The sequence below is a fragment of the Streptomyces sp. SA15 genome (assembly GCF_002291145.1).
Lineage (GTDB): Bacteria > Actinomycetota > Actinomycetes > Streptomycetales > Streptomycetaceae > Streptomyces.
Genome location: NZ_NTGE01000114.1, coordinates 1 through 87,518, shown reverse-complemented (window position 1 = coordinate 87,518; position 87,518 = coordinate 1). Strand labels below are relative to the sequence as shown.

Here is an 87,518-nt window from a genome sequence, read left to right as displayed (position 1 = left end):
CCGGCGTCGGCGAGCGCCGCCGCGACCGTGCCGCAGGCGCACGGGCCGACCGTGGCGGTGCGCACCCGCTGGCGGGCGTAGCGGAAGCCGCGTTCGAAGCGGATGTAGCGGCCGAGTACCGATACTTCGAGCAGGACGGCCGTCCGGTGCTCGGCCGTGCACAGCAGTGCCTCGGCCGTCGTACGGTCGTGCACGCAGTGGAATCCGCAGTCGCAGCGGCGGTGCGGTGCCCGGTGCCGCAGGCCGTAGACGCAAGCCGCGTCGGCCAGGACTCCGTACGGCAGCGCGCCGCCCAGCGACACACCGGTGAACCCGGCCCGGGTGCCGTCGTGGGACAGCACCGGGTGGGCGATCTTGTATCCGGTCGGCGGCTCCGTCGGGCGTTCCTCGGGGAGCCGCAGCCTCATCGGGCGGCCGGGGCCTCTTCGGGCACGGACTCTTCGACGTCCCGGATTTCCGCGGGGAGTTCGAATTCGGGTTCTTCCACGGTGGCCTGCGGCCGCTCTTCCGCGACTCCGGTGGCGAGTGCCTTGCCGAGCTTCATGACGCCTCCCATGACCAGGGGTCGATGACCGTCCTGGCCATGGTGACCCATGAAGGGCCGACTTGGACATAGGGCCATCGCGCTTCGGGCGACGCTGCCACGGACGGCGACCTCGCAGCAATCCTTACCGATACCTCGTAGAAAAATTAAGTGGAGCTTCACTATCGCTCTGCCGAGACTACTCGCATGACGACAGCCCGACCCTCCGCCGCTCCCTCCGCCGCCCCCTTCGGCCGCGCGCTCTGTGCCATGATCACGCCCTTCGGCGACGCGGGCGCGCTCGACCTCGACGGCGCGCAGCGGCTCGCCGAACGGCTGGTGACGGACGGCTGCGACGGTCTCGTGCTGTCCGGTACGACGGGCGAGTCGCCGACCACCACGGACGCGGAGAAGGCCGCGCTGATCACCGCGGTCCGGGAGGCGGTGGGCGACCGGGCGTCGATCGTCGCGGGCGTGGGCACCTTCGACACCCGGCACACCGTCGAACTGGCCCTGGCGGCCGAAAAGGCGGGCGCGGACGGCCTGTTGGTGGTCAGCCCGTACTACAGCAAGCCCCCGCAGGACGCCCTGGAGGAACATTTCCGCCAGGTCGCGGACGCGTCCGGGCTGCCGGTGGCGCTGTACGACATCCCGGGCCGCACCGGCACCCGCATCGAGCCCGACACGATGATCCGGCTCGCCGAACATCCCCGGATCGTGGCGGTCAAGGACTGCTCGTACGACTTCCTCGGCGCCCAGAAGGTGCTCTCACGCACGAAGTTGGCGTACTACGCGGGCTGCGACGAGCACAACCTCGCCCTGTACGCGGTGGGCGGCGCGGGATACATCAGCACGGTCGCGAACGCCACCCCGACCCAACTCCGCGCCGTCCTGGCCGCGTTCGACGCGGGAGACACGGCGGAGGCGGCCCGGCTGCAGCAACGTGCCATCCCGCTCATCGAGTTGATGATGTCGGCGGGCCTGCCCGGCACGGTCACCGCCAAGGCCCTCCTCAAAGAACTGGGCCTGCCCGCGGGCCCGGTCCGCGCACCGCTGCGGCCCGCCGACCGTAGGGCGGTCGACGGGCTGCTGGCGGCGTACGAACGGCTGGTGGCCGCCTGAGGGAAACCCCCGGCCAGCGGCGGGCGAAGACCGGCTCCCACTCCGCCCGGTCCAGCGAACGGACAAACGGGCCGGGGTCCCGTACCGCGCGTGTGCGGTGCGGGACCCCGGCCCGTCGAGGCAGCAGGTCAGCCCCAGCGGTAGCCGTCGCCGAACAGCAAGGTGTGCTCCAGCACATCCTCCATCGGGTCGTCGACCTGGCCCACGTTGACCAGCCCGATCCGGGGGCCGTTGTGCGAGGCCGTGTTGGTCTCGTCGGCGTGCGCGACACCGGCCGCCGGCCAGCACGCCACGGCCGCCGTGACCGCCCCGGTCAGGCAGCGCGCCACGATCCTCGCCCGCTCGTTCCTCATACCCAGGTCCCTCGTTTCGTCGGTTCGGCCTCTGATCGGACTGGAGCGTCCACCCGTTCATCTGACTGAACCGCTGCGAGGTCACGCCGGGTAACTCGTTCGTGGCGCTGTGCGTACGTCAGTTGTGGCTGTGCAGGATCTCGTTCAGGCCACCCCAGACCGCGTTGTTCGGCCGGGCCTCGACCGTGCCGGTGACCGAGTTGCGGCGGAAGAGGATGTTGGAGGCGCCGGACAGCTCGCGGGCCTTGACGATCTGGCCGTCGGGCATGGTGACGCGGGTGCCGGCGGTGACGTACAGACCGGCCTCGACCACGCACTCGTCGCCGAGGGCGATGCCGACGCCTGCCTCGGCGCCGATCAGGCAGCGCTCACCGATGGAGATGATCATGTTGCCGCCGCCGGAGAGTGTGCCCATGGTCGAGGCACCGCCGCCGATGTCGGAGCCGTCGCCGATCACGACGCCCGCGGAGATACGGCCCTCGACCATCGACGTGCCGAGCGTGCCCGCGTTGAAGTTGACGAAGCCCTCGTGCATGACGGTGGTGCCCGCGGCGAGGTGCGCGCCGAGACGGACTCGGTCGGCGTCCGCGATGCGGACGCCCTTGGGGGCGACATAGTCCGTCATGCGCGGGAACTTGTCGATCGAGGTCACCTGGAGGTGCAGGCCCTCGGCACGGGCGTTGAGCCGCACCTTCTCGATGTCGTCGACGGCGACCGGGCCGAGCGAGGTCCAGGCGACGTTGGCGAGGAAGCCGAACATGCCGTCCAGGCTCTGGCCGTGCGGCTTGACCAGGCGGTGCGAGAGGAGGTGCAGGCGCAGGTAGACGTCGTGCGCGTCGATCGGCTTGTCGTCGAGGGAGGCGATGACCGTGCGGACCGCGACCACCTCGACGCCCCGGCGGGCGTCCGGGCCGATCGCCGCGGTCGCGCCGCCGCCGAGCAGCTCCGCGGCCTGCTCGGCGGACAGCCGCTCGGTGCCGGACGGGCCAGGGCCCTCGGCACTCGCAGCGGTGAGCTCGGGCGCGGGGAACCAGGTGTCGAGGACGGTGCCGTCGGCGGCGATCGTGGCGAGGCCGGCGGCAACGGCGCCGGTGGTGCGAGGAGCAGTCGTGTCGGTCATACGGGCAACCTAACCGGCCGGGCGGGGTGAGGGCGAACCGGTGTACACGGCGTCTCATGTGCCGGGCACACCGGCCGGGACGGGGCCGTGATCAGGGCGACCTCAGGGCTTCTGATCACGGCGGCCTCAGGGTTTCTCGCCCTTCCTGTCCACCACCGCCACCGCCAGCCGTGCCGTGCTGATCACGACGTCTCCCTTGCCCCACTCCTCGTTTCTGCCGCTCCGCTCCACCGACCGGTACCCCGCGTAGAGCCAGGTGTCCGGGTCGAGGAGCACTTCGTCGCGGGAGGTGTTCGAGACGCTCTTCAGGTACAGCGCGTAGGCGCTGCGTCCCGCGTCGTCCTGGACCTCCGCGACCTGCACGCCGGGGATCGTGGCGAGGGCCCGGTAGACCTTGGCGAGGCCGGCGGGATCGTACGCGTACGCCCGGCTGAGGACGGCCACGAGGGCCCGGTATTCGTGCTGGGTACGGGTCTCGGACGGGTCGGTGGCGTAGAAGAACGCGCGCGCCTTCGCCCGCACCTTCGCCGGGTCGTCCGGGAGGCTCTTGAGGAACGCGTACTCCTCCCTGGGCGAGTGGTCGTCGCCGGCTCGCCTGCCCTCCATCTTCGGATCGGCGTACGCCATCCAGTCCTCGCTGGTCTGCGGGTCGGGCTCGTCGTCCGTCACGTTCGTCTCGACGGACTTCACGTAGATCCACTGGCCGTCGCGCGCGGTGACCGCGGGACCGGCGGCGATGGCGTCGGCGGCGTCGTTCAGGAGGTCCTTGGCACTGCCCAGTTCGAGGTTGTAGCCGGTTCCGGCTCCCGGCTGCGCACCCTCCGGTCCGCGGTCCGCCACCTGTGTCCCGATCACGGCCACGGCGGTGATCACGGCCGCCGTTCCCGCGGCCACGAGCCGCCAGTCGCTCCGCAGCCGGCGGGTGCGGGTGCGGCCCGCCGCCTCCCGCAGCAGCAGCTCGCGCCCGGCGACGAGATCCGCGCGCTCGGCCGCCGGCGCCTCGGCCCGCAGATCGCGGACCGCCGTCATCTCGTCCATGGTCAGACCACCTCCGTGGCGTCGAGCGTGAATGCGGGATCGGCGCCCAGGGCCGAACGGACCTTGCGGCGGGCGCGGTTGAGCCGGGAGCGCACGGTGCCGACGGGGATGCCCAGCGCCTCACCGACCTCGGTGTACGTCAGGTCCGCCCAGGCCACCAGCAGCAGCACGTGCCGGTCGCCCACGGACAGCGCGGCCAGTGCCCCGGCGAGCGGGGCCTGCGCCGCCTGCGCGGTGACGCGTTCGTCGGCGCGCTCGGACCAGGTCTCGGCGACCGGGTCGTGCCCGGTACGGGCCAGCGCCCGCAGGGCCCGTACCTCGGCGCGGCGCTGCTTGCCGATGAGGTTGCCGGCGATGCCGTAGAGCCAGGGGCGGGCGCTGGGGCGGGTGGTGTCGTAGCGGGACCGGATGCGGAAGGCGACCAGGAAGGTCTCCGCGGTGATGTCGTCGGCGGCGCTCACGCCCAGCCGTCGTGCCGCGTAGCGGTGGATGTCGGGGGCGTACCGGTCGTAGAGGCGGGCGAAGAGCTCCGGTTCCTCCAGGGACTGGGCGACGACCTGGGCGTCCTCGGGCGAGGACGGGTCCGGTGGTCCGGTCACGTGGTGGCCTCCGTGGGTGTGGTCGGGGTGAGCGTGTCACCCGCTGTTCCCCGACGGCCGCGGAACGGTTCACGGACGGCCGCGGATCGGTTCACCGACGGCGGCGGAAGGGGACTCACGGGCGACGCCCGGCAGGATCACGGTGGTTCACGCCGAGGCGTCGATGACCCGCGACAACACCTCCCGCGCATACCCCTCGTCGTACGGCGCCCCCGTCAGCAGCACCTGCAGACAGATCCCGTCCAGCAGCGCGACCAGCGCCCGTGCCGTGACCGGGTCCGTGCGATGGGCGAGGCGGGCGGCGAGGTCCTCGGCCCATTCCGCGGCGACCGGGCGCAGAGCGGGGCGGCGCAGGGCGGCGAGGTAGAGCTCGTACTCCAGCTCGACACCGGTGCGTTCGCCCGCGAGCCACTCGCCCAGCAGGCCGGCGAGTTCCGCGGCCAGGTCGGTGCCCGGCTCGGACAGGCCGCCGCGAGCGGCGACCACCTTGGCGAAGCCCTCGTTCGCCTGCCGGAGCGCCGCGACCATCAGGTCGTCGAGGGTCTTGAAGTGGTACGTCGTGGAGCCGAGCGGCACATCGGCCTCGGCGGCGACGGTGCGGTGGCTCAGTCCGGCGAGGCCCTTCTCCCCCACGACCCGGATCGCCGCGTCGATGATCCGCTGCCGTCGCTCGGGGTCGTACCGTCGGGGCATCAGTGCGCACCGCCCAGGTTCAGCACCACCACGCCGACGATGATCAGCGCGATGCCGGCCGCCTTGGTCGCGGTCATGCCCTCCCCCAGGAACGCGATCCCGATGGTGGCGATGGCCGCCGTGCCGACGCCGGACCAGATCGCGTACGCGGTGCCGACCGACACGGTCTTCAGCGTCTGGGCGAGCAGCGCGAAGGAGACGACGTAGCCGAGGGCGGTGAGCAGCGAGGGCAGCAACTTGGTGAAGCCGTCGGTGTACTTCATGGCCGTCGTCGCGGCCACCTCGGCGGCTATGGCGCCGGCGAGCATCAGGTATCCCATGTGTACGAGCGTACATATCCGATGTGGAAGCCGCTCACGCAAACGGCTGCCGGGAACTCACCCGCTCCACTAGTGTTTCACCGTTCATCAACTTACCCATCACCGGCCGCAGCCGTCGCCACGGGCGCCGCTGGAGGAATCGCGCATGCCAGAAAGCAAGTCCCGGCCCCCGCAGAACCAGCCATGGGAGAGCGGCTGGACTCCGGACACCTCCCGGGTACCGGGAACGCGACGTCTGTGGCTGGCCGGCGCGCTGGCGCTGGCCACCGTCGCCGCGTGCTTGACCGCGATAGCCATGACGGACCGGCATTCTGACGGCCGGTCACCGTCGCCCCAGGACCAGGCGGCCGGCACCGACCCGACCGGCCCCGGTCTGATCTCCTTCGCCACGCCGTCCACGAGCGGCGCCACGACACCGGGCAGGAAGAGCGGTTCGCCCCCCGCCCGCACCACCAAGGCCTCCCCCAGCCCGCACGGCTCGGCCTCCGCGACCCCGCCGGCGGACCCGCCGAAGTCCCCCACCCCACGCCCCAGTTCGCCGGACGCGAAGCCACCGGCCGCCACGTGGCGCTCGGTCCGCTCGGTCAACTACCCCGACCGCTACTGGCACGTCAGCGGCGGCCTGGTGAGGCTCGACCCGGTCCGCGGCTCGGAATCCCGCGAGGACTCCACCTTCAAGCAGGTCAAGGGCCTGGCCGACGCCTCCTGTTACTCCTTCGCCACGTCCGACGGCGCATATCTGCGCCACCGCGACTTCGTCCTGCGCGCGGACCGCGACGACGGCTCGTCCCTGTTCGAGCAGGACGCCACGTTCTGCCCCCGGAGCTCGCCCTATTCGGGCGCGGTCATGCTGGAAGCGGTGAACTACCCGGGCCGCTTCCTGCGCCACAGGAACTTCACGGTCCGCCTGGAGTCGTACCAGTACAGCGGTCAGTACCAGGCGGACTCGGCGTTCCGGCTGGTGGACGGGCTGGCCTGAGTCCGGAAGACACGTGTGGCCCCCGGCGCAGAGCCGAGGGCCACACACGTACAGACGGACTCAGACGTTGAACCCGAGCGCCCGAAGCTGCTCCCGCCCATCGTCCGTGATCTTGTCGGGACCCCACGGCGGCATCCAGACCCAGTTGATGCGCAGCTCGTTGACCAGGCCGTCCGTGGCGGACTTGGCCTGGTCCTCGATGACGTCCGTCAGCGGGCAGGCCGCCGAGGTCAGGGTCATGTCGATGGTCGCGATGTTCGCGTCGTCGATGTGGATGCCATAGATCAGGCCGAGGTTGACGACGTCGATGCCCAGTTCGGGGTCGACGACGTCGTACAGGGCCTCGCGGAGTTCTTCCTCCGAGGCCGGCTTCATCTCAACGGTCTCGCTCATGCCGTCTTCCTTTCGGCGTCGGCTCCGCCCAGGGCCTGGGCCGTCGCGTCCTTCCACGCCATCCAGCTCAGGAGGGCGCACTTCACCCGCGCCGGGTACTTGGAGACACCCGCGAACGCGACCGCGTCCTCCAGGATCTCCTCCATCGCGTCATCGGGCTCGAGGCGGCCCTTGGACTGCATCAGCTCCAGGAAGGTCTCCTGGACCTTCCGCGCCTCGGCCAGCTCCTTGCCGACGAGGAGTTCGTTCAGTACGGAGGCGGAGGCCTGGCTGATCGAGCAGCCCTGGCCCTCGTACGAGACGTCGCTGATCGTCGTGCCGTCGTACTTCACGCGCAGCGTGATCTCGTCGCCGCACGTCGGGTTGACGTGGTGCACCTCGGCGTCGCCATCCCGCAGACCACGCCCGTGCGGGTTCTTGTAGTGGTCCAGGATGACTTCCTGGTACATCGAATCAAGCTTCACGACCCAGCCAGCTCCTCAGCCGAAGAAGTTCCGTACGTGCTCCAGGCCGTCGACCAGAGCGTCGATCTCGGCCGGCGTGGAGTACAGATAGAACGACGCTCGCGTGGTCGCAGGAATTCCGTACCGCAGGCAGACCGGCCGTGCGCAGTGGTGGCCGACCCGGACCGCGATGCCCTGCTCGTCGAGGACCTGGCCCACGTCGTGCGGGTGGATGTCACCCAGCGTGAAGGAGATGGCCGCTCCGCGGTCCTCGGCCGTGGTCGGGCCGATGATCCGCAGGTCGGGGACCTCCGCCAGCCGCTTCACCGCGTACTCGGTGAGCGCGTGCTCGTGGGCGAGGATCTTGTCCATGCCGATCGAGGACAGGTAGTCGATGGCCGCGCCGAGACCGACCGCCTGTGCGACCGGCGGCGTGCCCGCCTCGAACTTGTGCGGCGCCGGGGCGTACGTCGACGAGTGCATCGACACGGTCTCGATCATCTCGCCGCCGCCGAGGAACGGAGGCAGGTCCTCCAGGAGTTCCTGGCGGCCCCACAGCACGCCGATGCCCGTCGGGCCGCACATCTTGTGGCCGGTGAAGGCCACGAAGTCGGCCTGGAGGGCCTGCACGTCCAGCGGCATGTGCGGCGCGGCCTGCGAGGCGTCGATGCAGACCAGCGCGCCGACTTCCTGCGCGCGGCGGACTATCGCCTCGACCGGGTTGACCGTGCCCAGGATGTTGGACACCAGCACGAAGGAGACGATCTTCGTCTTCTCCGTGATGATCTCGTCGATGTTCGACAGGTCGAGGCGGCCGTCATCGGTCAGGCCGAACCACTTCAGCTTCGCGCCCGTGCGCTGCGCCAGCAGCTGCCACGGCACGATGTTGGAGTGGTGCTCCATCTCCGTGATGACGATCTCGGTCTCGTGGTCCACCCGGTAGGGCTCGTCGGCCCAGCCCAGCATGTTCGCCACGAGGTTGAGCGACTCGGACGCGTTCTTGGTGAAGATCACCTCGTCGCGGCTCGGCGCGTTGATGAACGCGGCGACCTTGTCGCGCGCACCCTCGTACAGCGCCGTGGCCTCCTCGGCGAGCACATGCACACCGCGATGGACGTTGGCGTTGTAGCGCTCGTAGTACTCGTTCAGGGCGTCCAGCACCTGGCGCGGCTTCTGCGAGGTCGCCGCGTTGTCCAGGTAGACCAGCTTCCGGTCGTCATGGACCAGGCGGTCCAGGATCGGGAAGTCCTTGCGGATCGCCTCGCCCAGCAGAGTGGGCTCAGTGAGGAGGCCCGGCGACTCTGTCACGCTGATACGCCACCCTTCGTGTATGCCTCGTAGCCCTCTTCCTCCAGCTTGTCGGCGAGTTCGGCGCCGCCGGACTCCACGATGCGGCCGGCCGAGAAGACGTGGACGTAGTCGGGCTTGATGTAGCGCAGGATGCGCGTGTAGTGCGTGATCAGCAGCGTGCCGACCTCGCCGGTCTCGCGGACGCGGTTGACGCCCTCGGAGACGACGCGGAGCGCGTCGACGTCCAGACCGGAGTCCGTCTCGTCGAGGATCGCGACCTTCGGCTTGAGCAGCTCCAGCTGGAGGATCTCGTGGCGCTTCTTCTCACCGCCGGAGAAGCCCTCGTTGACATTGCGCTCGGCGAAGGACGGGTCGATGTTGAGGCGCTCCATGGCCTCCTTGACCTCCTTCACCCAGGTACGCAGCTTGGGGGCCTCGCCGCGGATGGCGGTGGCGGAGGTGCGCAGGAAGTTGGAGACCGAGACGCCGGGGACCTCGACCGGGTACTGCATGGCCAGGAACAGGCCGGCACGGGCGCGCTCGTCGACGGACATCTCCAGGACGTCCTCGCCGTCGAGGGTGACGGTGCCGCCGGTGATCGTGTACTTCGGGTGACCCGCGAGCGAGTAGGCGAGGGTCGACTTGCCCGAGCCGTTGGGGCCCATGATGGCGTGCGTCTCGCCCTGCTTCACGGTGAGGTCGACGCCCTTGAGGATCTCCTTCGTGGCGTTGTCGGCCTCGACGGTGACGTGCAGGTCTCGGATTTCAAGCGTTGCCATGGGTGCCTCAGGACTCCTGGGTGAGGGAGACGAGCACGTCGTCCCCTTCGATCTTTACGGGGTATACGGGGACGGGGCGCGTCGCGGGTAGGCCGGACGGCTTGCCGGTGCGGAGGTCGAAGCTGGAGCCGTGCAGCCAGCACTCGATCTGGCAGTCCTCCACCTCGCCCTCGGAGAGCGAGACGTTCGCGTGGGAGCAGATGTCGTAGATGGCGAACACCTCCCCCTCGGTACGGACGACCGAGACCGGCGTGCCGTCGAGTTCCACCCTCTTCGGGGTGTCCTCCTCCAGCTCGCTCAGGCCGCAGGCGCGTACGAAGGTGGTGGCCATCAGACCGACGCCTCCAGCTCCTCGTCGATCTTCACGAGCAGGCGCTCTTCGATGTCGTCGACACCGATCTGCTGGACGAGTTCGGCGAAGAAGCCGCGGACCACCAGGCGACGGGCCTCGTCGGCCGGGATGCCGCGGGCCATCAGGTAGAAGAGCTGCTCGTCGTCGAAGCGGCCGGTCGCGGAGGCGTGTCCCGCCCCGACGATCTCGCCGGTCTCGATCTCGAGGTTCGGTACGGAGTCCACGCGCGCCCCGTCCGTCAGGACCAGGTTGCGGTTCATCTCGTACGTGTCCGTGCCCTCGGCCTTGGCCTCGATCAACACGTCGCCGATCCACACGGCGTGCGCGTCGTCGCCCTGCAGCGCGCCCTTGTAGGCGACGTTGGACTTGCAGTGCGGGGTGTTGTGGTCGACCAGGAGGCGGTGCTCCTGGTGCTGACCGGCGTCGGTGAAGTACAGGCCGAAGAGCTCGGCCTCGCCACCGGTGCCCGCGTACGACACGCGCGGGTGCAGTCGTACGAGGTCGCCACCGAAGGTGACCACGACCGACTTGAACGAGGCGTCCCGGCCGACGAGGGCGTTGTGCTGGGCCACGTGTACGGCCTTCTCGTCCCAGTCCTGGACGGACACGACGGTCAGCTTGGCGCCGTCGCCCAGGATGTAGTCGACGCCCGCGGCGAGCACCCCGTCACCGGTGTGGTCGATGACGACGACGGCCTCGGCGAAGGCTCCAAGATCGATGACCTGGTGAGCGTACGCAATCCCGCCCTCGCCGTGCACGGCGATCCGGATCGGCTCGGTGAGCACCGTCTCCTTGGGGACGGTGACCACGCCGGCCTTCTCGAACGCCGAGTACGCCTGGGCGGCCACGCGGTCCACCGGAATGCCCGCCTTGCCGAGCCGGGCGTCGTCACGGCCGACGGTCTCGACGGTGACACCCTCGGGGGCCTGGACGTCGACCTTCACGCCGTCGCCGGTGGCGACGGCGGTGCCGTCGTGCAGCCCGCGCAGGCGCTCCAGCGGGGTGAACCGCCACTCCTCCTCGCGGCCGTGCGGGACCGGGAAGTCCGCCACGTCGAAGGACGGGGGCGCGCTCATGCGCGTGGCGACGGTCGACTCGGCGGCCACCGCGATCTGGCCGGCGGTGGTGGATCCCACCGGAATGTTCTGAGCCTCAGCCATGGCTGTCGTTGTGCTCTCTTTCCTACGTCTAGAAATCGGGAGGCCGCTTCCGAAGGCGGGACTTAACCGACCGCGCCTTCCATCTGCAGCTCGATCAGCCGGTTGAGCTCGAGGGCGTACTCCATGGGCAGCTCCTTCGCGATGGGCTCGACGAAGCCGCGCACGATCATCGCCATCGCCTCGAACTCGCTCAGACCGCGGCTCATCAGGTAGAAGAGCTGGTCCTCGGAGACCTTGGAGACAGTGGCCTCGTGGCCCATGGAGACGTCGTCCTCCCGGACGTCCACGTACGGGTACGTGTCCGAGCGGGAGATGGTGTCGACGAGCAGCGCGTCGCACAGCACGTTCGACTTCGAGCCGTGGGCGCCCTCGCCGATCTCCACCAGACCACGGTAGGAGGTACGGCCGCCACCGCGGGCGACGGACTTCGACACGATGTTGGACGACGTGTTCGGCGCCATGTGGACCATCTTGGAGCCGGCGTCCTGGTGCTGCCCCTCGCCCGCGAAGGCGATGGACAGGGTCTCGCCCTTGGCGTGCTCGCCCATCAGGTAGACGGCCGGGTACTTCATCGTCACCTTGGAGCCGATGTTGCCGTCGATCCACTCCATGGTCGCGCCCTCGTAGGCGACGGCGCGCTTGGTGACCAGGTTGTAGACGTTGTTCGACCAGTTCTGGATGGTCGTGTAGCGGCAGCGGGCGTTCTTCTTGACGATGATCTCGACCACGGCGCTGTGCAGCGAGTCCGACTTGTAGATCGGCGCGGTGCAGCCCTCGACGTAGTGCACGTAGGCACCCTCGTCGACGATGATCAGGGTCCGCTCGAACTGGCCCATGTTCTCCGTGTTGATACGGAAGTAGGCCTGGAGCGGGATCTCCACGTGCACGCCCTTCGGCACGTAGATGAAGGAGCCGCCCGACCACACGGCGGTGTTCAGCGACGCGAACTTGTTGTCACCGACCGGGATGACGGTCCCGAAGTACTCCTTGAAGAGCTCCGGGTGCTCCTTCAGGGCCGTGTCGGTGTCGAGGAAGATGACGCCCTGCTCCTCCAGGTCCTCGCGGATCTGGTGGTAGACGACCTCGGACTCGTACTGGGCCGCGACACCGGCGACGAGGCGCTGCTTCTCCGCCTCCGGGATGCCGAGCTTGTCGTACGTGTTCTTGATGTCCTCGGGCAGGTCCTCCCAGGACTCCGCCTGCTTCTCCGTGGAACGTACGAAGTACTTGATGTTGTCGAAGTCGATACCCGACAGGTCCGAGCCCCAGTTCGGCATGGGCTTCTTGTCGAACAGGCGCAGGCCCTTGAGCCGGAGCTTGGTCATCCACTCCGGCTCGTTCTTCTTCGCGGAGATGTCGCGGACGACAGCCTCGCTCAGACCGCGCTTGGCAGAGGCACCGGCTTCGTCGGAGTCGGCCCAGCCGTATTCGTACTTGCCCAGGCCCTCGAGCTCAGGGTGGGCAGTCTCCGTGGGGAGAGTCATGCGGGGTTCCTCCCGGCCGTGCTTGCAGATGCGTGATGAGTGGTTTGGGAAATCTTTGGGATGAACGTCGTGCAGACGCCGTCGCCGTGCGCGATGGTCGCCAGTCGCTGGACGTGCGTGCCGAGCAGCTGGGAGAAGATCTCGGTCTCCGCCTCGCAGAGCTGCGGGAACTTTTCCGCGACGTGGGCCACCGGGCAGTGGTGCTGGCAGAGCTGCTCGCCGACCGGTGCGCTACGCGCCGTAGCAGCGTACCCGTCCGCGCTCAGGGCCTTGGCCAGGGCTTCGGTCCGCTGCTCGGGCGGGGCCGCCTCGATCGCCGCGCGGTACGCGGCTGCCTGCTCGGCGATCCTCGCGCGCGCGAAGGCGATCACGGCCTCGTCCCCGCCGAACCGCTCCTGGATCCAGCGCAGGGCGTCCGCGGCGAGCTGGTCGTACGACTGGTCGAAGGCGTCGCGGCCACAGTCGGTGAGTGCGAAGACCTTGGCCGGGCGGCCACGGGTCCGCGCTCCGTAGACCCGCTGTTCGCGCGCCTCTACGACATCGTCGGCGACCAGTGCGTCCAGGTGCCGCCGTACGGCCGCCTGGGTGAGCCCCAGTCGCTCGGCCAGCGCCGCGACGGTCGACGGCCCGTGGTCCAGGATGGACCGCGCGACCCGGTTGCGCGTGGAGCGCTCACCGGTCGCGAGTTCCTCCTGCGGAGACTCAGTCGAACGCACGACGTTTTTCACAACGCCATTGTTGCGTAATTCCTCAGGGGCGGGCAAGCGGCGTCCGGGCGGGTGGATGGTGCCCTGCGTCACTTAGGTTTACCTAATCTGACCTGCGAGAACGATCTCCGATCGATCAAATGGGTGGCGTCGGCGGACGGCTTCCGGGACACTCCACAACCATGCCCACACCGCCTCCCACCGGCCCTCTTGTCACCCGGGACGCCCTCACAACCGAGCTGCGCGAGCTGGGCGTCCGAGCCGGCGAGACCCTCCTCGTCCACTCCTCGCTCAGCTCGCTCGGCTGGGTCTGCGGAGGCGCCGTGGCGGTCGTGCAAGGACTGCTCGACGCGCTCGGCCGGAAGGGCACCCTGGTGGTCCCCACCCAGTCCGGCGACCTCTCGAACCCGGCCGTGTGGGGCAATCCGCCGGTGCCCGAGGAGTGGTGGGAGACGATTCGGGCCACCATGCCCGCCTACGACCCACTGGTGACGCCTTCGCGCGGGGTCGGCGTGATCCCGGAAACCGTGCGCACGTGGCCGGGCGCCCTGCGCAGCGCCCACCCGCAGACGTCCTTCGCCGCTGTCGGTCCGCGCGCGGCGGAGGTGACCGGCGGGCACGCGCCCGACTGCCGGCTGGGCGAACGCAGCCCACTGGCCCGGCTGGAGGCCCTCGGCGCCCGGGTGCTGATGCTGGGCGCGGGCTACGACGCGTGCACCAGCTTTCACCTGGCTGAATACCGCATACCCTCGCCGCTCGTGAAGGTGGGCCGGCCGGGGCCCGCGGGCTGGGACGTGGTGACCGAGGTGTCCATCTCCTCGGAGCGGTTCGACGAACTGGGCCACGACTTCGAGCGGGACCGTCCCGTCGACCGCCCTGTCGTACGGGGCAAGGTGGGCGCGGCCGACGTACGGCTGTTTCCCGTCGCGGACGCCGTGGCGTACGCGGAACGGTGGCTGGCGGTGCACCGGCCCCGTGAGGAGGAGTTCCTGCACCCGCCCGTCTGAGGCACACTCCGCGTACCTAGACTCTGGACCCATGCGAAGTGAGCCCGTGGTCCAGGTCCAGGCCCTGGTGAAGCGGTACGGCACAAAGACCGCGGTGGATGGCCTCGACCTGGTGGCCCGGGCGGGTGTGACCGCCGTACTCGGTCCCAACGGGGCGGGCAAGACGACCACGGTCGAGACCTGCGAGGGGTACCGGAAGCCGGACTCCGGCACGGTGCGCGTCCTGGGCCTCGACCCGGTGAGACAGGCCCGTGAGCTGCACCCCAGGATCGGCGTGATGCTGCAGTCCGGGGGCGTCTACTCGGGCGCGCGAGCGGACGAGATGCTGCGCCATGTCGCCAGGTTGCACGCCGATCCGCTCGACGTCGACGCGCTCATCGAGCGCCTGGGGCTGGGCAGTTGCGGCCGGACCACGTACCGGCGGCTGTCGGGCGGCCAGCAGCAGCGGCTCGCGCTGGCGATGGCCGTGGTGGGCCGCCCGGAGCTGGTGTTCCTGGACGAGCCGACCGCAGGGCTCGACCCGCAGGCCCGCCGCGCCACCTGGGACCTGGTCCGCGACCTGCGCACCGACGGCGTCTCCGTGATCCTCACGACGCACTACATGGACGAGGCCGAGCAACTCGCCGACGACGTCGCGATCATCGACGCCGGCCGGGTCATAGCCCAGGGCACCCCGGAGGAGCTGTGCCGAGGCGGCGCCGAGAACACGCTCCGCTTCAGCGGCCGCCCGGGCCTGGACGTCGGCTCCCTGCTGAAGGCGCTCCCCGCGGACTGCACGGCCGCGGAGCTGACGCCGGGCTCATACCGGGTCGTCGGCAAGGTCGACCCGCAGCTGCTCGCGACGGTCACGTCCTGGTGCGCGCAGCACGGCGTGATGCCGGAGAGGATCTCGGTCGAACGGCACACCCTCGAAGACGTGTTTCTGGAGCTCACCGGCAAGGAGCTGCGCTCGTGACCACCGTCGGCACCGGCATGTACACCCCGAAGCCGGGGGCCGCGCCCCTCCCCCGCATGATCGCGGCCCAGGCCGCCCTCGAGACGAAGATGCTGCTGCGCAACGGCGAGCAGCTGCTGTTGACGGTGGTCATCCCCACGCTGCTCCTTGTCCTCTTCAGCTCCGTAGACATCGTCGACACCGGGTCCGGCGAGGCGGTGGACTTCCTCACGCCCGGCGTCCTCGCGCTGGCCGTGATGTCGACCGCGTTCACGGGCCAGGCCATCGCGACGGGATTCGAACGCCGGTACGGCGTCCTGAAGCGCCTCGCCTCCTCCCCGCTCCCCCGCTGGGGCCTGATGACCGCGAAGACGCTGTCCGTGCTGGTCACGGAGGTCCTCCAGATCGTCCTGCTGACGGCGATCGCCTTCGCGCTGGGCTGGTCGCCGCACGGCAACCCCTTCGCCGTACTGCTCCTGCTGATCCTCGGGACGGCCGCCTTCTCGGGGCTCGGCCTGCTGATGGCGGGCACGCTGAAGGCGGAGGCCACGCTGGCCGCGGCGAACCTGGTCTTCCTGCTGCTGCTCGTCGGTGGCGGGGTGATCGTGCCGCTGGACAAGTTCCCGGCCGCTGCGCAGGACGTCCTCGGGCTGCTGCCGATCTCCGCGCTGTCGGACGGGCTGCGGGACGTGCTGCAGCACGGCGCCGGCATGCCCTGGGGTGACCTGGGGATTCTCGCCGTCTGGGCGGTCGTGGGTCTGGCGGTCGCCGGGAAGTTCTTCCGCTGGGAGTAGAAGGGGGTGGGCGCCGTGACGGACCCTCGTGAAAGCGTGCACAAGCGGCCCCCTACGATGGAACGCGTGCCAAAACTGACCCGCGCCGACGCCGTGGCTGCCCTCCGCAACCCGCTCGCCTTCATCGCCGAACGCTGGACCCCGACCCCCAGGACGGTACAGCGCGCGGCCCTCACCGCGCTCGTGATGTCGGTGGTCATCGTGGTCACCGGCGGTGCGGTGCGGCTGACCGGTTCCGGGCTCGGCTGCCCGACCTGGCCCAAGTGCACTGACGACTCGCTGACCGCCACCAGCGCGATGGGCTTCCACGGAGCCATCGAGTTCGGCAACCGCATGCTCACCTACGTGCTGTGCGCCGCGGTCGGCTGGGCGATCATCGCCGCGCGCTCCGAGAAGCCGTACCGGCGCAGCCTGACCCGGCTGGGCTGGGCGCAGTTCTGGATCGTGATGAGCAACGCGGTCCTCGGCGGCATCGTCGTGCTCGTCGGTCTCAACCCGTACACGGTCGCGGCCCACTTCGTGGCCACGTCGGCCCTGATCGCGGTCGCCGCGGTGATGTGGCAGCGCACCCGGGAGGGTGACACGGCGCCGCGCCCGCTGGTCGGCAAGGCCGTGCAGCAGCTGGTGTGGTTCCTGGTCGGGGCCTCGGTCCTGCTGATCCTGGTCGGCACGGTGGTGACCGGCGCGGGCCCGCACGCGGGCGACTCCAGCGAGGTCGAGCGGATGCCGCTCGACTGGGAGACGGTCAGCAAGGTGCACGCGGTGCTGGCCTGGATCGTGGTGTCGCTGACGTTCGCCCTGTGGTTCGTCCTGAAGGCGGTCGACGCGCCCAAGGGACCGGTGCGCCGGACGCGGGAGTTGTTCCTGATCCTGCTATGTCAGGGTTTGATCGGTTATGTCCAGTACTTTACGGACCTTCCCGAGGCGCTGGTCGGCCTGCACATGTTCGGTTCCGCCGTGATGTGGATCTGGGTGCTGCGGGTGCTGCTGTCGCTGCGTGAACGCCCCGACGCGGACCCGGAGATTCCGGCTCCCGCCCACCGCGACCGGCTGGAGCCCGCTTCGAACTGACGGGAGCGTGCCCCGCGCGAGGCGGGGCACCCGTCCGGTCCGTACGCCTCACCCCAGCCCATACACCCGCCGCGCGTTCCCCGCCGCGATCAGCCCCGCCACCCGCTGCGCGTCCGCCAGCGACCACGCCCCCTCGGTGACCCAGGTGCCCAGCACCCGCCCGAGGGCCTCGCGGAACAGGCGCGCGCCTACGACGTGCAGTTCCGGCAGGCCCTGGGCCCCGCTGGAGAAGAGGATCTTGCCGAAGGGGGCCAACTCCAGGATCTCCGCCAGTACGGTGGCCGCCCTCGCCCCCGTGCGGACCAGGGCGGCGCCGGAGTCGGCGTACACGTGCGGGAAGACTCCGGCGAGGTGAGCGGCGTGCCGGTGGTAGGGGTAGCTGTGCAGCAGGACCAGGTCGGTACCGAGGCCGGCCGTCGCCCGTACGAAATCCGTCAGCAGGACCGGGTCGGTGCGGTCGATGCGCAGGCCCGGCTCTCCGAGCCCCGCGTGCAGTTGCAGGGGCAACCCCGAGGCGACGGCGATCCACAGCAGGTGCCGTAGCAGCACCGGGTCGCTCAGCTCCCCGCCGACCCGGCGCCCCGCCAGCCAGCGGCCCACCGCGCCCCGTACCTCTCCCGGCCCCGGCGGCTCGGGCGCGAGCGCCAGTCCGTGCCGTACGCCCGCCACGGAGGTGAAGGCCACGGCGTTCGCGGCGGCGCCGTGCACCGATTCGGCGAGGTTGGCGAGGAAGGACTCGACCGTGCCGGAAGTGTCGGCGACCTGTTCGGCGAGGAGTTCCAGCCGCACGATCTCGCGGGCCTCGGCGACCGCGGCGGAGGCCATCTCGGCGGGGCCGGTCAGGTCGCCCGGCAGCCCGGTGTCCACCAGGTAGGTGGTGATGCCGCTGCCTCGCAGCAGCCTGCGGCCCGCCTCCAGAACGCCCAGTTCCCGGCGCCGGGCGAGATAGCGGGCCGGCGCGCAGTGCGGTTCCAGGCCGAGCAGCGGGGGGCACCAGCGTCGTACGGCGAACCCGGTCTGGGTGTCGAAGAGCGTCGTCCCCGGGGCGGGCGGGCCCTCGGTGCGGGCCAGCTGGGCCTCGAAGGTGCCGAGGCCCAGCTCCGTTCTCAGTACGCCGTGGCAGTACTGGTCCACGAGGGACGGCGTTTCGATCATCCGGACTCCCCGTCGCTTGGACCACGTCGTTCAACAGGTCCTAACGGGTGAACGGGGTGTCAGGTCGCGGCCCTCGCCGGGCGTTGTTCAGCCGTTGGATGGGCCGCCGATCTGGATGCCCGCCATGCGTGTCCATTCGTAGGGCCCCGTCCTCACCTTCGCCGCGAGCTCGCCGTCGAAGTCCTCGTGGACCGTGATGCCGGACTTGGCCACGGCCTTCTCGGCGAGCTCGTACGAGGGGGCCACCAGGTCACCCCAGGTGCCGTCCCCGCCGACGAGCACGATCCGGGCGCCGCGCTGCCCGAGGTACGCGATCTGGCCCTCGGCTCCACCGTGCGCCTTGGAGAAGGTGCTGATCTGCCGGGCGAGGCGGGTCGCCTTGCGCTCTGCCTTCGGGTCCACCTGCTGCGTGTCTGCCATGGTCAGGATGCTACCGACGGGTAGATCGAACCGCGACGGGCGGGGTGAGTGGCCTTGACCACGCACCCCGCCCGCGAGCGAAGAGCGACGTTGAGGAGCTAACGGAGGAACGGGTCCACCGCGACCGCCAGGAAGAGGATCGACACATAGGTGATGGACCAGTGGAACAGCCGCATCTCCTTCAGCTTGGCGCCGGTGACCTCGGCCCTCGCCCGGTTCTGCAGTCCGTGTGCCTCCCACAGCCAGAAGCCGCCGGCCAGCAGCGCCACCGCCGTGTAGAACCAGCCCGTGTAGCCGAGCGGGGTCAGCAGCAGCGAGACCGCCACCATCACCCAGCTGTAGATCACGATCTGCTTGGCGACGACCTTGTTGGAGGCGACGACCGGCAGCATCGGCACGCCCACGCGCGCGTAGTCCTCCCTCACCTTCATGGACAGCGGCCAGTAGTGCGGCGGCGTCCAGAAGAACATGACGAGGAAGAGGACGACGGGCGCCCACGACATGGAGTTCGTGACGGCGGACCAGCCGATGAGCACCGGCAGACAGCCGGCGATGCCGCCCCACACGATGTTCTGCGACGTACGGCGTTTGAGGAGCATCGTGTAGACGACGACGTAGAAGAGGAGTGCGCCGAGTGACAGCCAGGCGGAGAGCCAGTTGACGGTCAGGCCGAACAACAGGGTGGAGACGACCGCCAGGCTGATGCCGAAGACGAGGCACTCGCGCGGGCTGACCATGCCGGTCACCAGGGGACGCTGCGAGGTGCGGTCCATGAGGGCGTCGATGTCGCGGTCGATGTACATGTTCAGCGCGTTGGCGCCGCCCGCCGAGAGGTAGCCGCCGATACAGGTGAGCAGTACCAGCCTCAGGTCCGGCACGCCCTGCTCGGCGAGGAACATCACCGGCACGGTCGTGATCAGCAGCAGCTCGATGATCCGAGGCTTGGTCAGTGCCACGAACGCTTTGACACGGGCCCCGAACGGCCGGTGACTCGGGCTCTGGCTCGCACCGAGCACCCCCGCTGGACGGGATTCGACGGCCGTCACGCACACCCCTACAGAGACATCCCAGCAAGCCTCACCCGTGTGAAGTCCCGGTAAAGGCTCGCGCGTACCACGCCACTGTAGACGTTGCCCATATCCCGACATTCGCGGGGGTGGGGTCGTGTTGGGCAGCGCCTCGGAAGAGCCCGTCACCCCACTATTGAGTACTCGGACGAGCGGCTCCGTATTCAGTTGCCGAATACGATCCGGCGCAGTCCGGGAGGCGGATCCACGCAGGGCCCGGCAGTCTGGAACGACTCGAAGACGCACGTACTTGCGGGGGTAGGCTCGACCACGGCCGGGGCACTCACTGCACCGGCATTCGATATGCGTGACATGTGGAGAGGAGCCCTGACCCAGGGTGAGCACCAAGCCGACCACCACAGACCTCGAGTGGACCGAGTTGGACCAGCGGGCCGTCGACACCGCCCGCGTCCTGGCCGCCGACGCCGTACAGAAGGTCGGCAACGGCCATCCGGGTACGGCGATGAGCCTGGCACCTGCCGCCTACACCCTCTTCCAGAAGGTGATGCGGCACGACCCCGCGGACGCCGACTGGGTGGGCCGCGACCGTTTCGTGCTGTCCGCCGGACACTCTTCCCTGACGCTCTACACCCAGCTGTACCTGGCCGGCTTCGGCCTGGAGCTGGACGACCTGAAGGCGTTCCGCACCTGGGGTTCGAAGACCCCCGGCCACCCCGAGTACGGCCACACCACGGGCGTGGAGACGACGACCGGCCCGCTGGGCCAGGGTGTCGCCAACGCGGTGGGCATGGCGATGGCGGCCCGCTACGAGCGCGGCCTGTTCGACCCTCAGGCTCCTGAGGGCACCTCCCCCTTCGACCACTTCGTCTACGTCATCGCCGGTGACGGCTGTCTGCAGGAGGGCATCTCCGCGGAGGCGTCCTCGCTCGCGGGCCACCAGAAGCTGGGCAACCTGATCCTGCTGTGGGACGACAACCACATCTCGATCGAGGGCGACACGGAGACGGCCGTCTCCGAGGACACGGCTCTGCGGTACGAGGCGTACGGCTGGCACGTGCAGCGCGTCGAGCCGCAGGCCAACGGCGACCTCGACCCGCAGGCCATCTACGCGGCGATCGAGGCCGCGAAGCAGGTCACGGACAAGCCGTCGTTCATCGCGATGCGCTCGATCATCGCCTGGCCCGCCCCGAACGCCCAGAACACCGAGGCCGCGCACGGCTCGGCGCTCGGCGACGACGAGGTCGCGGCCACCAAGCGCGTCCTGGGCTTCGACCCGGAGCAGAGCTTCGAGGTGGCCGACGAGGTGCTCGCGCACACCCGGGCGCTGGGTGAGCGGGGCCGTCAGGCCAAGGCCGTGTGGGAGAAGTCGTTCCAGGAGTGGCGCAACAACAACCCTGAGCGCGCCGCCGAGTTCGACCGCATCGCCGCGGGCGAGCTGCCCACGGGCTGGGAGGAGAAGATCCCGGTCTTCGAGGCGGGCAAGGGTGTCGCCACCCGCGCCGCGTCCGGCAAGGTGCTCCAGGCGCTGGGTGCGGTCATCCCGGAGCTGTGGGGCGGCTCGGCCGACCTGGCCGGCTCCAACAACACCACGATCGACAAGACGTCGTCGTTCCTGCCGGCGGACAACCCGCTGCCCGAGGCCGACCCCTACGGCCGGACGATCCACTTCGGCATCCGCGAGCACTCCATGGCCGCGGAGATGAACGGCATCGCCCTGCACGGCAACACCCGGATCTACGGCGGCACCTTCCTCGTCTTCTCCGACTACATGCGCAACGCCGTACGGCTGTCGGCCCTGATGCACCTGCCGGTGACGTACGTGTGGACGCACGACTCCATCGGCCTGGGCGAGGACGGCCCCACCCACCAGCCCGTCGAGCACCTGGCCTCCCTGCGCGCGATCCCGGGTCTGAACGTGGTGCGCCCGGCGGACGCCAACGAGACCGCGATCGCCTGGCGCGAGATCCTCAAGCGCTACACGAAGGTATTCGGCAAGGGCGCCCCGCACGGCCTCGCGCTGACCCGTCAGGGCGTGCCGACGTACGAGCCCAACGAGGATGCCGCGCGCGGCGGTTACGTCCTGTTCGAGGCCTCCACCGGGACGCCGGAAGCGATCCTCATCGCCACCGGTTCCGAGGTGCACGTCGCCGTCGAGGCACGCGAGCAGCTGGAAGCCGCGGGTGTGCCGACGCGGGTCGTGTCGATGCCGTCCGTCGAGTGGTTCGAGGAGCAGGACCAGGGGTACCGGGACAGCGTCCTGCCGCCCGCGGTGAAGGCGCGTGTCGCGGTGGAGGCCGGTATCGGGCTCACCTGGCACAAGTACGTGGGGGACGCCGGCCGCATCGTTTCCCTGGAGCACTTCGGTGCTTCGGCCGACGGCAAGGTCCTCTTCCGCGAGTTCGGCTTCACTGCGGAGAACGTCGCTGCCGCAGCCCGGGAATCGATCGCCGCAGCCCAGCGCTGACGCTCATATACGACACGTAGGAGATGCAATTTCCATGACAGACGCACTGAAGCGCCTCTCCGAGGAAGGCGTCGCGATCTGGCTGGACGACCTGTCGCGCCAGCGGATCACGTCCGGCAACCTGGCCGAGCTGATCGACCAGCAGCACGTCGTGGGCGTCACCACCAACCCGTCGATCTTCCAGAAGGCGATCTCCAGCGGTGAGGGCTACGAGCAGCAGCTCTCCGACCTCGCCGCCCGCAAGGTCACCGTCGAAGAGGCCATCCGCATGATCACCACGGCGGACGTCCGCGACGCCGCCGACATCCTGCGCCCGGTCTTCGACGCCACCGGCGGCCAGGACGGCCGCGTGTCGATCGAGGTCGACCCGCGCCTGGCGCACAACACCAAGGCGACCGTCGCCGAGGCCAAGCAGCTGGCCTGGCTGGTGGACCGCCCCAACACCCTGATCAAGATCCCGGCCACCAAGGCGGGTCTTCCGGCGATCACCGAGACCATCGGCCTGGGCATCAGCGTCAACGTCACGCTGATCTTCTCGCTGGAGCGCTACCGCGAGGTCATGGACGCCTACCTCGCCGGCCTGGAGAAGGCCACGGCGAGGGGCCTGGACCTGTCGAAGATCCACTCCGTGGCGTCCTTCTTCGTGTCCCGCGTGGACACCGAGATCGACAAGCGGATCGACGCGCTCGGCACGGACGAGGCCAAGGCCGCCCGCGGCAAGGCCGCCGTCGCCAACGCGCGCCTCGCCTACCAGGCGTACGAGGAGGTCTTCTCGACTCAGCGCTGGAGCAAGCTGGAGAACGCCGGCGCGAACAAGCAGCGTCCGCTGTGGGCGTCGACCGGCGTGAAGGACAAGGCGTACAAGGACACCCTGTACGTCGACGAGCTGGTGGCGCCGAACACGGTCAACACCATGCCGGAGGCGACTCTGTTCGCCACCGAGGAACACGGCGAGATCACCGGCAACACCATCGCCGGGACGTACGAGCAGGCCCGTGCCGACCTCGACGCGGTCGAGAAGCTGGGCATCGCCTACGACGACGTGGTCCAGCTCCTGGAGGACGAGGGCGTCGAGAAGTTCGAGACGTCCTGGATCGACCTGCTCAAGTCGACCGAGGCGGAGCTCCAGCGCCTCGCCCCCTCGGAGGGCTGAGACCTTGGCGCCTTCTCCCGGTTCCGGAGCGAACCCGCTTCGTGACCCCGCCGACCGACGGCTCCCGCGTATCGCGGGGCCGTCGGGCCTGGTCATCTTCGGCGTCACAGGCGATTTGTCACGAAAGAAGCTCATGCCCGCCGTGTACGACCTTGCGAACCGGGGTCTGCTGCCGCCGGGTTTCTCGCTGGTCGGCTTCGCGCGGCGCGAGTGGCAGCACGAGGACTTCGCGCAGGAGGTCCATGACGCCGTCAAGGAGCACGCCCGTACGCCGTTCCGTGAGGAGGTCTGGCAGCAGCTCATCCAGGGGATGCGCTTCGTCCAGGGCACCTTCGACGACGACGAGGCCTTCGAGCGGCTGCGCGGCACGATCGAGGAGCTCGACAAGGCGCAGGGCACGGGCGGCAACTTCGCCTTCTACCTTTCCGTGCCGCCGGGCGCCTTCCCGGTGGTCATCCAGCAGCTGAAGAAACACGGCCTGGCCGACCAGTCGAGCGGTTCCTGGCGGCGGGCGGTCATCGAGAAGCCCTTCGGCCACGACCTGAAGTCGGCCGAGGAGCTCAACTCGACGGTCGAGGAGGTCTTCGCCCCGGACCAGGTCTTCCGCATCGACCACTACCTGGGCAAGGAGACCGTCCAGAACATCCTGGCGCTGCGCTTCGCCAACACGATGTTCGAGCCGATCTGGAACCGGTCCTTCGTGGACCATGTGCAGATCACCATGGCCGAGGACATCGGCATCGGCGGCCGGGCCGGCTACTACGACGGCATCGGCGCCGCCCGTGACGTCATCCAGAACCACCTCCTCCAGCTCCTGGCCCTCACCGCCATGGAGGAGCCCGCATCCTTCGACGCGGACGCGCTGGCCGCCGAGAAGACCAAGGTGCTCGGCGCGGTGAAGCTGCCGAAGGACCTGGGCCAGAGCACCGTCCGCGGGCAGTACGCGGCCGGCTGGCAGGGCGGCGCGAAGGTCATCGGCTACCTCCAGGAAGACGGCATCGACGCCCAGTCGAAGACCGACACCTACGCGGCGATCAAGCTGGAGATCGACAACCGGCGCTGGGCCGGGGTCCCCTTCTACCTGCGGACGGGCAAGCGCCTCGGCCGCCGCGTCACCGAGATCGCGGTCGTCTTCCAGCGGGCGCCGCACTCCCCCTTCGACACGACGGCCACCGAGGAGCTGGGCCAGAACGCGATCGTCATCCGCGTCCAGCCCGACGAGGGCGTCACGGTCCGCTTCGGCTCCAAGGTGCCGGGCACCTCGATGGAGATCCGGGACGTGTCCATGGACTTCGCGTACGGCGAGTCCTTCACGGAGTCGAGCCCGGAGGCGTACGAGCGCCTGATCCTCGACGTGCTGCTCGGCGACTCGAACCTCTTCCCGCGCACAGAGGAGGTCGAGCTGTCCTGGGAGATCCTCGATCCGATCGAGGAGTACTGGGACCGGCACGGCAAGCCCGCCCAGTACCCGGCCGGTACGTGGGGGCCCGTCGAGGCGGACGAAATGCTCGAGCGAGACGGACGGAGCTGGCGCCGGCCATGAAGATAGACCTCACGGACACCACGGCCAGCAAGATCAACAAGGCGCTGGTGCAGGGCCGCCGGGCCATCGGCACCCCCGCCGTCGGCATGGTGCTCACGCTGGTCATCGTCACGGACGAGGAGAACGCGTACGACGCCCTGAAGGCGGCGAACGACGCGTCGCACGAGCACCCCTCGCGCACGCTCGTCGTCATCAAGCGCGTCTCGCGTTCGCCCCGCGACCGTACGCAGTCCCGGCTGGACGCCGAGGTGCGGGTCGGCGCGGACGCGGGCACCGGCGAGACGGTCGTCCTGCGTCTGTACGGCGAGGTCGTGAACCACGCCCAGTCCGTGGTCCTGCCACTGCTGCTGCCGGACGCCCCGGTGGTGGTCTGGTGGCCGGTGAACGCGCCACTGGACCCGGCGAACGACCCGCTGGGAGCGCTGGCCCAGCGCCGGGTGACCGACACCTACGCCTCCGAGCAGCCGGTACGGGAGCTCGCCGCCCGCGCCGACACCTACACGCCCGGCGACACCGACCTCTCCTGGACCCGGATCACGCCCTGGCGTTCGATGCTGGCGGCGGCCCTCGATCAGGTCACCTGCGAGGTCGAGGCCGTCGAGGTGGAGGGCGAGGAGTTCAACCCGAGCTGCGAGCTGCTGGCGATGTGGCTCGCGGACCGGTTGGACGTGCCGGTGAAGCGCTCGCTGTCGTCGGGCCCCGGCCTGACGGCGGTCCGTCTGGACACCGACTGCGGGCCGATCACGCTGGACCGCGGGGACGGCACGCTGGCGACCCTGTCCATCCAGGGCCAGCCGAAACGCGCGGTGGCGCTCAAGCGCCGGGAGACGGCCGAGCTGATCGCGGAGGAGCTGCGGCGGCTGGACCCGGACGACACGTACGCGTCGGCGCTGCGCTTCGGGGTGGACCGGCTGAACTCCTCGAACGGCAGGGCCGCCGCCGATGGCCCGGCCGACGTCCCGGCCGACGAGCCGCCGGCCAAAGGAGACGCGGTCGCGGTCCGGGCTCCCGTCGAAACCGCTGCGAAAGCACCCGCGAAAGAGGCGGCGGCGCCGGCACCGGTGAGGAAGGCGGCGGCGAAGTGAGTACTCCGCAACTGGTCGTGCACCGCGACAAGGAGCTGATGGCTCAAGCCGCGGCGGCCCGCCTGATCACGAAGATCGTGGACGCGCAGGCCTCGCGCGGCTCGGCGTCCGTGGTCCTCACGGGCGGCCGCAACGGCAACGGGCTGCTGGCCGCCCTGGCCGCCGCCCCCGCCAGGGACGCCATCGACTGGGGCCGTCTCGACCTGTGGTGGGGCGACGAGCGGTTCCTGCCGGAGGGCGACCCGGAACGCAATGTCACGCAGGCCCGCGAGGCCCTGCTGGACTCGGTGCCCCTGGACCCGAAGCGCGTGCACGCCATGCCCGCGTCGGACGGACCGTACGGCGCCGACGCGGACGCGGCGGCCGCGGGTTACGCGGAGGAGCTGGCTCGTGCGGCCGGCCCCGAGAACCATGGCGCGGTGCCCACCTTCGACGTCCTGATGCTGGGCGTCGGCCCGGACACCCATGTGGCGTCCCTGTTCCCGGAACTCCCCGCGGTACGGGAGACCGAGCGCACGGTCGTCGGCGTCCACGGCGCCCCGAAGCCCCCGCCGACCCGGGTGACCCTCACCCTCCCGGCGATCCGCGCCGCCCGCGAGGTGTGGCTCCTGGCGGCCGGCGAGGACAAGGCGAAGGCCGCGGCGATCGCCCTGTCCGGCGCGGGCGAGATCCAGGCCCCGGCGGCGGGAGCGCAGGGCCGTTCCCGGACGCTGTGGCTCCTGGACGCGGCGGCCGCCTCTCAGCTGCCGAGGTCGCTGTACCCGCCTGCGTCGGCCTGACGGGCTGACGGGAAACCCCAGGGGAAGCGGGCGGCCGCGTGCCGCCCGCTTCTCGCATTCCGGGGTCACTGCCGGCCGCGCAGCTCCCGGTACGTGGCGACCAGGGCCTTGGTCGAGGCGTCCAGGCCCGGCACTTCAGTCCCCTCGGTCAGCGCGGGCTCAACGCGCTTGGCGAGGACCTTGCCGAGCTCGACGCCCCACTGGTCGAAGGAGTCGATGTTCCAGATCGCGCCCTGGACGAACACCTTGTGTTCGTAGAGGGCGATGAGCTGGCCGAGGACCGACGGGGTCAGTTCGCGGGCGAGGATCGTGGTGGTCGGGTGGTTGCCCTTGAACGTCTTGTGCGGCACCAGTTCCTCGGGCACGCCCTCGGCCCGCACCTCGTCCGGCGTCTTGCCGAAGGCCAGCGCCTGCGTCTGGGCGAAGAAGTTCGCCATCAGCAGGTCGTGCTGGGCTACCAGGCCCGGCTGCAGGTCGGCGACCGGCTCGGCGAAGCCGATGAAGTCCGCCGGGATCAGCTTGGTGCCCTGGTGGATGAGCTGGTAGTAGGCGTGCTGCCCGTTGGTGCCCGGCGTGCCCCACACCACCGGACCGGTCTGCCAGCCGACCTCCTGCCCGTCCCGGCCGACGTACTTGCCGTTGGACTCCATGTCCAGCTGCTGCAGGTAGGCGGTGAACTTGGACAGGTAGTGGCTGTACGGCAGCACCGCATGCGACTGGGCGTCGTGGAAGTTGCCGTACCAGACACCCAACAGGCCCAGCAGCAAAGGCAGGTTGGACTCGGCGGGCGCGGTGCGGAAGTGCTCGTCGACGAGGCGGAAGCCGTCGAGCATCTCCCGGAAGCGGTCCGGGCCGATGGCGATCATCAGGGACAGGCCGATCGCCGAGTCGTACGAGTAGCGCCCTCCGACCCAGTCCCAGAACTCGAACATGTTCGCCGTGTCGATGCCGAACTCGGAGACCTTCTCGGCGTTTGTCGACAGGGCGACGAAGTGCTTCGCGACGGCTTCCTGACCGGCTTTCAGCTCGGTGAGCAGCCAGTTGCGGGCCGAAGTCGCGTTCGTGATCGTCTCGATCGTGGTGAAGGTCTTGGAGGCGATGACGAACAGGGTCTCCGCCGCGTCCAGGTCGCGGATGGCCTCATGCAGGTCGGCGCCGTCCACGTTCGACACGAAGCGGACCGTGAGGTCGCGGTCGGTGTACGCGCGCAGCGCCTCGTACGCCATCGCGGGACCCAGGTCGGAGCCGCCGATACCGACGTTGATCACGTTCTTGATGGGCTTGCCGGTGTGGCCGGTCCAGGCGCCGGAGCGGACGCGCTCGGCGAAGTCGGCCATCTTGTCGAGGACGGCGTGCACCGCCGGGACGACGTTCTCCCCGTCGACCTCGATCACCGCATCGCGCGTCGCCCGCAGCGCGGTGTGCAGCACGGCCCGGTCCTCGGTCGTGTTGATCTTCTCGCCGCGGAACATGGCGTCCCTGAGGCCGAAGACGTCGGTCGCGGCGGCCAGCTCGCGCAGCAGCCGCAGCGTCTCGTCGGTGACGAGGTGTTTGGAGTAGTCGACGTGCAGGTCACCGACCTGCAGGGTGTAGCCGGTGCCGCGGCCCGGGTCGGCGGCGAACAGCTCGCGCAGCCGCACCTCGCCGAGCTCCTCGCGGTGCTTGGCCAGAGCGGTCCACTCGGGCCTCTGGTTGAGCCGGTTACGGCCGTCTGCGTTCATGTCGGACTTCAGCCTTCTTTCGTCCCTGTCCGTGCTGCCCCGCTGCCGTTCCCAACCTAATTGATCAGCCTGGGGCCTGAGCTGTCGTGGCGTCGTCGTCCGACGCAACAACAGATACGTCCGCCTTGAGCGCGGGTATCAGCGCGATGACGGACAGGACGAAGAAGGCCGCGGCGAGCAGGGCCGGAGTGTTCAGGCCCCAGGCGGTGGCCACGACACCACCCAGCAGAGCGCCCAGGGGTCCACCCGCCACGGCCAGGGTCCGGAAGGCGGCACTGACCCGGCCCAGCATCTCGGCGGGGCTGCGCTCCTGCATCAGTGTCCTGGTGCTGACGTTCCACACCATGCCCATGGACCCGAAGGCGGCCATGGCGACCGCGAGCGCCACCGGGCTGCGCACCGAGCCCATGACGACCAGCGCGCCGATCTGCACGGTCCCGGCGAGCAGCACCGCGCGGACCCGCCCGAGCCGGGCGAGGAGCCGGCCGCTGGCCCCTCCCCCGGTCAGGCCGCCGATGGTGTACGCGGTCATGGCCGCCGCGTATCCCGCGGTGCCGGCGTCCAGCCAGCCGGTCACCAGGAGCACCATGCCCGCGATGAGGGCGCCCACGCCGATGTTGCACAGCGCCGTGGCGGCGCACAGCCCGCGCAGGGCCCGGTCGCGTCCCAGGGTGCGCAGCCCTTCGGCGATCTCCCGGCGCAGGGTGCTGCCGGCCGGTCTCGGTTTCCGCTGCGGCGCGGCGGTCCGCAGCGAGGCGACCAGGGCGGCGGCCACCAGGAAGGTCACGGCGTCGGCCGCGAAGGGCGCGGCGGTGCCGGCCACCAGCAGCAGCGGCACGACCGGCGCGCCCAGCAGGCCGCCCGCGATCTGCTGGCCGGTCATCAGGCGGGCGTTCGCGCTGCCCAGCGCTTCCCGGTCCACCAGGGCGGGCAGCAGGGCCGTGGAGGCGTTGTCGAACAGCGTCTGGAGGGTGGTGAGGGCGAAGGCCAGGGCGATCAGCAGGCCGATCGAGGCGTGCCCGAGGGCGACGGCCACCGCGAAGCACGCGACGAGCAGTCCTCGTACCGCATCCACCGTCCACATGGCGCGCCGCTGGTCCACGCGGTCGGCGACGGCGCCGCCCAGCAGTCCGAAGACGATCCAGGGCAGATAGCCGCAGGCGGTGACCGCCGCGATGAGCAGCGGCCGGTCGGTCAGTGTCGCGGCGAGCAGGGGCAGCGCGGATCCACGCAGCGCGTCACCGAAGCTGGAGAGCACGGCGGCACTCCACAGCCGTCCGAATCCTCCGCGCCACGCGGGCACACGCCTGTCCGCCACCTCGACCGTCGCCACAAGTCCCCCTCACGGTTCGCCGATTCACAAACCGTAGAGGGCAGCACTGACAATCGGTCCGCGGGCAGGCGGCCGCGGGTGCGCGAAACAGCTCCGGCCAGGCACCGCTCGGTGCCCGGCCGGTTGTCAACTCCTAGATTTCGCCCCGCAGTTTGGCGAGCGCCTCGGCGAGGATCGCCTCGCCGTCCGCGTCGCTGCGTCGCTCCCGCACATAGGCGAGGTGCGTCTTGTAGGGCTCGGTGCGCGGCGGGTCCGGGGGGTTGTCCCGGTCCTGCCCCGCCGGAAAGCCGCAGCGCGGGCAGTCCCAGGTTTCGGGGACCTGCGCGTCGCTGGCGAAGCTGGGCTGCGTCTCGTGCCCGTTGGAGCACCAGAAGGAGATGCGCAGCCGCGGCGCGGACTCGCCGCGCTCGGCCTCGCCCATCGGCCCCGCCCCGACCCGGCTTCCTCGGATCGCGTTGCCACTTGCCACGGTCGTAACTCCCTGCGTGATGGTGCCGCAAAGCGAGTCGGCGTTTCGCTTCACTGCGAGCGCCTCAGTCTACGTAAGGCCCAACGCGCGTCCAGTGATTGGAGTTACAACCCCCACACAGACGCAAGCCCCATGATAGGCCGCGCTCAGGAGGGCGCACCGAACATGGGGCGTTACGTGCGGAATGGGCGTGCTGCGTGTGCGACGCTGATCAGTTGTTCACCTTCATCAGGATCCCCAGCACGACAATGCACGCGAACCACAGCAGACCGACCACCACGGTGATGCGGTCGAGGTTGCGCTCGGCGACCGAGGAGCCGCCGACGGACGACTGCATGCCGCCACCGAACATGTCGGAGAGGCCGCCGCCCTTCCCCTTGTGCATCAGCACCAGCAGCATCATCAGCAGGCTGAAGACGATCAGGGCGATCGAGAACCCCATAACCACGGCTGGACCAACTTCCTCGGATCTGGATAGACGACGGGGGCACGGTGGCAAGCCACCATGCCCCCGCAAGGGTACGACGGAACGCCGCTACCGCATACTCGCAGCTTGTCGGGTCGCCTCCGGGGCGCTCCAACCCGGTGTCGAGAGGCCGACCGTGCTCAGCCCTTCGGGCCTCCGCGCGCTCGCCCTCTCGACACCGGCCGCGCCCCTCCTGCTCACTGGTCGCGGAACCGGACGATCTTGACGAACTCGTCCGCGTCCAGGGAGGCACCGCCGACCAGCGCGCCGTCGATGTCGGCCTGCGCCATGATCTCGGCGACGTTGCCGGACTTCACGGAGCCGCCGTACTGGATGCGGACCTGGTCGGCCAGTTCCTGCGTGTACAGCTCGGCGATCTTGCCGCGGATGGCCGCGCAGACCTCCTGGGCGTCCTCGGCGCCGCAGACCTTGCCGGTGCCGATGGCCCAGACGGGCTCGTAGGCGATCACGATGGCCTCGGCCTGCTCGGCCGGGAGGTCCTTCAGGCCGCCCTCGACCTGGGCGAGGGTGTGCGAGACGTGGTTGCCCGCCTCGCGGACCTCCAGCTCCTCGCCGACGCACAGGATCGGGGTCAGGCCGTGCTTGTAGGCGGCCTTGACCTTGGCGTTGACCAGCTCGTCCGTCTCGTTGTGGTACTGGCGGCGCTCGGAGTGGCCGATGGCGACGTAGGTGCACTTCAGCTTGGCCAGCATCGAGCCGGAGATCTCGCCGGTGTAGGCACCGCCGTCGTGCGCCGAGATGTCCTGGGCGCCGTACTTGATCTTGAGATTGTCGCCGTCGACCAGGGTCTGCACGGAGCGCAGATCGGTGAAGGGTGGCAGGACGGCGACCTCGACGGCCTCGTAGTCCTTGTCGGCCAGGGCGAAGGCGAGCTTCTGTGTGTGGGCGATGGCCTCGAGGTGGTTGAGGTTCATCTTCCAGTTGCCCGCCATCAGCGGCGTGCGCGTACTCATGCTTGGTCAGTCCTCCAGTGCGGCGAGGCCGGGGAGCGTCTTGCCCTCGAGGTATTCGAGGGAGGCGCCGCCCCCGGTCGAGATGTGGCCGAATGCGGTCTCGTCGAAGCCCAGGGTGCGGACGGCCGCGGCGGAGTCGCCGCCGCCCACCACGGTGAAGCCCGGGGAGTCGAGGAGGGCCTGGGCGACCGCCTTGGTGCCCTCGGCGTAGTCGGGGTGCTCGAAGACGCCCATGGGGCCGTTCCAGAAGACGGTGGCCGCGTCAGCGAGTTTCGAGGCGTACAGCTTGCGGGACTCAGGGCCGATGTCGAGACCCATCTGGTCGGCCGGGACGGCGTCCGCGGCGACGGTGTTGGGGTTGGCCGAGGCCTTGGTCTTCAGGTCCGGGAACTCCGGGGCGGCCAGCACGTCGACGGGGAGAACCAGCTCGACGCCGTTCTTCTCGGCGCGCTCGATGTACTCGACGACGGCCGGGATCTGGTCCTCCTGGAGGAGGGACTTGCCGATCTCGTAGCCCCTGGCCTTGAGGAAGGTGTAGGCCATGCCGCCGCCGATGAGCAGGCGGTCGGCCTTGCCGAGCAGCTGGTCGATGACGGCCAGCTTGTCGGAGACCTTGGCGCCGCCGAGGGCGACGACGTAGGGGCGCTTGACGTCCTCGGTGAGCTTCTTCAGGACGGCGACCTCGGTGGCGATGAGGTAGCCGGCGGCGTGCGGCAGCCGAGCCGGGAGGTCGAAGACCGAGGCGTGCTTGCGGTGCACCGCTCCGAAACCGTCGCTCACGTACAGATCGGCGAGCTCGGCTAGCCGGTCGGCGAAGGCGCCGCGCTCGGCGTCGTCCTTGGAGGTCTCGCCGGCGTTGAAGCGCAGGTTCTCGATGACGGCGACCTGGCCGTCGGCGAGGCCGGCGACCGTGGAGCGGGCGGACTCGCCGACCGTGTCGGTCGCGAAGGCCACGTCGGCGCCCAGGAGTTCACCGAGGCGCGCGGCGGCGGGAGCGAGCGAGAAGGCCGGGTCCGGGGCGCCCTTGGGGCGGCCCAGGTGCGAGGCGACGACCACGCGGGCGCCCGCCTCGGCGAGGGCCTTGACGGTGGGCAGCACGGCGCGGATGCGGCCGTCGTCGGTGATCTTCACAGTCGCCGCGCCGCTTTCGAGCGGCACGTTCAGGTCGGCGCGGACGAAGACCCGCTGGCCGCCCACGCCTTCGGCGAGAAGTTCGTCGATCGTCTTCATGGAGGGAACTCCTGGGGAGGGCTCGTGATGCTCGTGATCGTAAGAGGGCTGATCCGCACGTGAGTCAGGGCTCGGGCAGCGCGTCCCTGCGCTGCCCGAGCCCTGCCCTCACATCAAGTGCCTGCTCTGTTGATCAGAGCTGGTTGCCGACGAAGACCGTCAGGTCGACGAGGCGGTTGGAGTAGCCCCACTCGTTGTCGTACCAGCCGATGACCTTCACGTTCTTGCCCTCCTGGACCATGGTCAGGGAGGAGTCGAAGGTGCAGGACGCCGGCTCGTTGACGATGTCGGAGGAGACGATCGCGTCCTCGGTGTACTCGAGGAGGCCCTTGAGCTCGCCCTCGGCGGCCTTCTGGAAGGCGGCGTTGACCTCTTCCTTGGTGACCTCGCGGCCGAGCTCGACGACCAGGTCGGTGACCGAGCCGGTCGGGACCGGGACGCGCATGGCGATGCCGTCCAGCTTGCCCTTGAGCTGCGGCAGGACCAGGGCGGTGGCCTTGGCGGCACCGGTGGTGGTCGGGATGATGTTCTCGGCGGCGGCACGGGCGCGGCGCAGGTCCTTGTGCGGGAAGTCCAGGATGCGCTGGTCGTTCGTGTACGCGTGCACCGTCGTCATCAGGCCCTTGACGATGCCGAAGTTCTCGTCGAGGACCTTGGCCATCGGCGCCACACAGTTGGTGGTGCAGGAGGCGTTGGAGATGACGTGGTGGTTCGCCGGGTCGTACTTGTCGTGGTTGACACCCATCACGATGGTGATGTCCTCGTCCTTGGCCGGAGCCGAGATGAGGACCTTCTTGGCGCCGCCGGTGATGTGCTTCTCGGCGTCGGCCTTCTTCGTGAAGATGCCGGTCGACTCGATGACGATGTCGACGCCCAGCTCGCCCCACGGGATGTCGGCGGGGTTGCGCTCGGACAGGACCTTGATGGTCTTGCCGTCGACGGTGATCGTGTCGGCGGTGTGGGAGACCTCCTGCTTGAGGCGGCCCAGGATGGTGTCGTACTTCAGCAGGTGAGCGGTGGTCGCGGTGTCACCCAGGTCGTTGACAGCCACGATCTCGATGTCTGCACCCTGCTCCAGCAGCGCGCGGAAGTAGTTACGACCGATGCGGCCAAAGCCGTTGATGCCTACGCGGATCGTCACGAACCGATCTCCTCGTTGGTACGCCGGTTTCGAGACCGGCGAGCTGTATGGGATGTCCCCGACCGCCTACGACCCTACCTCCCTGAGGCGTCCGGGGTGACATCGAGACGCCCCATACACGGCACGGCGGTCCGTACCCACCAGTAGGGGTACGGACCGCCCGGGCCGGAAGACCCGATCACTCGATCCGGCGACTCGGAATCACGCCGGTTTGACCAGGTGGATCACCCTTTGAGGGCGGTAAGCGCCTTCTTCAGCAGAGCCGTGCGGTCGGCCGCCGAGGCGACGTGCTCCAGGCCGAAGCCCAGCAGCACGGTGTCGTCCGTGGTGACCGCTCCGTACGTCTGGAACAGGGCCCCGGTGCGTGCCCAGTCCTTGAGGGCGGCCGGGCTGCCCGCGGGCGGTCCGGCGACCTTCCAGGCACCCAGAGACGTCTCGAAGCCCTCGGTCTCGGTGGCCGTGCCGCCGACGACGAGCGAGGCGTCGTCGGCGAGGACACCGCGGCCGCCGCTGCCCGGGTCGGTGACGTAGCTGATCGAGACCTCGACCGACTTGCCCGCGTACGCGCTCAGGTCGAAGTTCACCTGCCGCCAGCCCTCGGAGGCGCCGGTGAGGGCGTTCCACGAGCCGGTGGTGCCGGTCGCGGTGCAGCCGCCGGTCCCGACGGTCAGGTAGTGCTCGAGCCAGGGGTGCTCGCCCACGTAGTAGCCGGCCGCGCAGTCCTCCGGCACGGCGGTGCGGGTGGCGCCGCCCGTCTCCGGGAGGGTCGTCCAGTCGTCGGTCCCCGTGGTGTGGGCCTCGACCAGCACGTTGTCGTAGCCGGGCTCGGTGTTCCACAGCAGCTGGGTGCGCAGAGTGGGCTTGTCGGCCGCGCTCACGCCGGTGAGGTCCACGGTGCGGGTGAGCCGCTTGTAGGCGTCGTCGGTGTGGACGGCGGCGGCCATGGAAGCGCCCGCGTACGGTCCGTACGGATTGGTGGTCCCGGCGAACTGGCCCGCGCCCGCGCTGGCGAACTGGGGGAACTTGTCGGCGGGCAGTTCGTCCGACGTCACGCCGTACGTCCCGGCGCGGTCGAGCGGGTTGCCGGTCGCCCCGGTGAGCGCGCCGGTGAAGCCGCCGAGCCTGCCGGAGCCGGTGAAGCCGGTGGCCCCTGGGGTCGACGTCCGTGTGTAGGCGCCCAGGTAGTACTGGCCGAAGTCATTCGACAGGGTGCCGCCGCCGAGGTCGACGTTGCCGCCGGCCTGCTCGCCGGCCTCGATCAGTTTGCCGCCCTCGTTGAGGTGGGCGCGCAGCTGGAGCTGGGTGGCGATGCCCGGGACGCTCGCGCCGGTGTAGTGGACGACCGTCTTGAAGTGCCCCAGGACCCCCAGCGCGTCGGGCGCGCCTTGCGTGGCGACGTCCCACACGACTGCCTTGCGGCCGTTCGCCTTCAGCGCGTCGACGTATGTCTGCGCCTGTGTGGCGGCCGCGCCCTCCTCTGCGACGACGAGGGTGTCCGCGCGCGGCCGTTCGGCCACGGTGTAGGTGAAGTGCTCGCTGGAGACGGGCTTTCCGCTCTTCGTCTCGCCGGTGAACCACACCTCGACCTTGTCGCCCGGGTCGCCGTCCTGGACCTCGGCCCGGTACTCGTCGAAGTAGAGGTTGTCCTCCCCGCCGTACGTCTCGCCGCCCTTCCAGGCCCCCAGCGCCATGTCCTCCGTACGGCCGCCGTTGACGCGGTACTTGAGCTCCTTGTCGCGCACGGACTTGCGTACGACGACGGAGACCTCCTGGTCGGCGCCGCGCGAGTACGACGTCGAGAAGGCGGCCGGGGTGAAGTCGGCGGCGCTCAGGCCGACCGCGGACTTCGGCTGGTCGGGACGGGCGGCGGACTCGGCGAGGGAGAGCGCGAACGGGATGTTCTTGGCGAACTCCTGCTGGATCAGCTTCTCGTCGTCCGGGAAGGTGAAGATCGACTGGCAGTCTTCCGGCTTCCAGGCGTCGTTCGGGTCGACGTTCGAAGCGGTCTCGCACGTCGACATCTCGGGGGTGAACATCGCCATCCCGTTGACGTTCGCCGCGTGGCCGTCGGCCTCGCCGTTGGTCGTGTACAGCTCCGAGGAGACCTGCGGGTGGTAGCCGGGGATCGCGGGGTTCTCCGGCGTACCGGCGAGCGCCTCGTAGAGCACGTCGTCCGGTGTGGGCGTGGCCACCTGCCAGCCGACGCCGTAGAGGATGAGTTCGGCGGCGGAGTGGTAGTTGATGCCGTACGTGAAGCCGATCCGCTTCTCGAAGGCGTCCAGGGCCTGGGTCTCGGGCTCGGAGCCGGGGGCCGCGCCGCGGTAGGTCTGGCTGGTGGGGTTGGGGGACGAACCCTCGTCGTCGTAGCCCCACTTGTAGGAGAAGTTGCGGTTGAGGTCGACGCCGTCGCCGGTGGTGATGGCGCCGTCGCCGTTGTTGTCGCGCAGATTCTTGCGCCACATGCGGTTGTCGGGGTCCTGGAAGGTGTAGTCGTAGCCGTCGGGGTTGGCCGACAGCACGAACCACAGTTCGGTGGAGTCGACGACCTTCTTGATGCGCTTGTCCGTCTTGTAGTTGTCCAGGTAGTGGTGCATCAGCCGGCGGGTCATCTCCGGCGTGATCCACTCGCGCGCGTGCTGGTTGGACAGGTACAGGACGGAGGGCTTGGAGCCGTCCTTGGACTTCTTGGCGCCCTTGGTCATCTTGAGGGCGAGGATGTCCTGGCCGCCCACCGTCTTGCCGATGGAGACGACCTTGGTGAGGCCGGGGTGCTCCTGGCTGGTCTTGAGGATCTCCTCTTTCAGACCGCCGCTTCCGCTGTACGGCCGGAACACGCCCTCGGCGGCGTCCTCGACACGGTTCTCGGCCTTGGCGGACAGCTTGTGCTCTCGGAGGTCGACGCCCTTGTCCTCGAGCTTCTCGGCCTGCTGGTCGGTGAGGTAGACCTCGACGGTGGCCTTGCCCTTCTCGGGCACCTGCTCACCGAGTTCGTGGGCGTCCTGGCCGGCCGCCAGCAGCAGGGGTACCTGCTTCTGCGTGACCTCGGCCCGGAAGACCTTGACCTCGTTCGGATCGGGAGTACCGGGGTCTTGCGCCGCCTGGGCGACGGGTGCGATTCCCGCACCGCCCAGCAGGAGTGCGCCAACAGCGAGGATCGGTCTCGCTTTTCGTCTCATGAACCCCCCTAGCAGTGGTTCGCCACAGTGGCGAGCACATGCCAGGCTCATGTCACTTCATGATCGAGTCAAGAGTGCCTCGAGCACATGCGAACGCCGGTGCCGGTGGCCCAAGTGGGCTTCGGCACCGGCGTGTTGGGCTGCTTACGTCACCTGCTCACGTCTCCCGCTGACGTCACCCGCTCACGTCACCCCACGAGGTTGTCCGCCATCTCCTCGGTGATGCTGGACTCCGTGCCCGGGATGCCGAGGTCCTGGGCCCGCTTGTCGGCCATCGCCAGCAGACGGCGGATACGGCCGGCGACGGCGTCCTTGGTCAGCGGCGGGTCGGCGAGCGCGCCCAGCTCCTCCAGGGAGGCCTGCTTGTGTTCCATGCGCAGCTTTCCGGCGGCGGCGAGGTGCTCGGGGACGTCGTCGCCGAGGATCTCCAGGGCCCGCTGGACGCGGGCGCCGGCGGCGACGGCCGCGCGCGCGGAGCGGCGCAGGTTGGCGTCGTCGAAGTTGGCGAGACGGTTGGCCGTGGCCCGGACCTCGCGGCGCATCCGCCGCTCTTCCCAGGCCAGCACCGACTCGTGGGCGCCGAGCCGGGTGAGCAGGGCGCCGATGGCGTCGCCGTCGCGGACGACGACCCGGTCCACGCCGCGCACCTCGCGGGCCTTGGCGGCGATCGACAGGCGGCGGGCGGCGCCGACCAGGGCGAGGGCGGCCTCGGGACCCGGGCAGGTCACCTCCAGGGAGGAGGAGCGGCCTGGTTCGGTGAGCGAGCCGTGCGCCAGGAAGGCCCCGCGCCAGGCGGCCTCCGCGTCGCAGGTGGCGCCGGAGACCACCTGCGGGGGCAGGCCGCGGATCGGGCGGCCCCGGCCGTCGACCAGGCCGGTCTGCCGGGCCAGCTGATCGCCGCCGGCGACGACCCGGACGACGTACCGCGAACCGCGGCGCAGTCCGCCCGGCGCCATCACGATCAGTTCGGAGCTGTGGCCGAAGATCTCCAGGATGTCCCGCTTCAGGCGGCGGGCCGCCATCGCGGTGTCCAACTCCGCCTCGATCACGATGCGGCCGCTCACCAGGTGGAGGCCGCCGGCGAACCGCAGAACGGCGGAGACCTCCGCCTTCCTGCAGCAGGTCCGGGTGACGGGGAGCCGGGAGATCTCATCCTTCACCGCTGCCGTCATCGCCATGGGCCGATCCTTCCATGCATCCGAAAAATACGGTCGTACGCGGCGGCCAGCAGCTCCGGGTCGTGCCGCGGAGAACCGTCTCTCCGGGCGACCGGGGCCAGCTCGACCGCGGCACCGAACCGCTTGGCGGCCTCGGTGAGCACATCGCGGTCGGGCACGGCGGCCTCGTCGGCCAGCACCACGTCCAGGGCGAGTTTAGGGGCGTGTCGTCCCAAAACCTCCAAATGACGCTGCGGGGAGAAGCCTTCGGTTTCTCCGGGCTGCGGGGCGAGGTTCAGCGAGAGTACCCGGCGTGCCTTCGTCTGGGTGAGGGCGTCCAGCAGCTCGGGCACGAGCAGGTGCGGGATGACCGACGAGAACCAGGAGCCGGGGCCGAGGACCACCCAGTCCGCGTCGAGGACGGCTTCCACCGCCTCCGGCACGGCCGGCGGGTCGTTCGGCACGAGGTGCACGGACTGCACCTCGCCGGGAGTGAGGGCCACGGTCGCCTGACCCCGCACGGTCTCGACCTCCTCGGGCCGGTCCGGGTCATGGCCCTTGACCAGGGCCTGGAGCTCCAGCGGTACGGCGGACATGGGCAGCACGCGCCCGTGCGCGCCGAGGAGCTTGCCGACCAGGTCGAGGGCCTGGACGTGGTCGCCGAGCTGCTCCCACAGGGCGACGATCAGCAGGTTGCCGACCGCGTGTTCGTGCAGGTCGCCCTGCGACTGGAAGCGGTGCTGGATGACGCGGGCCCAGGTCTGGCCCCAGTCGTCGTCGCCGCACAGCGCGGCTAGTGCCTTGCGCAGGTCGCCGGGCGGCAGCACGCCCAGCTCGTCGCGCAGGCGGCCGCTGGAGCCGCCGTCGTCGGCCACGGTGACGACGGCGGTGAGGTCGCCGGTGATCCGGCGCAGGGCGGCGAGCGAGGCGGACAGTCCCATGCCGCCGCCGAGGGCGACCACCTTGGGCTGGGCGCCCCGGCGGCGGGGTTTGGCGCCGCGGGCCTCGACGGGCCTGCTCGCGCGCCCCTCGGGCACCGCACGGCGCAGCCTGCTCAGCCGCGGAGTACGTCCCGTCATTCGCGTCCCATGTCCCGGTGCACGACCACCGTCTCCACACCCTCGGCCGCGAGGCGCGCGGCGAGCTTCTCCGACGTGGCGACCGAGCGGTGCTTGCCGCCCGTACACCCGATGGCGATGGTCACGTACCGCTTGCCCTCACGCCGGTATCCGGCCGCGATCAGCCGGAGCAGCTCGGCGTACCGGTCGAGGAACTCCTTGGCGCCGGGCTGGTTGAAGACGTACGCCGAGACCTCCTCGTTGAGGCCGGTGAAGGGGCGCAGTTCCGGGACCCAGTGCGGGTTGGGCAGGAAGCGCATGTCCGCGACCAGGTCGGCGTCGACCGGGAGGCCGTACTTGAAGCCGAAGGACATGACGGTGGCCCGCAGCTCGGGCTCCTCGTCGCCGGCGAACTGGGCGTCCATCTTGGCGCGCAGCTCGTGCACGTTCAGGCTGGAGGTGTCGATCACCAGGTCGGCGTCGCCGCGCAGCTCGCGCAGCAGCTCGCGCTCGGCGGCGATGCCGTCGACGATGCGGCCGTCGCCCTGGAGGGGGTGGGGGCGGCGCACCGACTCGAAGCGGCGCACCAGGGCGTCGTCGGAGGACTCCAGGAAGACGATCCGCCGGGTGACCTGCCTGCTGTCGAGGTCGGCGAGGGATTCGCGGAGGTTGTCGAAGAAGCGGCGGCCGCGGACGTCTACGACGACCGCGATCCGCGCCACGTTGCCCTGGGAGCGGGCGCCGAGCTCCACCATGGTGGGGATCAGCGCGGGCGGGAGGTTGTCGACGACGAACCAGCCGAGGTCCTCCAGACACTTGGCGGCCGTCGAGCGGCCCGCTCCGGACATGCCGGAGATGATCACCAGCTCGGGGATCGCGGCGTCCGGGACCGCCGCCGTGTCGTTGGGCGTGCCCGTACTCACCTGTGCTCCGTCTCCGGCTTGGCCTTGGCCTTGGCCTTGGCCTTGTTGCCCGTCGTGCTTGTTCACATTCATGTCTCCTGCCCCCGTCGTTCGTCCGGGGCGCCCATTGTCACGGGCTCCCCACTGGAACCCATGGTGCCGGGTTCCTCTTCCATGATCTCTCCAGTCGCCGTGTTCACCGCCGGCGTGGCCGGAGCCGCCTGGGCGAGAGCCACGGCGATCGTCTCGGCCGTCTTGCGGCCTATGCCGGGAACCTCGCAGATCTGGTCGATGGTGGCGGATCGCAGCTTCTTCAACGAACCGAAATGCTTCAGCAGAGCCTGCTTGCGCGTGTCCCCGAGCCCCGGCACGTCGTCCAAGGGGCTCGACCTGAAGCGCTTGGCCCTCTTCGTGCGCTGGTAGGTGATCGCGAAGCGGTGGGCCTCGTCCCGGACCCGTTGGAGCAGGTAGAGGCCCTCGCTGGTGCGGGGCAGGACCACCGGGTCGTCCTCGTCCGGCAGCCAGACCTCCTCCAGGCGCTTGGCGAGGCCGCAGACGGCGATGTCGTCGATGCCGAGCTCGTCGAGGGCCTTCTTGGCGGCCGCGACCTGCGGCCGGCCGCCGTCGACGACGACGAGCTGGGGCGGGTAGGCGAACTTCTTGGGGCGGCCTTCGTCGTCCTTGAGATCGTCGTCCACCCACTCGCCGGTCTTCTCCTTCTCGGCGAGGTAGCGCCGGAAGCGGCGGGTGATCACCTCGTGCATGGAGCGGACGTCGTCCTGGCCTTCGCCGTGCCAGAGTTGCGTGTCTCCGACACGACCCTTGATCTCAAAGCGGCGGTACTCGCCCTTGCGCTGGAGGCCGTCCTCGAAGACGACCATGGAGGCCACGACGTCGTCGCCCTGGAGGTGTGAGATGTCGTAGCACTCGATCCTGAGCGGGGCGCTGTCCAGGTCCAGGGCCTCGGCGATCTCCTCCAGCGCGCGCGAGCGCGTGGTCAGGTCGGAGGCGCGTTTGGTCTTGTGCAGAACCAGCGCCTGCTGGGCGTTGCGCTGCACGGTCTCCATGAGGGCCTTCTTGTCGCCGCGCTGCGGGATGCGCAACGAGACGTTGGACCCGCGGCGCTCGGTCAGCCACTCCTGGACGGGCTCCACCGGGTCGGGCAGGGCAGGGACGAGGACCTCCTTGGGGACCGCGTCGCCCTTCTCCTCGCCGTAGAGCTGCTGGAGGGCGTGCTCGACGAGGGCGCCGGTGGTGATCTCCTCGACCTTGTCGGTCACCCAGCCGCGCTGGCCGCGCACGCGTCCGCCGCGGACGTGGAAGATCTGCACGGCCGCTTCCAGTTCGTCCTCGGCGACCGCGATCAGGTCGGCGTCGGTCGCGTCGGCGAGCACGACAGCGTTCTTCTCCATGGCCTTCTTCAGGGCCTCGATGTCGTCGCGCAGACGGGCCGCGCGCTCGTACTCCATCTCCTCGGCGGCCGCCATCATCTGCTTCTCCAGACGGCGGAGGTATGTACCCGTGCGGCCGGCCATGAAGTCGCAGAACTCGTCGGCGAGTTCGCGGTGCTCCTCGGCGGAGACCCGGCCGACGCAGGGTGCGGAGCACTTGTCGATGTAGCCGAGCAGGCAGGGGCGGCCGGTGCGGGCGGCGTTCTTGAAGACGCCGGCGGAGCAGGTGCGGACCGGGAAGACGCGCAGGAGGAGGTCGACGGTGTCGCGGATCGCCCACGCGTGCGCGTACGGCCCGAAGTACCTCACGGTCTTCTTCTTGTGACCGCGCATCACCTGAACGCGCGGGAACTCCTCGTTCATCGTCACCGCGAGGTACGGGTAGCTCTTGTCGTCGCGGTACTTGACGTTGAACCGGGGGTCGTACTCCTTGATCCAGGAGTACTCCAGCTGCAGGGCTTCGACCTCCGTGGCGACCACGGTCCACTCCACGGACGCGGCCGTGGTGACCATCGTGCGGGTGCGGGGGTGGAGGCCTGCCAGGTCCTGGAAGTAGTTCGCCAGGCGTTGGCGCAGGCTCTTCGCCTTTCCGACGTAGATCACCCGGCGGTGCTCGTCACGGAACCTGTACACCCCGGGAGAGTCCGGGATCTGTCCCGGCTTGGGGCGGTAGCTGGAGGGATCGGCCATGTCTCACACCCTACTGGCGGGGGGTGACAGCGCGGTGGGCTGTGGACAACGGCCGCCGGGTCGCCAGGCTCCCTGTGGACAACGTCACGCACCACCTCTCGTGAGCACGCCATTGCGCTGAGTGAAGGGAATCTCCAGTCGGCCGGGCCGCGCAAAAATCGGCCACGAGACGGCGCTGTCGGACATCAGGTGTTGTCGGGACTTGGTCAACACGCTTCAATGCGGGGGAACTCGGGGGTCCTGAACGACGGCGTACGGATGTGAAGACCCCCCGGCGCCGGCGCGGTGCCCCCGGCACACCTCTCGTGAACGGTCTGACCAGCCGTTGTGAAGCATTCACAGAAAGGCCCCTGCATGCCGCACGCCCCACAGCACGCGGACGTCGCCACCATCGCCACAGCGGAACTGGACTCGGCCCTGCGTGGCGGACCCTTCCACGTCGCGCTGCGCGCCGCGATCGCCGCCCGCGGACTGCCGCTGCAGCGGGTGCAGCACCATCTGTCGCGGTACGGGGTGAGGGTCGGCGTCACGAGCCTGAGCTACTGGCAGCAGGGCGCCCGGCGCCCGCAACGCCCCGAGTCCTTGCGGGCCGTACGCGCGCTGGAGGAGATTCTCCAGCTGCCCGAGGAGTCACTGATCCGGCTGCTCGCCCGGACCGACGAGGACCCGGCCGCACAGCGGCCCGCGGCCCGTTCCTACCGCTCCCTGGTGGAGGCCTCGGGCGTCCTGGAACAGCTGCTGGCCGAGCTTGACTCGCCGCTCGACGGCGGGCTGCACACACTCGGGCACCACGAGCGCGTACGGATCGGGGCGCGCCGCGAGCTGGCGGGGCGCGAGGCGCAGCACATCGTGCGCGCCCACCGGGACGGCGTCGACCGTTTCGTGGCCGTTCACCACGGCGACCCGGGCTGCGTGCCGGAGCGCATGAGGGTCCACGCCCTGGAGAACTGCCGTACGGGACGCGTCCGGTCGGACCATGAGACCGGGGTGCTGGTGGCCGAGTTGCTCTTCGACACCCGGCTGCGGGCCGGCGACACCTTCCTCTTCCGTTACGGCGTCGAGGACGGCACGGCCGGTGTGTCGCGGGAGTACGTCCGCGGGTTCGGGCCGGCCGGCGGCCAGTACGCGCTCCAGGTGCGGTTCGACGAGGACGCGCTGCCGGCGCGCTGCCACCGTTTCGCCCAGCACTCGGCGGCGGCGCCCCGCAGCGGCCGGCAGGAACTGGCCCTCGCCGGTCGGCACCACTCGGTGCACCTCGTGGAACCTCGGGTGCGGTCGGGGATCGTGGGGATCGCCTGGGACTGGAAGTGATGTCCGACGATCCCGCGTAAGCGCTTGCGCAAGCGTTTACGTGCGGCTCCGCATGCGATACCTTCCCCGTGCCGCAGGTGCCGCGTGCCGTTCCGCTCCGGGAGGTGGACCCAATGCCGACCATGGCTGATGTCGCGCGCAGCGCCGGTGTGTCCGTGGCGACCGTCTCGCACGTACTGAACGACACCCGGCCGGTGCTGCCCCACACCCGTCAGGCCGTGCTGGACGCCATCGACGAGCTCGGCTACACGCCCAACACCCTCGCCCGCTCGCTGGTGACCTCCCGCACGCGGTCCATCGGCCTCGCGGTGTCGGCGATCAGCAACCCGTACTTCACGGAGATCCTCCAGGGAGTCGAGGCCAGCGCCCTGGAGCACGGCTACAGCCTGCTCATCGCGGATCCGCACGACGATCCGGAGCATGAGCGCAAGGTCGTCCAGCTCCTGCACGAACGACGGGTGGACGGCATGATCGTCGCGCCCTCCGCGGATCCACGCGCGCTCGTCGCCTACCTGGGGCGTCACGACGTACCGACCGTGTTCCTCGACCGGCTGCTCGACTTTCCCGAGGACGGTGTGGCGCGCTTCGACCAGGTCTGTGCCGACAGCGCCGAGCCGACGGCCGAGCTGGTCACCCACCTCGCCGGGCTCGGCCACCGCCGGATCGCCCTGGTCGCGGGCCGGCCGGGGCTGAGCACGACCAGGGAGCGGATCACCGGATACCGGGACGGCCTCGCGGCCGCCGGACTCCCCTACGACGAGCGGCTGGTGGTGCACGGCGACTCCGAGGGGGCCGGCGCCGAACGGGCGACCGCGGCTCTGCTGTCCCTCGCCGCGCCGCCCACCGGGCTCGTCACGGCCAACAACGCGATGACCATCGGGGCTCTGCGCGCGCTGCGCGAGCGTGGCCTGTCGGTGCCCGACGACATCGCGCTGTGCTGCTTCGACGACTTCGCCTGGGCGGACCTGTTCGCTCCCCGGCTCACCGCGATCGCCCAGCCCAGCAAGGAGCTCGGCGCACAGGCGGTCCGGCTGCTCCTGGACCGCCTCGCCGCACCGGACCGGCCCGCCCGGACCGTGCGGCTCGCCTGCGCCTTCGTCCATCGCACCTCGTGCGGCTGCCCCGCGGAGCCGGAGCACCCCACGCAGCCCCAGCAGTCCGAGAAAGGAACCGTCTCGTGATCGTCGTCGCCGGTGAGGCCCTGATCGACCTGGTACCGCAGGGCACGGGCGCCCTCGCGGACCTGAAGCCGGCGCTCGGCGGCGGCCCCTACAACACGGCCGTCGCCCTCGGCCGCCTCGGCTCCCCCACGGCCTTCTGCTCCCGCGTCTCGTACGACGCCTTCGGCGAGGCCCTGCTGGACAGGCTGCGGGAGTCCGGCGTCGACGTGTCGGCCGTACAGCGTGGCACGGAGCCGACCACCCTCGCGGTCGCCACGATCGACGGGCACGGCTCGGCCGCGTACTCCTTCTACGTCGACGGCACCGCCGACCGGCTGTTCACGGCGCCCTCCGGGCTGCCGGCGGGGACGCGGGCGGTGTCCTTCGGCACCTGCTCGCTGGTCCTGGAGCCGGGCGCGAGCGCCTACGAGGATCTGATGCGGGGCGCGGCCGCGCAGGGCGTGTTCACCACGCTCGACCCGAACATCCGGACGGGGCTGATTCCCGACGCGGACGCCTATCGGGCGCGGTTCAAGAGCTGGCTGCCGTCGGTGTCGCTGCTCAAGCTGTCCGAGGAGGACGCTCGGTGGCTGGGCGGCACCCCGCAGGAGTGGCTGGCCGCCGGCCCCGCAGCCGTCGTGATCACCCAGGGTGGCGACGGCCTGACGGCCTTCACCCGGGACGGCGCGGTGTACGCCGTGCCGGGCGAGAAGGTCGACGTCGTGGACACGATCGGCGCCGGCGACACCGTGAACGCGGCCCTGCTGCACGGCCTGTCCGACCGGGACGCCCTGTCCCCGCAGGCGCTCGTGGGCCTGGGCGCCGACGGTTGGACCCGGCTGCTGCGTTTCGCCGCCCGCGCGGCGGCGATCACGTGCTCACGCGCGGGGGCCGAGCCGCCGTTCGCGGCGGAACTGGCCTGAGCCTTCGAGACTCCGGTCTACGGTTGCCCCGTCCCGCCCGGGCCTTCCGGCCGCGGCGATGTCACACCGGTGGACCGGCTCTCCGTGGGGTCGAGGCGCAGCACGAGGTGGCCGAGGGCCGCCGCCGACACGGCCGGCAGTGGGGGCATGCGTCGGCGTAGTGCCCCGCGCGGCGCTACTTGCCCGTTCCGCCATGGTCGCGATGATGCCCCCACGTGTACGGCAGGCGCGCGCAAAGGGGTGACCCGGGCCGCTGTCGGCTGCATCTGCTCAGCCGCAGCGGTCCGGGCCCACCCCCTTGCGGGCCTTGGCGAGTTGCCCGTCCGGCCCTTCGGTCAGACCTTCCGAGCCCGGGCCGTCTTCTTCGCGGGCGCCGCCTTCTTCGTGGCTCCCGCCGTCTTCTTCGTCGCCGTGTTGTTCGCGGCCTTGGCCGTCGCCGCCGTTCTCTTCGCCGTCGACGTGGCCGCCACCACTGTCTTGGCCGCCGTCCGACGCGGGGCCTTCACCGGTGCGTCACTGATCCGGTCGGCGCTGAGGACCTCGCGCAGGAACTTGCCGGTGTGGCTGGCCGGAATCCCGGCCACCTGCTCGGGCGTGCCCTCGGCGACGACGAGTCCACCGCCGGCGCCGCCTTCGGGGCCCATGTCGACGACCCAGTCGGCGGTCTTGATCACGTCGAGGTTGTGCTCGATGACGATGACCGTGTTGCCCTTGTCGACCAGGCCGGACAGGACCGTCAGCAGCTTGCTGATGTCCTCGAAGTGCAGTCCGGTGGTCGGCTCGTCCAGGACGTAGACCGTGCGTCCGGTGGAGCGCTTCTGCAGCTCGCTGGCGAGCTTCACGCGCTGCGCCTCACCGCCGGACAGGGTGGTCGCGGACTGGCCGAGCCGGACGTAGCCGAGACCGACGTCGTTCAGCGTCTTCAGGTGGCGGGAGATCGCCGGGACGGCCTCGAAGAAGTGCATGGCCTCTTCGATCGGCATGTTCAGCACGTCCGCGATGGACTTGCCCTTGTAGTGGACCTCCAAGGTCTCCCGGTTGTAGCGGGCGCCGTGGCAGACCTCGCAGGGGACGTACACGTCCGGGAGGAAGTTCATCTCGATCTTGATGGTGCCGTCGCCCGCGCAGTTCTCGCAGCGGCCGCCCTTGACGTTGAAGGAGAAACGGCCGGGCATGTAGCCGCGGACCTTCGCCTCGGTCGTCTCGGCGAACAGCTTGCGGACGTGGTCGAAGACGCCGGTGTACGTCGCCGGGTTCGACCGGGGGGTGCGGCCGATGGGCGACTGGTCGACGTGCACGACCTTGTCGACGAGGTCGTCGCCGTCCACGCGCGTGTGCCGCCCGGGAACGCTCCGGGCGCCGTTGAGCTCACGGGCCAGGTGCGTGTACAGGATGTCGTTGACCAGCGTCGACTTGCCGGAGCCGGACACGCCCGTGACCGCGGTGAACACGCCCAGCGGGAAGGACACGTCGATGTCCTGGAGGTTGTTCTCGCGGGCGCCGTGCACCGTGAGCTGCCGGGACAGGTCGAGGGGGCGCCGGATGTCGGGCACCGGGATGGACTTCTTGCCCGCCAGGTACTGGCCGGTCTGCGACTCGGCGTTGGCCAGCAGCTCCTTCAGGGAGCCGCTGTGGACGACCTTGCCGCCGTGCTCGCCCGCGCCGGGGCCGATGTCGACGACCCAGTCGGCGACCTTGATGGTGTCTTCGTCGTGCTCGACGACGATCAGCGTGTTGCCCATGTCGCGCAGCCGGACCAGGGTCTCGATGAGCCGGTGGTTGTCGCGCTGGTGCAGTCCGATGGACGGCTCGTCGAGGACGTAGAGGACGCCGACGAGGCCGGAGCCGATCTGGGTGGCCAGGCGGATGCGCTGGGCCTCGCCGCCGGAGAGGGTGCCGGCCGCGCGGTTCAGCGAGAGATAGTCCAGGCCGACGTCGACCAGGAACCTGAGCCGCTCGTTGACCTCCTTCAGCACGCGCTCGGCGATCTTCTTGTCGCGGGTGCTCAGCTTCAGCTCGCCCAGGAAGTCCGCGCAGTCGCTGATCGACATCGCGGAGACCTCGGCGATCGACTTCTCCATGATCGTGACCGCGAGGACGATCGGCTTCAGGCGCGTGCCCTCACAGGTGGGGCAGGGCACCTCGCGCATATAGCCCTCGAAGCGCTCGCGGCTTGCGTCGCTCTCGGCCTCGCTGTGCCGGCGCTTGACGAAGGGGACCGCTCCTTCGAAGGGCGTGGTGTACACGCGCTCGCGCCCGTAGCGGTTGCGGTACCGGACCTCGATCTGCGTCTTGTGGCCGTGGAGCAGAGCCTTCTTGGCGCGCTGCGGCAGACCGGCGAAGGGGATGTCCGTCCGGAATCCCAACGCGTCCGCCAGGGCGCCGATCAGGCGGCCGAAGTAGTCCTTGGTGTGGCCGTGCGACCAGGGGTGGATGGCGCCCTCGTCAAGGGACTTGTCCTCGTCCGGGACGATCAGCTCGGGGTCGACCTCCATGCGTGTGCCGATGCCGGTGCACTCGGGGCAGGCGCCGAAGGGCGAGTTGAAGGAGAAGGAGCGGGGTTCCAGCTCCTCGAAGGAGAGGTCGTCGTACGCGCAGTACAGGTGCTCGGAGTACATGCGCTCGCGCTCGGGGTCGTCCTCGGGGAGGTCGACGAAGTCGAGCACCACCATGCCGCCGGACAGGCCGAGGGCGGTTTCCACGGAGTCGGTGAGGCGGCGCTTGGCGGACTCCTTCACCGTGAGGCGGTCGACGACCACCTCGATGGTGTGCTTCTCCTGCTTCTTCAGGGTGGGCGGGTTGGAGAGCTGGATGGTCTCGCCGTCCACCCGCGCGCGGCTGTACCCCTTGGTCTGGAGATCGGCGAAGAGGTCGACGAACTCCCCCTTGCGCTCGCGCACCAGCGGCGACAGCACCTGGAAGCGGCTCCCCTCCGGCAGCTCCAGGACCTTGTCGACGATGGCCTGCGGCGACTGGCGCGAGATCGGGCGGCCGCACTCGGGACAGTGCGGCTTGCCGATGCGCGCGAAGAGCAGGCGCAGGTAGTCGTAAACCTCGGTGATCGTGCCGACCGTCGAGCGCGGGTTGCGCGAGGTCGACTTCTGGTCGATGGAGACCGCGGGCGACAGGCCCTCGATGAAGTCGACGTCCGGCTTGTCCATCTGACCGAGGAACTGGCGGGCGTACGAGGAGAGCGACTCCACGTAGCGCCGCTGACCCTCGGCGAAGATGGTGTCGAAGGCCAGGGAGGACTTGCCCGAACCGGACAGGCCCGTGAAGACGATGAGCGAGTCGCGGGGCAGGTCGAGCGAGACGTTCTTCAGGTTGTGCTCGCGCGCGCCACGGACGATGAGACGGTCGGCCACGCCGGTCCGCACCTTTCTTGAGAGAAGTGACAGGGGCGAGGCCCCCGTGCTTTCTCAGACTAGGGGGAGCCACTGACAACGCCGGTCGGATTCCCAGGAGGCATAACAATCCCCGGCCATCCAGCATGCCCGACGCCACGCCAGACCCTATAGCACGCACATTCGATTTACGGCGCCTGTTCACCACCTTCACCCAAAGGTGTGGCGGGTCTAGGGTCAGGACCATGATTGATCACGCCCATGACCTGGCGTCTGTACGCGATGCGACGGAGCGGCTGCTCACCGCAGCCGCCAAATTGGACAACGCGTCCGTGTCCGAGCCGTCACGCCTGCCCGGCTGGACCCGTGGCCACATCCTGGCCCATCTCTCCCGGAACGCCGACGCCCTCGTGAACGTCCTGGAGGGGCGTCCCATGTACGCCTCCGCCGAGGCGCGTGACGCCGACATCGAGCGGGACGCCCCGCGCCCCCTCGACGTCCAGCTCGCCGAACTGCGCGAGAGCGCGGCCCGCTTCCAGGAGACCGGGACCGCCCCGGCGGACTGGTCGCGCACGGTCGAGCTGCGCAACGGGGTCACCGACTCGGCGTCCCGGGTGCCGTTCCGGCGGTGGGTCGAGGTGGAGCTGCATCATGTGGACCTCGGGATCGGGTACGAGCTGGAGGATCTTCCCGCCGAGTTCGTGGAGCGGGAGATCGACTTCCTGACCGAGCGCTTCAGCGGCCACCCCGACGTGCCGGCCACCCACCTCACGGACGGCATGCGCGCGTGGGGCACGGGCCGCGAGGCGAGCACACCCGAGGTCACCGTCACGGGCACCGGACCCGACCTGCTCGGCTGGCTCGCCGGACGCCGTGACGGCTCTGGGCTGACAGTGCGTGGCGGCACCCTGCCCGCACTCCCTCCGCTGTAGCACCAGGACGTCTCCGGGCCGCTCCCCCGCTATAGGCTGACGCCATGACGTACAGCGGCCAGGTGACGGTCGGCGGCCCTGCCGACGTGCATGAACTCAAGGACCTGATGATCACGAAGATCGCGGTCGGCCCGATGAACAACAACGCCTATCTGCTGCGCTGCCGGGCCACCGACGAGCAGTTGCTGATCGACGCGGCCAACGACGCCGAGACCCTGCTCGGCACGATCGGCGACGACGGCATCGCGTCTGTGGTCACCACGCACCAGCACGGCGATCACTGGCAGGCGCTCGCCGAGGTCGTCGCGGCCACCGACGCCCGTACCTACGCCGGACGCGACGACGCCGACGGCATTCCCGTGCCGACCGACGTGCTGGTGGACGACGGCGACGTCCTCCGTGTGGGGCGGGTAGAGCTCACCGCGCGCCATCTGGTCGGGCACACGCCGGGCTCGATCGCCCTCGTCTACGACGACCCGCACGGGCATCCCCACGTGTTCACGGGCGACTGCCTTTTCCCGGGCGGCGTGGGCAACACCCGTAAGGATCCGAAGGCGTTCGCCAGCCTGATCCACGACGTCGAGACGAAGATCTTCGACGTGCTGCCGGACGAGACCTGGGTCTACCCGGGGCACGGCGACGACACCACGCTCGGCGCGGAGCGGCCGCATCTGCCGGAGTGGCACGCGCGCGGGTGGTGAGCGTCGGCACGCGGGCGCGCGTACTGAATGCGCGCCCCGGGCCAGCGCCGTGCACGCGCCCCGTGTGAAGCATTCACACACGCCGGTGTCACGCGCACGCTCCCCGCGCACATGGTTGCGCAGTCAACTGGAAGCAGCCCCGCACAGGATGACGGCTCCTGCGCGGTACGGGCCGCCGGTCTTCCGATCCCCGCCCTCGACCGGCGGCCCCGGCGACCTTCGCGGGAAGTGTTCACAAGAATGCAACACCCGTTCCCACTATCCGGACAATTCCCGCTGTGACCTCGACAAACGGGTCGGCGGGCTGTCAATCTCCCGCCATGCATCCTGCCCCGCGCGCGCTGCGCCGCGCCGTCGCCGCCGCGACCATCGCCCTGCTCGCCACCGCCGTCGGCTGTGCTCCGCAGCCGGAGGAGAAGGCGGCCGACTCGCCTTCGGGTTCGGCCGGGACCACCTGCGCCAAGGGCAAGTTGAGCACCAAGGCCTCCGGCAAGCTGACCATCGCCACCGACGAGCCCGCGTACGAGCCGTGGTTCAAGGACGACAAGCCCGCGAACGGCGAGGGCTTCGAGTCGGCGGTCGCGTACGCCGTGGCGAAGCAACTCGGCTACGACAAGAACGCCGTCGTCTGGCAGAGCGTCCCCTTCAACAAGGCCTTCGCGCCCGGCGAGAAGACGTTCGACTTCGACATCAACCAGGTGTCCATCAGCGACGAGCGCAAGAAGGCCGTGGACTTCTCGTCCGGCTACTACGACGTGCGCCAGGCCGTCATCGCGCTGAAGGACTCCAAGGCCGCGAAGGCGAAGAGCATCGCGGACCTGAAGGACGTGAAGCTGGGCGCCCAGGTCGGCACCACCAGCCTCAACTACATCAACGACGTGGTGCGGCCGAAGCAGGCGGCCGCCGCGTACGCCAAGAACGACCAGGCCAAGTCCGCGCTGCAGAACGGCCAGGTCGACGCCATCGTCGTGGACCTGCCGACCGCCTTCTACATCACCTCGGCCGAGGTGACGGACGCGAAGATCGTGGGGCAGTTCGAGAACCAGAGCGGTACGCCGGAGCAGTTCGGGCTCGTCCTCGACAAGGGCAGCGCGCTCACCTCGTGCGTGACGGACGCCGTGGACGCGCTGCGCGAGGACGGCACGCTGGCGAAGCTCGAGCAGCAGTGGCTGTCCGACGCCGTCGACGCCCCGGTGCTCAAGTGACGGTCACGAAGGAGGAGTCCGGCCAGGAGGGCGCGGACGACAAGGGTGACATGACCGGCGGGGGCGACGGATACGTCCCGTCGCAGCGGCGGATCGAGCGCGAGGCCTACAAGCGCGCCCGCTCCCGTCGTGCCACGGCGATCGGCGCGCTCTCGACCCTGCTCACGGGCGTCGTCCTCTATGTGGTCGTCGTCAACGCGCCCGGCTGGCCGCGCACCAAGGAGACGTTCTTCGACTGGGGCTACGCGCGCGAGGCGTTCCCCAAGGTCCTCGAAGGGCTCTGGCTCAACGTCCGGCTGCTGCTGATCTGCGGCGCCGCCGTGCTGGTCCTCGGGATGCTGATCGCCGTCGCCCGCACCCTTCGGGGCCCGGTGTTCTTCCCGCTGCGGGTGCTGGCCGCCGCGTACACCGACTTCTTCCGGGGCCTGCCGCTCATCATCAACCTGATGATCGTGGTCCTCGGTGTCCCCGCGCTGCGACTGCAGGGCGTGACCGTCGACCCGGTGCTGCTGGGCGGTACGGCGCTGACGCTGACGTACTCGGCGTACGTCGCCGAGGTGTTCCGCGCCGGCATCGAGTCCGTGCACCCCTCGCAGCGCGCCGCGGCCCGCTCGCTCGGCCTGACCAACCGGCAGGCGCTGCGGTACGTCGTCCTGCCGCAGGCCGTGCGCCGTCAGGTGCCGCCCCTGCTGAACGACCTGGTGTCCCTCCAGAAGGACACCGGGCTCGTGTCGATCGGCGGCGCGATCGACGCCGTACGGGCCGCCGACATCATCGTGGGCCGCAGCCTCAACTACACGCCGTACATCGTCGCGGGCCTGGTCTTCGTGGCGCTGACCATCCCGATGACCCGGTTCACCGACTGGGTGACGGCCCGGATGGACCGTCAGCGGGCCCAGGGAGGATCACTGTGAGCGACGCACCCGTGCTGCGGATGGAGTCAGTCCGCAAGACCTTCGGCGGCTCGGTAGTGCTGCGGGACGTCGACCTGGAAGTCGCGCCGCACACGGTGACCGCGCTGATCGGCGCCTCCGGCTCCGGCAAGTCCACGCTGCTGCGCTGTGCCAACCTCCTGGAGGAGATCGACGACGGCGCGATCTGGCTGGACGACGAGGAGATCACCGACCCGCGTGCCGACCAGGACGCGGTACGCCGCCGTATCGGCGTGGTCTTCCAGGCGTACAACCTCTTTCCGCACATGACGGTCCTGGAGAACATCACCCTGGCCCCGCGCCGAGTGCACGGTGTGTCCCGCGCGGAGGCCGAGGCACGCGCGCGTGAGCTCCTCGAGCGGCTCGGGCTGGGCGAGAAGGCGGGCGAGTACCCGGACCGGCTGAGCGGCGGCCAGCAGCAGCGGGCGGCGATCGTCCGCGCTCTGGCGGTACGTCCCCGGTTGCTGCTGCTCGACGAGATCACCGCCGCCCTCGACCCCGAGCTCGTGGGTGAAGTTCTCACCGTCGTCCGCGACCTCAAAGAGGACGGTATGACCATGGTGCTGGCGACGCACGAGATGGGCTTCGCCCGAGATGTCGCCGACCAGGTTTGTTTTCTGGACGGAGGGGTGGTTCTGGAGCGCGGCACGGCCGAGCAGATCTTCGGCGATCCGCAGCAGGAGCGCACGCGGCGCTTCCTGCGGCGGATCGTGGAGGCGGGGCGGCTGTAAGGGGCGTCCGCCTAGACAGCGGGACTTACGCCTCGGCCTGACCCGCCCGCGCCAGCGCCGCGACCCGCTCGACGCCGAACACGTACCCCTGCACCCCGCACCCCGCGATGACCCCGTCGGCGCGCAGCGAGACGTACGAGTGATGCCGGAAAGACTCGCGCTGGTGGATGTTGGAGATGTGGACCTCCAGCACCGGCAGTCCGTCGCAGGTGCTGAGTGCGTCCAGAATCGCCACTGACGTGTGCGAGTAGGCACCCGGGTTGATGACGATCCCGCAGTGGTTCAGCCGCGCCTCGTGGATCCAGTCGACCAGCTCGCCCTCGTGGTTGGACTGACGGAAGTCCACCATGCCGCCGTGCGCGGCCGCCGCCTTGGCGCACAGGGCCTCAACGTCGGCGAGGGTGTCGGAGCCGTAGATCTCCGGCTGGCGCTGACCCAGCAGGTTCAGGTTGGGGCCGTTGAGGATCATGATCGGGGCGTTGGCCAGGGTGCGGGGCACGGTTCCTCCGGTCCGGTGAAGGCGGGATGCTCGCACCCGGTTTATCACGGTGCGAGGAGGGAGCGACGGCTCGTACCCTCGCGGGATGACGACACCCGCGTACCCTCCCAAGCCCTTACCCGGCGACCGCATAGCCGTCATCTCGCCTTCCGACGGCCTGCCCGAGCTCTTCCCGCGCCCCTACGAGCTGGGCTTGGAGCGGCTGCGCACGGAGTACGGCCTCGAGCCCGTCGAGTATCCGACGACCCGGAAGATGGGGACGACGCCGCGGGAGCGTGCCGACGACATCCACGCGGCCTTCGCCGACCCCGGCGTCAAGGCGGTCATGGCGTCGATCGGCGGCGACGACCAGATCACCGTGCTGCCGCTGCTGGACCGGGAGTTGATCCGGGCGAACCCGAAGCCTTTCTTCGGGATGAGCGACAACACGAACCTGCTCGCCTACCTGCACAACACCGGGATCGTCGCCTACCACGGCGCGACCGTGATGGTCCAACTGGGCCGCCCCGGCGCCCTGCACCCGCAGACCGCCGAGTCCCTGCGGGCGGCCCTGTTCACCTCGAGCGAGTACGAACTGAGGCCCGCCGAGCGCTGGAGTGACGTCGACCGCGACTGGGCGGACCCCGCGACCTTCGAGGCGGAGCCGGAGACGCGGCCCGGCACCGGGTGGACCTGGCTGAACGCCGACAGGGTGGTCGAGGGCCGCAGTTGGGGCGGCAACCTGGAGATCCTCGGCTGGCTGCTGATGGCCGACCGCGAGGTCTGCCACGATCTGACGGTGTACGACGGTGGAGTGCTGCTCCTGGAGACCTCGGAGGACCTGCCGAGCGGCACGGAGGTCTTCTGCACCCTGCGGAACATGGGCGAGCGCGGCCTGCTCCAGCGCTTCTCCGCGCTCCTGATGGGCCGCCCGAAGACCTGGTCCTTCGAACGCCCCAACAGCCCGGAGGAGGGCGCTCGTTACGCCGCCGAGCAGCGCGAGGCCGTGCTGCGTGCCATGCGGATCTACGCCCCCGAGACCACGATCGTCTTCGACGTGGACTTCGGGCACACCGACCCTCAACTGGTCATCCCGTACGGCGGCACCGTGCGCGTCGACGGCCCGGCCCGGCGCATCACGGTCGCGTACTGACGCGGGCCGCGACCCCGCGCGCCCCCGTAACCCGCGATCACTGTGGGTAGTTGACGCGGCATGCACGACGTACGCACCGTAAGGGCACCCTCCATGCTGCGGCTCGCGGCCGCCTCGCTCGCCGGGACGGCCATCGAGTTCTACGACTTCTTCGTCTACGGGACAGCCGCGGCGCTGGTCCTCGGGCCGCTGTTCTTCCCGACGTTCTCGCCGGTCGCGGGGACACTGGCCGCCTTCGGCACGTTCGGCGTGGGCTTCGTCGCGCGGCCGCTGGGGTCGGTGCTGTTCGGGCACATCGGGGACCGGCACGGGCGCCGGCCGGTCCTGGTCGCCTCGCTGCTGCTGACCGGCGCCTCCACGGTCGCGGTCGGCTGTGTACCCACGTACGAGACGATCGGCGTGGCCGCTCCCGTGCTGCTTCTGGTGCTGCGTTTCCTGCAGGGGCTCGGGCTCGGCGGGGAATGGGGCGGGGCCGTGCTGCTGACCGTGGAGCACGCGCCCGCCGAACGGCGCGGCCTCTGGTCCAGCTTCCCGCAGGTGGGGCCCGCGCTGGGCTTCCTGCTCGCCAACGGTGTGGTGCTGGGACTGGCGGCGACGCTGTCCGACGAGCAGTTCACCCAGTGGGGATGGCGGGTGCCGTTCTGGGCGGCGGGGGTCCTGGCGGTGGGCGGACTGTGGCTGCGGTCGTCGCTCGCGGAGAGTCCCCGGTTTCTCGAAATCGACGACCACGCGCGCGTGCCGCTCGCCGAGGTCGTGCGCGACCACTGGCGGCTCGTGCTGCTGACGGCCGGGGCGCTCTCGGTCGGGTACGCGATCTTCTACGCCGTGACGACCTGGTCCCTGGCGTACGCGACGGAGCGGCTCGGGGTGAGCCGTACCGTCATGCTGACCTGCATCATGGCCGCGGTACTGGTGAAAGGCTTGCTGACGCCCGTGGCGGCGCTGTTCGGCGACCGCTGGGGGCGGCGGCCCCTGTGTCTGGCCGGGTGTGCGGCGGCCGCCCTGTGGATGTTCCCGATGGTCGCGCTTCTCGCGACGGGGGAGCCGCTGCTGATGTTCCTCGGCTTCCTGGGCGCGATGCTGGCGTTCATCACGATGTTCGCGGTCATCGCCGCGTATCTGCCGGAGCTGTACGAGCCGCGGGTGCGCTGCACGGGCGCCGCGGTCGGCTACAACCTCGGCGGGGTCCTCGGGGGCGCGCTCACGCCGATCGTGGCGACGGCTCTCGTCGAGCAGGGCGGTCGGGTGCCGTGGGGCGTGGGGGCGTATCTGACCGGGGTCGCGCTGCTCAGCCTGGGGTGTTTCGCGCTGCTGCCGGAGACGCGGCCGGTGCCGGTGGTGGCGGCGAAGCCGGCCATGGATTGATCGCGCCGGCTGCTGAAGTGGTCGTCGCAGATGGCGTACGGAGAACCACCCCCTCCCGGGGGTGGTTCTCCTACGTCCGAGGTGGTCAGGCCTCGATGCTGTCCTTCGGAGCGCCTTCGGTCTGCGCTTCCGCCTCGGCCGCCGCCTGCTTCTTGGAGGCCCTGAGGCTGGTGATCGTAGTGACGATCAGAACCGCGCAGATCACGCCGAGGGAGACCGGGATGCTGATCTCCGGGACGTGGACACCGGACTCGTGCAGCGCGTGCAGGACCAGCTTGACGCCGATGAAGCCGAGGATGATCGACAGGCCGTAGCTGAGGTGGACCAGCTTCTTGAGCAGTCCGCCGATCAGGAAGTACAGCTGCCTGAGGCCCATCAGCGCGAACGCGTTGGCCGTGAAGACGATGTACGGGTCCTGCGTCAGGCCGAAGATCGCGGGGATCGAGTCGAGCGCGAAGAGGACGTCCGTGGTGCCGATCGCGAGCATCACGACCAGCATCGGGGTCATGACCCGCTTGCCGTTCTCCTGGATCCACAGCTTGGTGCCGTGGTAGCGGTCGGCGACGCCGAAGCGACGCTCGGCGGCCTTGAGCAGCTTGTTCTCCTCGTACTCCTCGTCCTCCTGGTCGGCCCGGGCCTCCTGGATGAGCTTCCAGGCGGTCCAGATCAGGAAGGCGCCGAAGAGGTAGAACACCCACGAGAAGCTGGCGAGGATCGCCGCGCCGGCGGCGATGAAGATGGCCCGCAGGACCAGGGCTATGAGGACGCCGATGAGGAGCACCCGCTGCTGGTACTGCGAGGGAACCGCGAACTTCGCCATGATCAGGACGAAGACGAAGAGGTTGTCGACACTCAGCGACTTCTCGGTGATGAAGCCCGCGAAGAACTCGCCGGCCGGCTGACCGCCGCCGAAGACGAGCAGGCCGAGCCCGAAGAGTACGGCCAGGACGATCCAGACGACCGTCCAGATTCCGGCTTCCTTGATGGATACGTCATGCGGCTTGCGGCCGATGAAGAAGTCGACAGCGATCAGGGCGGCGAGGCCCACGATCGTCAGGACCCACAGGGTCAGGGAAACATCCACTGCGCCTCCGGCAGTCGTAACGGCAAATGTCAGCGTCGTCGCTACCGGAGGTCTCTTCCACCCAAGATGGGCCGACGCCCCGGGATCTGGCCTGATCCGTATTGACGGGTACGCCGCAGTCGACAGGGAGTACTCCCCTCCGTGAGGAAGACGGTACCCCAATCACCAAGGAAAGGTAAAGCAGTTGGCAAAAGAGAGGTCAAATTACCTGGTCAGCTCGCTTTACGTGCGCTTGGTACGGGCAGCAGCGACCTCGGTGAGCACATGTTGGAGCACCTGACTGCCGGCCGGCACGAGCGACGGCTCGTACGTCCAGGCATGCCCGACCCAGGGGTCGGCGAGGTGGTCGTCGGGCACCGGGGTCAGTCGCAGGAACGAACGCCACAACGGGTCGAGCAACGGGCCGTAGCCGGCCGCCTCCTCGCGGTCCGCGACCATCATCAGGTGGACGCCGACGGCCGGGCCCTCGTCGGCGAGGTAGCGCAGTTGGTTCACGGCACGGTCGTCGAAGCCGTGCGGGAAGTCGTTGACGATCAGCAACTGCTCGGAGGTGTCGAGGCCGGGCGGGAGCGAGTCGGCCGCACCGGCGCGCACGGCCATCTGCACCAGGTCGACGCGCTCGGTGAGGCGGCCGAGGACGTCCGTCACCCCCGCCGCGCCGACCGCGGGCGGGGCCGCGAGGACGCCGGTCCGCACCAGAGGTACGAGCGCCTGCGCTCCTGAACCGGCGGGGTCGATGACGTGCACGGTGAACTCGCCCGCCGGATGGACGGCGAGCAGCCGGGCCGCGTGCCCCACCGCTGTCTCCATCGCGAGCCGCCGCAGGTCGTGGGCGTCGGTGAACGAGCCGTCCAGCGATCCGGCACGTCCGCTGTCGATCCACAGCCCGCGTTCCAGCGGCAGGCGGACCAGCAGCGGTATCCGCAGCTGGGCGCACTCGGGCAGGTGGAGGTCGCCCAGGCGCAGCGCCATGGGGTTGTCCGTGGGCACGCGGTAGCCGTGCCACACGGGGCTGTCCCAGCCTGCGTAGGCCGGCGGCAGCGCGGGCTCGACGACCTCGGATTCCGCGGTGAGCTGGGTGAGGTCCCGGTCGAGGGCCTCGCGGGCCTGGTCGACGAGCTGGGTGTACTTGGCGCGGGCCGCCTCGCGCGCGGCGTCGCCCTGTCCGCCGATCCGGCTGCGCGGGTCGGACAGGACCTGGTCGAGTTCCTTCTCCATGCGCGAGTCGGCGAAGTCGACGGCGCTGCGATACGCGGCCATGGTGCGGGCCAGGTCCTCGAACATGCCCCATACCTGGTTGTAGAGCCGCTCGTCCATGGACCAGCCGGTCGCGTCACCGGCGACCGGCCGCGCGGGCTGCCCGGGCTGGGCCGGAGGTGCGGCCGGCGGGGGCGGCGGGGCCGCGTTCTGTCGGCGGGGGTGGCTGTAGTCGATCGGGCCCCCGGCGGGCGGCATGGACGGCTGGGGGGCGGCGGAGGGGCCTGTGGGCGCGGGCCCTTGGGGGTGTCCGGGCTGCGGTGGGTCAGCGGCCGGGGTGCCCTGCGTGGCGTACGGAGACGTGGGCTGCGGTGGTGCGCCGGGTGCCTGGGGACCGTACGGAGACGTCGGCTGCGTCGGTACGGGGCCGGAAGCGCCCTGGGTCGTGGGGCGGGCTGGGTCGGGGCCGCCTGCCGGTGCGGCCGCCTGTCGGGAGCGGTCGCCGGACGTCGTACGCGGCGGGGGTGCCGGGACCGAGCGGGCCAAGCCCTGCGCCACCGCCTCGTTGATACCCCCGGCGAGCTGGTGGGCCTGTGGCAGGCCCTGGTCGGTGAGGAGCTCGGCGAGGCCGCCCGCATATCCCTGGCCGACGGCGCGCACCTTCCAGGCGCCCTGGCGGCGGTACAGCTCCAGGGCGACGACGGCCGACTCGGCGTCCAGGCCGGTGATCGTGTAGCTGGCGACCTCGGTGCCGTCCAGGCCGGTGACCGCGACGAACGGGGCGGCTACGGCACCGAAGCTCACCGGTCCTCCCCCGCCCGCCGCGGGCAGGGCGAGCAGCACGCTGATCCGCTGCACGGCCTCGGGCATGGCGCCGAGGTCGACCGCGAGGCGATGGTCGGCGGCCGCCTGCCGGGAGACCTCGAGCCCCGGCAGGGTGGGTGTGCCCGGGTGGGCCACCCACTCGATGCCGTGCACCGTGCCCTGCTCGTCGCCGAGCGTGGCTCCGGCCACGACCGATGTGCCGGCCGAGACCCGGATCTCGAGACGGGCCTGGGAGAGCGGGTGGTTCTGCCCCCGCACCAGCTCGGCCGTCATCGCCCTTCGTCCCCCTGTGTCGTTGTGTCGTGTCGTGGGCCGATCGCCGTGCCGGCCTACAGGTGCGGCAGGATCGCCGGCATCAGGTCCTGGAAGGTGCGGCCGTTGGTCGGCGTGCCGAGGGCCGTCATCGTCCAGCCCGGGCCCGTGCGGTGCACCTTGGCCATGATCTGGGCCGTGTAGGCGCCGCCGCCCGCGAGCGTGTAGCGGGCGAGTTCCTGGCCGTTGGTCTCGTCGACCAGGCGGCAGAACGCGTTCTGCACCTCCTGGAAGGTCTGTCCCGTGAAGGAGTTCACGGTGAAGACGATCTGGTCGATGTGGACCGGCACGCGCGACAGGTCGACGAGGATCGCCTCGTCGTCGCCGCCCTGGCCGACACCCCCGACGAGGTTGTCGCCGGTGTGGCGCACCGAGCCGTCGTCGCTCACCAGGTGCCGGAAGAACACGACGTCGACCGGCTGCTTGTCCGCGAACAGGACGGCGGAGGCGTCGAGGTCGATCTCCCGGGTGCGCGTGCCGAACAGCCCGCGCCGGGGAGCCGCCTGCCAGCCGAGACCCATGCGCACGGCGGTCAGGCTGCCGCCGTCCTTCTTCTGCAGGCTGATGGCCTGACCCTTGGTCAGATTGACGCCACCGCCGGGCGTGCCGCCCTTGGATACGTCCACCACGCGCTGGTCCCCTTTCGTGTTTCCCCTGTTGCCGCGGGATCCGCGGATGCCCTGAACCCTACGCAGGGCCACTGACAGTGCCGTACCCATGTCCGCACTTTGTGTCGGTCTTGCAACACAGTGCGTACGCGGTGAGCCGCGGGGACGCTCCGGCGGGCGCCGGTCCGGGCCGGGACCGGCACCCGTGCGGGCCGTCAGGCCAGGCCGGCCTCCTTCATCTGGCGCAGTTCCTTCTTCATCTCGGAGACCTCGTCGCGCAGCCGGGCGGCGATCTCGAACTGGAGGTCGGCGGCGGCGGCGCGCATGCGCTCGGTCATCTCCTCGATCTGCTCCGCGAGCTCGGCGGCCGGGCGGTCGGTCGGGACCGTCTCCTTGGCCTTGGCCTTGCCCTTGCCGGCCTTGGCGCCTCCCGCCGCCTTGCCGCCGAGGGCCGGCACGGGGGCCTTGGCGCCCTTGCCGTCCTTCGCCTTGCGGTAGCCGGAGCCGAGGAGTTGCTCGGTGTCGATGTCCTCGCGGGCGATCTGCGCGACGATGTCGTTGATCTTCTTGCGCAGCGGCTGGGGGTCGAGGCCCCTCTCCTTGTTGTACGCGACCTGCTTCTCCCGGCGGCGGTTGGTCTCCTCGATGGCCTTCTCCATCGCCGGGGTGATCTTGTCGGCGTACATGTGGACCTGGCCGGAGACGTTGCGCGCCGCGCGGCCGATGGTCTGGATCAGGGAGGTGCCCGAGCGCAGGAATCCCTCCTTGTCGGCGTCCAGGATCGCCACCAGGGACACCTCGGGCAGGTCGAGGCCCTCGCGCAGGAGGTTGATGCCGACCAGGACGTCGAACTCGCCGGAGCGCAGCTCGCGCAGCAGCTCCACGCGGCGCAGGGTGTCGACGTCGCTGTGCAGGTAGCGCACCTGGATGCCGAGCTCCAGGAAGTAGTCGGTGAGGTCCTCGGCCATCTTCTTGGTGAGCGTGGTGACCAGGACACGCTCGTCCTTCTCGGTGCGCACCCGGATCTCGTGCACCAGGTCGTCGATCTGGCCCTCGGTGGGCTTGACGACGACTTCGGGGTCGACGAGGCCGGTGGGCCGGATGATCTGCTCGACGACGCCGTTCCCGCGGGAGAGCTCGTACTTGCCGGGGGTCGCCGACAGGTAGACGGTCTGACCGATGCGCTCATGGAACTCTTCCCACTTCAGGGGGCGGTTGTCGAGGGCGGAAGGCAGGCGGAAGCCGTGGTCGACGAGCGTGCGCTTGCGGGAGGCGTCGCCCTCGTACATGGCGCCGATCTGCGGGACGGTGACGTGCGACTCGTCGATGACGAGCAGGAAGTCGTCCGGGAAGTAGTCGAGCAGGGTGTTGGGCGGGGACCCGGGCGAGCGGCCGTCGAAATGCATCGAGTAGTTCTCCACGCCGGAGCAGCTGCCGATCTGGCGGAGCATCTCGAGGTCGTACGTCGTGCGCATCCTGAGGCGCTGGGCCTCCAGGAGCTTGCCCTGCTTCTCCAGCTCGGCCAAGCGCTCCCCGAGCTCCTTCTCGATGTCGTTGACGGCCCGCTCCAGGCGCTCGGGACCCGCCACGTAGTGGGAGGCCGGGAAGACGTACAGCTGCTGGTCGTCGCTGATGATCTCGCCGGTGAGCGGGTGGAGGGTGGACAGGGCCTCGATCTCGTCGCCGAACATCTCGATGCGGACGGCGAGCTCCTCGTAGACCGGGAAGATCTCGATGGTGTCGCCGCGCACGCGGAAGGTGCCGCGGGAGAAGGCCAGGTCGTTGCGCGTGTACTGGATGTCCACGAAGCGGCGCAGGAGCTCGTCGCGGTCGAACTCCTCGCCGACCCTGAGGGGGACCATCCGGTCCACGTACTCCTGCGGCGTACCGAGGCCGTAGATGCAGGAGACCGAGGCGACCACCACGACGTCGCGGCGGGTGAGCAGCGAGTTGGTCGCGGAGTGGCGCAGCCGCTCGACCTCCTCGTTGATCGAGGAGTCCTTCTCGATGTAGGTGTCCGACTGAGGGACGTACGCCTCGGGCTGGTAGTAGTCGTAGTACGAGACGAAGTACTCGACGGCGTTGTTCGGCAGCAGCTCGCGGAACTCGTTCGCCAGCTGGGCGGCCAGGGTCTTGTTCGGCGCCATCACCAGCGTGGGGCGCTGGAGCTTCTCGATCATCCACGCGGTGGTGGCGGACTTGCCGGTGCCGGTCGCGCCGAGCAGGACGACGTCCTTCTCACCGGCCTCGATGCGCCGGGCGAGGTCGGCGATGGCCGCCGGCTGGTCGCCGCTGGGCTGGTACGGGCTGACGACCTCGAAAGGCGCCACCGTGCGTTCGATGTGGGAAACGGGCCGCATGCCATCCACCGTACGACCCCCCACTGACAACCCGGCCCGAACAGCGGCTTTGCCCGGCGAGACCGCCAGGTGCTCCCGGGTGCCGGCGGCGGATCAGCGGTTCTGCGGCGTGCGGTCGCGGTGGCCCGAGGGCCGGCGGGCGCGGAACGAGGGGCGGCGGGCGGGAGAGTGAGTGACCAGTTCGCGCGCGGGTACGCCCGGCTTGTTCTCGACGGGTGTCCAGACGGGCTTGCCCATGACCATCAGCGGATCGAACATCACGACCACGGCCGCGAGGAGCAGGAAGGCGAGCGGGCCGATCATCAGGGGTGCCAGCAGGGAGGCGGGCGAGTCGCCCGCGGTGGGGGCCGCCGTGCCATGGAGGTGGACCCTGAGGGCCGCCATGCCCGTGTAGTGCATGCCGCTGACGGCGAGCCCCATGACGAGACTCGCGCCCACGCTCCACAGGAACCCCCGGACCTGTCCGGCCGCCCACAGGGCGGTGGTGGCGGCGACGACGGCTATGACCACGGAGGCGGCGACGGTGAGCGTGTTGTACTCCAGGTTTCCGTTGAGGCGCATGCCGGCCATGCCCAGGTAGTGCATAGAGGCGATGCCCAGGCCGGTGATGGCTCCTCCGGTCATGAGGGGCGCTCCGGTCGCGCCCTTGTAGCCCACGATGAAGATCCCGATGCCCACCATGACGATGGCCACGCCCAGGCTCGCGAACGTCATCGCCCTGTCGTAGTGGATCGGCGACTGCTCGACCGTGAAGCCCATCATCGCGATGAAATGCATGGTCCATATGCCGGAGCCGATCGCGGCCGCGCCCAGGGCCAGCCAGCCGGGTCGCCAGGAGTTGCTCACGAGCATGGATCTGGTGGTGCAGCGCAGGCCGAGGGCCCCGCCCAGGCAGGCCATGAGGTAGGCCACCAGCGGTGTCACGAGTCCGTAGCTGAATCCGTCGACCGTGCCCTGCATGCGCGGCTACCCTTCCGCCCTCTTCCGTCCCGGAATTCCCTGATGTGCACCCCTTCCCAGGACCGCCCGAGCGGTCAGGGTTGACGCAGAGAGTATGACTCCCACCGGAATGGTCGAACGACTTTCCGGCAAAGAAACACGCCCTTGCCGCAGTTGTGCGGTACCAGTGAGCGGACTTGGGGCGACTCCATTCAACTTGTGGCCATTCTGTACCCCTCTGCCGTTGACCCTCTGCTGTCACAGTTGAGCTGTCTGTGATTTCCCGATTGCTCGACGCGAGGAGTACGCATGCACGCGCGCGCAGTTGCCGCCGCCACGACCACCGCACTCCTGGGGACCACCGCCTTTCTGCTTCCCGCCCCCGACGTCCGCGCCGACGTGGACGGTGAGCGGCCCACGGTCATCGCCCACAGGGGCGCCTCCGCCTACGCGCCCGAGAACACCCTGGCCGCCGTCGACAAGGCGGCCGAGCTGGGGATCGACTGGGTCGAGAACGACGTCCAGCGCACCAAGGACGGCGAGCTCGTCGTCCTGCACGACGACAGCCTGCAGCGCACCACCGACGTCGAGGAGCTGTTCCCCGACCGGGCGCCCTGGAAGGTGCGGGACTTCACCGCCGCCGAAATCGCGCGCCTCGACGCGGGGGGCTGGTTCGGTCCCGCGTACGCGGACGCGCGCGTGCCGACGCTGGAGCAGTACGTGCGGCGCGTCGAGCACCACCACCAGAAGCTGCTCCTGGAGATCAAGAACCCGCAGCTGTACCCCGGCATCGAGCGACAGACCCTCAAGCTGCTCAGCAACGAGGGCTGGCTGGACCGGCGGCACCTCGCGGGTCGGCTGATCGTTCAGAGCTTCAACGCGGACACGGTGCGGACCGTTCACGAACTGAAGCCCGGTGTGAAGACCGGCTTCCTCGGTACGCCGCCCGTGGCCGAGCTGCCCACCTACGCGACCTTCGCCGACCAGATCAACCCCTCGTACGGCTCCCTCTCCGCGGGGTACGTCTGCGCCGTACACGCCTTCACCGGCCCGCACGGCAAGCCGCTGGAGGTCTTCACCTGGACCGTCGACACCACGGACACCGCCCGGCAGGTCGCCGGGTACGGCGTCGACGGCATCATCACCAACGCGCCGGACGTGGTGCGGGACGCGTTGCCCGAGCTCTGAGCCCCACTCGTCCGGGGAGCCCGCGCGGTGCGACGCCCGCGGTTCCCCGGGCGTTGTCAGTGCCGGGTCGTACGGTGGGTCGCATGAACAGCCATGGGCAGTACGAGCAGCAGGTCGTGTGGGCCGTCGTCGCCACCGACATCGGTCCGCTGCTGCTGGCCGCGACCCGCGAGGGCCTGGTCAGCGTCGTCTTCCACGCCACGGAAGCGGTCCGGGACAAGGCGCTCGACCGCTTGGGGTCCAGGCTGGGCGGCGAGCCCGTCGAGGCACCCGACTCCCCGCTGCTGGCGGAGGCGATACGCCAGGTGAAGGCGTACTTCGCGGGCGAGCGGCACGACTTCGAGCTGCCCCTGGACTGGTCGCTGATCTCGGGTTTCAACCGGCAGGTGCTGCGCGAGCTGTCGTCCGGCGTGCCGTACGGCACGGTCGTCGGGTACGGCGATCTGGCCGGGCGGGTCGGCCAGCCGGGCGCGGCCCAGGCGGTGGGCATGGCCATGGGCTCCAATCCGCTGCCGGTCGTCGTGCCCTGCCACCGGGTCGTCGAGAGCGACGGCGGCATCGGCGGCTTCGGGGGCGGCCTGGAGACCAAGCGGAAGCTGCTCGCCCTGGAGGGGGTACTGCCCGAGCCGCTGTTCTGAGCACTCGGGCCTTTTGAGGGGGGCCACGCGTGCGTGGCCCCCCTGCGCACTAGTCGTAGTGGCGCGCCTCGAAGACGTTGCCGTCCGGGTCGCGGAAGTAGAAGCTGCGTGTGGCCTTTCCGCGGGCGCCGAAGGAGCCGTGCGAGACGTCCGACACGGGGACGGCACGTTCCTCCAGTCGGGCGCGCAGCGCGTCGAAGGCGTCCTGGGGCAGGGCGAGACACACGTGGTTGACGGGGTGCCCGGAGCTGTCCGCGGCGCCGGGGAGCATCTTCATGCGGTCCGCCATGGTCAGCGGCATGAGGTCGACGATGGCCTCGTCGTTGACGCGTACAGAGGGAAACGGTGCCTCGCCGGCGGTGAATTCGGCGAGCCTGACCGGCTCCAGGCCGACGGCCTTCTGATAGAAGTCGGCGGCGGCGACCGGGTCGCGTACCCAGAGGACGATGTGGTCGAGGCGTGTCGTGTTGTCCGTCATGCAGCCCAGGCTGGTGTCGTCCCCCACAGGCCGCAAGTGTTTGACCGGGCGTGCCGCCCGCCAGAGATGAGGGAAGACCGACCGACAGGAGGCAGGCACGTGGTGCTGGTGGTGTCCGAAGAAGTCCGGGAGGCGATCGACGCGCGTCGACCCGTGGTCGCCCTGGAGTCCACGATCATCGCGCACGGGCTGCCGCGCCCGCGCAATCTGCGGGTGGCGCTGGAGCTGGAGGATGTCGTACGGCGGGAGGGTGCCGTCCCCGCGACGATCGCCGTGCTGGACGGGCGGCCCCACGTCGGCCTGGACAAGGAACAGGTGGAGCGGGTCGCGAACGAGGACGGGATCCGCAAGCTGGGCCATCGCGACCTGCCGCTCGCGGTGGCCTCCGGGGCGAGCGGGGCGACCACGGTGTCGGCGACCGCGCTGCTGGCGGCCCTGGCGGGCGTACGGGTGTTCGCGACGGGCGGGCTCGGCGGGGTGCACCGGGAGTGGACGGTGACGCAGGACGAGTCGGCCGACCTCGGCCTGCTGGCCCGCACGCGCGTCACGGTGGTGTGCGCGGGGGTGAAGTCGATCCTGGACGTGCCGGCCACTCTGCAGCGGCTGGAGACGCTGGGCGTCGCGGTGGCCGGGTACGGCACGGACCGGTTCCCCGGCTTCTATCTGTCCGACTCGGGGCATCCCGTGGACTGGACGCTGGACTCCCCGCAGCGGGTGGCGGACGTGATGCGGGCCCAGGACGCCCTCGACGGGCCCGAGTCGGCACTGATCGTCGCCAACCCGGTACCCGAGGAGGAGCAGCTGGATCCCGAGCTGCACGCGCGTGTGCTCGCTGACGCGCTGCACGCTTGCGAGGAAGAGGGGATCACCGGTCAGGCGGTCACGCCCTTCCTGCTCGACTACCTGGTGCGGCACACCGACGGGGCCTCGCTGAGCGCCAATCTGGCGGCGGTGCGCGGCAATGTGCGGCTGGCGGGGCGGATCGCGGCGGCCTGGGCCGAGGCATGACAGCGGGGCGGCCCGGGCGTGACCCAGCCGCTGAGGCGGATCACCGGCGCAACCGAACCCGCCCGGACGGCGCACTGCTGGTCGTAGGGGATGTCGTCACGGACGTCATCGCCCGGCACCGGGGGCGGCTCGCCGCCGGCACGGACACGGCCGCGACGATCCGGACGCTGCCGGGCGGCGCGGGCGCGAACGTGGCCTGCTGGGCCGCCCACGGTGGCCATGCGGAGGTACGGCTGCTCGGCCGGGTGGGCGTGGACGCGGCGGCGTGGCACGAGCGGGAGCTGGTCGCCTGCGGAGTACGGCCCCGGCTCGTCGTCGATCCGCAGGCGCCGACCGGGACGGTGATCTGCCTCGTCGACGCGGGTGCCGCCGCCGAGCGGACGTTCCTCACCGACAGCGGCGCGTCGTTGCGGCTCTCGCCCGACGACTGGTCGGACGCGTTGCTCGACGGTGTCGTACGACTGCATCTTTCGGGCTACCTGCTGTTCTCCGAACCGAGCCGTGCGTTGGTGGCGGTGGCGCTGGAGGCGGCACGCGCGCGTGGGGTGCCGGTGAGCCTGGATCCGGCGTCGGCCGGTTTCCTGGTGGAGCTGGGCGTCGACCGGTTCCTGGCGCTCGTCGAAGGCGTGGACGTCCTGCTGCCCAGCCGGGACGAGGCGTGTCTGCTCACGGGGTTGCCCGACGCGGCGGACGCGGCGGCCAAGCTGAGCCGCCACGTGCCGCTGGTGGTCGCCAAGCAGGGGGCGGACGGTGCGCTGGTGGCCCGTTCCGGTGCGGTGTGCGCCCGCGTCCCCGCCGTACCGGCGACACCCCGGGACACCACCGGGGCCGGCGACGCGTTCACGGGCGCCTTCCTCGCCGCGCTGCTCACCGGCGCCGGAGCCGAGGAGGCGGCAGCGGAGGGATGCCGGGCGGGCGCGTCGGCGGTGGAGCGGGTGGGGGGCAGGCCGCCGGGGCGTGGTTGACCGGTAGGGCTTACGGCAGCCCGGTCGGCCGCTCGCAGCGGTCGACGGTAACGAGGCGCGGATACGGCGGGGCGCCCACCCGCCGATCCTCGAACAGCTCGCGGCCGCCGTGGAGAAGTCGAAGAAGCCGGCCGCCTGACGAAGGGTGCCGTCACCACCCCGCCGGCACCGGGTGATTGGCCAACAACGCCAGCGCCGCCTGCATCCCGCGTCAACTTCCGCACCCCTTCTAGGCTTTACGCCCCCACGCCGAGATCATCGGAGCCGTCGCCAGGTCCAGGCCGCCGGAGGTGACGTTCGCGAGGTGTCGGTCGATGTCCTGGTCCGTGGCGAGGCCCGCGGCGACGAGCTGGTCCCGGAGCTGGCGGATCGTGGCGGACTCCAGGGCGGCGCAGGCGGGTGAGGTGACGGGGAAGTACGCGTCGGCCTCCACCCGGCGCAGACCGGCCTCGCGCAGCAGCCGCGGAAGCCTGCGGCCGTAGGCGAGATCGGCACCGCGGTCGGCCAGCAGTTGGCGGAAGCCCTGCCGCAGCCGGTTGGCGAGATGCTGCTCCGGGCCGTGCTCGTCGGGGCAGATCAGGGGCTGCAATGCGGGATCGGCGTCCTCGACGAGGATCCGTCCGCCTGGCCGCAGGGCCTCGACCATCGACCGCAACGCCCGTTCCCGGTCCGGGACATGGACGAGGACGAGCCGGGCGTGGACCAGGTCGAACTCCTCCCCTGGTGGCTCCTGGGCACCCACGTCGTGGACGCGGACCTCGACGGGCGGACGGGCGACCGCGGCGACCCGCGAGGTGTCGATGTCGGTCGCGACGACCCGTCCGGTCGGGCCGACCTTCTTGGCCAGCCAGGACACCACGGAGGTGCCTCCCGCGCCGACCTCCCAGCAGCGCCAACCCGGTCCGACGCCCAATGCTTCGAGGTGCCGGAAGGTCGTGGGGTCGAAGAGGGCGGCGAGGGCGTCGAATCGCTCGCCCGCCTCGGTCTGCCGGTTGTCGAAGAGGTACCCGTCGGTTCGAGTCATACCGCGATCATCCCAGTTGCCCGGCTTGTCCGGAACGGTCGACGCTCGGACACGACACTCGGGACACGGCACCAGGACACGACGAGACGGGCCGATGCCGCCGCGCAGCGCAACGGGCCCGATCACCGCTCGAAACACCGCGGGTTCCTCGCCGTCTCGGCGCACGTGCACGCCTGCGTCCACAGTCGGGAACCAAGCGGAACATCCCGTTCCCACAGGCTCACCCACCGCTTACTCCGACCTGGCAAACTGGCTCGCCAGGGCGCGGAAACGCGTCGCAAGGAGATCCGTGCAAGGGGAGATGCCGATGTCCATGGCAGGAAACCTGCGGAAGGTCACGAGCCTCGGCAGGGTCGGCGGCCTGCGCAAGGTGGCGCGGCTGGCCCGGCGGCGCCCCCGCGTCGACCTGAGCCACCCGGCCCGCTCCCCACTGGGCTCCTCGGTGGTGAACTGCGTGACGTACCGCGACGGCGTCCGCGTCCCCGCCGGCAGCGACCTGGTCGAGGCCGTGGAACGGGTGCGCAAGAACCGTGACGGTTTCGTCTGGCTCGGTCTCCATGAGCCGACGGACCAGGAGTTCGCGGGCATCGCCGAACTCTTCGACCTGCACCCGCTGGCGGTCGAGGACGCGGTCGAGGCCCACCAGCGCCCGAAGCTGGAGCGCTACGACGAGACGCTGTTCGCCGTGTTCAAGACGGTCTGCTACGTCGAACACGAGGAACTCACGTCGACGAGTGAGGTGGTCAACACCGGCGAGATCATGGTCTTCGTCGGGCAGGACTTCGTGATCACGGTACGCCACGGACGGCATGGATCACTGGGCCCGTTGCGCGAGGAACTGGAGTCCGCTCCCCAGCAACTCGCCAAGGGACCCGCAGCGGTGCTGCACGCGATCGCGGACCATGTGGTCGACGACTATCTGAACGTCACAGACTCCGTGCAGGAGGACATCGACCAGGTCGAGACGGCCGTGTTCGCGGAGACCGGCGCCCGGGTCGACGCGGGACGCATCTACCAGCTCAAGCGCGAACTCCTGGAGCTGAAGCGGGCCGTGATGCCGCTCAGCCGCCCGCTCGAGGAACTCGCCACCCGGCCGATCCGGGTCGTCGATCCGGAGATACAGGCCTACTTCCGCGATGTCTCCGACCATCTGCTGCGCGCCAAGGAGCAGATAGCCGCCTTCGACGAACTGCTCAACTCGATCCTCCAGGCGCACCTGGCGCAGGTGACGGTCGCGCAGAACGAGGACATGCGGAAGATCACGGCATGCGCCGCGATCATCGCCGTACCGACGATGGTCTGCGGGGTGTACGGCATGAACTTCGAGCACATGCCGGAGCTGCACTGGCGGTACGGCTACGGCATGGTCATCGGACTGATATCCATCATCTGTCTGGCGCTGTACCGCGGCTTCCGGCGCATCGGCTGGCTCTGACCGAGGTGTCCGGGACAGGGGGCACCGGAACAGAAGTCACCGCGGCGGGGATCAGTGGCTGCCGGAGGTCCTGGCGTAGACGCTCTCGGCCCAGGTCCCGATCTGCTCCTCCGGCAGATGCCGGGCCAGGTCGGACTCGCTGATCATGCCGACCAAGCGCTTGTTCTCGATGACGGGGAGCCGGCGGATCTGGTGCTCCTGCATTTCCTGGAGCACCTCGCTGACATCGGCGTTCGCATCGATCCAGCGCGGGGTGCCCTGGGCCATGTCGCCCGCGGTGACCTTGGCCGGGTCGTGGCCCATGGCCACACAGCCGATGACGATGTCGCGGTCGGTGAGGATGCCGCAGAGCCGTTCGTTCTGGTCGCTGATGGGCAGGGCGCCGACGCCGAGCTCGCGCATCAGCTGGGCGGCGCGGTCCAGGGTTTCGTGGGCGGGGATCCACTGGGCACCACGGTGCATGATGTCTCCGGCGGTGGTCATGTAGTACCTCCCGGTGCCGGACGGCCGGCGCGGCGCCGGACAGCACCGCAAGTCCCGGCGCCCTTCATTGTCGCCGCGTCACCCTGCGCACGCACCCGGAGCCGTGGGCGGCTCGCGCAGTCGCTCCGGGCGCCGGCGGTCAGGCGGAGAAGCTCACGATCTTCCGCGGGAGGATGCGGATGATCACGCGGACCTCGTCGTCCTTCTCGGACGGCGGGTCGATGCCGCTGCTCGAGGAGGTGGTCATGACCTCAGGCTAGTTGAATGCATGCCCATCTAAAGGCGGTTTGTCACATCGGACCGCATCAGCCGCTCCATGCCGGATGTCGCGGGTCGTCGGCGCGTACCAGGATGTCCGCCGTGCCGGCCGGGTCGGTCTCGTTCTCGTAGCGCTCGAAGGCGGGGAGCGTCCAGTGCTCGGCCTCGGGGGTGCGGCGGCGCAGGGCGCCCGGGGACAGAAGGACGTGGACGGTCAGGTCGAAGGGGAACCAGTGGTGCAGCAGGAGGGGGCCGTGCAGCAACAGGAAGCCACCGGGCGGGAGTTGGACGTAGGGGCTGCGGGTGGCGCGGTCGGTGGCCGGGTCCCACAGGTCGGGCAGGACGCGGCCGTCGCCGCCGGGTTCGAGGGGGCCGAAGACCTCGCGCCAGAGGGAGCCGGTGTCGAACCAGCTGTTGTAATAGGCCTCCACGTCCTGGTGGCCGTGCTCCAGGCGGAGGGAGGCGGGGCGCAAGAAGCCGTGTGTGCCGACGACCAGCGAGGGACGGCCGCGTATACGCAGCGCCGCGGACACGCGCTCGGCGAGGTCGCCCGGGAGGGCTGCCGGGGCGCCGTCGAAGGCGATGCGTGGCCAGGGACTGCCGTCGGCCGGTTTCAGGTCGAGCACACGCTCGGCCAACAGGTCGCCGAGCCGGTCCCAGGTGATCGCTTCGAGTCGCACACGGCCCATGATGCGTCAGGCCCGGGGCGGGGTGCCCACCGCTCGTGGCACGAGCGGCATCGTCGTCTTCGGAGCCGGACGGGCCGGACTGGCCGGATGGACCTGACGGGCCAGGCGGGCCAGGCGGGCCAAGCGGGCCGGGTTCGGAGCGGGACGGGCCGGGCGGACGGACCGGGCGGGCCAGGCGGGCCGAACGGACCAGGCGGGCAGTGACAGCCGACGTCGTTCGGAGATGGCGTGGGTCCCTGTCACCGGCGGGAATGAACCCCGTATGGCTTTCCTCGCAACTCCCCCGCAGCCCGCCGGACTTCTCGTCATCCAGCCGCTGCGGAGACGACACTGCGCGGAGTGCCTTGGCGGGCCGTTGTCGTTGCTCGTCGTCGAGGACGGCGCGCCGCGGTGCCTCGACTGTGCCGATCTGGGGCACCTGGTGTTCCTGCCGCGCGGGGACGTGGCACTGACCCGGCGGTCGCGGGAGGAGAGCGCGCTGTCGGCGGTGGTCGTGCGGTTCAACCGGCGCAAGGGGCGGTACGAGCGGCAGGGCGTCCTCGTCGAGGAGGCCGGGCTCGCCCGGGCCGAGGCGCGGTGCCTGGCCGACGCGGAGGCGCGACGGCGGCGCCGGGCGCGGGACGCGCGGCGGCGGGCGGAGGAGGACGTGCGGTTCGCGGACGCGTTCGCGGCGGAGATACGGCGGCTGTTCCCCGGGTGCCCGATGAACCGGGCACGGGAGATCGCCACGCATGCCTCCGTGCGGGGCAGCGGGCGGGTGGGGCGCAGTGCGGCGGGGCGGGCGCTGTCGGAGGGGGCGGTGACCTCGGCGGTCGTGGCGTCCGTACGGCATGCGGACACGCCGTACGACCAGTTGCTGATGAGCGGGGTGGCGAGGCATGAGGCACGTCGGCGTATCGCGGGAGCCGTGGAGGCGGTGCTGAAGGGATGGCGGACGGCGAGGGTGGAGACAGAGGCCGGCTGAGGGCGGGGGCGGAGTGGGAACCGTGGAAACGAAGGGCACACCGACCGACGGCCGCGAAGGACCGAGCCCATGGCAGGAACGGCAGGGCCGCACCGCCGGGCCGACCATCGTCGGTGCGCACCGTCAACGGCGGCTTTCCTCGGGCGAGCGGAGTTCACTCGGACACCCGGGCCGGGCGGTCGCGACAGCCCGCAGGGGCCCACAGCCGCGCTACCTCCCACAAGGACAGACTGCCGCGCACCCCCGCACAAAGCCGGACGGCCCTCCGCGCTCACACAACCCCGGCCTCCGCGCCCACCGCCGCCCCGCCCGGCCTGGACGCTCGCGTATGCCGTCGCGTGGCTCGCCCATGGTCGGTGTTCTCGTGCGGGGATTCACTGGTGGTAACGGGTGGTGCCGGGTATGAGCTCGGCCTGATGCGGGAGTTGGTGTCGGCATGATCGAGGGACCGTACTTCGTACTGACGGTCGTGGGTGTGCTCGGGACCGGGCTGGTGGCCGGGGTCTTCTGCGGGTTCTCGACCTTCGTGATGCGCGGGCTCGCCGCCTTGCCGCCCGCGCAGGGCGTCGCCGCGATGAACGCGATCAATGTCGCCGCGGTGCAGCCGGCGTTCATGATCGTGTTCGTCGGGTCGGCGGTGCTGTGCGCGGTGATCGCGGTGGTGACGTTCGTGCTGTGGCCGGACGAGGGGACGGTGGAGTTGCTGGTGGGCAGCGGACTGTACCTGTTCGGCGTGTTCGGGCTGACCATGGTGGCGAACGTGCCGCGCAACGAGGCGCTGGCCCGGCTGGACCCGGGCACCCGGGAGGCGGCCGCGTACTGGCCGACGTATGTACGTGAGTGGACGTTCTGGAACCACGTCCGTACGGTCGCCTCGGCCGCCGCGGCGGTGGCGTATGTGCTGGCCCTCACCTGAGAGGGCCTCGCAGAAAGCGCTGTCGGCCCCCTCTGCGCGTGTGACCGAGTGGACGTATCGTGGCCGGAGGAATGTGCCGCCCGATGACGCACGGCCTGCCACACGCGCACGCAAGGAAGACGGCCATGGCCGATCCCAAGGGATTCATGACCACGCCTCGCCAGGACTGGCCGCGCAGGCCTGTCGAGGAACGGGTCCGGGACTGGAACGAGGTCTACGTCCCCGGGGCGCTGCTGCCCATCATCAACCAGCAGGCCGACCGATGCATGGACTGCGGCATCCCCTTCTGCCACGAGGCCTGTCCGCTGGGCAATCTGATCCCCGAGTGGAACGACCTGGTCTCGCGCGAGGACTGGCGGGCCGCGGCGGACCGGCTGCACGCCACGAACAACTTCCCCGAGTTCACGGGCCGGTTGTGCCCCGCGCCGTGCGAGGCGGGCTGCGTGCTCGCCATCAACCAGCCGGCCGTCACGATCAAGAACGTCGAGTGCGCCATCGCCGACAAGGCCTGGGAGGAAGGCTTCGCGCCGCCGCGGCCGCCGGACCGCCTGTCCGGGTGGACGGTCGCGGTGATCGGGTCGGGGCCCACCGGGCTCGCCGCGGCACAGCAGTTGACCCGGGCGGGGCACACGGTCGCCGTGTACGAGAAGGATGACCGGCTCGGCGGTCTGATGCGGTACGGCATCCCCGAGTTCAAGATGGAGAAGCACCATCTTCAGCGGCGGATCGAGCAGATGCGGGCGGAGGGCACGAAGTTCCGCACGTCCACCGCGGTCGGGCGGGACATCGGGGCCGCCGAGCTGCGGGCGCGCTACGACGCCGTGGTGATCGCCACCGGGGCGACGGCGTGGCGCGAACTGGACGTACCAGGGCGGGAGTTGGCCGGCGTCCAACAGGCGATGGAGTATCTGCCGCTGGCCAACCGGGTGTGCGAGGGGGACCTGGAAGCCTCGCCGATGTCCGCCGCCGGGAAGCACGTCGTCATCGTCGGCGGCGGGGACACGGGGGCCGACTGTCTGGGTACGGCGGTGCGGGAGGGCGCCGCGTCCGTGACCCAGTTGGACATCTACCCCCAGCCTGGCGAGGACCGCGACGAGGACGCGGAGCCCTGGCCGACGTATCCGAAGATCTACCGGCTGTCGGCCGCGCACGAGGAGGCCCGTGACCTGCGGACGGCGCCGGCGGCGGACGCGGACGCGCGGCTGTTCGCGGCGTCCACGCTCCGCTTCACCGGGGACGCCGACGGCCATGTGCGGTCGCTGCACCTGGTCGAGGTGGACGCGCGGCGGCGGCCGGTGGAGGGCACCGGGCGGGCCCTTCCCGCCGACCTCGTGCTGCTCGCGCTCGGCTTCTCCGGACCGGACCGGGGCGACGGGCTCGTCGACCAGCTGGGGCTGGAGCTCGAGCCCCGCGGCACGATCGCCCGGGACGCCGGCTTCGCGACGAACGTCCCGGGCGTGTTCGCGGCCGGGGACGCGGCGCGCGGGCAGTCGCTGATCGTGTGGGCGATCGCGGAGGGACGGGCGGTGGCGGCGGCCGTCGACCGTCACCTGACGGGCAGCTCGCGGCTGCCGGCGCCGATCGGGCCGTACGACCGCCCGATGACCGTGTAGGCCGGCCGACGGCATGCAAGGCGACTGGCGTCGCTCCAGGATTCCAAAACGCGCCCTCGTCCCCGAGCCCCCGGGTCGCCCATGGCTGTTCTCAGCGCAACCCTGCCCCCTCCCGCTCTCCGCCGACGCCCCCTGTCGCGGCGGTCCCTGCGGATCCTCATCCTCCCGGCCCTCGGCTACCTCACCCTGTGGGCCACCGGCGCACTGGGAATCCTGGCGCTGTCGTTCTGGGCGCGCGAGGAGACCCCGGCACCAGCGGGGACCCGCACGGTGCAAGGTGTGCACCACTTCCAGCCCGTCGACGCCGAGGGACGACTCCGGCGCGGTGCCGCCCCCTCCCCCGCCGGTTACCGGCAGCTGGCGAGTATGGGCATCACCACAGTCGTCGACCTGCGCGCCGAGGACCTGAGCGCCCACCAGCTCGCCGGCCCGCGCAACGCCGGCCTGGACGTCGTGCGTCTGCCCATCCGGGACGGGCAGACGCCGAAGCCGGAGCAGGTGCGGCGCTTCCTCGACGTCGTGGCCAAGGCGTCCGGTCCGGTGTTCGTGCACTGCGGTGCCGGGGTCGGCCGTACGGGCACGATGGCGGCGGCGTACCTGGTGCACACCGGCGAGGAGTCGTCGCCGATGGCGGTCCGGCGCAACCTCGCGGTCGGACCACCGTCGATCGAGCAGATCTACTACGGGCTGAACCTCAGCCTCAGCAAGGCGGAGCAGCCGCCGCTGCCGGTGGTGGTCGTCAGCCGCCTGGTGGACGGCCCGCGGCGCATGTGGTCGTGGGTGTGAACCGCTGAGTCCCAGCTGCTCACCGCTGAGCCTGAACCGCCACTGATCACCGCCGGATCACGGCTTGCGCCCCACCGCCCCGTACCCGGGAATCACCCCGGTGTCCTGACCGGGCACCGGCTCGCCCAGCTCCGGATGCCACCGGTGCGGCACCTCGACGCCGGGCTCGACGAGTTCCAGGCCGTCGAAGAAGCGGGTGAACTCCTCGCGGGAGCGCAGCGCCAGCGTGACACCGGCGGCCTTGAGTTTCTCGGTGGCCGCCTTCGACTCCTCGGGCGTGAAGTCGGCCGTCGCGTGGCTGACCACCAGGAAGCTGCCGGAGGGCAGTTCGGACAGCAGCCGGCGCACCAGCTCCTGCGCACCGTCCTCGTCGGAGACGAAGTGCAGCAGCGCGATGAGCGAGAGCGCCACGGGCCGGCCGAAGTCCAGGACTTTCTTGGCGCCTTCGAGGGTGGCCTCCGGGTCCCGCACGTCGGCCTGGAGGTACTCGGTGGCCCCTTCCTCGGTGCCACGCAGCAGCGCGGCCGCGTGGGCGAGCACGATCGGGTCGTTGTCGCAGTAGACGACGCGCGCCTCGGGCGCGATCTCCTGGGCGACCTGATGGAGGTTCGGCTCGGTCGGGATGCCGGTGCCGACGTCCAGGAACTGACGTACGCCCTGCTCGGCGAGCCAGCGGGTGGCCCGGTGCATGAACGCGCGGTTGACCCGCGCCATCACGGGCACCCTCGGGTCGAGGGCGAGCATCTGCCGGCCCATCGCCTCGTCGACGGGGTAGTTGTCCTTGCCGCCGAGATACCAGTCGTACATCCGCGCGGGATGGGGCTTGCCGGTGTCGATCGGGGCGGCGCCGAGGGGGTCCTGCCCGGTCATGAGGCACTCCGTAAGACGCGATGGGTGGTGATCAATTCAGCACACAATTCATTGCCAACATAAGGGAGTTGAGCGAGAGAAAGAGCAATCACGTCACGACAGCAGGAAGTCGGCCTCCCCCGCCTTGGCGCCCTCGATGAAGGCGGTCATCTCGTCCGTGGTGTAGATCAGCGCCGGACCGTCCGGGTCAGTGGACTGGCGGACGGCGATCCGGCCGTCGGCGAGCTTCATCGCCTCCAGGCAGTTCCCGCCGTTGCCGCCGCTCCACGGCTTGTGCCAGCCTTCGCTCCCCAAGTCCCGCGCGGGCATGCCGTTGTAGACGCGTATGCGCGGCTTGATGCGATTCATTCACAGCTCCTTGCGGAGATCCCGGAGGATCTCCTTCGTGCGATGTGCAGTGGCGGCCTGCGCCGCCATGCGGTCCATGACCTCGAGGTGGGCCGCCACCTCGGTGCGCGCGTCCAGGTAGACGGCGCCGGTCAGGTACTCGCTGTAGACCATGTCCGGGAGTTCCGGCATGGCGAATCGGAACAGCACGAAGGGCCCGTACGTGCCGGGGTGCGGCCCGTTCGCGAACGGGGCGACCTGCAGCGTGACGTTGGGCAGCTTCGTGGCGTCGAGCAGTTTGTCGATCTGAGCACGCATCACCTGCGCGCCACCCACCGGCCGACGCAGCACTGTCTCGTCCATCACGACCCACAGCCGGGGCGCGTCCTGACGGGTGAGCAGTTCCTGGCGCTGCATGCGCAGGGCGACATGGCGCTCGATCTCGTCGGGGCTCGTCTGGCCGATGGCGCCCGACTCCAGAACGCCACGCGCGTAGTCCTCGGTCTGCAGCAGTCCCGGGACGAAGTGCGGTTCGTACTGGCGGATCACGGCGGCCGCACCCTCGAGGCTGACGTGCATCGAGAACCAGCCGGGCAGGACGTCGTGGAACCGCTGCCACCACCCGGGCTGGTTGGCCTCCTCGGCGAGTTGCACGAAGGCCTCGGCCTCCAGATCGGAGACGCCGTAGGCCTTCAACAGCAGCTGGAGGTACGGGATCTTGAGCGTGACCTCGGCCATCTCCATACGGCGGATCGTGGCGGGGGCCACACGGAGGATGCGGGCGGCCTCCTCGCGTTTGAGCCCGGCGCGTTCCCGCAGGTCCAACAGGCGTCGACCGAGGACGACCTGGCCGACCGTCGGCGCGGACCGCGGTTCGCTCACCCTCCACCTCCACAAAGTCCCTGGCAGAACGGCCAGAAGGGCTCAGGCCGGCACACAAGCATGCTGACAGCCGTGCAGGCGAAGCATGCTGACAGCCCCGCGGCGCCATTCGAAGATCTTTTCGAAGAGCCGTACGGATGCGTACGGATCTCCGGTGATCCCAACTGGCGCCGCTCGACATGCACTTGCGAGCAGTGTGCCACGGCACTTCACCGCGTCACACAGCACTCTGCATTTTTCAGAGTGACACTTGCCAAGTGTTCACGGCGGGGCGATAGTGGCAAGCGTGATTCCGTCTCCGCCCTTAGGAACAGACGCTGCCGCAGGCCGCCCCCTCGGTCTCGGTGCCGGGGGAGTGGGCCCCGACAGGGCCGCTGCCGAGCGCCGGTTCCGATTCGAGCTGGCCGCTCATCCGGGTTCTCCCGCGCAGGCCAGACGCCTGACGAGGGCGCGACTGACCGGCTGGTCGGTCTGCGAGGACACCTGCGACACGGCGGCCCTGGTGGTCTCCGAGCTGGTCACCAACGCCATCGTGCACACCGCGAGCACCCGTGTGGTCTGCGAGCTGCACGACGGTGACGACCTGGTGCGCATAGCCGTACGCGACGAAGGATGTGCGCCGGGTGAGCCCCACCCGTCGCCGCAGCGGCCCGAGGAGGAGCACGGGAGGGGACTGCTCCTCGTCGAGGCCCTGTGCCACTCCTGGGGCGCCCACGAACACGGGCCCGGGCTGCTGGTCTGGGCGAAGCTGCCGCGCACAGCGGACACACCTCGTCGGGACACCGGCCCCCGCGACGACCTGGGCTGGGGAACCCGCCCGAAGCCCGGTCCGGCCGGCGGCTCGGGCGAGGAGGACGAGGCCGAGGCGCACCACGGCCCGGCGGCGATGCCGCACCCGGCGGTCCCCCCGATGCGGTGGAGCCCGGATCGGGGCAGGGCGTGAGGCCTGGGCCTGGCGGCGGCCAGGTGCTGAACCTGGACACGCTGGTCCGCCTCCGACGCGGCCTGCACGCCCCGGCAGCCCCCCGGCGACTGTCCGTGCCCGAAGGCATGACGGCCCCGATGGGCTGCGACGCGGTGGCGGTGCCCGCCCACTTCGGTCCTCTGGTGATGCCCCGGCTGCCGCGGGTGGGGTGCGTCTACGCCAACGAGACGCACTGGTGGTGGATCGTTCCGTCGGACTCGGACTACGCCCTGGAGTGGCCCGCCCCCGCGCGGTACGCCGCCGGAGCGGTCGTCCTGGACGCCCCGGGCCTCCCCGGCTTGATCCACCGGCCGGACGGCACGCTTCCGTACACCCCGCCGATACCGCTGTACCTCGCCCTGTGCCGGGCGACCGGCACGCCTCCTACCTGGTCACGACCGGTCAGCGCGTAAGCCGGCGCCTCTCACCGGTCGTGCGCCCGCGCGCTCCCGTCGCTCCGGCTTGCGCCCTGCCCCGCAGAAGTCCGCCCCGCGATAGTGGCCGTTCGTCCACGATCGGGATCGGGGGAGGTCACGGGTGGGGAAGAAGCGGGGCGGGGCCAGGCGGGAGAAGAGGGGCGGGGCCAAGCGGGAGAAGAGAAGGAACTCGGCGCAGCCGCAGATGTCCGAGTCGGAGCGGCTGCTCTTCGGCGGCCCGTTGCGTTACGACATGGGCTGGAACTCGCACGCCGACGCCTTCCTGGAGCTGAACTTCCGGGCCATGGTGACCCGGCTCCCGGCCCTGCTGACGGCCAGCTTCCGGCTCGCCTGGCAGGCGGACCGGCGCGCCGCGCGGACCGTGGTGGCCGCCGAGGTCGGCCGGGGGGTCGCCCAGGCGGTGAGCCTGCTCGCGGTCAACAGCGTGCTCGGCCGGCTGATCGGCGACGGCACGCTGGAGGACCGGTTGCGCGGCGCCGTCCCCGCCTTGGTCGTGATGGCCGCCGTGATGCTGGTCGGGGCGCTGCTGCGGGCCGCGTCCACGTACGCCACCGGGCGTCTGGAGCCCAAGGTGGAGCGGGTGGCGACCGAGCGCTATCTGGAGCGGGCGGCGACCGTGGAGCTGGCCGCGATCGAGGACCATGCCTTCCACAAGCTGCTGGACACCGCACAGTACGGCGCCGCCTCCGCCCGGCGGATGATCTCGTACGCCACACGTGTGGTGAACGCGATGATCTCGCTGATCGCGGCGGCGGGCGTGCTGACCGTGCTGCACCCGGCGCTGCTGCCGCTGCTGGTGACGATGACCCTGCCGAGTGCCTGGAGCGCGCTGACGATAGCGCGCCGGCGTTACGAGTCCTTCCACGCCTGGGTGCAGCACGCGCGCGCGGGCCGGCTGCTGGGCGCCCTGCTGATCGAGCCCGAGGCGGCGCCCGAGATCCGTGTGCACGGGGTGGGCCCGTTCCTGCTGCGTCACTTCCGTGCGATGTCGGAGACGGCGGAGGCGGAGCAGGCCCGTCTGGCCCGGCTGGCGGCCCGTACGGGTCTGATCGCGGCGGCCTGGACGGGCCTGGCGACGGCGGCGACGTACGCGACGCTGGGCGGGCTGCTGCTGGCGGGCGCGATGGCGCTGTCGGTGGCGGGTACGGCCGTGATCGCCATCCGCACGGGTTCGCAGAGCCTGGACACCCTGGTGGTGGAGGTGAACGCCCTGCACGAGGAGGCGCTGTTCGTCGGCGACCTCCAGCGGCTGTACGCGGAGGCGGCGGAGCGGGCGATTCCAGTGGGCGGGGCGGCTCTGCCGGATGACCCGCGCGAGATCCGGTTCGAGAACGTCAGCTTCACCTACCCGGGTGACGCGGCGCGCCCCGCCCTCGACGACGTGACGCTCACTGTGCCGCTCGGCAAGATCGTCGCGCTGGTCGGCGAGAACGGCTCCGGCAAGACGACCCTGGTCAAACTGCTGGCCGGGCTGTACGCCCCCGACCGCGGCCGGATCCTGTGGGACGACGTGGACGCGGCGAGCGCGGACCGGCATCTGCTCGCGGAGCGCGTCGCGATGGTCGCCCAGGACTTCAAGCGGTGGCCGTTCACGGCCCGCGTCAACGTGGCGGTCGGCCGCTCTTCGGTGCCGCTCACGGACGAGCGGGTGACGGAGGCGGTCGCGGAGGCCGGGGCCGAGGACGTGGTCAGGGATCTGCCGCGTGGCCTGGACACCCTGCTGGCCCGCAACTTCAGCGGCGGGCACGAGTTGTCCGGCGGCCAGTGGCAGCGGCTCGGCATCGCCCGGGCGGCGTACCGGCGCGGCCGCATCCTGATCGTGGACGAGCCGACGGCCGCCCTGGACGCCCGGGCCGAGCTGGAGGTCTTCGAGAAGATCCGCGCCCTGGCCGGCACCGGCCAGACGGTCATCCTCATCACCCACCGACTGGCGTCCGTACGCCATGCGGACCTGGTGCACGTCCTGGACCAGGGCCGACTGGTGGAGTCCGGCACACCCGAGGAGCTGCTCGCCACCGGCGGGGTCTACGCGGAGCTGTACTCGCTCCAGGCGGAGCAGTTCACGACGAAGGTACCCGCTTCGGGGACGAAGGCGAAGGTGCCCGCTTCCGGGGCAACGGCGAAGGTGCCCGCCCCGAAGGCGGGCTGACCATCAGGCCGCCGCGTCGGCTGTCTCGCCGCTGCGGACGATCACCAGGAACATGTCCGTCGAGAGGTCCATGACGACCTCCGCGGGCAGCCCTTCCAGACGTCGCGCGTGCGCGAACTCCTCCGCCGGCCACGAGCCTCGCGGCCCACCTGCGGGAAAGCGTTCGAGCACTGTTCGCCCGTTCACCATCCTGCACCTCCAGAAAGCGTTGTACTTGTAGGAGTTAACGCCTTCCGGCGGCCGAACGCCTCGCTCAGTTGCTGTACTGAGACGTAGTTGACACTCGTTCACCGCACAGGGTGAGGACCCTGTCACTATACGACAATCTCGATCACTTTCCGTATCACTCCTCGTACTCATCGTGATATCGGATGCCCTCGCTGCCCGCGGGCGCCCCCAGAGCCGACGCCCGCCCCTCGGGTTCCTCCCACTCCTCCTGCCGTCCCAGCGCGGTGAGGTCCAGCAGGCTGGTGGTCGAGCCGAGCCCGTCCAGGCCGCGCTCGTACGTCGAGTAGGTGTGGAAGACCCGGCGGTGAGCGTCGGGGACGCCGAGGAGGTCGCAGATGACGGTGATGGGGAGGGGTGCCGCGTAGCTCGTAGTCCTGTGTAGCCGCCGGGCCTATGTGTCGTAGTCCTGAATGCGTTTGCCGTGGCTGCGGTCCACGAGGGCGGGCAGCCGCTCCCCCAACTCCCCCACCACCGCCGGCACATCGATCGTCAGCAGCCGGCGGTCGCGCATCAGGATCCGTCCGTCGACGATCGTGGTGCGGACGTCGGAGGAGCGGGCGCTGTGTACGAGGGTCGCGGCGAGGTCGTGGACGGGCTGGGTGTGCGGACCGGTGAGGTCGACGAGGACGAGGTCGGCGCGGCGGCCCGGGGCGATGCTGCCGACGCGGTCGCCGAGGCCGACCGCTAGGGCGCTCTGCAGAGTTGCATGGTGCAGGGCTTGACGGGACGTCAGCCAGCGCGGGTCGCCCGTCGTGGACTTCTGGATCAGGGCGGTGAGCGCCATCGACTCCCATACGTCGAGGGAGTTGTTGGAGGCGGCGCCGTCCGTGGCGAGTCCGACGGGGATGCCGAGGTCGTGCAAGGCGCGGACCGGTGTGGTGGTGGGCCAGGCGAACTTGAGGTAGCCGCGCGGCGCACTGGCGACGGTCGTACAACCGGCGGCGCTTTCGAGGACGGGCAGGTCGCGTTCGACGATGCCGGTGCCGTGCGCGATGAGCACGTCGGTGTCGAGGATTCCGGTGCGCTGAAGGACCTCGATCGGGGTGACGCCGTGCCGGGCGAGGCTGGTGTCGGTCTGGTCGCGGTTCTCGGAGGCGTGGAGGTGCACGGGGAGGCCGTGCTCGCGGGCGAGTCGGGCGGTGGCGGTGAGGTCGGCGTCGTCGACGGTGTAGGGGGCGTGCGGGGCGAGGGCGGTGGTGATGCGGCCGTCGGCGCCACCACGGTGCCGTAGGGCGAACTCCAATGACTTCTCCCGCCCTTCGGACCCCTGGGAGGAGAAGTAGGCCTCGCCCAGATGCGCCCGCATCCCGCATTCGGCGACGACGGCGGCGACCGCGTCCATGCTGAAGTAGTGGTCCGCGAAGCAGGTGACACCGCCGCGGATCATCTCGGCGCAGGCGAGTCGCGCCCCCAGCTCCACGTCCTTCTCCGTGAGGTTGGACTCCACAGGCCAGACGACGTCGTTGAACCACTCCTCGGTCGGCAGGTCCTCGGCGAGACCCCGCAGGGCGACCATGGGGGCGTGGGTGTGGCAGTTGATCAGGCCCGGCATGGCGACCTGGCCGCGCGCGTCGATGCGCTCGGCGGCAGGGCGGTTCACCACCGCGGCCGCGGTCGTCACGGACTGAACGACTCCGTCCCGTACGACGATCGCGGCGTCCTCTTCGAACCCGATCCGCTCCTGCTCGTCATGCACGAGGACGGTGCAGCCGGTGATGATGAGATCGGCCACTGCTTCGGCGTTCCGGGCGGCTTTCTCTGCGGCGTTCTCTGCGGCGTTCTCTGCGGGAGACGGCGTCATCACGCCAACGTACGACGCCGTCATGGGCTCGCGTGAGCCGAACCGCGCATCCCGTCGCGGCTCTGTCCCGGGGCGGCCCGTACGGGCACCCTGGCCTCACCACCGCCCGCTGCCCGACGGCTTCCGGAAGGAGCCCGGCATGCTCATAGGCACCTGGAACCTGGAGAACCTGTACCGGCCCGGCGTCCCGTTCGGCCCCAAGGACAAGGCCGCCTACGAGACGAAGCTGGCCGCCCTCGCCGACGTGATCAACCGACTCGACCCGACGCTGCTCGGCCTCCAGGAGGTCGGCGAGCCCGAGGCGCTGCGGGACCTGGCCGGGATGCTGGACGGCGACTGGCATCTGGCCCTGTCCCGGCGCGCGGACAGCCGGGGCATCCGGGTCGGCTTCCTCGGTCGTACGTCGTTCGAGGTGCTGTCCGACACCAGCGCGTTCCCGGAGAAACTGCGACCGGTGCAAGCGGACGACGAGGGGGTGTCGGTGGCGGAGTCGGGTCGGGGCTTCCTGGCGGTGGAGGCGGCGACCGGAGGCGGGCCGTTGCGGGTGGCGGTCGCGCACCTGAAGTCGAAGCTGCTGTCGTATCCGCGCGGGCGGTTCCAGCCGCGCGACGAGGGCGAGCGGGCGCGGTACGGCGCGTACGCCCTGTACCGACGGACGGCCGAGGCGACGGCGCTGCGCGCACTCGCCGACGGGCTGCTGGCCGGTGACGGGCGCGCCCGGGACGTCGCGATACTGGGCGACCTGAACGACGAGGTGCAGGCGGCGACCACGCAGATCCTGCTCGGCCCGCCCGGCTCCGAGATCGGCACACCCGGGTACGAGGCGCCCGACAAGGGCGACGCGACCCGCCTGTGGAACGTGGCCCCGCTCATCCCCGCCGAGCGGCGCTACTCCCGCGTCAACTCCGGGCGCCGCGAACTGATCGACCACGTCCTGGTCAGCCACCGCCTGGTGCACCGGGTGACGGAGGCGGGGACGGGGCTGCCCGACGAGGGGATGCCACGGCTGCCGTCGGTGGGGGCCGATCCGGATGAGCGGCGGGGGGCGGCGGGGTCGGATCACGCACCGGTGTGGGTGCGGATCAGCTAGCGCGAGCCGCTGTCTGCTTCCGGTACGCCTGGTCGAGCCGCAGCGTGTCCTCCAGGACCGTGTCCTCGACCATGCGCCCCCAGCGCAGTCGTACCCACTGCACGGCCTCGTTCTCGTACGCGCTGCCGTCCGCGAGGGTGCCGCGGACGGTCAGCCGCGTCACGACGCTGGTGTTCCAGGGCGGGCCCTGGACGACGACGTCCTGAAGGGTCAGCCGGAGCCCGGGAAACATGCGCTCGAACCGCTCGAACCAGTCGGCGAACGCCTCCCGGCCGCGCAGATCGGCACCCATCGGGGTGTCGCCGACGAAGCGGAAGTGCACGTCGGGGGCGGCGAGGGCGACGGCCTGCCGGTAGCCGCCATCGCCGCTGCCGACGGTGCGCCAGAGGTTGCGGACCTTGCGGCGGACGATGGCGTGGTACATGCGGGCACCTCACTCCGGGTGGGTGGCTTGCCTCCCATGGTGGCTTGTCATTAGCAAGTCACCCTCTACGGAGAGGCTAGGACCCTCCCTTGCGATTTACAAGGGACTACCGTGGCGGCATGAAAGGTGAACGTTTCGCGCGGATGCACTGCTCGGTAGCGCGGGCCGCGGCCGTGGTCGCGGACCAGTGGACGGTCGTCATCCTGCGCGACCTCTTCCTCGGCCTGAACCGCTACGAGGACCTGCGCGCCGACCTGGCCATCGCCACCAATGTCCTGGCGGACCGGCTCGACCACCTGGTGGCCGAGGGAGTCGTGGAGCGGGTGGCGTACCAGGAGCGTCCGGTGCGGTACGAGTACGAACTGACGGATGCCGGGAGGGAGTTGTACGGCGTCGTCCTGACGTTGCTGACGTGGGGCGACCGGCACCGGGCGGTGGCGGGCCCACCGCTGGTGCTGGTCCACGAGACGTGCGGGCACGCAGCGGAGGCACGGGTGACGTGCTCGCACTGCGGCGGCGAACTGCGGCCGGAGGAGGTCAGGCACACGCCGGGACCAGGTGGCAGGACAGCGCCGGGGACCGCGTTGGTGCACACGGTGCTGGACGGGGCAGGACAACTTGGTGGGCTACACGGCGAGGGGCAGCTCGGGCAGCCGTAGACCCGCGCGCTCGCGGTGCCCCGCGAGTTCGTCGAGGAGTTCGGCGAGCCGCTCGGTGTGCCGGGGCGTGAGCCGGCCGGAGTCGTCGAGGTCGACGGCACACGCGGTGGTCGTGTCGACGAGCCGTTCGAGGACGGCGACGATCTCGTCCGCGCCTTCCGAGTGCCGGGCGAGGGCGGGGAGTTCGGCGGAGGCGAGGGAGATGACGGTACGGGCCTCGGCAAGGGTGCGGTAGGCCTCGCGGCGGAGGGTCCAGCGGACGGCGCGGGCGTCGGCGTGGGTCGGAGCGCCCGCGTTGACACTGATGTCGGCACTGGTCTTGGCGCCGGCGCTGACGCCGGCCTTGGGGGTGCTGGTGCCGACGCTGGTCATGACGTGCCCGCCGGCCTCGCGCAGGACGTGGTCGAGGTACGCCTGAGCGGCGCTGCTCGCGGCAGCCAGCCGGGCGCGCACGCCTCCACCCCGCTGCCCCGGCATCGGCAGATGCCCCACGATCAGCACGATCGCGCAGGCCAGCAGCGTCTCCCCGATCCGGCTGGCAGACGCCTGCGGCTCCCCGCCGACCATCACCAGCGCCAGGACGAGGACCGTGACGACGGCGGTCTGCGCGGCGAAGTGCCGTGTGGCGACGGGAATGAGCGCACCGCTGACGGCGACGAGTGCGATGAGCCCCTCCGGCCGGGGCAGCACGGCGGCGAACCCGGCGAAGACGAGGGCTCCGAGGACGGTCCCGGCCGCACGGCACAGCACCCGCGAGGCGAGCGGTCCGAGGTCGGGCTTGACGAGGAAGACGGCGGTGGCGGGCAGCCAGTACCAGTGCTCGTGCTGCCCGGACCAGCGGGAGTGGTGCAGGGCCTGGGCCACGGCCACGCTGGCCCCGAAGCAGAGGGCGACGCGGAGGCCGTACTCACGTCCTCCGGCCCCGAAGACGGTGCGCAGCAGGGTCCTGGCGGTACGCCTGCGGGTGTGCAGGTCGGTCCCCTTGGCCCGGTCGAAGGCCTCGGCGGCGTGGAGGAGGGCGTCGTCGAGGGCACGCAGGGCGGGCGCCGAACGGGTGGGGGCGGGCAGCGGCCCGGTGTGCGTGTTGTCGCGCACGGCGGCGGCGAGCCGCCGGGGCCCCTCGGAT

83 protein-coding genes and 2 pseudogenes are annotated in these 87,518 nt (G+C 70.4%); 35 read left to right on the top strand and 50 right to left on the bottom strand.

Annotated features, from left to right (window positions below; genetic code table 11):
- Together CLM62_RS27210 and CLM62_RS50245 are read right to left on the bottom strand one after the other, a co-directional pair.
- A pseudogene (locus CLM62_RS27210) lies at positions 1 to 407 on the bottom strand (hypothetical protein); the annotation flags it as partial.
- Entirely contained in the window at positions 404 to 544 is a 141-nt protein-coding gene (locus CLM62_RS50245; RefSeq protein WP_179382244.1) for a hypothetical protein, read from the bottom strand. The pseudogene CLM62_RS27210 and the gene CLM62_RS50245, both read right to left, overlap by 4 nt.
- 186 nt (positions 545 to 730) lie before the next feature.
- On the opposite strand from CLM62_RS50245, the gene dapA reads away from it, so the two are divergent.
- A complete protein-coding gene (gene dapA, locus CLM62_RS27205) occupies positions 731 to 1,645 on the top strand; it encodes a 4-hydroxy-tetrahydrodipicolinate synthase (RefSeq protein WP_179382243.1) in 915 nt (304 codons plus the stop codon).
- 128 nt (positions 1,646 to 1,773) lie between these two features.
- On the opposite strand, the gene CLM62_RS27200 is transcribed toward dapA, so the two are convergent.
- The 6 genes from CLM62_RS27200 to CLM62_RS27175 all read right to left on the bottom strand — a co-directional run bounded on the left by CLM62_RS27200 (position 1,774) and on the right by CLM62_RS27175 (position 5,768).
- Positions 1,774 to 1,998, bottom strand: a complete 225-nt coding sequence (locus CLM62_RS27200; RefSeq protein WP_095752549.1) for a hypothetical protein — start codon at positions 1,996 to 1,998, stop codon at positions 1,774 to 1,776.
- Between the two features lie 118 nt (positions 1,999 to 2,116).
- Positions 2,117 to 3,118 carry a 2,3,4,5-tetrahydropyridine-2,6-dicarboxylate N-succinyltransferase gene (gene dapD, locus CLM62_RS27195; protein WP_095752548.1) on the bottom strand — a complete coding sequence of 334 codons (1,002 nt, stop codon included), beginning with the start codon at positions 3,116 to 3,118 and terminating at the stop codon, positions 2,117 to 2,119.
- A 126-nt stretch (positions 3,119 to 3,244) separates the two neighbouring features.
- Entirely contained in the window at positions 3,245 to 4,156 is a 912-nt protein-coding gene (locus CLM62_RS27190) for a CU044_5270 family protein (protein WP_095752547.1), read from the bottom strand.
- A 2-nt stretch (positions 4,157 to 4,158) separates the two neighbouring features.
- Entirely contained in the window at positions 4,159 to 4,755 is a 597-nt protein-coding gene (locus tag CLM62_RS27185) for an RNA polymerase sigma factor (protein ID WP_095752546.1), read from the bottom strand.
- A gap of 147 nt (positions 4,756 to 4,902) precedes the next feature.
- Positions 4,903 to 5,448, bottom strand: coding sequence for a TetR/AcrR family transcriptional regulator (locus CLM62_RS27180; protein ID WP_095752545.1), 546 nt, complete (start codon positions 5,446 to 5,448; stop codon positions 4,903 to 4,905).
- Positions 5,448 to 5,768 carry a multidrug efflux SMR transporter gene (locus CLM62_RS27175; protein ID WP_095752544.1) on the bottom strand — a complete coding sequence of 107 codons (321 nt, stop codon included), beginning with the start codon at positions 5,766 to 5,768 and terminating at the stop codon, positions 5,448 to 5,450. The genes CLM62_RS27180 and CLM62_RS27175 overlap by 1 nt, the downstream gene beginning before the upstream one ends.
- 145 nt (positions 5,769 to 5,913) lie before the next feature.
- Between CLM62_RS27175 and CLM62_RS27170 the strand changes: the two genes are divergently transcribed.
- Positions 5,914 to 6,747, top strand: coding sequence for an AbfB domain-containing protein (locus tag CLM62_RS27170; RefSeq protein WP_095752543.1), 834 nt, complete (start codon positions 5,914 to 5,916; stop codon positions 6,745 to 6,747).
- Positions 6,748 to 6,807: 60 nt separating this feature from the next.
- On the opposite strand, the gene CLM62_RS27165 is transcribed toward CLM62_RS27170, so the two are convergent.
- The 8 genes from CLM62_RS27165 to CLM62_RS27130 all read right to left on the bottom strand — a co-directional run bounded on the left by CLM62_RS27165 (position 6,808) and on the right by CLM62_RS27130 (position 13,376).
- Positions 6,808 to 7,140 carry a metal-sulfur cluster assembly factor gene (locus tag CLM62_RS27165; RefSeq protein ID WP_037743875.1) on the bottom strand — a complete coding sequence of 111 codons (333 nt, stop codon included), beginning with the start codon at positions 7,138 to 7,140 and terminating at the stop codon, positions 6,808 to 6,810.
- The gene (gene sufU, locus CLM62_RS27160; protein WP_095752542.1) at positions 7,137 to 7,604 is read right to left on the bottom strand and encodes a Fe-S cluster assembly sulfur transfer protein SufU; all 468 of its coding nucleotides are present in this window, start codon (positions 7,602 to 7,604) and stop codon (positions 7,137 to 7,139) included. Before sufU ends, CLM62_RS27165 begins: the two co-directional genes overlap by 4 nt.
- A gap of 15 nt (positions 7,605 to 7,619) precedes the next feature.
- On the bottom strand, positions 7,620 to 8,891 hold the full coding sequence (locus CLM62_RS27155; protein WP_373559191.1) for a cysteine desulfurase: 1,272 nt from the start codon (positions 8,889 to 8,891) through the stop codon (positions 7,620 to 7,622).
- The gene (gene sufC, locus CLM62_RS27150; protein WP_095752541.1) at positions 8,888 to 9,652 is read right to left on the bottom strand and encodes a Fe-S cluster assembly ATPase SufC; all 765 of its coding nucleotides are present in this window, start codon (positions 9,650 to 9,652) and stop codon (positions 8,888 to 8,890) included. The genes CLM62_RS27155 and sufC overlap by 4 nt, the downstream gene beginning before the upstream one ends.
- Before the next feature lie 7 nt (positions 9,653 to 9,659).
- Positions 9,660 to 9,983, bottom strand: coding sequence for a non-heme iron oxygenase ferredoxin subunit (locus tag CLM62_RS27145; protein ID WP_095752540.1), 324 nt, complete (start codon positions 9,981 to 9,983; stop codon positions 9,660 to 9,662).
- Positions 9,983 to 11,164, bottom strand: coding sequence for a Fe-S cluster assembly protein SufD (gene sufD, locus CLM62_RS27140; protein ID WP_095752539.1), 1,182 nt, complete (start codon positions 11,162 to 11,164; stop codon positions 9,983 to 9,985). Before sufD ends, CLM62_RS27145 begins: the two co-directional genes overlap by 1 nt.
- Before the next feature lie 62 nt (positions 11,165 to 11,226).
- Positions 11,227 to 12,648, bottom strand: a complete 1,422-nt coding sequence (gene sufB / locus CLM62_RS27135) for a Fe-S cluster assembly protein SufB (RefSeq protein WP_095752538.1) — start codon at positions 12,646 to 12,648, stop codon at positions 11,227 to 11,229.
- Positions 12,645 to 13,376 carry a metalloregulator ArsR/SmtB family transcription factor gene (locus tag CLM62_RS27130; RefSeq protein ID WP_095752537.1) on the bottom strand — a complete coding sequence of 244 codons (732 nt, stop codon included), beginning with the start codon at positions 13,374 to 13,376 and terminating at the stop codon, positions 12,645 to 12,647. Before CLM62_RS27130 ends, sufB begins: the two co-directional genes overlap by 4 nt.
- A 161-nt stretch (positions 13,377 to 13,537) precedes the next feature.
- Between CLM62_RS27130 and CLM62_RS27125 the strand changes: the two genes are divergently transcribed.
- The 4 genes from CLM62_RS27125 to CLM62_RS27110 are packed head-to-tail and all read left to right on the top strand — an operon-like array spanning position 13,538 to position 17,161.
- A complete protein-coding gene (locus CLM62_RS27125; protein WP_107483825.1) occupies positions 13,538 to 14,362 on the top strand; it encodes an AAC(3) family N-acetyltransferase in 825 nt (274 codons plus the stop codon).
- 31 nt (positions 14,363 to 14,393) lie between these two features.
- The gene (locus CLM62_RS27120; protein ID WP_095752536.1) at positions 14,394 to 15,317 is read left to right on the top strand and encodes an ABC transporter ATP-binding protein; all 924 of its coding nucleotides are present in this window, start codon (positions 14,394 to 14,396) and stop codon (positions 15,315 to 15,317) included.
- Positions 15,318 to 15,334: 17 nt separating this feature from the next.
- Positions 15,335 to 16,090 (top strand): ABC transporter permease, encoded by a 756-nt coding sequence (locus tag CLM62_RS27115; RefSeq protein WP_095752556.1) that lies wholly within the window; start codon positions 15,335 to 15,337, stop codon positions 16,088 to 16,090.
- Between the two features lie 57 nt (positions 16,091 to 16,147).
- Positions 16,148 to 17,161, top strand: coding sequence for a heme A synthase (locus tag CLM62_RS27110; RefSeq protein ID WP_095752535.1), 1,014 nt, complete (start codon positions 16,148 to 16,150; stop codon positions 17,159 to 17,161).
- A gap of 48 nt (positions 17,162 to 17,209) precedes the next feature.
- Here the strand turns inward: CLM62_RS27110 and CLM62_RS27105 are convergent, their stop codons facing one another.
- The 3 genes from CLM62_RS27105 to CLM62_RS27095 all read right to left on the bottom strand — a co-directional run bounded on the left by CLM62_RS27105 (position 17,210) and on the right by CLM62_RS27095 (position 19,788).
- Positions 17,210 to 18,316 carry an amidohydrolase family protein gene (locus CLM62_RS27105; RefSeq protein ID WP_095752534.1) on the bottom strand — a complete coding sequence of 369 codons (1,107 nt, stop codon included), beginning with the start codon at positions 18,314 to 18,316 and terminating at the stop codon, positions 17,210 to 17,212.
- Positions 18,317 to 18,403: 87 nt separating this feature from the next.
- Entirely contained in the window at positions 18,404 to 18,736 is a 333-nt protein-coding gene (locus tag CLM62_RS27100; protein ID WP_095752533.1) for a hypothetical protein, read from the bottom strand.
- A 98-nt stretch (positions 18,737 to 18,834) separates the two neighbouring features.
- Entirely contained in the window at positions 18,835 to 19,788 is a 954-nt protein-coding gene (locus tag CLM62_RS27095; protein WP_095752532.1) for a heme o synthase, read from the bottom strand.
- 352 nt (positions 19,789 to 20,140) lie between these two features.
- On the opposite strand from CLM62_RS27095, the gene tkt reads away from it, so the two are divergent.
- Genes tkt through pgl form a run of 5 tightly spaced genes read left to right on the top strand, consistent with a single transcriptional unit; the run spans position 20,141 to position 26,788 of the window.
- Positions 20,141 to 22,228, top strand: a complete 2,088-nt coding sequence (gene tkt / locus CLM62_RS27090; RefSeq protein ID WP_095752531.1) for a transketolase — start codon at positions 20,141 to 20,143, stop codon at positions 22,226 to 22,228.
- 34 nt (positions 22,229 to 22,262) lie between these two features.
- Positions 22,263 to 23,381 carry a transaldolase gene (gene tal, locus CLM62_RS27085; protein WP_095752530.1) on the top strand — a complete coding sequence of 373 codons (1,119 nt, stop codon included), beginning with the start codon at positions 22,263 to 22,265 and terminating at the stop codon, positions 23,379 to 23,381.
- A gap of 4 nt (positions 23,382 to 23,385) precedes the next feature.
- Complete coding sequence (gene zwf, locus CLM62_RS27080) at positions 23,386 to 24,924, top strand: glucose-6-phosphate dehydrogenase (RefSeq protein ID WP_095752529.1); 1,539 nt, start codon at positions 23,386 to 23,388, stop codon at positions 24,922 to 24,924.
- Positions 24,921 to 26,009 carry a glucose-6-phosphate dehydrogenase assembly protein OpcA gene (opcA, locus tag CLM62_RS27075; RefSeq protein WP_095752528.1) on the top strand — a complete coding sequence of 363 codons (1,089 nt, stop codon included), beginning with the start codon at positions 24,921 to 24,923 and terminating at the stop codon, positions 26,007 to 26,009. Before zwf ends, opcA begins: the two co-directional genes overlap by 4 nt.
- Positions 26,006 to 26,788 carry a 6-phosphogluconolactonase gene (gene pgl / locus CLM62_RS27070; RefSeq protein WP_095752527.1) on the top strand — a complete coding sequence of 261 codons (783 nt, stop codon included), beginning with the start codon at positions 26,006 to 26,008 and terminating at the stop codon, positions 26,786 to 26,788. Before opcA ends, pgl begins: the two co-directional genes overlap by 4 nt.
- Positions 26,789 to 26,853: 65 nt before the next feature.
- Here the strand turns inward: pgl and pgi are convergent, their stop codons facing one another.
- From pgi to uvrC, 12 genes are all read right to left on the bottom strand, one after another.
- Positions 26,854 to 28,509 (bottom strand): glucose-6-phosphate isomerase, encoded by a 1,656-nt coding sequence (pgi, locus tag CLM62_RS27065; protein WP_095752526.1) that lies wholly within the window; start codon positions 28,507 to 28,509, stop codon positions 26,854 to 26,856.
- A 64-nt stretch (positions 28,510 to 28,573) separates the two neighbouring features.
- Positions 28,574 to 29,842 (bottom strand): MFS transporter, encoded by a 1,269-nt coding sequence (locus CLM62_RS27060; RefSeq protein ID WP_095752525.1) that lies wholly within the window; start codon positions 29,840 to 29,842, stop codon positions 28,574 to 28,576.
- A 133-nt stretch (positions 29,843 to 29,975) separates the two neighbouring features.
- The gene (locus CLM62_RS27055) at positions 29,976 to 30,311 is read right to left on the bottom strand and encodes an RNA polymerase-binding protein RbpA (RefSeq protein ID WP_003976875.1); all 336 of its coding nucleotides are present in this window, start codon (positions 30,309 to 30,311) and stop codon (positions 29,976 to 29,978) included.
- 211 nt (positions 30,312 to 30,522) lie between these two features.
- The gene (gene secG / locus CLM62_RS27050) at positions 30,523 to 30,753 is read right to left on the bottom strand and encodes a preprotein translocase subunit SecG (RefSeq protein ID WP_029181151.1); all 231 of its coding nucleotides are present in this window, start codon (positions 30,751 to 30,753) and stop codon (positions 30,523 to 30,525) included.
- A 221-nt stretch (positions 30,754 to 30,974) separates the two neighbouring features.
- On the bottom strand, positions 30,975 to 31,751 hold the full coding sequence (gene tpiA, locus CLM62_RS27045) for a triose-phosphate isomerase (protein ID WP_095752524.1): 777 nt from the start codon (positions 31,749 to 31,751) through the stop codon (positions 30,975 to 30,977).
- A 6-nt stretch (positions 31,752 to 31,757) separates the two neighbouring features.
- Complete coding sequence (pgk, locus tag CLM62_RS27040; protein ID WP_095752523.1) at positions 31,758 to 32,981, bottom strand: phosphoglycerate kinase; 1,224 nt, start codon at positions 32,979 to 32,981, stop codon at positions 31,758 to 31,760.
- A gap of 133 nt (positions 32,982 to 33,114) precedes the next feature.
- Positions 33,115 to 34,122, bottom strand: coding sequence for a type I glyceraldehyde-3-phosphate dehydrogenase (gap, locus tag CLM62_RS27035; protein WP_095752522.1), 1,008 nt, complete (start codon positions 34,120 to 34,122; stop codon positions 33,115 to 33,117).
- Between the two features lie 224 nt (positions 34,123 to 34,346).
- Entirely contained in the window at positions 34,347 to 37,298 is a 2,952-nt protein-coding gene (locus CLM62_RS27030; RefSeq protein ID WP_095752521.1) for a M14 family metallopeptidase, read from the bottom strand.
- A 188-nt stretch (positions 37,299 to 37,486) separates the two neighbouring features.
- A complete protein-coding gene (whiA, locus tag CLM62_RS27025) occupies positions 37,487 to 38,476 on the bottom strand; it encodes a DNA-binding protein WhiA (protein WP_095752520.1) in 990 nt (329 codons plus the stop codon).
- Positions 38,467 to 39,534, bottom strand: coding sequence for a uridine diphosphate-N-acetylglucosamine-binding protein YvcK (gene yvcK, locus CLM62_RS27020; RefSeq protein WP_095752519.1), 1,068 nt, complete (start codon positions 39,532 to 39,534; stop codon positions 38,467 to 38,469). Before yvcK ends, whiA begins: the two co-directional genes overlap by 10 nt.
- Positions 39,531 to 40,508 carry an RNase adapter RapZ gene (gene rapZ / locus CLM62_RS27015; protein ID WP_095752518.1) on the bottom strand — a complete coding sequence of 326 codons (978 nt, stop codon included), beginning with the start codon at positions 40,506 to 40,508 and terminating at the stop codon, positions 39,531 to 39,533. The genes yvcK and rapZ overlap by 4 nt, the downstream gene beginning before the upstream one ends.
- A complete protein-coding gene (gene uvrC, locus CLM62_RS27010; RefSeq protein ID WP_095752517.1) occupies positions 40,505 to 42,556 on the bottom strand; it encodes an excinuclease ABC subunit UvrC in 2,052 nt (683 codons plus the stop codon). The genes rapZ and uvrC overlap by 4 nt, the downstream gene beginning before the upstream one ends.
- A 354-nt stretch (positions 42,557 to 42,910) precedes the next feature.
- Here uvrC and CLM62_RS27005 point away from each other — a divergent pair, with 354 nt between their 5' ends.
- From CLM62_RS27005 to CLM62_RS26995, 3 genes are all read left to right on the top strand, one after another.
- Positions 42,911 to 43,867 carry a hypothetical protein gene (locus CLM62_RS27005; RefSeq protein ID WP_095752516.1) on the top strand — a complete coding sequence of 319 codons (957 nt, stop codon included), beginning with the start codon at positions 42,911 to 42,913 and terminating at the stop codon, positions 43,865 to 43,867.
- Between the two features lie 113 nt (positions 43,868 to 43,980).
- The gene (locus CLM62_RS27000) at positions 43,981 to 45,048 is read left to right on the top strand and encodes a LacI family DNA-binding transcriptional regulator (protein WP_095752515.1); all 1,068 of its coding nucleotides are present in this window, start codon (positions 43,981 to 43,983) and stop codon (positions 45,046 to 45,048) included.
- Complete coding sequence (locus CLM62_RS26995; RefSeq protein WP_095752514.1) at positions 45,045 to 45,950, top strand: carbohydrate kinase; 906 nt, start codon at positions 45,045 to 45,047, stop codon at positions 45,948 to 45,950. Before CLM62_RS27000 ends, CLM62_RS26995 begins: the two co-directional genes overlap by 4 nt.
- Positions 45,951 to 46,285: 335 nt before the next feature.
- Here the strand turns inward: CLM62_RS26995 and uvrA are convergent, their stop codons facing one another.
- A complete protein-coding gene (uvrA, locus tag CLM62_RS26990; protein ID WP_095752513.1) occupies positions 46,286 to 49,315 on the bottom strand; it encodes an excinuclease ABC subunit UvrA in 3,030 nt (1,009 codons plus the stop codon).
- A gap of 224 nt (positions 49,316 to 49,539) precedes the next feature.
- Here uvrA and CLM62_RS26985 point away from each other — a divergent pair, with 224 nt between their 5' ends.
- The 5 genes from CLM62_RS26985 (at position 49,540) to CLM62_RS26965 (ending at position 53,795) form a co-directional block, all read left to right on the top strand.
- Positions 49,540 to 50,226 (top strand): maleylpyruvate isomerase family mycothiol-dependent enzyme, encoded by a 687-nt coding sequence (locus CLM62_RS26985; RefSeq protein ID WP_095752512.1) that lies wholly within the window; start codon positions 49,540 to 49,542, stop codon positions 50,224 to 50,226.
- Between the two features lie 44 nt (positions 50,227 to 50,270).
- Positions 50,271 to 50,927 carry an MBL fold metallo-hydrolase gene (locus CLM62_RS26980; RefSeq protein WP_095752511.1) on the top strand — a complete coding sequence of 219 codons (657 nt, stop codon included), beginning with the start codon at positions 50,271 to 50,273 and terminating at the stop codon, positions 50,925 to 50,927.
- Positions 50,928 to 51,247: 320 nt separating this feature from the next.
- The gene (locus CLM62_RS26975; protein ID WP_095752510.1) at positions 51,248 to 52,132 is read left to right on the top strand and encodes an ABC transporter substrate-binding protein; all 885 of its coding nucleotides are present in this window, start codon (positions 51,248 to 51,250) and stop codon (positions 52,130 to 52,132) included.
- The gene (locus CLM62_RS26970; protein WP_095752509.1) at positions 52,129 to 53,046 is read left to right on the top strand and encodes an amino acid ABC transporter permease; all 918 of its coding nucleotides are present in this window, start codon (positions 52,129 to 52,131) and stop codon (positions 53,044 to 53,046) included. The genes CLM62_RS26975 and CLM62_RS26970 overlap by 4 nt, the downstream gene beginning before the upstream one ends.
- 20 nt (positions 53,047 to 53,066) lie before the next feature.
- Positions 53,067 to 53,795, top strand: a complete 729-nt coding sequence (locus CLM62_RS26965; RefSeq protein ID WP_306457936.1) for an amino acid ABC transporter ATP-binding protein — start codon at positions 53,067 to 53,069, stop codon at positions 53,793 to 53,795.
- 25 nt (positions 53,796 to 53,820) lie between these two features.
- Here the strand turns inward: CLM62_RS26965 and aroQ are convergent, their stop codons facing one another.
- The gene (gene aroQ, locus CLM62_RS26960) at positions 53,821 to 54,294 is read right to left on the bottom strand and encodes a type II 3-dehydroquinate dehydratase (RefSeq protein ID WP_095752507.1); all 474 of its coding nucleotides are present in this window, start codon (positions 54,292 to 54,294) and stop codon (positions 53,821 to 53,823) included.
- An 85-nt stretch (positions 54,295 to 54,379) separates the two neighbouring features.
- Between aroQ and CLM62_RS26955 the strand changes: the two genes are divergently transcribed.
- Both CLM62_RS26955 and CLM62_RS26950 read left to right on the top strand, forming a co-directional pair.
- Positions 54,380 to 55,426 (top strand): S66 peptidase family protein, encoded by a 1,047-nt coding sequence (locus CLM62_RS26955; RefSeq protein WP_095752506.1) that lies wholly within the window; start codon positions 54,380 to 54,382, stop codon positions 55,424 to 55,426.
- A 60-nt stretch (positions 55,427 to 55,486) separates the two neighbouring features.
- Complete coding sequence (locus CLM62_RS26950; protein WP_257004111.1) at positions 55,487 to 56,791, top strand: MFS transporter; 1,305 nt, start codon at positions 55,487 to 55,489, stop codon at positions 56,789 to 56,791.
- An 85-nt stretch (positions 56,792 to 56,876) separates the two neighbouring features.
- On the opposite strand, the gene CLM62_RS26945 is transcribed toward CLM62_RS26950, so the two are convergent.
- The 5 genes from CLM62_RS26945 to CLM62_RS26925 all read right to left on the bottom strand — a co-directional run bounded on the left by CLM62_RS26945 (position 56,877) and on the right by CLM62_RS26925 (position 64,137).
- Entirely contained in the window at positions 56,877 to 57,875 is a 999-nt protein-coding gene (locus CLM62_RS26945) for a TerC family protein (RefSeq protein ID WP_095752504.1), read from the bottom strand.
- Positions 57,876 to 58,097: 222 nt separating this feature from the next.
- On the bottom strand, positions 58,098 to 60,170 hold the full coding sequence (locus CLM62_RS26940) for a TerD family protein (RefSeq protein WP_095752503.1): 2,073 nt from the start codon (positions 60,168 to 60,170) through the stop codon (positions 58,098 to 58,100).
- Between the two features lie 56 nt (positions 60,171 to 60,226).
- Entirely contained in the window at positions 60,227 to 60,793 is a 567-nt protein-coding gene (locus tag CLM62_RS26935) for a TerD family protein (protein ID WP_095752555.1), read from the bottom strand.
- A 239-nt stretch (positions 60,794 to 61,032) separates the two neighbouring features.
- Positions 61,033 to 63,177 carry an excinuclease ABC subunit UvrB gene (uvrB, locus tag CLM62_RS26930; RefSeq protein WP_095752502.1) on the bottom strand — a complete coding sequence of 715 codons (2,145 nt, stop codon included), beginning with the start codon at positions 63,175 to 63,177 and terminating at the stop codon, positions 61,033 to 61,035.
- A 93-nt stretch (positions 63,178 to 63,270) separates the two neighbouring features.
- The gene (locus CLM62_RS26925) at positions 63,271 to 64,137 is read right to left on the bottom strand and encodes an MHYT domain-containing protein (protein WP_095752501.1); all 867 of its coding nucleotides are present in this window, start codon (positions 64,135 to 64,137) and stop codon (positions 63,271 to 63,273) included.
- Positions 64,138 to 64,425: 288 nt separating this feature from the next.
- Here CLM62_RS26925 and CLM62_RS26920 point away from each other — a divergent pair, with 288 nt between their 5' ends.
- Together CLM62_RS26920 and CLM62_RS26915 are read left to right on the top strand one after the other, a co-directional pair.
- Complete coding sequence (locus CLM62_RS26920; protein ID WP_095752500.1) at positions 64,426 to 65,304, top strand: glycerophosphodiester phosphodiesterase family protein; 879 nt, start codon at positions 64,426 to 64,428, stop codon at positions 65,302 to 65,304.
- A gap of 83 nt (positions 65,305 to 65,387) precedes the next feature.
- On the top strand, positions 65,388 to 65,942 hold the full coding sequence (locus CLM62_RS26915; protein WP_095752499.1) for a methylated-DNA--[protein]-cysteine S-methyltransferase: 555 nt from the start codon (positions 65,388 to 65,390) through the stop codon (positions 65,940 to 65,942).
- Positions 65,943 to 65,991: 49 nt separating this feature from the next.
- Here the strand turns inward: CLM62_RS26915 and CLM62_RS26910 are convergent, their stop codons facing one another.
- Positions 65,992 to 66,420, bottom strand: coding sequence for a VOC family protein (locus CLM62_RS26910; protein ID WP_179382242.1), 429 nt, complete (start codon positions 66,418 to 66,420; stop codon positions 65,992 to 65,994).
- A 99-nt stretch (positions 66,421 to 66,519) separates the two neighbouring features.
- Between CLM62_RS26910 and CLM62_RS26905 the strand changes: the two genes are divergently transcribed.
- Together CLM62_RS26905 and CLM62_RS26900 are read left to right on the top strand one after the other, a co-directional pair.
- The gene (locus CLM62_RS26905; protein ID WP_095752497.1) at positions 66,520 to 67,428 is read left to right on the top strand and encodes a pseudouridine-5'-phosphate glycosidase; all 909 of its coding nucleotides are present in this window, start codon (positions 66,520 to 66,522) and stop codon (positions 67,426 to 67,428) included.
- Positions 67,425 to 68,393, top strand: coding sequence for a carbohydrate kinase family protein (locus tag CLM62_RS26900; RefSeq protein ID WP_095752496.1), 969 nt, complete (start codon positions 67,425 to 67,427; stop codon positions 68,391 to 68,393). The genes CLM62_RS26905 and CLM62_RS26900 overlap by 4 nt, the downstream gene beginning before the upstream one ends.
- Positions 68,394 to 68,622: 229 nt before the next feature.
- On the opposite strand, the gene CLM62_RS26895 is transcribed toward CLM62_RS26900, so the two are convergent.
- The gene (locus CLM62_RS26895; RefSeq protein ID WP_095752495.1) at positions 68,623 to 69,417 is read right to left on the bottom strand and encodes a methyltransferase domain-containing protein; all 795 of its coding nucleotides are present in this window, start codon (positions 69,415 to 69,417) and stop codon (positions 68,623 to 68,625) included.
- Between the two features lie 307 nt (positions 69,418 to 69,724).
- Between CLM62_RS26895 and corA the strand changes: the two genes are divergently transcribed.
- Positions 69,725 to 70,852, top strand: coding sequence for a magnesium/cobalt transporter CorA (gene corA / locus CLM62_RS26890; RefSeq protein WP_095752554.1), 1,128 nt, complete (start codon positions 69,725 to 69,727; stop codon positions 70,850 to 70,852).
- 51 nt (positions 70,853 to 70,903) lie between these two features.
- Here corA and CLM62_RS26885 read toward each other — a convergent pair whose 3' ends face one another.
- Positions 70,904 to 71,335, bottom strand: a complete 432-nt coding sequence (locus tag CLM62_RS26885; RefSeq protein WP_095752494.1) for a CBS domain-containing protein — start codon at positions 71,333 to 71,335, stop codon at positions 70,904 to 70,906.
- 305 nt (positions 71,336 to 71,640) lie between these two features.
- The gene (locus CLM62_RS26875) at positions 71,641 to 72,282 is read right to left on the bottom strand and encodes a uridine kinase (RefSeq protein ID WP_179382241.1); all 642 of its coding nucleotides are present in this window, start codon (positions 72,280 to 72,282) and stop codon (positions 71,641 to 71,643) included.
- 262 nt (positions 72,283 to 72,544) lie between these two features.
- Here CLM62_RS26875 and CLM62_RS26865 point away from each other — a divergent pair, with 262 nt between their 5' ends.
- The 4 genes from CLM62_RS26865 to CLM62_RS26850 all read left to right on the top strand — a co-directional run bounded on the left by CLM62_RS26865 (position 72,545) and on the right by CLM62_RS26850 (position 76,561).
- The gene (locus CLM62_RS26865) at positions 72,545 to 73,246 is read left to right on the top strand and encodes a DUF2293 domain-containing protein (protein ID WP_095752493.1); all 702 of its coding nucleotides are present in this window, start codon (positions 72,545 to 72,547) and stop codon (positions 73,244 to 73,246) included.
- A 436-nt stretch (positions 73,247 to 73,682) separates the two neighbouring features.
- A complete protein-coding gene (locus CLM62_RS26860) occupies positions 73,683 to 74,162 on the top strand; it encodes a DUF1772 domain-containing protein (protein WP_095752492.1) in 480 nt (159 codons plus the stop codon).
- 125 nt (positions 74,163 to 74,287) lie between these two features.
- Positions 74,288 to 75,775 (top strand): glutamate synthase subunit beta, encoded by a 1,488-nt coding sequence (locus CLM62_RS26855; RefSeq protein ID WP_095752491.1) that lies wholly within the window; start codon positions 74,288 to 74,290, stop codon positions 75,773 to 75,775.
- Positions 75,776 to 75,856: 81 nt separating this feature from the next.
- The gene (locus tag CLM62_RS26850; protein ID WP_095752490.1) at positions 75,857 to 76,561 is read left to right on the top strand and encodes a dual specificity protein phosphatase family protein; all 705 of its coding nucleotides are present in this window, start codon (positions 75,857 to 75,859) and stop codon (positions 76,559 to 76,561) included.
- 57 nt (positions 76,562 to 76,618) lie between these two features.
- Here CLM62_RS26850 and CLM62_RS26845 read toward each other — a convergent pair whose 3' ends face one another.
- The 3 genes from CLM62_RS26845 to CLM62_RS26835 form a co-directional block, all read right to left on the bottom strand.
- Positions 76,619 to 77,431, bottom strand: a complete 813-nt coding sequence (locus CLM62_RS26845; protein WP_095752489.1) for an SAM-dependent methyltransferase — start codon at positions 77,429 to 77,431, stop codon at positions 76,619 to 76,621.
- A gap of 93 nt (positions 77,432 to 77,524) precedes the next feature.
- A complete protein-coding gene (locus tag CLM62_RS26840; RefSeq protein ID WP_095752488.1) occupies positions 77,525 to 77,779 on the bottom strand; it encodes a DUF397 domain-containing protein in 255 nt (84 codons plus the stop codon).
- On the bottom strand, positions 77,780 to 78,640 hold the full coding sequence (locus CLM62_RS26835; RefSeq protein WP_095752487.1) for a helix-turn-helix transcriptional regulator: 861 nt from the start codon (positions 78,638 to 78,640) through the stop codon (positions 77,780 to 77,782).
- Between the two features lie 277 nt (positions 78,641 to 78,917).
- Here CLM62_RS26835 and CLM62_RS26830 point away from each other — a divergent pair, with 277 nt between their 5' ends.
- From CLM62_RS26830 to CLM62_RS26820, 3 genes are all read left to right on the top strand, one after another.
- Positions 78,918 to 79,583 (top strand): ATP-binding protein, encoded by a 666-nt coding sequence (locus CLM62_RS26830; RefSeq protein WP_095752486.1) that lies wholly within the window; start codon positions 78,918 to 78,920, stop codon positions 79,581 to 79,583.
- A gap of 62 nt (positions 79,584 to 79,645) precedes the next feature.
- Entirely contained in the window at positions 79,646 to 80,017 is a 372-nt protein-coding gene (locus CLM62_RS26825) for a hypothetical protein (protein ID WP_373559192.1), read from the top strand.
- A 208-nt stretch (positions 80,018 to 80,225) separates the two neighbouring features.
- A complete protein-coding gene (locus tag CLM62_RS26820; RefSeq protein ID WP_095752484.1) occupies positions 80,226 to 82,190 on the top strand; it encodes an ABC transporter ATP-binding protein in 1,965 nt (654 codons plus the stop codon).
- A gap of 3 nt (positions 82,191 to 82,193) precedes the next feature.
- On the opposite strand, the gene CLM62_RS26815 is transcribed toward CLM62_RS26820, so the two are convergent.
- From CLM62_RS26815 to CLM62_RS26805, 3 genes and pseudogenes are all read right to left on the bottom strand, one after another.
- Complete coding sequence (locus CLM62_RS26815) at positions 82,194 to 82,376, bottom strand: hypothetical protein (protein WP_095752552.1); 183 nt, start codon at positions 82,374 to 82,376, stop codon at positions 82,194 to 82,196.
- Positions 82,377 to 82,533: 157 nt separating this feature from the next.
- A pseudogene (locus CLM62_RS26810) lies at positions 82,534 to 82,719 on the bottom strand (DUF899 family protein); the annotation flags it as partial.
- Between the two features lie 90 nt (positions 82,720 to 82,809).
- Positions 82,810 to 84,219 (bottom strand): amidohydrolase, encoded by a 1,410-nt coding sequence (locus tag CLM62_RS26805; protein ID WP_095752551.1) that lies wholly within the window; start codon positions 84,217 to 84,219, stop codon positions 82,810 to 82,812.
- Between the two features lie 139 nt (positions 84,220 to 84,358).
- Here CLM62_RS26805 and CLM62_RS26800 point away from each other — a divergent pair, with 139 nt between their 5' ends.
- Positions 84,359 to 85,309, top strand: coding sequence for an endonuclease/exonuclease/phosphatase family protein (locus tag CLM62_RS26800; RefSeq protein WP_095752483.1), 951 nt, complete (start codon positions 84,359 to 84,361; stop codon positions 85,307 to 85,309).
- On the opposite strand, the gene CLM62_RS26795 is transcribed toward CLM62_RS26800, so the two are convergent.
- Positions 85,302 to 85,733 carry a nuclear transport factor 2 family protein gene (locus CLM62_RS26795; RefSeq protein ID WP_095752482.1) on the bottom strand — a complete coding sequence of 144 codons (432 nt, stop codon included), beginning with the start codon at positions 85,731 to 85,733 and terminating at the stop codon, positions 85,302 to 85,304. The two genes, CLM62_RS26800 and CLM62_RS26795, sit on opposite strands and share 8 nt — an antisense overlap.
- 119 nt (positions 85,734 to 85,852) lie before the next feature.
- Here CLM62_RS26795 and CLM62_RS26790 point away from each other — a divergent pair, with 119 nt between their 5' ends.
- A complete protein-coding gene (locus CLM62_RS26790) occupies positions 85,853 to 86,392 on the top strand; it encodes a helix-turn-helix domain-containing protein (protein ID WP_095752481.1) in 540 nt (179 codons plus the stop codon).
- On the opposite strand, the gene CLM62_RS26785 is transcribed toward CLM62_RS26790, so the two are convergent.
- The coding region (locus CLM62_RS26785; protein WP_143659156.1) for an FUSC family protein at positions 86,360 to 87,518 on the bottom strand (1,159 nt) is incomplete at its 5' end. The genes CLM62_RS26790 and CLM62_RS26785 overlap by 33 nt on opposite strands.

Coding starts and splice junctions, on each gene's coding strand:
- CLM62_RS26925 (WP_095752501.1), bottom strand. CDS start 64,137: ATGCAGGGCACGGTCGACGGATTCAGCTACGGACTCGTGACACCGCTG.
- CLM62_RS27120 (WP_095752536.1), top strand. CDS start 14,394: ATGCGAAGTGAGCCCGTGGTCCAGGTCCAGGCCCTGGTGAAGCGGTAC.
- CLM62_RS26850 (WP_095752490.1), top strand. CDS start 75,857: ATGGCTGTTCTCAGCGCAACCCTGCCCCCTCCCGCTCTCCGCCGACGC.
- CLM62_RS26805 (WP_095752551.1), bottom strand. CDS start 84,219: ATGACGCCGTCTCCCGCAGAGAACGCCGCAGAGAACGCCGCAGAGAAA.
- dapD (WP_095752548.1), bottom strand. CDS start 3,118: ATGACCGACACGACTGCTCCTCGCACCACCGGCGCCGTTGCCGCCGGC.
- CLM62_RS26845 (WP_095752489.1), bottom strand. CDS start 77,431: ATGACCGGGCAGGACCCCCTCGGCGCCGCCCCGATCGACACCGGCAAG.
- CLM62_RS27110 (WP_095752535.1), top strand. CDS start 16,148: ATGGAACGCGTGCCAAAACTGACCCGCGCCGACGCCGTGGCTGCCCTC.
- CLM62_RS26900 (WP_095752496.1), top strand. CDS start 67,425: ATGACAGCGGGGCGGCCCGGGCGTGACCCAGCCGCTGAGGCGGATCAC.
- CLM62_RS26950 (WP_257004111.1), top strand. CDS start 55,487: ATGCACGACGTACGCACCGTAAGGGCACCCTCCATGCTGCGGCTCGCG.
- CLM62_RS27145 (WP_095752540.1), bottom strand. CDS start 9,983: ATGGCCACCACCTTCGTACGCGCCTGCGGCCTGAGCGAGCTGGAGGAG.
- CLM62_RS26790 (WP_095752481.1), top strand. CDS start 85,853: ATGAAAGGTGAACGTTTCGCGCGGATGCACTGCTCGGTAGCGCGGGCC.
- CLM62_RS27200 (WP_095752549.1), bottom strand. CDS start 1,998: ATGAGGAACGAGCGGGCGAGGATCGTGGCGCGCTGCCTGACCGGGGCG.
- CLM62_RS26965 (WP_306457936.1), top strand. CDS start 53,067: ATGGAGTCAGTCCGCAAGACCTTCGGCGGCTCGGTAGTGCTGCGGGAC.
- CLM62_RS27030 (WP_095752521.1), bottom strand. CDS start 37,298: ATGAGACGAAAAGCGAGACCGATCCTCGCTGTTGGCGCACTCCTGCTG.
- sufD (WP_095752539.1), bottom strand. CDS start 11,164: ATGGCTGAGGCTCAGAACATTCCGGTGGGATCCACCACCGCCGGCCAG.
- CLM62_RS26800 (WP_095752483.1), top strand. CDS start 84,359: ATGCTCATAGGCACCTGGAACCTGGAGAACCTGTACCGGCCCGGCGTC.
- uvrC (WP_095752517.1), bottom strand. CDS start 42,556: ATGGCCGATCCCTCCAGCTACCGCCCCAAGCCGGGACAGATCCCGGAC.
- pgk (WP_095752523.1), bottom strand. CDS start 32,981: ATGAAGACGATCGACGAACTTCTCGCCGAAGGCGTGGGCGGCCAGCGG.
- CLM62_RS27125 (WP_107483825.1), top strand. CDS start 13,538: ATGCCCACACCGCCTCCCACCGGCCCTCTTGTCACCCGGGACGCCCTC.
- tal (WP_095752530.1), top strand. CDS start 22,263: ATGACAGACGCACTGAAGCGCCTCTCCGAGGAAGGCGTCGCGATCTGG.
- corA (WP_095752554.1), top strand. CDS start 69,725: ATGTCCATGGCAGGAAACCTGCGGAAGGTCACGAGCCTCGGCAGGGTC.
- CLM62_RS26795 (WP_095752482.1), bottom strand. CDS start 85,733: ATGTACCACGCCATCGTCCGCCGCAAGGTCCGCAACCTCTGGCGCACC.
- CLM62_RS26820 (WP_095752484.1), top strand. CDS start 80,226: ATGTCCGAGTCGGAGCGGCTGCTCTTCGGCGGCCCGTTGCGTTACGAC.
- CLM62_RS27180 (WP_095752545.1), bottom strand. CDS start 5,448: ATGCCCCGACGGTACGACCCCGAGCGACGGCAGCGGATCATCGACGCG.
- uvrB (WP_095752502.1), bottom strand. CDS start 63,177: ATGCGGCCCGTTTCCCACATCGAACGCACGGTGGCGCCTTTCGAGGTC.
- tpiA (WP_095752524.1), bottom strand. CDS start 31,751: ATGAGTACGCGCACGCCGCTGATGGCGGGCAACTGGAAGATGAACCTC.
- CLM62_RS27175 (WP_095752544.1), bottom strand. CDS start 5,768: ATGGGATACCTGATGCTCGCCGGCGCCATAGCCGCCGAGGTGGCCGCG.
- CLM62_RS26895 (WP_095752495.1), bottom strand. CDS start 69,417: ATGACTCGAACCGACGGGTACCTCTTCGACAACCGGCAGACCGAGGCG.
- CLM62_RS26855 (WP_095752491.1), top strand. CDS start 74,288: ATGGCCGATCCCAAGGGATTCATGACCACGCCTCGCCAGGACTGGCCG.
- rapZ (WP_095752518.1), bottom strand. CDS start 40,508: ATGAATGTGAACAAGCACGACGGGCAACAAGGCCAAGGCCAAGGCCAA.
- CLM62_RS27000 (WP_095752515.1), top strand. CDS start 43,981: ATGCCGACCATGGCTGATGTCGCGCGCAGCGCCGGTGTGTCCGTGGCG.
- CLM62_RS26940 (WP_095752503.1), bottom strand. CDS start 60,170: ATGACGGCCGAGCTGGTGCGGGGGCAGAACCACCCGCTCTCCCAGGCC.
- CLM62_RS26875 (WP_179382241.1), bottom strand. CDS start 72,282: ATGGGCCGTGTGCGACTCGAAGCGATCACCTGGGACCGGCTCGGCGAC.
- CLM62_RS50245 (WP_179382244.1), bottom strand. CDS start 544: ATGAAGCTCGGCAAGGCACTCGCCACCGGAGTCGCGGAAGAGCGGCCG.
- CLM62_RS26985 (WP_095752512.1), top strand. CDS start 49,540: ATGATTGATCACGCCCATGACCTGGCGTCTGTACGCGATGCGACGGAG.
- CLM62_RS26910 (WP_179382242.1), bottom strand. CDS start 66,420: ATGACGGACAACACGACACGCCTCGACCACATCGTCCTCTGGGTACGC.
- pgi (WP_095752526.1), bottom strand. CDS start 28,509: ATGAACGCAGACGGCCGTAACCGGCTCAACCAGAGGCCCGAGTGGACC.
- sufB (WP_095752538.1), bottom strand. CDS start 12,648: ATGACTCTCCCCACGGAGACTGCCCACCCTGAGCTCGAGGGCCTGGGC.
- CLM62_RS27100 (WP_095752533.1), bottom strand. CDS start 18,736: ATGGCAGACACGCAGCAGGTGGACCCGAAGGCAGAGCGCAAGGCGACC.
- dapA (WP_179382243.1), top strand. CDS start 731: ATGACGACAGCCCGACCCTCCGCCGCTCCCTCCGCCGCCCCCTTCGGC.
- secG (WP_029181151.1), bottom strand. CDS start 30,753: ATGGGGTTCTCGATCGCCCTGATCGTCTTCAGCCTGCTGATGATGCTG.
- opcA (WP_095752528.1), top strand. CDS start 24,921: ATGAAGATAGACCTCACGGACACCACGGCCAGCAAGATCAACAAGGCG.
- CLM62_RS26865 (WP_095752493.1), top strand. CDS start 72,545: ATGGCTTTCCTCGCAACTCCCCCGCAGCCCGCCGGACTTCTCGTCATC.
- CLM62_RS26915 (WP_095752499.1), top strand. CDS start 65,388: ATGAACAGCCATGGGCAGTACGAGCAGCAGGTCGTGTGGGCCGTCGTC.
- CLM62_RS27190 (WP_095752547.1), bottom strand. CDS start 4,156: ATGGACGAGATGACGGCGGTCCGCGATCTGCGGGCCGAGGCGCCGGCG.
- CLM62_RS27005 (WP_095752516.1), top strand. CDS start 42,911: ATGCCGCACGCCCCACAGCACGCGGACGTCGCCACCATCGCCACAGCG.
- CLM62_RS26980 (WP_095752511.1), top strand. CDS start 50,271: ATGACGTACAGCGGCCAGGTGACGGTCGGCGGCCCTGCCGACGTGCAT.
- whiA (WP_095752520.1), bottom strand. CDS start 38,476: ATGGCGATGACGGCAGCGGTGAAGGATGAGATCTCCCGGCTCCCCGTC.
- CLM62_RS26955 (WP_095752506.1), top strand. CDS start 54,380: ATGACGACACCCGCGTACCCTCCCAAGCCCTTACCCGGCGACCGCATA.
- CLM62_RS26975 (WP_095752510.1), top strand. CDS start 51,248: ATGCATCCTGCCCCGCGCGCGCTGCGCCGCGCCGTCGCCGCCGCGACC.
- CLM62_RS27105 (WP_095752534.1), bottom strand. CDS start 18,316: ATGATCGAAACGCCGTCCCTCGTGGACCAGTACTGCCACGGCGTACTG.
- CLM62_RS26840 (WP_095752488.1), bottom strand. CDS start 77,779: ATGAATCGCATCAAGCCGCGCATACGCGTCTACAACGGCATGCCCGCG.
- yvcK (WP_095752519.1), bottom strand. CDS start 39,534: ATGACGGGACGTACTCCGCGGCTGAGCAGGCTGCGCCGTGCGGTGCCC.
- CLM62_RS26920 (WP_095752500.1), top strand. CDS start 64,426: ATGCACGCGCGCGCAGTTGCCGCCGCCACGACCACCGCACTCCTGGGG.
- CLM62_RS27170 (WP_095752543.1), top strand. CDS start 5,914: ATGCCAGAAAGCAAGTCCCGGCCCCCGCAGAACCAGCCATGGGAGAGC.
- CLM62_RS27165 (WP_037743875.1), bottom strand. CDS start 7,140: ATGAGCGAGACCGTTGAGATGAAGCCGGCCTCGGAGGAAGAACTCCGC.
- CLM62_RS26885 (WP_095752494.1), bottom strand. CDS start 71,335: ATGACCACCGCCGGAGACATCATGCACCGTGGTGCCCAGTGGATCCCC.
- sufC (WP_095752541.1), bottom strand. CDS start 9,652: ATGGCAACGCTTGAAATCCGAGACCTGCACGTCACCGTCGAGGCCGAC.
- CLM62_RS26860 (WP_095752492.1), top strand. CDS start 73,683: ATGATCGAGGGACCGTACTTCGTACTGACGGTCGTGGGTGTGCTCGGG.
- CLM62_RS27115 (WP_095752556.1), top strand. CDS start 15,335: ATGTACACCCCGAAGCCGGGGGCCGCGCCCCTCCCCCGCATGATCGCG.